The sequence below is a fragment of the Pseudomonadales bacterium genome (genome assembly GCA_041395945.1).
GTDB lineage: Bacteria > Pseudomonadota > Gammaproteobacteria > Pseudomonadales > Azotimanducaceae > SZUA-309.
Genome location: JAWKZN010000001.1, coordinates 807,172 through 922,514, shown reverse-complemented (window position 1 = coordinate 922,514; position 115,343 = coordinate 807,172). Strand labels below are relative to the sequence as shown.

Genomic DNA, 115,343 nt, shown 5'->3' with positions numbered 1-115,343 from the left:
TCTGGATGCCCCGGTCGTCGACCAGGCAGAGATTATCGAAGACGAACATCAGTTCCTGGATCTCCTCACCCAGCGTTTCGTCGGAAGATCGGATTCCCGCCATCACCCGATCGCTCAGTGCATTATCGAGGTTGTTGATGATGTCGGCGGCACTGCGTCGACCGCCTATCTGCGCGAACCGGCTGCTGCCCTGCCGGGCGACCTGCTGTTCCAGAACCACACTGAGTTCCGCGAGAGCGCCCGGTGGTATCGATTCGAGGTTCGCTACCCGGCGCACGACTTCGCTGCGCGCTTCGTCATCCGGATAGAAGCCCAGTACCTCCGCCGCCTGATCCGGTTCCAGACAGGCAAGTACCGTCGCCTGAATCTGCGGATGTTCATGCAGCATGAAATCCGCGATCGCCCGGGTGTCCATCCATTTCAGGCGTTCGAGACCACCCAGTCCACCACCGAGAATGCGCGCCATCAGGGAATCCGCACGCTGCTCGCCAAGTGCCCCCACCAGCATCTTCTTGAGATAGTCGTTTGCACCCATGGCAAGTCCACTCTGCCCACTCACCGTGTCGAGAAAGGTGGTCATCACAGAGTTGATCTTGCGGGTATCGACACTGCCCAGCGCGGACATTGCGGCGCCCACACGCTGCACTTCCCGCGGTTCAAGATGCTTGAGCACCCGGGCCGCTTCATTTTCGCCGATCGCCAGCAGCAGGATGGCCGCGCGATCCAGCGGCGCCAGACCATCCGCTTTACTGTCCAATGCTTCACTCATCGCTGGTCACCCAATGTTTGACAACCTGAGCCACGCGACCGGGATCTTCTTCCACCAGCCCGCGCACGGTATCCATCTTCGAGGCATAACCGCCACCGCCGGAGGTGAGCAGGCCGCCGCCCGCCCCCGGCATGGCCAGCCGGTTCGGATCCTGGGAGCGGGCCATCTCCGCGAGGGCAAGGTTGTTGCGCTCGACAACCGCGGCCCCTGCCTGACTGAGGTTCCGATACAGTGGCCGCAGGATGCCGATCGCCAGGAACAGCAGCAGTGCGCCGACCAGAATCTGTTTCATAAGATCGAGGAACCAGGCTTCCGTCCAGAATGCCGGTGCTTCCGGCACTTCCAGGGCAGGGTTGAAGAAGGTCCGGTTGACCACACTGACACTGTCGCCCCGGCTTTCCGAATAGCCGATCGCCGCTTTCACGGAAGCCGTGAGCTGCGCCAGCTCTTCTTCCGTCCAGGGGGCGGCGGTAACTTCTCCGGTTTCAGCACTCACCTTGGGCATATCGTCGACGATCACAGAAACCGCCAGACGGCGGATGGTGCCCACATGCTGCTGGGTGTAGCTGAGCGTCCGATCCACTTCGTAGTTGCGGGTCACTTCGGAGCGACTGCGCCGCTGCTGCACTGCACCGCCCGCCTCTGCGGTCTCCGCACTGGTCGGAGTGACCGGGGGCTGATTCGAAAGGGTGCCCGGTACACCGCGCGCAGTGTCGGTGCCCACGTTCTCTTCATTGAGACTCTGCTCGCTGCGCACGACCGTCTGGTCGGGGTTGTAGAGTTCCTCAGCCTGTTCGGTACGGGTGAAGTCGAGTTCCGCCGTGACCTGGGCACCGAAACGTTCCGTACCCACGATGGGCGCGATCAGCCGGTTGATCTTGTCCTGGAGCTGGGACTCGACCCGGGCGATGTAGCTGAGCTGCCGCTCGGACTGCTCCATCGAGGCGTCCGGATCCCGCAACGACAACAGGCGGCCGGTCTGGTCGACCACGGCAACGTCTTCGGCCTTGAGCTCCGGCACTGAAGCGGCCACCAGAAAGGCGATACCGCGGATCTGGGGCTCTCCGAGTGCATGTCCGGGCAGCAGGCGCACGGTGACGGACGCTGTCGGCTTGCGCCGGTCCTTGAGAAAGGTGGTGGATTTGGGAACAGCCAGCAGCACCCGGGCGGACTGCACACCGTCTAGACTCATGATGCTCCGGGCCAGCTCGCCTTCCACACTGCGGCGATGCCGGGCAAGCTCCATGAACTGACTGACCCCGAAACCCTGTTCGGCGTCGAGCAGTTCGTAACCGGACTGCTGACCGTCGAGCTGATTGGCGCCGGCCAGGATCATCCGTGCCTCGTGATAACGATCCTGGGGCACCAGTATCACCCCGCTGCGATTGTCGACTTTGTGGGGCAGCCCGTTACTGTCCAGCAGACCGGCAACAGCACCCGCCTGCTGAGCTGTGGAAATACCGGTGATCGGTCGATAGTCCGGGGACTGCATCCACAACACACCGACGATGGCCATCGCCACACTGCCCGCGATAGCGAACAGCAGACCGAGCTGGCGCACCACAGGCATGCCGGCTGCACCCCGGAGAAAATGCGCACCCGGTACGCCCGAATCCCCGCTCTGTGCCGGACTCCTGGCCGGCAGTGCGGCCGTTGACTGCACCGGAAGATCCGCCATCACCAATTCCTCGTCTGTACTGAATTCATTCCGCCATCACCGCCTGCAATCAGATCGGCATATTCATGATGTCCTGGTAGGCGCTGACCACCCGGTTGCGCACCTGGGTCAGTGCCTGGAAGGCGATGTTCGACTTCTGGGAAGCGACCATCACCCGCACCAGATCCGTGTGTTCGCCCCGGGTGAAGGCGGTGGCCTCCGCACTCGAGGCATTCTGCAGTTCGCTTACCGAGTCGATGGACGCTTTCAGCAGTGCACCGAAGTCGGTCCCGGTGCGTCCGGCTGTGAGCCCCGAGGCTTCTTTGACATCCGGCTGCACGGGCACTTCCGCGGCCGTGCGCATGGCACGCATCTGTGCCAGCACACTGGCGATATCCGAACGCATCTGCACGCCTGAATCCGACATGATCAGTTCTCCAGCAGCCCGGCTTCACGCAGCCGTTTCACTTTATATCTCAGGGTCCGTTCACTGATGCCCAGTTCCCGCGCCGTGTTACCTCGATGTCCGTCGTTACCCCGCAGGGCACGCAGGATGATGTCGCTCTCCGCTTCGAAGCGCGCCGCGCGCAGGCCTTCTTCCGCTACCACGCAGGTTGTCGTGGCAGGAGTCTGTGTTTCGAGATTCAGATCGGCCGGGGTGATTTCGCTGCCCGAACACATAACCAGCGCTCGCTGGATGGCGTTTTCCAGTTCCCGGACGTTGCCGGGCCAGCTGTGCTGTTCCAGCACTCTCAGGGATTGTGTGGAAAGCGCGACATCACATCGGCCGATCCTCCTGCCATGTTTCACCAGGAAGTGCCGGGCAAGTTCGACGATGTCTTCGCTCCGCTCACACAGGGGTGGCAGCTGCAGAGGGAACACGCTCAGCCGGTAGTAGAGGTCCTCCCGGAATCGACCCGCCGCGATCGCGGCTCTGATGTCCACGTTCGTGGTAGCAATGACCCGCACGTTCACGGCGATCGGTCCGCGACCGCCGACCCGCTCGACTTCCCGCTCCTGCAGGACTCTCAGCAGCTTGGCCTGCAGTCCGAGCGGCATTTCGGTGATTTCATCCAGCAGCAGGGTGCCGTTGTCGGCAAGTTCGAATTTCCCGGGCTGACTGGACAGTGCACCAGTAAAGGCTCCTTTCACATGCCCGAAAAGAATGGCCTCCAGCATGTTTTCGGGTATCGCCGCGCAGTTGATGGCGATGAACTCACCTGACGCCCGGGGAGAGTGGTTGTGAATGTGACGGGCGATGACTTCTTTGCCGGTACCACTTGCGCCACTGACCAGCACGGCTACATCGGTGGAAGCCACCCGGGTGGCCAGTTCAAAACAGCGTCGCGATCCCGGAGACGCACAGACGATGTCCGTATTCACCGCCGCCGGAACGCCGCCTGCGCCAGGCGTTCGGTCCGGTGCCTGCCGGAAACGCGCGTGCAGTCTCGCACTCAGCTCCTGCACATCCGAGATCGGGATCTGGTCCAGATCGCTGACCCGTATGCCTTCGATTCCTGCTTCGGCGAGCCTGATCACGAGTTCGTCGGCCCCACCGGCATCATCGTTCAACACCAGAACTGCATTGGTCACCAATCAGGCCCTCTCAATACCGTACTTGCGCATTTTTTCCACCAGGGTGGTTCGCCGTATGTGCAGTCGATCCGCTGCGCGTGCCACCACGCTGTTGGTGTCCAGCAGGGCCTGCTCGATCAGGCTGCATTCCAGGCGGGCCAGATAGTCCTTCAGATCGAGGCCGTTTACCGGCAGCCGTGCCAGCGCATCCGCCGACACCACCCCGGCGTCTGCCGGAGCCTCGGCCGCTGTGCGAGCAGCAGCACCCTCCTCTTCCGCACCCTCCAGATAGCGGGAAGGCAGATCCTTGGTGGCAACCAGTTCGTTCGGAGACTGAATGACCAGGCGCTCGAGAAGGTTGGCGAGTTCGCGCACATTGCCCGGCCAGGGATAGCGACTGAGCGCCTGCAGCGCATCTTCGGTGAGTCGCACAGCAAGTCCCTGCTCGCGACGGATCTTTTCATTGATTGCGGCCACCAGGAGCGGAAGATCACCCGGACGGTCCCGCAACGGTGTGAGCTCGATGGGAAAGACATTGAGTCGATAGAAGAGGTCTTCACGGAAGGTCCCGGCGCGGATCATCTCCTCGAGATCCCGATGGGTGGCCGCCACGATACGGACGTCCGCATGACGGGTTTCCACACCACCAACCCGCTCGAATGCCTTGTCCTGCAGCGCACGCAGGACCTTGACCTGCATGGCCAGGGGCATGTCGCCAATTTCATCCAGAAACAGTGTGCCGCCGCTGGCCAGCTCGAATCTGCCTGCCTTGGCGGCGACCGCGCCAGTAAAGGCGCCCTTCTCGTGACCGAACAGTTCGCTCTCCAGGAGTTCCGCCGGAATTGCTCCGCAGTTCACCGGAACAAAGGGACCCTTCGCGCGATCGGAACACTCGTGCAGAGCACGGGCCACCACTTCCTTGCCGGTACCGGATTCTCCCGTGATGAGCACCGTGGCATCGCTGCCGGATACTTTGGCGATCATGCTTCGAGCGTTGACGATGCCTTCGCTCAAGCCAACCAGCTTCTGCAGGGCCGGGCACTGTACGCTCCCGCTGCGCTGAATCTGTTTCAGGAAACTCAGGCCTGCATGAAGAGCGCGCTCGAGTTCAGCGAGCGTTGTCGGCCAGACGATTTCTCCAACCACGTTGGATGCCTTGGGCGTTGCCGCTGAACGCTCTGAATTGTGGACAAGCACCACCGGAGTACGGCGGTCGGCAATACCCTGCAGGGATTCCTCAGCATCATCGGCCAGGAAGACCAGTTCACCGGTTTCAGTCGGGGATTGAATGTTCAGAAATTCAAGCAACCAGCTCAGTCTGGTGCGAAGTTGCTCATCTCGGGTGGCGATGCGCACCTGAAGGTCGTTCATGCCTTGCTTCCGCAGGTTCTGTCCTGAGGAAGTAAAGACCCGGTTGGCGGGTTGTCAAATTCCCGTCGTCCGTGTGTCGATACGGCGACAGAATCGGGAGGGGCTAAGTCGTGATCTGATAGGCGCGGGCGGCATCCCGCCGACGCGCACTGCTGCTGAGTTTCTTCATGAGCTCGGAGCGCAGAGTGGCCGTACGCCCGAGCAGCAGTCGAACCCGGGCATCGGATGTTTCGAGGTCCGCGGGATCCAGAGACTCACCGCAACGGGCGCGCAACTGCGAGTTCAGCATCCGGCTGAGAGAGACCGCATCGGCGAGTTCTCCTTCGCCGATGGCCTGCTCTATGCGACCGAGCAGGTCAGTCAGAGCGGCCGGCCCCGGACCTGATTCAGGCATGCGCGACTTCCGGCAGATCGCTGGCTATCGCCGCCCAGGCATCCTTGAGGGTACGCATCAGATCGATGACCTCGTCCAGACCTGCAGCGTCGTTTTCGAGACTGGCGCGAAACAGTCGTCGCTGCATGTAGTCGTACAGGGCGTCCAGATTGGCCGACAGATCACCACCTCGCTCATGGTCCAGGGAAGCCTGCAGGCCACTGAGGATATCCAGAGTGGCATTGATGGCGCGACTTCGACCTTCGATGTCGCCGTGCTGAATGCAGCCCTTTGCCTGCTTCATGCGTGCACAGGCTCCCTGTATCAGCATTTCGATCAGCTGATGCGGACTCGCTGAGTCCACTACGGTCTGCACGTCGAGTTTGCGGTACTGGGCGATGGCTTTGTTCACATTGTCTCTCAAAGTCTGTACGGGCTCTTACTGAATCGGTCGGGTGGGCGAAAACTTGAGTCGTTGTCAATCTTTTATCGATCTTTTCGCGTGTATCCAGGCAAAGTGCTCAACTGCTGCTCGAGAAAACTCGAGGTGCTGTTGAGTTCTGAAATCAGCGCGTCTGCGGCTGCGAACTGAATCCGCATCCGGTCTTCGAGCAGATTCATGCGCTTGTCGAAATCCTTGGATTCCTTGTCCAGCTCGGCGATCTGGTCATCGAGTGTGGACAGCTTGGCATCGAGGGAACCGCCGAAGTTGAGCACACTGTCGAGATAGCGATCGAACTGATTCATGACACCACGCACCAGGGTCACTGTACCCCGGGAACCGAGCGTGGTGCCCTGCACCTGGATCTGAATGCCCCCCGCCGGATCAGCACTGCGTCCCGCCGGACGGCCGGGCTCTCCCTGACGGACTTCAAGGCCGAGTGCGCTGACAGTCTCCGGGGTCGCACTGAGCAGATTCACAGTCGATGCGTTTCCACGGCTTGCGGAAGCGATGGCGAAGCGTCCGGTTGCACTGTCGAACTGTACCGTCACGGATCGATTGCCGGCAGCCAGTGCCGGATCTTCGTTGATGGCGCTCTGCATCTGGGTCGCCAGTGCCTCGCCACTCGCGTAGTCCCCTTCGGCGAGCACAATGCTTCCGGAACTCACACCATCGACCGCCACGGAGAAAGTGCCGTTGGTGGCATCGATGGTCAGCGGCGGCGTAGCAAAACCCGCGATCGGGGCAGCTACATACCTTCCCGCCGTCGCCGGCGGCGGTCCGGATGGCAGAGACAGAAACTGGCCGGAGCCGATACCCTCGATACCATTGATGCGGCCTGCGGTATCCACGCCGGTGATGCCATCACCGGCAGCAAGACCCAGGGTGGTTGTCACACCGGCTTCAGCACCCAGCAATGCCACCCGGGAGCGACTGCCGTAACTCGTGGAAACCACCTCCAGACGTTGCAGAGTGTCGTTGTAGGTCACCGAGACGGATGCCCGTGCGGTTGTCAGCGCGGGCACATCGTTGATCAGATTGTTGAGTACCTGAGCCACCGCCGCCCCGTCGGCATAGCTGCCCTGGGGAATACTGATGGTACCGGTACTGACACCGTCGATGCGCAGCGTCAGTTCGTCGTTGCTGGCATCGATCACTACCGGCCCGGCCAGAGCCGCGGTGGTGGCGCCATCGAGCCGGCCTCTGGTTGCCAGCCGGGTGACCTCCACATCGTAGGTACCGGCCTGGGTCCTGGGCTGGTAGTTCACAAAACGCACCAGGTCATCCGAAGACTGACGCTGGTCGGCCAGCATCGCGGCAGCATCCCGCGGCATGCTCCTGAGTACCGATTCCAGCTTTGCCGAGTCGAGCTTGAGCTTGAAGTCTGCGTTCTGATCAGTGCTCACGCCGAGATCGACCAGTGCCCGCAGGGTGGTCGACTGCAACCCCGGTACGCTGGCGTTGAGCATGCGGCGCATCTGGGAGCGCACACTGCGCAACAGCGAATCGCCGATGAGCAGTGCGCCGGAGCCGCGCTCCTCATCGAATGCGGTGAGCTCATCGGCCACGGATTTCATGGCATTGAACGCATCGACAAAGGACTGCATCCGCTCTGAGATGCTGGCTGTATCCTGCACAATGGCGATGGTGGCCGGTGCACCGGCATTGAGACCCCGGGCGGTGAAGGTGACACCCGGCACCACATCGGTGAACTCGTTGGTTTTGCGGCGGACGACGATGCCGTCGATGCGCATCCGGGCATCGTCAGCGGCTACTGTCTGGGTCAGATTGGTGCCGGCGGTGCTGGCGCCTGCGTTGAACGCCAGGGCACTGAGTCCGGGTGTTCCGCTTTCAGTTGCCGTGATCTCCATACTGTTGTTTTCGCCGGACTGGCTTGAGGTCAGCACCAGCACGTAACCTTCGCCATCATTGACGATACTTGCCACAACACCGATGCCTGCCTGGTTGATGGCATCCCGCACGCCACTCAGGCTGTTGTTGGAGCTGTCGATCACCACACTGCCACCCAGTCGACTCGGATTGACGGTGAAGCTGTCGTAATCCGTGCCACTGAACGTGGTCGTGCCGAACCGGAAACTCAGGGTGCCTTCGCCGACCGGATCCTGAATGTCATCGAAGCGGCTGCTGGCAAGGGTGTGCGCTCGAGCCAGGGACAGAACTTCGACGGAATGGACACCGGGCGTTGCCTGGGCAGTGGCCGTCGCACCGGCCGCGCCTTCGTTGCTGGAGGTGACCAGATTACTGAGCAGCGTATTCGAATTGCTCAGCGCATCTGCCGTGCTGCGCAGACTGTCGAGCTGACTCTTGATCGCGCCGTAGGAGGAAATACGGGCTTCGTATTCGGCCTTTTTTGCATTGATGCGCAGATCGGTGGATTCCCGCTCCGCGGCGATGATGTCATCCACCAGTTCGGAAGTCAGCAGACCGGATCCGATACCGAGAGATTGAATGGATGCCATGACGTCTCTTGTCTGATATGAGGAAGTCCGGATGGCGGCGATGCCGCCATCCGGATGTTCAGATCCTCGTGTTAATCAACCCGAGGCTCGCATCCTGCACCTGCTTGCCCTGGCCATCGTTGTAGGAGGCTGCAATGCGCTCCTGCTCGATAGCCTTCAAGTTCCGTGCCAGTCGCAGGGTGACATCGTTCGGAATCTGCCGGATCACCTCCTGGGTGTTCCGGTCGACCACATGAACGATGGGTCTGCCGAGATCGCGGTCCAATGTGAACTTCAGATCTCTCTGGTAGGACTGTACGTAGTCATTCAGCTTCGCCACTGCGCGTTCAACCCGCGCATCGGCCGCAACCTGATTGCTTTTCAGAGCTGCCGAAGTTTCGGAAACTTCGGGAGCCGGCACTTTTCTGCCGCCTGCCGGGCTCACAGTTGCCGCCTTGACTACATCGACTGCCGCATCGTTGCGGCCGCGCTCTCGTGCGGCTGCACGCGGACCGTTCGAACCTAGCGTACTCAACTCACTCATGACCGACCTCTCGAGTTCAGGGTCCGGAGGGTGCCGATGTCAGACACCGGCATCCTCCGTCCTTACCTGATTACGCCTGGCCCTTCTTACTGAAGGAGGGACAGGACCAGCTGCGGCTGAGCATTGGCCTGCGCCAGAATCGAGATACCCGCCTGCTGCAGTACCTGGGTACGCGACAGTTCGGCTGTCTCTCTGGCGAAGTCCGCATCCAGAATCCGCGAACGGGCGGAGGACAGGTTTTCGGAGTTGATGGCCAGCGATCCGATCGTGGAATCCAGACGGTTCTGGATGGCACCGAGGTTCGCCCGCTCCGCGTTTACCGTATCCAGCGCGTTGTCGACCGCGGACAGAGCCCGCTCTGCGCCTTCAACCGTGGAGATGTCCACTTCCGTGAGGAACTGTCCATCCACACCACCGCCGAAGGTGCCCTGCTCGAAGCCGGAAAGAGCGACCTGGCTGTCACCGTTGACACCTGCAGAGACAGTCAGCTCTCTGGCAGAAGACAGGGTGATGGTGCCTGAGGTGGTGACTGCGTTCGCAGCGTGTGCACCGATACCGATGTTGGTGGTGCCACCAAGCCCGATCGTAGCCGCGGTACCTGCCGCGCCTTCCACCACCGAGATCGCGATGTTACGACCGTCAGCAGCAGTCAGCGTGATGCTGGTGCCGTTGTCTGCCGCGGTAACCCCGGTCTGTCCGCTGCGGGCATTGATCGCGTCGACCGAAGCCGTGCGCGCCGATTCCACCGCTGCTGAAGTGGTGCCCGATACCGTCACCTGACTGATCGCCACACCATTGATGGTGATGTCAGCGGTACCGGCGACTGCCGTACCCGTGGTACCAACAACCGAGGTTGCGTTTGCAGTGGCTCTGACACCGGTCTGCGCGCTGGCGCGATTGATGGCCGCGGCGACGGCGATAGCCGAGTTGCTGCGGCTGCTGGAGTTCGCCGTGGTATCCGAGGCGGTATCATCGGCTGCCCGACTGGCATCGATGGATACGCCATTGATCACCAGATCGCCTGCTGCCAGTGTCGCCGTGGTCGGGGTAGCAGCTGCAGCGGTAACGACAGCCTGGGTAACCACTGCGGCGGTCGTGCCACCAAAGGTACCGCGACTCAGGCCTGCATTGGCCAGGTTGCCACCGTTGGTGATGGTGCCGTCGCCACCGTCTATGGAGATGTCGCTGCCATCCCGGGAAACCAGGGTGAAGCCACCGGTGAAGGTCTCGGTACCGTCAGCAGTAAAGTTCAGGCCTGTAGAGGCCTCGGTCAGGGTGCTGCCGCCAGCTTCCACTATGGTGATGTTGCGCCCATCTGCTGCTTCCAGCACGACGCCACCGGAGTCGGATTCGGTGTCTACCGCAATCACGCCGGTCTGAGCAGAACGTGCGTTGATGGCATCCACGACCGCCTGCCGGTTCTGGCTGGTGGACGATGCGCCTGTCGTGATGTTGATGGTCACACCATTGAGGGTGATGGCGCCCGTGGTCGCCGTCGGGGTGGCGGTCATGTTGGAACCGCCGACCCGGTTGGTATTGACCTGGGCTTCGACACCGGTCTGGTTGGTGACACGGTTGATGGCCGCGGACTTGGAGATCGCGCTTTGAGCGTTGTTTGCCACCGAGGCCACGTCGTCTGCAGCAGCCGATGCGCCAACGGCCACACCGTTGATGATCAGGTCACCGCTGCTCAGCGCCGTGCTGGTACCGATGGAGCTGATGCCCGCACCGATGCCGCCGCCGAGTTTGTCGGCTGTCACCTGATTGATGGAGATGTCCACCGTCTCGCCGGCGTTGGTGCCGATCTGCACGCTGGATGAGAAGCTGCCGTCGAGCAGGTTGCGGCCGTTGAAGTTGGTCTGCTCACTGACCCTGCTCAGTTCCGCGATCAGCTGGCTTGCTTCCGCGTTCAGTGCCTGACGGTCAGAGTCACTGTTGGTGGCGTTGGATGCCTGCAGAGCCAGTTCCCGCAACCGCTGGAGACTCTCGGTCATGGCACCGAGGGCGCCTTCCGCCGTCTGGGCAAGGGAAATGCCGTCGTTCGCGTTCCGCATGGCGACGGTGAGACCCCGCACCTGCGCGGTGAATCGGGTCGAGATGGCCAGACCGGCCGCATCGTCCCGTGCACTGTTGATGCGCAGACCGGACGACAACCGGGTCAGCGCCTGCAGACTGGCAGCCTGCGTGTTGTTCAGATTTCGCTGTGCCGTCAACGATCCGATGTTGGTATTGATAATCTGGGGCATTTCCTACTCCGTAGTTCAACCAATCCTGGTTCAGGCCGGTATGGCCCATTCGTTCCCGACGCAGTGCAGGGCAATGCAGGGGTACTCAGTGCCTGTAGCGGCGTGGGAGGAGGAATCTTTAGGGGACTGGGTCACATTTCCGGCAGGCGCCAGCGGTGCGGAACTCCGCTGGCATCGTAGGCAGATCCCGCTGAGTCTGTTTTTTGGAGCAGATTACGAGGCTGTGGTGGAGAGAGGGGTGTGGCGGACCTACGCTCGGGCCCTCCGGGCTTCCCTCTCTTGGCAGAGTTGCCCCGAAGCGGGTCAATCTGCCGCGCTCGGCCTCGCTCCACGGTCCGCCACACCCCCCTCTCCACCCCAGCTTCAGGAGGGATCCAAGACGCCTCAGTCGGATCTCCCCGACTTCCAACAGAGCGCACAGACGCGCAGCCAGGAAGCTCGGAAAGAATTATCCAGTGTGGTCGAGGATCGGGTACACCGGGCCGTGTAGCGAAGCCGAGTGCAGTGTTTTGACTCGCGTGTTCCTCACGCGAGGCAAAACGCTACGCGAGGGCACAGCGGAGCTGCTGAGCGAGGCCCGGTGTATCCGATCCTCGACCACGCTCTGATCAACCTCTTTCCAAGCCCCTGGCTGAGCACCTCAGATCGGCGTGGTTGACCCGCCGGCTAGCGCAGCGCATTGAACAGCGACAGACCACTGATGCGGACAAAGCTCTGCTGGGCGGCTTCGAGCAGGAAAGACTGAAAGCTCAGGCGGCTGGCAGCCTCGGCAAAATCGAGGTCCTGGATGTCGGACAACACCCGCTGACCCTCGAGATTGAGGCTCTCATGCAGCGCGCGGGCACTGTCGATGGTGTTCATGCGCGCGCCCAGCTGGGAGCGGACTTCGAGAATACGGTTCATGGCATTGTCGATGCCGGTGAGACCGTCGTCGAGCAGGCGCTGAAACTCTACCGGGTCTGTGGACGGATCCATGCTTTTAAGCCCGTCGGTCAGCTGTTTGACAGTACTCAGCACGTCCCGCTTGCTGGTGGTTTCCACCACGAATCTGTCGCCCACCTGGGGTTGTCCGTTCATGCGGAAACTCATTCCGGCGACGCTGATCTCGGTACCTGGCTGATAGCGGATGTTCTGAAAACCCTCCACCACCCGGTTATCACTCACCCGTCGCACGGTGAAATTCGCCGCACCGGTCGGATCTTCCGACAAAGGCCTGAACTCGATGATGAGATCGTCGGGATAGAAGGCGGCTATCTGCTCCGCATCAGACACCCGACCGGCGCTGATCGAAGCCGCTGCGAGGGCATCGTTGTGCGGATGGGCGCGGGCCACGAACACCGGGCTCGCGGTTTCGATGTCCATGAAAACCTCGCGCCCGGAGTTGTTGACCGTCACGTACTGACCGCTGTCGACCTGCAGCCGGCGCTGTCCTTCGTCGCCACGAAACACCAGATTGCCGGACTCCAGCACAAACGGGCGCACATCCCCTTTGAAGCCGCTGAACAGGTATTCCCCGGTGGGTCCCCGGGTATTCACGAGCGACATCAGCTCTTCGAATCTCGCTTCGATTTCGATGGCGACAAAGCGCCGGTCTTCCGCAGACTGCACGCCGTTACTTGCCACCAGCGCGAGTTCGCGGATCCGCTGCAGTACGTCCGTCGTCTGCTGCAGCACAGTGTCTTCCTGGGCGAGCTGGGCGTCTGCTGCGTCGATATTGCGCTGGTACTGGGCACGGGTCTCGAGTTCCTGCTTGATGCGGATAACGCGAGCAGCCCCCACCGGATCGTCTCCCGGCTTGTTGATGCGTTTGCCGGTGGCCATCTGGGACTGGGTTTTCGCGACTTCCTGGGAGATCTCCAGCATTCTGGCGATACCCTGCTGATTGATCTGCGCGGACGAAATTCTCACGGCTACCTCATGATCGCAAAGAGGGTGTTGAAGATATCCCTGGCCACCGAGATGATCTGGGCGGACGCGTTGTAGGCCTGCTCGTAGCGAATGAGATTGGCGGCCTCCTCATCCAGATTCACTCCGGAAATCGATTCTCTCTGGGCCAGGGACTGTTCCAGCAGCGCCCCGGCGGCTTCCTTGTTGATCCTGCTCTGGCTCGATTTCACCCCGACAAACTGCACGAGTTCGCCATAACTGTCGGAAAAACTGACCGGCGGATCACCGATCAGCCGCATCGAACTCAGGCCGGCCAGTGCCAGGGCATTGCGGTTGTCGCCTGTTCCTTCCCGGTTCCGTCCGATGGCAAAGGTGTCTCCCGCTGCAGGTGTACCGATCATGCTCAGCTCGAAGCCGAAATCCGCCCGGGTATGTACCGGACTGCCGAGCATGAGCGAGCTGGTGTCACTGCTCAATCGGACGCCGGGCGCAGTGACCGCGGTCACCGTACCGCCGATGCTCACACCCCGGAACTGACCCGGTACACCTGCACCGTTGAGCACCAGACTTTCGCCCCGGAGATTGCTGACAGTAAGGTTATCGGTCGGATCACCGGCGACTTGAATGTGCAGATCGTCGCCGAAAGCACTGCGCAAGGTCAGGGCCTGTCCATCGCTGGCCGCTGTGATGCCGAGACCGGCCAGCGCAGGCTCAGCCGCAATGCGATCGGCAAGCTCATTGAGCGAACCGACAGCACCCAGATTGACACCGTTGACACTGACTTCGAGATCGAACGTAACACCGTTGTCTGTCAGATTACTCAGCGTTACCGAGTTCGAAGCGCTGGCGGTGACGCCCGAGAGGTTCGACAGCGCCGCCGCGATCTGCCGCGCACTGGCATTGGCCGGAATACTTGCCGATACACCGGTCGTGGCAGCGCCGGTGGCAGGATCGGTATGCTGCGCGCGAATCGACTGGGCACTGTAGCCATTCGGCGCAGCGCTGCTCAGGGTGCCGACGGTGGCGGTACCCAGTGCGCCGATACCGGCGCCATCGAAGACCACGCGCCGCTGGCCCGCCTGGGCGGGCAGCAGCTGATTGATCTGACGCGGATCGTAGGGCAGATCCGCCAGCGGTGGATTCAGCGGCCGCGGCGACGCGGGGTCGCTGTTGTCGAGGATCTCGTAGGTGGTCGGGCTGGTGAACCGCACCAGCAGGGGTGGGCTCAGACTGCCATCCTGAGCGAAGATCGGATGGCCCGGATCAAAGATCTCCCCGACCGTGACCGCACCGTTGCCCCGGTTTCCGACAGCCGCGCCGACACTCAGAGGTCCAGCGAGCGCCAGCAGCGCCGGATCGGCGAGTGCCAGATCCAGACTGCCCGCTGCGTCAGCCAGTGGTTTGAGAACGAATCGATCTCCCGGGGCAAAGTTGCCCTCGGCCAGTTCCACGGTCATGCCATCGAAAGACATCCGCTGGGGCAGCGCCCCACCCAGGGTACCCTGGTGCACGATGCGGTTGTCGCTCAGGCGCCTGACGAAAAAACCGCCTTCACTGGCATCATCGAAGCTGAGTTCGTAATCGCTCACCGGCATGGAGAAGGGATCGTCGATGCTGATACCGATTCCTGCACCATTGCCCCGGTTGTCTTCGTGGCCGATGACACGCAGATCCCGTACCCTCGCCGCGTTCAGATCGCTGAACAGCAGCCCGCCAGGTTCACCGTGCAGATCTACGCCTTTGGCGTGAGTGTCATTGACACTGCGGGCCACCACATGCGCGATCAGACCGAGCCGGTTGATGGCCGGCTCGAGCACTTCGGAGCGGAACCGCAGCAGCCCGCCCAGTTCTCCACCCTGCAGCGCAGAGGTGATCGTACTCGCCACACCGCGCTCATCCGCCCGCAGGGTGACCTCTCCCTGGCCGGTCACCGCGAGCTGCCCCGCACTGGAGCCGAGAATCAGTGCCTGGCCCTTGCCGATGAACACACTCATGCGTCCATCGAGCTGCTCGTTTGTGCGCACGCTGACATAGGTTGAAAGCTCTTTGAGCATTTCTTCACGCTGATCGAGCAGCGCATTAGCCGCGCCCGATGCTTCCGTGCCCTTGAGGGAGGCAATACGGTCGTTGATCGAGGCGATGCCCTGGGCCAGCTCATTGACCCTGGCAACACCGGAGTCGAGTTCAGCAACCAGGTTGTAGCCCTGGGTTGAAAGCCGTTCGTGCATCGAGCCGAATCGATCGACCAGGCCCTGGGCCTGACTGAGCACCATCTGCCGGAACGGCAGTGACGATGGCGATGAACTTGCGGTCTGGATGGCATTGAAGAAACTGTCCAGTGCCGTGTTCAGCGATGCCGCATCGTCGAGCAGCACGCCTTCAATCTGCCCGATCTGCCGGTTCATCGCATCCAGTTCGGAGAACAGCGCACTGTCCATGCGGATCTGGCCGGTCACGAAACCATCTGCGATCCGGGTAATCCGGTCGACCCGGGCACCCGCGCCTTCAAACTGCCCACCCTGGGTGCCGGCGGTCTGGGGTGACATTTCGACCCGCTGACGGGAATACCCGGGGGTGCTGGCATTGGTGATGTTCTGGCCTGTAACGGCGAGGGCCGTCTGCTGCGCCCGCAGTCCGCTCACACCGATATTGAACAGATCCGCGCCCATGACTCACATCATCCTGGTTTCTATCGACCCGAGGAGGGAGCGAACCCGCTCGGCCACGGCTTCGATCTTGCGCCCGTAGGCAGGATCCGTTGCGTAACCCGCCTTCTGCAGAGCCGAGCCGAAGCTGAACGCGTCTTTGCCCGAACCCATGGCATCCCGGTAGCGACTGCCGAGAAGGCGCAGATAGTCACCGACCGAGCCACTCAGATCCTCATATGACCGGAAACTCGCCTTGCGCGGACTCATGCGGCCGAACTCGTGTTCGAGTGTGGTGACCTCGACCTTGTCACCCGACCAGCCCTCGGCCTTGATACCGAACAGATTGAAACTCGGCTGGCCATGCTGATCATGAATCACCTTCTGGCCCCATCCTGTTTCGAGTGCCGCCTGGGCAACGACGTTGATGGGATTGATCGGCATGTCTTCGAGCAGTTTTTCCACCACGGGCATCAGTTCATCGACGAAGGCCTGGGCGGATTCGAAGAGGGGTCGGGCGCTTCCCTGGGGGTTGAGTCGAGCCGTCGCGGCGGCGCCGTATGTCGGGCCGTTTGCGGAATCGGTGACGTTCGCCTGACTGGCGTCAGTCGCAGCGCTTCCTGTCCTGGCAGACATCGGCGTCCTTGCAGGGACCCGGGTATCCAACACCCCGTCGGGGTCAACATCCCGACCGGACAACTGTTTCACCAGCACATCACCGAGACCGATGCCGCCCGCCTCACTCATATGCACGGCGTACTGGTGATCGAGCATTTCCTGATGCATCTCCACCGCCGAACTGGACAGATAGCTGCCTTCACTGAAAACCGCGTTGGCATCGCGCATGCTTTTCAGCCAGATGTCCAGGAACATGGACTCGAATTCTCCGGCCGCTTTGCGCAGTGCCGCCTGGCTGTCCGTGGGCAGAGACTTGAGTCCCTGCACGTCCGTATAGGCGGCGCCGAGGGAGACCGGTATTTCCGGTGTGCTGATCACGGTCAGATCACCACGATCTCGGCGCGCAGTGCACCAGCTGCCCGCAGTGCCTCCAAGATGGCCATGAGATCTCCCGGTGCGGCACCGACTTCATTCACCGCGGCAACAATGTCCTGCAGGGCCACGCCCGGATTGAAATAGAACATCCGATTGCCGGTCTGCTCCACCGAAACATCGGACTGCGGGACGACCACCGTCCGGCCACCGCCCAGTGCGTTGGGCTGACTGACCATGGCATTCTCTGAAATCGTCACCGACAGCGAACCATGAGTGATGGCCGCTGGCAGTACTTCGACATGCTGACCGATCACGATGGTACCGGTGCGGGAGTTGATGATGACCTTGGCGCTGCTGAGTCCGGGTTCGACATCCAGATTTTCCAGCACCGACAGGAAGGCGATACGCTGACTGGAATCGACCGGGGCCCGCACGGCAATCGAAGTGGCATCCCGGGACTCAGCGACCGCGGGTCCGAACGTCGCGTTGATCTGCTCCGTGACCCGGCGTGCTGTGGTGAAGTCGTTGCGGTGCAGATTGAAGACGATGTATTCAGTTCCGGAGAATCCGTTGGGTGCGGCACGCTCCACCATGGCGCCGTTGGGAATCCGACCGGCACTTTTCACATTGACCGTTATGGAAGATCCGTCGTTGCCTTCGCCGCCGAAGCCACCCACCACCAGATTGCCCTGGGCGACCGCATAGACTTCGTTGTTCAGCCCTTTCAGCGGCGTGATGAGCAGGGTGCCGCCCCGCAGAGATTTGGCGTTCCCGATCGAAGACACGGTGACATCGATCTGCTGACCCGGCTTGGCAAAAGGTGGCAGGTCCGCGTTGATGGTCACTGCGGCCACGTTCTTCAGCTGGGGTTCGAACCCCGCCGGAATCTGTATGCCGAACTGGCGCAGCATGTTACGGAACGTCTGGATGGTGAACGGCGTCTGGGTAGTCTGATCACCGGTGCCATCCAGCCCGACCACCAGTCCATAGCCCACCAGCTGGTTCGACCGCACCCCTTCGACACTCGCGAGATCCTTGAGCCGCTGTGCGTTACCTGCAGGCGCCAGCAGGAGCAGGGCAAGGCTCAGAAGCAGCATCAGCGGATTTCTGAAATCAGTCACTGCCGCACTCCTACAGGGGGTTGAGCGGGTGGAAAAAGAAGCGCGACAGCCAGCCTGCAGCGTTGCTGTTGGCCAGCTCGCCGGTGCCGCTGTAGGAAATGCGCGCGTCTGCGAGACGCAGAGAGGAGACGGCATTGTAGGCGTCCACGTCCTCCGGACGCACCAGGCCACTGACCCGTAGATACTCTTCGCCCCGATTCAGATTCATCCATTTTTCGCCCTGCACCAGCATCAGGCCGTTAGGCAGTACTTCGGCAATGACCGCGGTGAGGGTGCCGGAGAGTCGATTACTCTGATCGCTCTCGGCACTGCCACTGAACCCCTTCTGACTGTCGATCGAGTTGAACAGCAGATCATCGTGTCCCTGGACCAGGTTACCGAACAGGGTGGGATTGGGCAGCTCGATCTGGGAGCCCTTGGCAATCGTCGTCTCCGCAGACTTGCTCGACTGAGTACGCTCTTCGAGACGGATGGTCACCACATCGCCCACCCGTCGGGCGCGACTGTCGTCAAACAGCGACCAGGCAGCCTCTGCACTCACCAGCGAACCCGGCGCAGGTGGAGGCAGCGCCGGGAGACTGGGATAGGCGGGCCGGTATGTGGGTTCCTCCCGCGACGGTGGGAGTGGCGGCCTGATCATGCAGCCGTGCACCAGTGCAAGCACGATGATCAGGGCGGTCAGTTTCACAGCGGATGTTCTGTTCATCATATGTTCTGCGTCATGTACTGGGACATCTGGTCTGCGGTGGAGACGACCCGTGCGTTCATTTCATAGGCGCGCTGGGTGGCAACCATGTTCACCATTTCTTCCACCACGCTGACGTTGGAGTTCTCCAGTGCACCCTGCACGGTGGCACCCAGTCCGTTTTCACCTGGCGTGCCCTGGGTGGCCGCCCCGCTGGAGGCCGTTTCCAGATAGAGATTGTTGCCCCGGGCTTCGAGACCCGCAGGGTTGGCGAAGTTCACCAGCTGGATCGAACCGACCTGGGTGGGTGCCGTATCCCCCTGGCGACTGACACTCACAGTGCCATCCACACCGATGGTCACATTGGTGGCGTCTTCCGGAATGGTGATCGCCGGCTCCAGTGCAAAACCCTGGGGATCGACAATCTGTCCATCCTGATTGAGCTGAAAACTGCCGGTGCGTGAATAGCCGAGCGATCCGTCCGGCAGGGTGATCTGAAAGAAACCTCTGCCTTCAATGGCGAGATCCAGAGGCGCGCCGGTGTTCTGAATCGAGCCTTCGCTGAAATTCTTCTGGGTGCCCATCACCCGTACCCCGACACCGAGCTGGGTGCCCGAGGGCAGCTGGGTGTTCTGGGTGGAGAGACCACCCGGCTGCTGACCAACCTGGTACATGAGATCTGAAAACACAGCTCGGTCGCGTTTGAAACCAACGGTCGTCACGTTCGCGAGATTGTTCGAGATCACCCGAAGTGCCGTATCCTGTGCCTGCAGTCCGGTCTTGCTTACCCACAATGCTGAACTCATCTTCCCTGCCCTCCAGAGGATCCTGATTCTGTTTGTCTATTCATCCGTCCGCCCTCAGCCCAGTCGCAACAGTGAAGAGGCCGCCTCGTCATTTTCCTGCGCGGTGCGCATCATCCGTACTTCCACTTCGAACTGCCGTGCCAGAGACAGAATCTCGGTCAGTTCCGATACGGCACTGACATTGCTCGATTCCAGGAACTCCGCCACTACTTCGACTGCAGCATCCGGCGCTTCGATACCACCGTCGCTGCGGACGATCCGTCCCGCCCCGTCCTTGCTCAGGTCTGCGGTATCCGGGTTGACCAGCTTCAGCCGCCCGACCTGAACCAGCGTTTCAGGGCTCTGTCCTTCAGGCTGCACGCTGATGCCGCCGTCTGAACCTATGTAGACGCGATCAAAGGGCGGCAGCGCTATCGGACCGGTGTCGCCGAGAACCTGCTGCCCTTCCCGGTCGAGGAGTCGACCGAGTTCGTCCACCTGAAGATCACCGGCGCGGGTGTAAGCTTCGCCTCCGCTTTCCGTCTGCACCGCGAGGAAACCCTCGCCTTTCACAGCAACGTCCAGTTCCCGGCCGGTCTGCATCAGGGTGCCCTGACGGAAATCGACACCGGGGATCTGGGTGAGGCCATATGCCCGCACCGGATGGCCATCGCCTTCCGCCCAGAACGCCTGTGCCTGGGCATAGTCGGCGCGGAATCCGGTGGTGGCCACGTTTGCAAGATTGTGAGCCCGCACGGATAGCGCGCGTTCGATGTTCGAAGCACCAAGCGTTGAGTTATAGAGCAGACGGTCCATGGCGAGTCCGGGTCAGCGATTACAGGTTGATAATGGTCTGGGTGATTTCATCGGCGGTGGAAATCGTCCTGGCATTCGCCTGGAAGTTCCTCTGGGCGATGATCAGCTGCACCAGCTGCTCCGAAAGTTCCACGTTCGAATCCTCGAGTGCACCGGATGTGATGGACCCCAGCGAGCCGGAACCGGGTGCCTGAATCACCGGCTCACCGGAATCGTTGGTTTCTATCCAGGCCGAATCACCGACCGCGGCAAGGCCCTGTGGGTTGGTGAAGTCTGCGAGCGCGATCTGGCCGAGAGTCTGGTTCTGACCGTTGGTGAAACGCGCAGAGACCACTCCCCGATCATCGATTCCCAGGCCGGACAGTTCACCGGTGGTGTAGCCATCCTGGTCCAGAGCGCTTACCGCGAAATCACTGCCAAACTGGGTCGAGCCGGTGAGCCGCAGTTCGAAGTTCGCGCTGGTCGGCGGGGAGGCAATCGGCAGCGATCCGCCTGCGAGCACGTTCTGGGGGCCCACCGCGCCGTTCGGATTGCCGTTGGCGTCCAGCGGTACCCAGTTGGAGATCAGGATGGAGTCGGTCCCCGCCGGGTTGAGCGTGCCGTCCGAATTGAACTGGGCGGCAAATCGCGCCCGGGTTGGTACCGTGTTCTGGGGGGGCGGCAGATTCGGGTCCGGGTCGCCGACGTCATGACCGTCAATCTGGGTATAAACCGACCAGCGGTTGGCCTCCTCGCCGATGACACCGGGAGTGAAGCGTTCCTTGACGAAATACAGAGTCATCGCGTGGGGATTACCCAGGCTGTCGAATATCGTCAGAGAAGTCGCCGCGTTGTAGGTTTCCTGATTGGTCGGATCGAAGGTGTTGAGTTCGAATTCGGTGAACGCCGAGGCATCGAGCACCCCGAACAGATTGGTCACGCTGGGTGTTGTATTCGCCAGAGTGTAATCCTCATCCAGTGTGAAGCTGACCGTGCCACCCACCGCGATCACCGAGGAGCCGCTGGTATCCAGGGTTACCGCACCACCCTGGGTACCGATGACGTCCAGCGAATCCGTGACATCGCCGGTGATGCCGAAGACCAGGTCGTTACCCACCGCGTCGTTTACCACAAGATCGCCGGCCGAGTTTATGGCTGCGCTGACCGTACCCAGTCCGGGCAGCCCGCTGTTGATGTTCGCCGCGATGGCCGACAGAGTGCTGCCAACCACGGCAACACCGTTGATCGAGACGCCCATGGAGCCACTGGTGTTGTTGAATCCCGCAGAGGGCACGGTGGCCGTGGTGCGCGCGTTGGCGCTGACCCCGGGCACCTGGGTGCTGCTGAACTGGGCGGCAATGGCGGCAGCCGTTGCGCCAGCTGCCGTCGTCACCGCCTGGACCGTACCGTCTGCAGCCACCACATCCACCGTCTGGGCGGCGTAGCCGTTGCTGGCGGCTGCAATACCCGGCACCGTGACACCCGTCGCAAGATTCAGCACAGCGACCAGGTCGGGCTGAGTGACACCGACGTTGCTGGTATCGAAATTGCCGATGGTGATCTGTGAAGCTTCACCGGCGACGGTGGCAAAGAACTGCAGGCGACCTGGGTTGTTGGGATCGATACGCACATCCACCCCGACTCCGGAAGCCAGCAGATCATCGCGGATATCACTGATCAGACTGTTCACGTCGGTTATGTTGGAGCGCAGGTGCACGGTTGCGGTGCCGTTGTTACCGGAGGAGCCACTGAGTGTCACATCAAAGGCGGCGGCGGTGATCGTGCCTGTATTCCCGGTCGCTGCACCCACCGGCGCGCCGTTGGTGGACCCCATGCCGATGCCGCCCAGCACGGCTTCGATGTTACCGGCAGTGACACCAGCACCCGGCGTGGCATTGGCCACGGTCACCGTGGAGGGTTCACCGGAATTCAGTGCGAAGAACTGCAGCCGACCGGCAGCGTTCGGATTCTCCCGGACATCGAGACCTGCACCCGTGCCAGCCAGATCGTCGCGTATCTCATTGATCAGGTCCTGCAGCGTGGAAATACTGCTGTCCAGATTGATGGTTACCGTCTGGTTCTCACTCGGCACACTGGAGCCCGCGAGGGTCACGTCGAAGGTGGAAGCCGCACCACCGCTGAAGTCAAACGGCGTGATGGCATTACCGGCGCTCACACTCGACTGACTGTTCACGCTGAAATCGAAGGGAGTGGGCGCACCGGAAGTATCCACCACCGAAGGTGTGGAAGTCGGCAGACCAAGCTGAGCTACGCCAATCGCCGAGCCCTGGGTATCGACCCGGCTGCCGATCTGTGACAGTACCGACGAGCGCGCATCCAGGTTCACGGCCGCGTCGACCAGTGAGGTCTGCTGGGGCGCGAGATTATTGGTGTTGATCTGCAGGTCACCGAGAATACCGCTCAGGGTTCCGGCCTGGTTCGCGGTGAAACCCTGGACCCGGGCGCCACTGTTGGCGACCACGAATCCGGAGCTGTCCACACCGAAAGCGCCGGCCCGGGTGTAGGCGCGTGCGCCATTGTCACTGAGTACGAAGAAGCCGTTGCCGTCGATGGCGAGGTCAAGGCTGTTGTTGGTGAAAGAAATCGTGCCCTGGTCGAACTGCTGGGCGATGTTTGCAAGCTTCACACCACTGCCGATCTGATTCGACCCGGAGCCGAGCAGACTCGAAGAATAGACATCTGCAAATTCCGCCCGGGCGGCTTTGAAGCCGATCGTGCTGGCGTTCGCGATATTGTTACCAGTGATGCGCAGATCACTGGAAGCGGCACTGAGTCCGCTGAGTGCGGTATTAAACGTCATAACAGTACTCCCTTACTGAATTTCCTGGATCTGCACGGCGGGAATCGAACTGCCGCCCGCCAGATTGGCCATAACACCCGCCTTATCGATCGACACGCTGACGACCTCGTCGGGCAGATTGATTGTTAACGGGATCGGTGTGGTACCGACCATATTGTGTGCGGTGATGTTGTAGGCCCCCTGGGGCACCTGGGTGCCCTGAGCGTCCCGCCCGTCCCACGCAAAACGCAACCGGCCCTGGGCACGCGGTCCCAGGTCGATGGTGCGGATGTGTTCACCATTGGCGCGGCTGATATCGACCCGCACATTGGCAGAGCTCTCGGGCAGATCAATGCTGCCACTGGTACCGCCGCTGCCGACCCAGGTCTGACTGGTGGGCACCATGACCGAGCGCCCCACCAGACTCGAGGCCTGAATGGTGAGCGATGACTGCATGGCGCTGGCGATTCCCGCCATCGAGCCATTGAGATTCTCAATACCTTCCACCGTGGAAAATTGAGCGAGCTGGGCAATGAAGTCTTCGTTCTTGGCCGGGTCGAGGGGATCCTGATTGTTCATCTGAGCAATCATCAGCTTGAGAAACTCATTTTTGCCGAGTTCCTGGGTTTCGCCCCCAGAGCCTGGTGATCGCAGCTGCTCGACGCTTCTGATTCCCGGTATTTCCACTTTAAACAACGCTCCTTTACTGACCGAGGTTGAGGACCCGTTCGGCGAGGGTTCTGGCGGTGTTCATGACTTCCACATTGAGCTGAAAAGATCGGCTCGCGGAAATCATGTTGGCCATTTCTTCGACCGGACTGACATTCGGGTAGGCCACGAAGCCTTCTTCGTTGGCATAGGGATGATTGGGTTCATAGCGGAAGTCCAGAGGCGCCTGGCTTTCGATGATGTCGAGTACGGCGACACCGCCGGCATCCGGCCCCCTTCCGCCATGGAGAGGGCCATCGAAGGCACCTGCGAGCTGCTCCGCAAACAGCGGATGTCGCGCACGGTAGGTGTCTTCAGGATTCTTCGACACGCTCTGCGCATTGGCCAGATTGCTGGCCGTCGTGTTCAGCCGCACGGACTGCGCCGCCATGGCGCTGCCGGAGACATCGAATACGTTCAACAGTGACATCTACTATTCTCCTTTGATCGCACTCAACATCGACCTGAAACGGCCGTCGAGAAAGCGCAGAGACGCCAGAAACTGCACATTGTTTTCTGCAAAGGCGGCCTGCTCAGTCTGGGCATCGACCGTATTGCCGTCGAAACTGGGAACCAGCGGCACCCGATACAGCCGGTCGATGTCCGGTTTACCGGTGGCCGCAGCCTGGTGTCCTGCGTGGGTCGCCCGGATGGCCACCGATGCGGGCAGTTCGCTGTTGCCCATGGCCTTGTTGAGTTCCGCGGCGAAGTCGATGTCCCGGGCGTGATAGCCGGGCGTGTCGGCATTCGCAATATTGCGGGCCAGCAGATCGGTACGCGCCGAGCGCAGCGACAGCGCCTGCTCATGAATGCCAAGGGCATTGTCGAAACCGATCTTCAAAATCTGCCACTCCTGTGTGGGGTAATCGCTGCCGCGGAACACGGCCCGAAGCAACCCACGGAACAGGAGAGCAAGACCTGTGCCAATTTCGATTAAACCGATGGGGCCGCACCGCCTGCCGGGGAAAACGTCCTGCCGCCCGTACCGGGTCCTGTTTTTCGCGCACAGGTACCGCTCCGAGTGATTCGAAAACCGGCAGACGATCGGCCGCCGCGGCGGCAGACAACTGCCGGTGCAGCGGCAGACCGATGCCGGTGGCGTGCACTACCGCTTCTGCTATTAATGAAGAACACCCGGCCCTCGCCTGACCACAAGGACTCCGAATGCGGGACACACAGCTCAGATTCCTCACAGCCACTTTCCTGAGCGCCACAATGACCCTGGTACTGTGCCCGCAGACCCAGGCTTCGGCCGACCCCACCCGTGCAGTTCACGACCTGCTCTATAAACAGGCCGAAGACGCTTATCCGGATGCGGATATCGAAGTCAGCGTTGCCGCCTTTGATCAGCGACTGCAGCTGGCAGCGTGCGATGAACTGCAGGTCGAAGCGCGTGGATCCCGGGTAGCCGGCCGCATACCGGTGGCTCTGAAGTGTCTGGCGCCGTCGCCCTGGTCAGCGTTTCTCAGCGGCGAAGTGAAAATCCATGCGCCGGTGCTGGTGACCACCCAGCCGCTGCCCCGGGGCACGATGTTGAGCGCTGCAGATCTGGAACTGCAGAATCAGGACATCAGCGCGCTGCGCGCGATGCCATTGCGTGATCCCCAGGCCGCCACTGGGCTGCAGCTCAAGCGGGCGCTCGGCGCCGGCTCCGTCCTGTATCTGTCGCAGATCGAGCAACCCCTGGCGGTGCGCCGGGGCGAGAAGGTCACGGTGCTGGCAGTCAGAGGTGCCGTGCAGATATCGGTGCCGGGCGAAAGTCTCGAAGACGGTCGGCGTGGCGAGCAGATCCGGGTGCGCAATCGCTCGTCGCAGAAGACGATTCAGGTCTGGGTAGTCGGCCGGGGCGTGGTCCAGACGACTGCGCCCGCAGCCGGGGATGAAGAGCTGGTTTCCCAGCGGTAGCGGGGCGACAAATCCTGGATCTGGACTAAAGTTAGCCCCATAGCCGCCGATATCGAGTACAGGTCAATACGTTTTGAGTATGCAGATCAACATGGATATCAACAAAGTCCACCCGGGTCAGGTGTCCGAGCGGCGCCTGGACAAGCCCCAGGAGCGCCAGATTGAAGACCGACAGGTCGACCAGGAAGAGCGGTCATCCCGCGCCGAGGTCAGTCTCAGCGACAGCGCAAAGTCTCTCGCCCGGGCAAATACGGACAGTCCGCACTTCGATGCGGCCCGGGTAGACGCCATCCGCCAGGCCATCGCGCAGGGCCGCTACCATGTGGACCCCGAGCGGCTTGCGGAACGATTTATCAGTCTTGAAAAGCAAATAAATCAATAAGATTCAATAAGATAGAGAAATGTCTGAAAATTCTCTAAAAGAACTGATTCTCGAGCTTACGCACAGCAGCGAGCGACTTGCCGAAGTGCTGGAAGCCGAACGTGCGGCCCTGGTGGCGCGCGACCTCCCTGCACTGACCGAGATGGTCGCCGCGAAACAGGCGCTCTGTCAGCAGATTGAGACCCTCAGCGAGGCCTTCGCAACGACCCCGCTGGTCGAGCAGATCGATCTCGCACCCGAATCCGGTCGTCCGGAACTTGCGCGCCTTCACAAATCCCTGCGAGCCTGCGCATCCCGTGCCCAGGAGTACAACGCAGTTAACGGTAAGATCGTCCAGCGATCCCAACAATCCATTCGTGAATTGATGCACCTGATCAGCGGTACGGACACCGACCTGTTGTACGGGGAACGCGGGCGCACCAGCGCGACGGCTAAAGGATCTGCCATCGCCAGCGCCTGATGCGGAGTATTTCCATGGCGCAAGATGCGGCAGTCGACCGGGCACGGGAACGTGCCGCGACTTTCACTTCCACCTATCTGACCAAAAGCTCGGATGTCGCGCGGGTACTGCGCACACTGCGTGATCAGCGGGCGGCAGTGCAGCTGCGGATCGATGGCAGCAATGAGACTTTCACCGCGAAGGTACTCGATGTCGGCGACAGGGAATTTTTGCTCGAAGACATCCAGCCCAGATCGGGACTGCGTCTTCTGAAAGCGGGTGTGCGGTTTTCCTTTTCCGGTCGGGTCGATGGCCTCTACGCCCAGAGTGCAGAAAACGTCGTGCGCGGAGCAGACGCGGAACGCGGCCTGCCCTTTTTTCATGTTCCCCTGCCGAAATCGCTGCTGTATCAGCAGCGCCGCAAAGCCGCCCGTTTTCGACTGCCGCTGCGTGTGGCAACTGATGGCGCCAGTGTGACTCTGCATCGCAATATGGATCCAGGTCTGACTGCCCAGGGTCGCCTGTTCGGAAGACTCATCGACATATCCGCCGGTGGCTGCCGGGTGGAATTCGACGGGCCCGTGCACCCGCCCATCGATGCGGACGAAGTGCTGGACACCTGCGCGATCACCATCTCCAATCAGCTGGACTTCACATCCAAAGGTTCGATCCGGCACTTCAACTACAACCGCAAGACGCGGGTGGTCACGTGCGGAATCGAGTTGACCGAAATGCATGTCACCGATCGGCGCCGCCTCGAGCAGTTCATCCAGTCGATCAGTCGCTCGAGCGTGCCTGCCTGAGAAATCTCTGCCAGTCGACGGCGGTGTCCACATCCCAGATCATCGGCAGGAGCACGCAGCGCAGGCCGAGTCCGCTGCACCGCTCCCGGGTTTCAGCCAGCACCTGGTCGGTACTCCAGGGCATCGACACAAACAGTCCGGGCAGGTCCCGACAGGTTCCGATCAGGCCATAACCGCCATCCTCGGTCGGTCCCAGCACCACATCCGCATCCAGCAGCGCCTCGAATGCGGCTTCAATGTATGCCGTGTCGATCGCCGGACAGTCCGAACCGATCAGCACACTCCCGCCGCCAGCCGCGTGCGCAGCCAGCGCGTGACGCATCCTGGCACCCAGATCTCCAGCACACTGTTGCTGCAGCGCAAAAGCGAAGCGCTCATTCCAGCGCCGGACCAGGGGGGCGTCGATGTCACCGGCGATCCACAATTCGCGCTGCTCGGAAGCACAGTGCCCGACACCGCCAGTTCCACCAATCTGCTCCAGCGTGTGTTCCACCAGGCGGATATGTGCCTCCAGCGCAGCCTGATCACCGATGGCTGCCGCAAGCCGTGACTTGACCTGCCCGAGCACGGGTGCCCGGGCAAACACACACAAACGTCGCGCCAGCAGAGAATTGTGTAGCGCCGGGTCGGGCGGAGACGGTGGCCTGCGCTCAGAGGTCATCTGTCACCCTGGCGTTCCGATAGTAATCGCGCGCGAGCACATCGGGATCCGCGCCCGACCAGTAGCGCAGGCGGAAAACCCACATGCCCAGGATGGTGCGCAGCATGCCGTCGCGCACCCAGCGCCGGGCTGAAGTAATCAGCACAATGCGGGGGCTGAGCGGACGGCACAGACGCCGCAGTCTGCGACTCAGTTCGACGTCTTCCATCAGCGGCTGTCTCGGTACGCCACCGACACGATCCAGCAGCGATCGGTGCACGAACATGCCCTGATCGCCGGTGCAGATGCCGGTAAGGCGACTGCGAAGGTTCATCGCCGCGGCGATCAGCTTCGCTGCGGCTGTGTCCACATCCAGCCTGACATCGAAACGCCCCCAGCCCGGCGGGAGCTGCGAACACAGAAACTCGAAGGCAGCCACAGGCACCTTTGAATCGACATGCAGAAACCACAGCCAGTCGCCCCGCGCCGCCTGAGCGCCGGCATCCATCTGCCTGCCGCGTCCCCGTGGTGCCAGGAGCCTGGTCAGGGCAAACCCGCCCGGGTCGGTGAGGTCAGGTGTGTGCGTGGGGCCGTTCGCCAGTGGTCGGAAAAGGTCAGACGATGCATCCGCGGTGTCCTCCGTCTGCACCACCACGACCTCGATCTGCTCAGCCAGCAAAGGATGTGGCGCCAGCTGCTGCGCCAGCACCGCCAGCAGTTCCTGCAAAGCGTTGCTGTCCTGCCACACCGGCACGATCACACTCAACCGCATTGAGTCGACTCGATGAAATGTGCAGCGCTAGAGCGGCAGGAGCAAAGGCCGGTAGCTCAGGTGACCAGGTCCCGGCAGCCTTCAGCCCTCCACATCACAGGCTTTGACATCCACATAGCGGCCACGGACCGAGTCCCAGACCTGCACATCGCGGCAATTGGTCGCCCCTTCCGCCGGAGCATCGTAGCGGTTGCTGCCTGCAGCGGCAGAGCTCAATGGACAGCTCGAGGCGGCATACACAGGACACACCGCCGGATTGGCCTGGGCTTCGGCCACTGTGGTGCACATCGTTTTCAGTTCGCCATCTGCGCAAAAGCAGGCGCATTCGGCCGCCGCGAGCGGGCTCAACGAAAGAATCCCTGCGGCCAGAGCGGCCTTAAAGGAGAGCACCTTGAGAAGTGAACGGTGCGTGCCGGTCGATTGCTCTTTCTGATTGGTTTGTTTTTGTTGCTTTTGTTGTTTTTGTTGCTTTTGTTGCTTCCATGCAATACCCATCGTAAATCCCCCGGTTCTGACAAGCCCATCCATCCTGCGCCCCTGCTCCGCCCAAGGCAAGGCGCGGGCAGTAGGACATCGTCCGACAATCCTGCGGGGCATCGCCGCCCCGGTTATGGGGCATTCAACCGGCTCTCAGCCGGCTCCGGGTAGACGGTAAGGGTATTTAGATCGAATCTATTTGTTTAATATCAATATATTGCAATGTCTTTCTAAGATTTCACACTATACCTGCATGGACCCTGCACCTACTGCCAGACAGCGAGAATACCGCCCATGATGACGCTGTAGCTGACCCGATAACCGCTCTGGATCAGAAACAGCCGCATCCCCCAGCCGCAGAAGGCCGTGTCAGATGCCATCGCCGTAGCGATAAATCCGACGCCGGTAATCAGACCCAGCACCACACCGCCACTGAGGCTGTTTATCCCCAGAGCGTTGATGAGACCGGCCAGCACAAGGGCGGTGAGCAGCGCCGTGAAGAAGCTGACGACGAAAGGCGTCGCGGAGGGTGTCAGTTCATCCTCGGTCTTGCCTATGGCTGCCAGCCAGGCAGCTCCGAACAGGGGTCCATACCAGAGTCCGCCCAGGACAAATCCAGCCAGTGTCGAAACCCCGATCGCCCAGACATTGAGATCCATCAGGTCAGGCATAGCAAACCTCCCCCTCTTTGCTCTGGTCATCTTAGTCCACCACTACCCCGCCGGGAACCTGCGAGGCCCCCTGCTGTGCGCTCACATAAAACTGCGAATCCCGTCACAAAACGGAAAATCAGGCGGTTCGAGCCGTCGTAGAGTAAATGTCGACGGCCCGGGGACGAGGCCAGCAGTAACAGGAGAGCCGCTGTGAGAGGCGAAACGATGACCGGCGTTCGGGGGAGGACGGCGCAATCCGACAGACACTGGATCAGAACCCTGGGACCGCTGCTGCTTGCCGCCGCTGCCGCCGTTGCCGGTACGGCGCAGGGCGCCGAGGTGGTGCGCTGGGTCGATAGTAAGGGTGTCACTCATTTCGGTGATCCCCAGCTCGCACCTCTACACGCCGATGCCGTACCGGTCGATATCGCACCCGCCAACGGCATGGTTCCGGCGGTCGCACCCGGTATTTCCAGTAACGGAGAGGGCCTGCGGGTGGTGACGCTGAAGCTGGAAGGCAAACGCAACAAGAAGGGCTGGCGCGATGGCCGCACCTCTCTGTATACCGGCCGACGCCACCGGTCCCACGGATATCGCTGAACCGCGCGTTTCAGCCGCAGTAGAAGCGCTCTGACAGATTCTGCACAGCGCCGACCACAGTATCCTCCACCCGCCGGTTGGCCATAATTACCGGAACGTCACCGAGTTCAAGATGCATGGTGAAGCGCACGTCGGTGCGTGCACCTGAGGAGTGGAGCTGCCAGCTTCCGGACGCCGATTCCATTCGGACAACCCTCGGCACCGCATCGATGTAGTCAGGTATTCCCTCAATGTTTACCCGCATGGATCCATCTTCCGCTGGAGCTTCGAGCAGAAAATGATAGACCATGTCCCGCGGGCGCAGTGGCCAGGGCGCACGATTCTTCAGGTAAACGAAAGCCCCGTTCGGCGCCACGGCGAGCGAACGCGCCTCGATGACGCCCGGGAACCATTCGGGTATCGCTGACACATCCATGAGCAGCGCAACGACGTCCGGCATCCGGGCACAGAGCGTTCCCCGGGCCGAGTACTCATGAAAACGTGATCCTTCGCGGAGGCGCTCACAGAGACTGATCTGCTCAGATGTGCCGAGAATGTGGCACTGGTTATCGGCAGCGCACAGATTCCAGGCAAGCGCCAGCAGCAACACTGCGACCCCTGCTCTCCCCTGCTTCAAGCTGACACCCCCCTTGCCTGAGTACAGCTGAGCAACCGGTACGGCAGATCCAGAAGTTACACGGGCAAAAAAACATCTGCGCAGACTGGCGCCCCGGCCAGGACTCGAACCTGGAACCTACCCCTTAGGAGGGGGTCGCGCTATCCATTGTGCCACCGGGGCGTGCAGGCATTCTGCCGGAACCGGTGGGCGTACTCCACCCGTTGGGATGGATAAGGAGGGGCACGCCGATCCATCTCCTCAATCGCGATGCAGTCGGTGCACCGAGTAGTTTACTGGCGCTTCCTCGACAAGCACAGGCTCATTGCGGGCGGGGTCCGCGGGTGGTGGTACAAAGTTGGGTCTGAGCACCGGTACCGAATCTGAATAATCGACCGTTGCTCCGCTGGAGTAAGCCGAAGTGCTGGAGAAGCTTTCTGCTGCCGAATACTCTTCGGCGCTGACGTTCGAGGTGATCGCCGGTACTTCCTGAGAGAAGATCCAGGCAGTTTCGTAGCCCGCCAGGCGGCTGGTCTCCAGGACCTGGTCCGCTCTCAGGCGATCAAAGTAAGGCCCCGCAACTACGCGCAGGACATATCCTGCCGGGGTAGTGGCCGGTGTGATGCTGAGTCTCTCGGTCAGTTTCCCGCTGGCCTGCTGCTGCGCAGCTTCCGCGTTTTCAAACTCCTGAAAAGACGCGATGGACACCCAGTACTCGCGGGTCGGCGCCAGATCCGCAGCCTGCGCGAGGGTGGCCAGAATCAGCAGTGTGGATGCGGGAATTGCTCTAATGAGGTTTTGCATGCGTGTCGTCCGTTGCTCTATCGGGATATTCATGAAGTGAACATGATCATGATTCCAGCCGCCACCGCCGAACCGATCACACCAGCCACATTCGGGCCCATTGCGTGCATCAGCAGGAAGTTGTGGGGGTTGGCCTCGAGTCCTACCTTGTTTGCCACCCGCGCTGCCATAGGCACAGCGGATACACCTGCCGCACCGATCAGCGGGTTGATCGGGTCACGGGTCAGCAGGTTCATGAGCTTCGCCATCAGCACCCCGCTTGCGGTGCCTATCGCAAATGCCACCATCCCCAGCAGCAGGATACCCAGGGTGCTCGGCGAGAGAAACTGATCTGCGCCGAGTTTCGAGCCAACCGCCAGGCCGAGGAAAATCGTGACGATATTGATAAGCGCGTTCTGCGTTGTGAAACTCAGCCGGTCGACCACCCCGCATTCACGCATGAGGTTGCCGAAACAGAACATCCCCAGCAGCGGTGCCGCGGAAGGCAGCAGAAGGGCGACCAGCAGCAGCAGCAGCAGCAGCGGAAAGATGATGCGCTCCGCTTTCGAGACATCCCGCAACTGCGCCATCTGGATTTTCCGCTCCGCCTCGGTAGTCAGCAGACGCATGATGGGTGGCTGAATGAGAGGCACCAGCGCCATATAGGAGTACGCAGCCACGGCGATTGCCCCGAGCAGATGCGGCGCCAGTTGTCCGGCGACATAGATGGCAGTGGGTCCATCGGCACCACCGATGATGCCGATGGCGGCAGCTTCACGGACCGAGAAGTCCATGATGCCGAGAGAGGTCAGCCCCAGCGCTCCGAGCAGCGTGGCAAAAATACCGAACTGGGCTGCCGCACCCAGCAGCAGTGTCTTCGGGTTGGCGAGCAGCGGCCCGAAATCCGTCATCGCCCCCACTCCCATGAAAATGATCAGGGGGAAGGCGCCGGACTCGATACCCACCACATAGGCCAGATGCAGCAGACCGTTGCCGGTCGCGATTTCAACACCTGGAATATTACTCAGAATACCGCCGAAGCCGATCGTCACCAGCAGCAGCGGCTCGAACTTCTTCACGATGGCGAGATACAGCAGCAGCAGCCCCACCAGAATCATGGAGAACTGCCCCAAGGTCAGTTGGTAGAGGCCCGAGCCTTCCCAGATCTGCGCAATCAGTTCCACAGTCTGTATATCACCCGATGGTAACCAGAGGTTCACCCACCGCTACCGCATCTCCCTCTTCCACATGAATCTCGAGGACGCTGCCACCGTGCGTTGCGCTGACTTCCGTCTCCATCTTCATGGCTTCGACCACAAGGATCGGCTGACCTTCATTCACCACATCCCCTACATCGACCAGGACTTTGAAGACATCGCCTGCAAGGGCGGCACGCACAACCTTTCCAGCACTGCTCTTACCGGCAGGCGTCTGCATGACCGGCGCAGGTGTCAGACTGTCGATGTCGCCGCCATCCGCTACTTCTACGGTGAATGTCTTTCCGTTTACCCGTACCGAATAGACGCTGGGGCCGGACGCGGCGGCGGATGCGTCAGCGGCCGCAGTCCCGGACCCGACTTCAGCCGGCTTCTGCTCACCCGCCGAAGCAGCGTCCGGAGCGGGTTCGAAGGCTGCCGGGTTACCTCGATTCTGCAGAAATTTCAGTGCGGTCTGCGCAAACAGCGCATAGGTCAGCACATCGTCTATCGCGTGCTCGGCAAGCTTGAATCCGTTCTCTGCTGCCAGCTGCTGCAGTTCCGCTTCCAGCGCTTCAAGCTCCGGCGGCAGCAGATCGGCCGGACGAACAGTGATGGCCTGCGCACCATCGAGCACGCGGGCCTGCAGTGTTTGGTTCAGCGGTGCCGGGGTTGCACCATATTCACCTTTGAGCACACCGGCTGTCTCCCTCGTGATGTTCTTGTAGCGTTCACCGGTCAACACGTTGATCACGGACTGAGTGCCGACAATCTGGGAAGTCGGAGTGACCAGCGGGATCATGCCGAGATCTTCACGCACCCTGGGGATCTCTTCGAGCACTGCATCGAGCCTGTCCGTCGCCTGCTGCTCCCGAAGCTGGTTTTCGAGGTTGGTGAGCATGCCGCCGGGGACCTGGGCCACCAGAATGCGCGAGTCGACCCCGCGCAGTGCACCTTCGAAGCGTGCGTACTTCTTTCTGACCTGGCGGAAATAGGCGGCAATCTCTTCGAGAAGGCGGATGTCCAGTCCAGTGGATCGTTCCTCCTCATCCAGAATAGCGACAAGGGATTCAGTCGCCGAATGGCCATAAGTCATGCTCATCGAACTGATCGCCGTATCCACATTGTCGATGCCGGCTTCTATCGCCTTCACGTAAGTGGCAGTCGACATGCCCGTCGTCGCATGGCATTGCATATGAATGGGGATATCGAGCGCGGACTTGAGCCGGGAGACCAGTTCAAACGCGGTATACGGCTTCAGCAGTCCCGCCATGTCCTTGATGCACAGGGAATGGGCGCCCATGTCTTCAACCTGACGCGCCAGATCCACCCACAGATCGATCGTGTGCACGGGGCTGATGGTGTAGGAGATCGTACCCTGGGCATGTTTGCCTGCGGCCAGAGTGGCTTCGATCGCCACCCGCAGATTGCGCATGTCGTTCATCGCATCGAAGATGCGGAATACGTCGACGCCATTGACCGCTGCGCGCTCGACAAACTTGCGCACGACGTCATCCGCGTAGTGCCGATAACCAAGAATGTTCTGGCCACGGAACAGCATCTGTTGAGGTGTTTTCGGCATCGCCGCTTTAAGCAGGCGAATACGCTCCCAGGGATCCTCGCCCAGATAGCGGATACACGCATCAAAAGTGGCACCACCCCAGGATTCGATCGACCAGAAGCCTACCTCGTCGAGCTTACCGGCTATGGGCAGCATGTCTTCGATGCGCATCCGGGTCGCCAGCAGACTCTGGTGTGCGTCGCGCAGGACCAGCTCGGTGATACCCAGGTGTTTACTGACCGGCATGTTTTCTAAGCCCTCACTCCACTGGTTGACGAGCCCGGTGCCGTTTGATCGCCGCAGTAATCACAGCGACCTCCTCCCGGCTGATACTCTCGGATGCTTCGGCGGCTGCCGGCTGCAGCTTCGAAACCAGTCTCGACATGGCAATCGTGGCGAAAACCAGCACAGTGAGAAAGAAGAAGACCGTGCCCATACCCACCATCATGAGGGACAGGCCTTCCTCGAGCAGCGTGAGATCCATGAACTTCCTCTGTCCCCTGAACAGGCAGCAGCGCCGGAGTATACCGAAACGAAGCAGGACAGAGATGGCGCACCCGGTAGGATTCGAACCTACGACCCCCGGCTTCGTAGGCCGGTGCTCTAATCCAGCTGAGCTACGGGTGCGTGGCGGGAAAGGCGCGCTATTATCTGGAAGGGCTCCGGGTGCGTCAAGGAATCACGACCGCCGTACCTGGATTAGTCCTGTGTTTCCGGCTTCCTGGCCGTTTATACTGGCGCCATGGCACCCTCAGAGCATCCTCAGGCAGATTCCGAAACGAAGTTTCACGGCTGGCGCCTGCTCGGCGTGATTGCGATCGTGGTGTTGTTGGTGGCGATGGCCAGCCTGATCGTCGACTGGATGGTGATCGGACCGCTCGAAGGCCGGGTGTTCTGACAGACAGATCGGCACCATCAGCGGCGATCGCCGGCCCTTTCAGTTGCTCCCGCGTACGGCGTCCACACTCCAGATCCCCGCACCTTTCGCAGCGATGAAGAGAAAGACAAAGCAGTACAGTGCGGCCAGTTCCCCGCCATTCATGAGCGGAAACAGCGCCCTGGTGCCATGGGCCATCCAGTATGCGACCGCCATGGTTCCGCTGCACACGAAGGCAGACCATCGAGTGAACAGGCCGATCATGATGAGCACACCCCCGATCAGTTCGATCGAGCCTGCCCCATAGAGTATGAACGCCGGGGCTCCGGCCATGGGTTCGGTCGGGAAAGCCAGCAGCTTCTGACTGCCATGCCACAGGAACAGGAAACCACTGAAGATGCGCAACAGCGCATAGCAATGCTCCGAATAGTCTTTCATGAACTGGGCCACCTGATCTCTCCCCTCGAGTTGGCTGAGCAACACTAGCAGTACTGCCTGAGGGAATCGACCCTGTCGAGCTCATCCGGCCGCCGGCGGCTGAGAAGCCGTTACGCGACTTCGCCGAGCAGGACCTCGAACTGGGTTTCGTTGAGCGGAGCGCCAAGGTAGAAGCCCTGGCCGATGTCACAGCCCGCTTCCGAAAGAAAGGCGAAGGTTTCCACATCGTCCACCCCGTCCGCTACCACCGTACGCGAGAATCGGTGGGCCAGATCAATGATGGTCCGGGTGAGGTGCTGATCGTCCGGGTGATCGGCAATATGACTGATCAGCGCCCGGGCAATCTTGATCTCGTCCGCGGGAAGATTGGGAAAACCCTCAAGGGATACGGATCCGGTTCCGAACTGATCAATTGCTACGCCGACACCGAGGGAGCGCAGTTCATTGAGCTGGGCAATCATCTTCGGATCGTCAAATCTCGGGTGGCTGATTTCCAGCGCAAGTCGCCCCGGCGCGATCCCCCAGATGTTGAGCTCACTCTTCAGGGTGCGCAGAAACGAAGGATTATCCAGCACCACCGGATGCACGTTGATGGCGACCGGCAGTTCTACCGCAGACTCGAGGATCTGCCGCACTGCACGCCTGAGCACATAGAGGTTCAGATCCCACAGGCGGCCGTCTGTCAGCGCGCCCATGAAATCCTGGGGAGGAATGATCACCCCGCCCCGGCGCCAGCGCACCAGGGCTTCAGCTCCTACCAGTGCACCATCGGCGAGGCGATACTTGGGCTGATAGTCCAGTGTCAGCTCGTGCTGAGACAGCGCATCTCCCAGCAGCTTGTCGGTCTCCCAGTCCTGCTGCATGCGCGCGAAGGCTTCTTCCGAGGAGACCTCGAAGACGACTTTTTTCTGAACCGCGCGCTCTCTTGCCGTCTCGGCGAAGCGGTAGAGGTCCTCCGGTCGCAGATCACGCAGGCGCTCCTGTTTGCCGAAGTAGACAAAACCGGCGCGCACAACCAGGGCGGTCGAATTCCCCTGGTATGTGAAGGTCTCTTCGAAAGCCCGCTCGATCTTCAGCCCCGCGAGCAGCACATGATTATCATCGAGCAGTTCATCGAAGACCACACAGACCCGGTCTTCGGACAGAGGCAGCATCTGGTCGCATGGGCGCAACAGGCCGGCTACACGCCGCGAGAATTCCGCCAGTGCCGCGCCGCTGACACCCAGGCCATACTGACTCGACAGGCTTCCGACGTTCTGTAATGTGAGCACACCAAGCGCTGCATTGCCGCGGGTCACTTCGACCAGCGTGCTGAGATCCTGAACTCTTCTTTGGGCAAGGCTCACGGGCTGATCCTTCAGAGAAAATACTTGGCCGGATCGATGCCGTAGGCGTTGCTCGGCAGTTCTTTCGTAATCCACCAGGACAGCGGCGAATTCTCATCCCGCTCCTGCACAGCCAGATCCACGACCACCAGATGGCTGCGCGCCTTTTTGTCGCCGTCGAGTATGAGAATGACTTTCGGCTTGAGACGGCGATTGCTGTCCTGGGCCATCACCACACCCACTTCGCCGGTATTGAGTTCGACAATCGCGCCTACTGGGAATACGCCGATCGCCTGGATAAAGTGTTCGACCAGCTCTTTCTGATATAACACATCCGCCTGCCGCTGCAGCTCCTGCACCGCTGCGTAAGAGGACATGGCCTGGGCGTAGGGGCGTTCGGAAATCATCGCATCGTAGCTGTCCACTACGCCCGCAATCCGGGCGTAGAGGGGAATGGCATTGCCGGTCAGCCCCGCGGGATAGCCGGATCCGTCGAACCGCTCATGATGCGAACGGACGGCCTGCAGGACTTTGACATCGTTGACGCCATTTTCTTCGAGCAGTTTGATCCCTTCGTCCACATGGCTGCGCAGGAGGTGCCACTGTTCTTCTGTCGGCGCTTCCTTCTGCACCAGCAGTTCGGCGGGCAGATTGACCTTGCCGATATCGAGCAGCGAGCAGGCCAGCGCAATTGCATCGATCTCTTTCGGGGGAAAACCCAGTCCCCGGGCAAGCACCGCGCCCCACACCGCATTCGAGATGGAGTGGGAAAACGTGTAATCGTCTACTGCCCGCATGCGCAGAAGCGCCGCCATGGCCGACCGGTTGCGCATGACACTCGCCACCAGCGGGCTGATGGCTCTTTCGATTTCGTCGATATCAAAACCGCCCGTGGACTGCAGCTTGTGCACGCAGCCCTTCATGATTTCCACCGCATCTTCCAGCGAGGTCTTGGCCGGCTCCAGCTCACGGCCAAGTTCGACCGTGTCCTGATATTCCCGGGGCTTGCGGGGCTGCACGCGGCTGCGCGGATCCGCCTTTCGGGTCTGCTGGGCGGGCCCGGAGCGAGGTGTAATCACACTGAGTTTGATTTCGGTGAGACTGGAGTCATAGCGGCGTGGGTCCACGTACACGAATTCGCATTCCTGACGCAGCCGCTCAATCCCCTGGTTAGAACGCAGATAGAAACCCTGCACGGGAAAACGGGTTTCGGACCAGGGTTTGTCGAGCGCAGCCACATACATGCCGACAGTGACGTTCTGAACCGTCACCTTCTTCAAACCGGCGAGTTTAGTTTGCGCTTCCATGCCTGAACGTCGCTTCTCTCAGCAACATCCAGTGTATGCGGCCGCTCAGGTTGCGGATGTTAAACAGATCCCAGCCTGAGGGGCTCCCGCGCAGACAGAAGCCAGCCAGGTGACTTTAATGTCAACTATCTGTTCTTATTGAGCGTCCATGCGCCTCGCCTTCGCGATATGTCATCCCTTCGCGCCAGGTGCTTAAATACCGCCATTCGAGCACTGGAGGGCAACACATTGCACAATTCCGTTCGCGGTGCCACGCGGGTGGCTGTTCTGGCTGGTGTCGCGGTGATCGCCGTCGCCGGGTTCACACTCTGGTCCGCCCTGTGCCCCTGTGAGCGGGCGCCGGGTGGCTACCTTTTCGGCGAAGAAAGCAGCGAGCCGGTTACGGACTGGACCTTTGCGAACGACGTCGACCTCTGCCAGATCGAAGTCCGGTCCTGGGGCTTACCCCACTCGGTCAATCTGAACTGTATGGCAGCCGACGGCGATCTGTATCTCAGTTGTGCGAGCTGTGACGGGAAGTACTGGTCCACGGCCGCGCTGCAGCGGCCCGACGCACGGCTGCGTGTCGGCACCAAGGTCTATCCCGTTACCGTCTCCCGGGTGCAGGACCCGGCCACTCTGGATCTGGCCTGGCGTGCCCGGGCAGACAAAGTGGGCCGGGGCGCCGACCAGCCTCGCCAGGAGGGCTGGTGGTCTTTCCGGGTGGTGTCGAGGGGGGCCTGAGGGGGATCCAGATAACGGCATCCCCTTCCCGGGCGAGGGAGATCAGCAGTAAGGGGACAGATCCGGCCGGGCCTGGGTCAGACGACTGAACCAACCAGGGAGCCGATCACTGCGGTCACTGCCATGGCCATGGCGCCCCAGCTCATCACCCGCAGACTGGCACGCAGTATGCCGGCACCACCGGCACTCGCGGAAACCGCTCCGAGCAGCCCGAGACTGCACACCGACGCAGCCGACACCACGACGATACTCTGACTCACAGTAGAGAGCACCAGCGCGACCAGGGGCAGTGCGGCACCAATCGAGAAGCTGATCGCCGAGGTGAGGGCGGCCTGCACGGGCCGGGTGCCCACGGTCTCGGAAATGCCGAGTTCATCCCGTGCGTGGGTCGCCAGAGCATCATGTGCCATCAGTTGTTCGGCAACCTGCCGGGCCAGGGTGATTTCCACGCCCCGCTGCTGATAGATCTCGGCAAGCTCCTCCAGTTCCGCTTCCGGCTCCTCATCCAGTGCCATCCGCTCCTTTATGAGATCCGCACGCTCGGTATCCGCCTGGGAACTCACCGACACATACTCACCCGCCGCCATGGACATCGCGCCGGCGACCAGGCCGGCGATCCCGGCAACCAGCGTGCTTTCGAGATCCGCAGAAGCCGCCATGACACCGACTATAAGGCTGGCGGTGGAAACGATTCCGTCATTCGCGCCAAGGACCGCGGCACGCAGCCACCCGGTCCTGTGTACATAATGATGCTCAGGCACGACTACTGTTCCTGTGTCTATACGAAGGAAAGAGCAGAGCTGCCACTCACTCGATGAAGAACGCGGCTGAAATGCACCGGATCAACAGGTCAATGGGAACCCGGTCTGCCGATCCGGATGTTTTCTTCGCTCGGCCTCGCAAAATAGGCGTCCACATCGTCGCCCATCTCCTTGAGGAGCAGGTCACGATACTTCTGATAGGCAGGTATCTGAGCTTCCTGCAGAATGCCCGCCATGGATTTATCCATTTTCTTCGCCAGCGAGTTGCGCTTCCGCTCGATGCGTCCGGCCGGATCCGAGACATCGCTTCGATTCAGCACTCTATCCACACTCTGCTGGTAGCTTTCCACGAATCTGCGCAACTGGGCGGCGAACTGCGCCCGCTGGTCGTCTGTCATGTTGATGTCGTAGGCCGCCTGCATGACATTCGTGCGCAGCCAGGCATTGGGATTTTCGTGCGTGGCCGCTTCGTCACCCTGCACGACATTAACAGACAGCAGGCCAGTGAGCAGACCAATCAGCAGAGCGAACATCTTCCCATCCATGAACCCGAGGCCTCCAGAATCCAGCTTCGGGGCAGGATAGAACCTGCGCAGGACAAGGTCTACAGGCGCCCTCCCGGGAAGGGGTGGACGCCTGTGACAGAACTGAGGAACTCAGAGACTATTCACAGAACGCACCATGGAGTTCACAGAGTTCTTCAAGCAGCGCCTCGGGATCCTCGATCCCGCAGCTCTCCTCGCCGAGTACTTCCAGAGAATCACCCACACACACGAGTTCTTCCCGATCACCGGTCAACTCACCGTCTTCGAGTCCCAGCGCCAGCACGAAGCCGACACCCGGGAGATAGTACTTGTATTCGGTGGATTCAGGCTCGAGTGGTGCAAAGTCGAAGGTTTTCAGACAGGCGTCTTCACAGGGAAACGCCTCGTTGTCACCACCTTCCTCCTCGTCAGGAGAAGTAGCAATCGCCAGATACTGCACCACATCTTCCGCCTCACCCAGCGCGTATTCCTGACGGTGCGCCATTCCGGCAGCCGGCATGGCGAGTGTGAGCTTGCCCCCTTTCGCGAAATCCAGGCCGGATTCGAAGGAACCATCGATATCCCGCAACACACCGTCTTCGTAGTTCCGGGCCACCTCGCCGCAGTAGTAGACGTTGGCAGCTGAATCCTGGGCAAACCAGTCATCGGTCACTTCGATCGCTGTGTATTCCCACTCTCCTTCGTCGCTGTCAAATTCCTCTTCGATCACGATGTCCACTACCACGCGGCACAGCGCGTTGCCGATTTCCCGCGAATCGTCGGTTGCATGAACGACCACAATCTCATCCTCAGATTTCAGCACATGGGTATGCCCCGTCTGCAGGATCACATAGGGATTGTTCGGCAGGCCGCCGGGTCCGATATCGTCCGGATCGATGAAATCGATGCTGGTATCCGCCAGTGGATCCGAGTAGTAGTTTTCACTCAGCAGTGCGCAGGTATCCTTGCGGGCAACGTACTGCGCGCCACACAGCGTCAGGTTTTCCCGCCACTCGCCACGCGCTGTGCGGTAGCAGTCATCGCGGTCATCGCGATTTTCAAACTGCCGACAGTTGGCGATGGTGGCGTTGTACTCCTCGCCCAGCTCGTAGTAACAGGACTTGGACATGTCCCGCGCGCTCTGCTGACAGGCAGAGCCATAACCATAACCGGCTTGAACCCCCTGCAGCGGCAGAAATGCCAGGCAGGCGAGCATGGCCGAAACAATGATCGACGTTTTCATCGGATTCTCCTTCATTCAGGTGTTCGTAGGACCGGACCAGTACAGAGAATCAATCGAATCGCAGATCCCGGTGTCTGGCGTATGCCGTTCTCACATACACTTCGCAGCTGCACATTCACTCCGGAACCCCAGTCCATTGACCGCGCCAGAAGATCCTCCCAGCCCCCCGGTGCCCGCCCCGTCTGCACTGTCACCGCTGCAGCAGCCGATATTCCGGGCGGTCTGGAGTGCCAGCACGTTTTCCAACCTCGGTGGCATGATTCAGTCCGTGGGTGCTGCCTGGCTCATGCTCTCCATTGCGCAATCCGCAGACATGGTCGCCCTGGTGCAGGCTTCGGTGACACTGCCGATCATGCTGCTCTCCCTTGTCGCTGGTGCTGTGGCCGACAATCTCGACCGGCGCAAGGTGATGCTGGCTGCTCAGAGCTTCATGCTGGCGGTTTCAGTAGGGCTTGCGCTCTGCGCCTGGTCCGGTCTGATCACCCCCTGGCTGCTGCTCGGATTCACTTTTCTGATCGGCTGTGGCGGCGCTTTTAACGCACCTGCCTGGCAGGCGTCCGTCGGAGACATGGTGCCCAGGGCAGAACTGCCCGGCGCTGTCGCACTCAACAGCATGGGTTTCAATCTCGCACGCAGTGTGGGCCCTGCCATCGGCGGCGCCATTGTTGCTGCAGCGGGTGCGGCGGCCGCCTTCGCTCTGAACGCTGTCAGCTACATCGGTCTTATTGTGGTGCTGGCGCGCTGGCGGCCGAAAGTGAGCCCCCAGATACTGCCTCCGGAAACTCTGGGCATCGCCATGGCCGCCGGCATCCGCTATGTCGCCATGTCACCGACTATCCGCACAGTCATGGCCCGGGGAGCGCTTTTCAGTGTCGGCGCGAGCTCCGTGATGGCGCTGATGCCTGTGATCGCCAAGCATCTGATCGATGGCGGCCCCCTGACCTTCGGGCTCCTGCTGGGCGCTTTTGGTGTGGGCGCGGTCATGGGTGCGATGAGCACCGCCCGTCTGCGTCGTCGATTCTCCACCGAGGCGATCGTAGCCTGGTCGAGCATCGGTTTCGGTTTCTGTGCGGCGGCCACAGCGGTAAGTACCCTGCTGCTGCTGTCCATGTTTGCGCTGCTGATCGGCGGCGCCTGCTGGGTGCTGGCGCTGTCCACCTTTAATGTCACCGTGCAGATGTCCGCACCGCGCTGGGTGGTGGCCCGGGCCCTGTCCATGTATCAGATGGCCATCTTCGGCGGCATGGCGGGCGGCAGCTGGATGTGGGGCGTGATCGCCGAGACCGCCAGCGTCAGTACCGCGCTGCTGCTGGCCTCGGGTGTGATGCTGGTCTGCGCCCTCTCCGGTCGCTGGTTGCGGCTGGCCGAAACCCAGGATCGCAATCTCGACCCGCTGCGCCTCTGGCAGGCCCCAGAGACTGCGGTACCCGTCGAGTCCCAGACCGGACCCGTGGTGATCACGGTCGAGTACGTGATCCGCGAAGAAGACATCCTGGAGTTTCTAAGGGTGATGGCAGACCGACGGCGCATCCGACGGCGCGACGGCGCGCTGGGTTGGCGACTGCTCCGGGATCTGTCCGACCCGGAGATCTGGATCGAGCGCTATGAGACACCCACCTGGCTCGACTACATCAGGCACAACAACCGCCTCACCCACGACGACGCAGCCATTCCCGAACGCCTGCGCGCACTGCATCGCGGCGACGCTCCGCCCAGAGTGCGCCGCATGATTGAACGGCAGACAAGTTCCCCACCGGGCAGTCGTCACGCCACGCCCCTGGAACTGACAGAGCCGCTGTCAGATCCCACCCAGGCTTCCTGAGGCGACCGACCCGGGTGCGTCAACGACCGCGGGTTCAGTCCGCCAGTGTCTGGTTTTCCGAATAGGACAGCAGCGTGACCGACTGACTGTTCTCCAGAACATCCTTGCGGCTGAACCAGGCTGACTTGTATTTCCGGCTGGCGAACAGTTCCGCCTGATCGAAATAGTGTTGCGAAGCCGGGTCGGCGTCGGCCCCGAACACCAGTATCGATTTCGCCCGGGGTTCGCTGCCGAACTCCACAAGGCTGACGTAGGAGTGCCCGGCCACGCCGTACATTTTTTCCCGGCCCTTTTCCGGCCGCGCATAGAAATTGAAAATGGTGCCGAATGGATTGCCAGGTCCACCAGCAACCGGCAGGCTCCGCGCCTCATCGTCGAACCCGGCGGTGCCACCGGTGTGGGCACGCTGCAGTCGATTAATGTCACCCCAGGGCACCTGCCAGGTGCCATAGGTGTCTTTCATCAGTGTCAGAGCAAATTCGAACGCTTCGACCGGATCAGACTTGCCCATCTGTCGCTGCGCCATCCGCCAGTAGAAGTAAAGACTGGTCGCCTCGGAGTCGACGTCCGCCCGGCGATCCCAGCGGTTCAGCAGTTTCAGCGCGCTGTTCACTTCGGCAACACCCGGTTCCGGCAGGTCGCGCGCTGCTATTTCCTGGTTGAGCACCGGCAGAGTGACATCGGCCTCCAGTACCCGGGTGTCCCAGCTCAGTTTCTCCAGATCCCGGAAGGTGAAATTCCGTTCACCTCCCAGCAGAATGCGCGACATCCGTGAACGGTTGTTATCTTCTTCCGGCGCCATGTAGGTCGGGTAAGCGTCGGCGCTGAGATTAGCGGCAGCCGCGGTTGCGAGAAACGGCGTGGCATTGCAGTTCTGCAGGTAGCCCGGGTCCGGGTTGGTCAGTGTCGGCAACTCCTCCAGGCTGTGGTATCCCTGCCACCGGGTATCCTTCAGCGACCCATCCACCGGCTTTGACCAGTCGAATTTCGCGTCCCGGCGCGGTACTGCCCCGTAGTAGGCGTAATAGATGTTGCCATCTGCATCGGCGTACATGGTGTTGAACATTGGCGTCGCCAGTTGCGCGAGCGCCGCCTTGAACTCCACCAGATTGCTCGAGCGGAGCATGTCGTAACGCTGCTGGAGCTGACCGCCCTCTTCGAACATGGCCATGCGCACCGCCAGCCCTTTGCCGTTGCGCCGGGCCACCATCGGACCCTGGTGCGATCGGTAGAACTTGTAGGTGCGCTCCTCCATGCCGGTATCGGTTTTGACCTTGAGCTTCGACTCCCAGGCAGTCAGCGGTCGGGTCGCGCCGTCGTAGACATAGGATTGCGGGCGATCGAGATCGTCGAGGGTGAGTTCGTAGACGTCTACCACATCGGGTTCATTGACCGTGTGGCTCCAGCCGAGACGCTCGTTATGACCGATAGTGGGAAACGGTGAGCCGAAGAAACCCGCACCGGAAAAATGCAGACCTTCGTCGCTGTGCAGATGACCCTCGTACCACTGGCCCGGACCGAAATAGGGCTGGTGGGGATTGATGAACAGCAGCGCGTTGCCGGACTTACTGCGGGATGGCGCAATTGCCCAGGTATTGGATCCCGCATGGGCCTGTGCATCCGCCACCGCGCTTACCGTTGCCAGCGCCAGGCTGCCGCTGTCGAACGCATGCAGCGCAAGGGTCTGACTCGCCTGATCCGCAATCTCCGAATTGCTGATACCGGCACGGTTGAAGATGAACAGCTGATACTGCGAAAAGCGTGACAGCGCCAGGAAATGCCAGGGTTCGAAACGGGTGATCAGCCGCGGCGACTCACCCGAATCCTGCAGATACCGGTTCAATCCCGCGGCCGCCGCTTCGGTCAGCACCCGTGTCGGTGCGGAGAGGGTACGCCATTCGGCCTGGGAGAATTCACTGACCCGCAAGGCCCTGTTCAGATAGTCGGCGCCGACACCCGACTCCCCCATCACCTCGGCATAACGGCCCAGCGCCTGGATCATGGAATCTTCGATCTGCCAGAAGTTGTCCTGTGCCTGGGCATAGACAAAACCGAAAACCACACTGGCATCGGTGGGTCCATAAACGTGCGGCACACCCCACTGATCCCGATGCACGCTGACTTCTGCCGCCTGTACGACGCCGGCATGGGTTCCCCACAACCCGATCAGAATCGTGAATAACGAACACAGGCCTGTGATGATTTTCTGCATCGCACTAACCGCTCTCATGGATTTCCCCTCTGCCATCGGGCCGGATTCTGTTGTCAGCGTAAGGAATCATACGGTACTTCAGCTGAGTTTCAGGTGGAATCCGCACTGCGGATTGAACACCGGTCGATTTGGGAGGAATATTCAGTTCAAAAGGAGGGGAATACCATGAACAACGGTTTCAGACTGCTTTGCGTCGCGACCGCGGCACTCATTCTGTCGATCCCGGCACAGGCGGCAAAGAAAGCGCATCCGGATCTGACAGGCACTTACGATGTTTCCACACTCACACCGCTGGTGCGGCCCAAGGAATTCGGCAACAACCTGGAGCTCACCCGTGAGCAGGCTGAAGCCATCGTCGCGGAAAATGAACGGCGGGTTAAGGAGAGAGATGCCAACAGAGGCCCGGTAACCAGTGCACCGCCTGCCGGAGGTGCACCGCCGATCGGCGCGGATGATGAGTTTCGCGAAAGCAGTGGCGCAGGCAACGTAGGTGGCTACAACAATTTCTGGGTCGACCCCGGCACGGATGTCTTCATGGTCGACGGCAAGTTCCGGACCTCGATCATCATCGACCCACCGGATGGGCAGATCCCGGCAATCACCGAAGCCGCTCTGAAGCGGGTCATGGAACAGCGCAGGCTGCGCCGACCGAATGACGGCACCGCCTGGTGGGTGGAGGTCGACGGACCGGGACCCTACGACGGTCCGGAAATGCTCGGCATCTCCGAACGCTGCATTCTGGGTTTTACCGGTGCCACACCCACCTTCCCCAGTCTGTACAACAACTTCAAGCGCATCGTGCAGACAGACGACCATGTCATGATCCTGCTGGAGATGGTCCACGATGCCCGGATCGTACGCATGAATTCGGAGCATCCCGGACCCGAGGTGAAGAAGTGGCTGGGTGATTCCATCGGCTGGTGGGAGGGAGACACCCTGGTCGTCGACACCACCAATTTCCATCCCCAGACCCGCCCCGCACGGGGGGGCTCCGAAAATGCCCATGTGGTGGAGCGGTTCACCAAGCTGCCCAACGGTGATCTCAACTACAGATTCACCGTGGAAGATCCTTCAGTGTGGACAGCACCCTGGACGGGTGAATACATCTGGCGTGCCAGCGATCAGCAGGTCTACGAATACGCCTGCCACGAAGGCAACTACGCGATGGAGGGCATTCTGCGGGGTGCCCGGCTGCTGGAATCCGAGGCGATGTAACGGCACAACGCCCTCAGTGGAGTCTGCGGGCGCTGCATAGTCTTCGCTCATCGGCGGTAATCGAAGGTGGATGTCAGATCCACTCGATGCGCTCCAGCAGCAGCAGCTCACAGGAACCGGCGCCCGTATCGGTTCGCGAACGCGACGAACGCCACTTCCAGCCGTCCGCCGCACTGACATCGACAAGACTGCCGTGCAGCCGGATACGATCGTGGGTCCGCACTTCGGACAGTTGTGCTGCAGCCTGCGCACTCGCGGGAATCAGATGCATGTTCGCGGCGCTGGCCGCAATTTCCGATCGCGGGATCGGCAAGGTGTCCGCACGCCAGGTAAACCATCGATTGGACTGTCGGATTTTGAAGCTGCGCAGTACCTGCTCATCCGCCATGGGTCCCCAACCCAGCGCCAGATCCGTGGGTGAGAGATCCGCCTCCCGGCCAAAGCGATAGTCCTCCCGCGACAAGACCCGTGCTTCGATACTGAAGGGTTCGATGGCCTCGAAACGGTAGTCCGGATACTGGAACTCTCCGTCAGGCAGCACCACCGCTTCGGTCGAGGAAGAACCCAGATACCACCAGCCGACAGCGACAGCGAGCAGGAAGATGACTAGATTGCGCATGTATGGCCTGGTGTCAGTTGACCACAGAATTGTCCGAAGTCCTGATCCCCACAGCCGTGTTGCAGATCACAAGCGGGGACAGCTGCTCTCCGGTCACCAGAAACCCCAGGTGCGGTTCACCTCAGGGACGTCTTTCAGGAAATCCCTTCAGCACAGCAGCCACAACCCGCTTCACGAGCGCGGAATCCGGTTGCGGCTCAAACGTCGCCGTGCGGCCAATCCAGACTTCCTTGCGGGTCTCAGGATCCAGTGCGCGAATACTCAGCTGATTCAATTGGAGCGTTCCAGGCTTACCACCCACATCGACGGAACTGCCTACGCTGCCACCGACATTGCCCCCATAGGAACCCAGTCCTACGCCAAGTCGAATCGGGCTGCCCTGCTTCGTCACTTCCCGCTCCATGATTTCGTAACTTATGAGCAGGTCCGGTGAAGCAGCGGTTTCCACATAGCCTTTACCGGTGAGACCGGTTCGCAGGGCATCGGTGATCCGGCTTTCGAGAATCGTATTCGGAGATCCGGTGATCCCATCCACCCAGCCGAAGGACACAGAGGCCGGAATATCGACTCCGGCTGCCGTCTCCCAGGTGGGTTTGGACTGGCCGCCGCGGGTACAGCCGAAAAGCAGCGCGATCGAAGTGACGAGCGGGACGATACGCAGATACATGAGGAACTTCACTCGGAGGTGGGGCGAGAGGTAGATTATCAAGTTCTCTGGTTTTTTACAGACACAGGAAGGGACATCCGCCCCAGGTTGTTCTGCACCGGATTCAGATGCCTATGATTCCCGCTCAAGCAACCGGTTTACCTGGGCGATCAGTTCCGCAGGCCGGAATGGTTTAGCCAGGAACCCTGTCGTAGCCGCATCCCATCCCGTCCAGTCATCGATCTCGGTACCCGAATAGCCTGAAACGAACAGAATTGGCAGCTCGGCCCGCTCCGCTCGCAACCGCAAGGCCAGCTCGTTACCACGCAATCCAGGCATCACGATGTCAGTGATCACCAGGTCCGGTGGTCGCATACGGACAAGTGGCAGAGCGGCTTCACCACTTTCTGCGGTCGCAACCTCGAATCCGGCCGAGGTCAGTGCCAGTTTCGCCAGGGTGCGCAGCGCCGCATCGTCCTCGACAACCAGTATCTGAGCCGGTTGGGATGCCACAGCTTCCGTTGTCATCTCAGCTGATGGTTCGACGGTCGTCATCGCTGAATCCGGAGCCGAATCATCAGAAACCTCCGGCAGATAGACCCGAACCGTCGTACCCACGTCGATCACACTTTCTATGTCTATCGCACCGCCAGCCTGGGTGACAATGCCATAGGAGCTCGCAAGTCCCAGACCGGATCCTGCTGCAGGTGCTTTGGTTGAAAAGAACGGATCGAATGCATGCTCAAGCGTGGTATCCGACATACCGGCTCCGGTGTCAGCAAGTGTGATCCGAACGTACTTTCCAGAATCGATTTCGAGCAGCTCGACAAGTTCTGAACCAACCACCGTAGACTCGATGGTCAATCGGAGCTCGCCACCGCTGCTCATCGCCTCCTTTGCGTTGGTCACCAGATTCAACAGTACCTGGTCGAACTGAGCAGATGGTAGCCGCACGCAGAGAGAATCCGCCGGGGCATCAATCTCGAACCTGATCCGGGCACTGAGCAGACTTCGAAACAGAGGCTCCAGTTTTCTGGCTACGGCAACGATATCAATAACCTGTGTGTGTGCAGGAACACTGCGTGCGAATGCCCGCAGCGCAGTCGTCAGCTCGACGGCCCTGTCAGACGCCAGCAATATGTTCCTGCGTCCCTCGCTCTCCGGCATCATGTCCGCGCAACCGATGATCACGGTCAGCAGGTTGTTGAAGTCGTGGGCAATACCCGCTGCGAGCACACCGATGCCCTCCAGTCGCTGGGCCTGTACAAGCCGGTCGCGACCGCGGCGCTCTTCTTCGATGTTCCGGGCGGCAAATATCCAGTGATCGTTGTGCGCGGCCTCTCCCAGCGGCATCCCCCATACCTCGTACCAGACCCACCGGCCATCGCTGTGACGCAATCGCAGCTCTGTGCGAAAACCCCTGGCTGGCGTGGCTGTAACCTTACGCAGGGTCAGCGCGAAGTCTTCCGGGTGGATGTAATTTACCAGCGGTTGACAGGCGAAGATCTCCTGACTGTAACCGAGTATTTCCCTGACTCCATCGCTCACATAGTCGATGCCCCGTTCGCTGGTGACCACGATGCCGGGAAAGGAGTTTTCTGCAAATGTCTGAATGCTGTCCCGCAGTGCCTGAAGCCGCTGCTCATTGGCTGCTGCTTCCTCCACCGCGCGTGCCCTGATCGATTCGATGATCGCCGAACCTATGCCGACCACAATCGTCATAATTGCAGCACTGAGCCCGAGCCCGGGTGGAATATCGTCGGGGCGGAAGACCACAGGACCGAGGTAGGCGGCCCACAGCACTCCGATTCCGGTCCACACCACACCCGCACGGGGACCGATGAGCGCAGCGGCGGCCAGGGGCAGAGCAATGGTGACAAGCACCCCATAACCGTCGTCCGGCCCATAATCGAAAGTGAGTTCAAGGAAAATCAGCCCCATGAAGACATGGGCGGACAGCCTGGTCGATTTTGAAACCTGCAGCAGCAGATAAACTGCTGCATGGGCAAACGGAACCAGCAGCAGCGCGAAGGCGGTCGTACGGTGACCGAGATACAGCATCATCGACGCCGACAGCAGCGCCGCCAGACTCGCAATCAGGAGTGCATAGAGAACCAATCGCGCGCGGCGACGGGTTTCGACGCTACCCTGGCGCAGCTGCTGCGGCAGAAAACGGTCCGCGTTCACTCCTCCTACCCCCCGGAAAGGAACTATCGGTTAGTTTCGACGGTCCGCTCCGCAGCGATTCGAAATACGGCGCGGACAGACGGATGTGAAAACATGCCAGACACTCCGTCCGATAACTGCCCATCCCTGAGGCGTCCCCATAATACGCCACTATTGGACCCGTTCCGCCAGACCGGCATAATCCTCATCGATTTCCCGCCATCACAACCGGACCATCAGGGAGGGGTAACCATGCCCGGCCTGGATCGAGCACTCGTGGAAAACATCCTGCAGCGCATCGGTCTGCCGGCGACTCCTTCAGTCGACCTCACAGGTCTCGGCCAGATCTATACCGCCTGGTGCAACCACGTACCGTTCGACAACTGTCGAAAACTGATCGCCTGCCGAAGCGGCGCACCGGGACCGCTGCCAGGGGATGATCCGCGGGATTTCTTCGAGACCTGGCTCCAGCACGGCGTAGGCGCCACCTGCTGGGCAATTCACGGTGCCTGGTGCGAGTTGTTAAGTGCGGTTGGTTTCAGGGCACATCGCGCTGTAGGCACAATGATGGTCGCGCCCGACCTGCCCCCGAATCATGGCAGCGTGATCGTCGAGATCGACGGCGACCGCTACCTGGTTGATGCCTCAATCATGTTCGTGGAGCCACTGCCGATCAAGCCGGGACAGGACGCCAGCATCGATCATCCGGCCTGGGGGGTGCAGGGCCACTGGCTGGGAGATAAATACGCCGTACGGTGGCGCGGGCTTCATGCTCCTGAACCTTTCGATTGCCGGATCGACGAATGGCCCGTGGATGTGAAAAGGTATGCCGTGCAGCATGAGGCCACACGGACCTGGAGCCCCTTCAACTTCCAGTTGAACTTCAACCTCGTGCGGGATGGCGGTCGCATCGGCGTGGGTATGGGCGAAGGTGTACGCATAGAGGCCGACGGGACTGTAACCCGCACACCTCTCACCGATCGGCTGGCCTACCTGATCGATGTCCTGGGGGTCAGTGAGGAGTTCGCCCGGCAGATCCCGGAGGATATTCCGACCCCGCCGCCGCCAGGCTCACGGACCGCGGCCCGATCACCCGGGATGCACTGATGCTACACTCGCCCGCGGAAGAGCATCGTCCCCGGTGGGGCGCGCGGCCTTCAAAGCCGTTGAGGTGCGAGTACGTGCCTGGTGGGTTCGACTCCTACCTCTTCCGCCAGAATCTCCTGCTGATCGCCTGTGGGGACGTGTCAGTCTGAGGTCTCCGAACCGGGAGCGCCCGATGTGACCAGTGCACCCGAGCGGGCTGCCCACTCGAAGTCCGAGAGCATCTTCTCGTGACGCCGCTCCACCAGACTGCGGAAACGTGGGTCGGTGAAGATGAACTGTCGGTTAGCCTGAATGGCTTCGAGCACCAGCCTGCCGACGATGTCGGGATCAAGACCTTTCTTCAGGTCGTCGACCGCAACATTGTCGGCCACCACCGACTCCTGGGTACCGAATCGATCGGGACGGTTGCGGGGAGCTTCGAAAATACGGGTGTTCACACCTCCCGGGCACAGAACGGATGCGCTGAAGCCGCCTGCCCTGCCCTCCTGCCGCAGCACCTCGGTAAGCCCGACTACCGCATACTTTGTCGAGTTGTAGGGTCCCCAGGCCGGCATTCCCCCGAGCAGACCGGCCATCGACGAGGTGTTGACGATGTGTCCGCCCTCTCCCTGGCGTTTGATATGGGGGAGGAAGGCCTGGCAGCCGTGCAGCACACCCAGGAAGTTCACCCCGATCACCCAGTTCCAGTCACCTTCAGTGCATTCCTCCATCAGGCCGCCGCTGGTCACACCGGCGTTGTTACACACAACGTGCACCCGATCGAAGGCTTTGATGGTCGCAGCGGCCGCTGCGAAAACCGACGAACGCTCCGAGACGTCACAGACAACCGTCTCCACCTGGGCACCCTGCCTGCGAAGACTCTCCGCCGCCGTGGTCAGCGCCTGCTGCTCTATGTCGGCCATCATCACGCGCATACCGGCGCTGGTGAATGCGCGGGTCATACCCAAACCGATTCCACTCGCAGCACCTGTGACAAAGGCGACTTTTCCATCCGGTTCGAACATGTGGTGCTCCTGTGGGCGCCGCTGGTGGGGCTGGTCGGTTTCCCCTACTCGATGCAGCGTCGATAGTGCATGAGCCCGGAAGACAACGCCAGAATCGAGCCGATGCCGGCGAATGCGGAGAGCAGGGTCAGCGACATCCCGACCGACTGGGCATCCCGAAATCCGTAGTCAGTGATCAGCGCCACCACCGTAGGGCCGAGACCCAGTCCAACCAGATTGGCGATAAAGAAATAGACGGCTGTCATCTGCCCGCGCAACTCGTTGGGCGTAATCAGCTGCAGTGCCGCACCCGCCACACCACCGTGCAGGCTGGACGTGAAGGTCGCCGCCGCGAGCAGCACGATGGCGATATCCGCGCTGGAAACCCAGGGCATCAGCGCGAAACAGGGTGTCATGGTGACCACAGACAGCAGCACGACACGCAGGTGCGCATCCTTTCGACCGGCCCGCCACCAGCGGTCGGCGAGCTGGCCTCCCGCGAGAAGTCCTCCAGAGCCGCAGATCATGAATATCACACCGTAGGCAGTACCGATCTCGGCCGCCGTCCAGCCATGAACACGAATGAAAAAGGTAGGGATCCAGGCGGTGCAGCCGTAGACGATGATCACGAGCAGAGCGAGACCGCCGAACTGATGCGCAAGTACCCGCCGGCGCAGCCGAAGAAACTGGATCAGCCCGACACCGGAAACTGCCTGTGCCTGCGGCAGCGCCGGACTGCCTGCTTCCCCGGCGCGGCCCCGCCGAGCCGGCTCGTGCAGTGTCATGACCAGCAGCGCCACGAAAATTCCGGGCAAGCCGACCACCAGAAAGGTGAGTTGCCAGGGACGCAGAATTCCGATGAACGGCACATCCACTGGCGGCAGCCCCGCCAGCGTCTCAATCACGAACCCACCGATCAGAAGCGCCAGCCCGGAGCCGATCGGAAGCCCCACCGAGTACAGGGCAATCGCCCGCCCCAGCTGCTCCCTTGGAAACAGGTCACTGATGAGTGAGTAGGCGGCCGGAGAAAGCGCCGCTTCGCCCACACCGACCCCGATGCGGGCGACAAACAGCTGCCAGTAGTTTCTCGCCAGTCCGCATGCGGCGGTCATCAGACACCACACCGCGATCCCGACGGCGATCAGATTACGCCGGTTGTGCCGGTCTGCGATCCGTCCCAGTGGAATGCCCATAAACGTGTAAAAAACAGCGAACGCCATCCCCACCAGCAGGCTGATCTGCGTATCCGAAATACCCAGATCCTGCTGAATCGGAGGGATCAGCAGGCTCAGGATCGTGCGATCTATAAAGGAAATCGTGTATGCCGCCATCAGCACACCGAGAGTGCCCCAGGCGCGGACTGAAGCGGGCATCACTCCACCTGATACACGCGATACTGGACTCCATTCGCGGTACGTCGGCCGACGCCAAGCGCGACGATTTCATTCAACCAGCCATAACGCTCTGCAGCACACTCGAACATCGGTGCTATTCGGAAGTAGTAGGCGGAGGTCGAAAGGGTCGCCACACCCAGAGGATCTCTGAATGCCTCAACCGAGGCGGCGGGCACCACCAGTCGCCCTGTGTAGGTCACGTAAATGAGCGCACCATCGTCCGTCTGCCACAGAGAGCGGACGTCCAGCGCCGTGGCAATGCCGCCATCCGCTGACCGCCCCCCCTCGGACCAGTCAGCACCACTGCGTCGTACCACACCGGCCAGACGCGGGCCTTCAAAGCGCCCCCCCGCGATGTCGCTGACCCGCCTGTTGCGCCAGGGGGACACACCAATGGCAAGAGGCGCGCTCGAATCCAGTTCGATCGACACCTCACACAGAAACCGTGTACCGGGTCCGTTGTTCATGCTCTGTGTCCCCTGCCCCGGATGTTCGCGCTACATGCGGAAGCGTACTGTTGCGCCATAGGTTCTCGGTGGCTGATACACATTGAGCTGCTGCTGGAACGGCGCGAAGGCTACGATGTGTGTCTTGATGAGTTCGTCATCGAGGTTTTTGCCCCAGAAGGCCAGTTCCCAGTTGTCGTCATGCGCGCGCAGTGCGAGACGTGCATCAATGACGTCATAGGCTTTCTGCACTTCAAGCGGTGTGTTCGATGCTTCGAAAAAGATTTCGCTCTGGTGCGCCCAGTCCACCCTGGCCACGACTGTACCCAGGTCTCCGATCGACCATTCATACTGCGCACCGAGGTTATATTTATTCTCTGGAGCCCGCGGCAGTGTGTTCCCGGAGTTGTCGGCGGTGGCACCGCTGGCAAACGAATCAAACTCGGCGTCGAGCCAGCTGTAACTCGCGTTGATGTCGAGTCCCGGTATGGGCCGATAGACAACTTCGATTTCAACACCTTTGATTTCTGCAGTCGCGGCATTGCCGATCACCACACAGCACAGCGGTACCAGCTGAGATACCTGAAGGTCTTCATAGTCGATGTAAAAGGCGGCGACATTTACCCGCAGGCTGTCTTCGAGCCACTGGGTCTTGGTGCCGATCTCGTAACTCCAGGCGAATTCGGGATCGTAGGGTGTTGCAGCACTGGCGGCGGTGCCCGCCGTACCCTGATAGCCACCACTTTTGAATCCTCTGGAGGCACTGGCATAGGCCATCACATCGTCGGTAAACCGATAGCTCGCCGCGAATCTGGGGGTAAAGGCGTCCCAGCTCTTGTCGTCGCTGACGGAATATTCCTCTGCCAGCGGCGGCGGCAATCCCGGGCCGCTGATCAGTACACCGGCCAGATCAGCATCCTTCTTCTCCCAGGTCATCCGGGCACCGGCGCTGAGGGTCAGCTTCTCAGTAAGGTCGTAGTTGAGCTGCCCGAAGATCGCATAGCTCGAGGCATCCACATCCTGGGGAAACGATCCGGTACCGCTGACTACGGATACCGGAAAGGTCTGCACAAGGATTTCATCGCGCCTGTTGTGCTCAGACAGATAGTAGAGTCCGGCCACACCACGCAGTCGTTCGTCCATGGCATCGAAACTCAAACGGAATTCCTGGCTGAACTGATCGATGTCTTCCTTGTTTTCATTGTACGACTCGATCTGGGCTGGCGGATTGATGGGATTACTGAAGAACGGATCGGCGTGGGAATAATCTGCCGTTCGATAGGCGGTGACGGAGGTGAAAGTGCCCCATCGGGTCTCGTAGTCGATATTGGCGCTGATTCCCGTCACATCCCGATCGAGGTAACCATCATCAAACGCATTGACCCGCCGGGTCTTCGGATTGACTCCGACACAATGCACACCACCCTGGAAGCTTGAATCGCAGACATTATCGCGGGGCTGACCGCGCTGATCCTGATTGAGATGGTCCAGGGTAACCACAATGTCGAGTTCGTCGCTGGGCATGTAGCGGAACGAGAGCCGTCCAGCCGCCAGTTTTTCGTCGTCGACGTGATTGCCGGTTGTCTCGTTGTAGGTATATCCGTCCCGCTGCCGGGAACTCACTGCACCTGAAACGGAAAAACTGCTGTTGAACTGTCGATTGAAGCGGCCGAGCAGTTCAATTCGATCGTAGTTACCGAAAGAACCGGCCATTTCGACAAAATCGTCGTCGAACGCGGGCTTGCGGGTTGTCAGGTTGACTGCACCACCGACCACGTTCTTGCCGAAGAGTGTGCCCTGGGGGCCGCGCAGCACCTCCACCCTCTGCAGATCATAGAGATCGAGCGGCGCGGCACCACCACGACCGATGTACACGCCGTCCACGAACAGGGCGACCGACGCATCTCCCCCTGCGTTGGAGTTGATGCCTTCGGTTCCAATGCCCCGGATGCTCAGGTTGGGCTCTCCCGGATTCACCTCGGTGGCGGTGAAGCTCGGCGTGCGCTGAGCGATATCCACCATCGAATTCATGCGGTTCACCCAGAGCTCCTCTTCGCTGTAGGCGCTGACGGCGATGGGCACATCCTGCAGATTTTCTTCCACCCGCTGGGCCGTGACGACGATATCTTCGATGGTCGTGTTTGTCGCCCGCTGTGCGGCCATCTCTGCGGCATTCGCGGTAACTGCGGCGAAGGGACCACCCAACAGCAACGCAGCGGTAATGGTAAACAGGTCGGATCGACCTGACATGAGGTATTCAGGCATGGCTCTCTCCCCGGAAAGACAAGGCTGTTTTCAGACGCGCATCGCTGTACCAGAAGACCTGTACTTGGTTCGCGATCTGCGCAGCGTTCACAAAACTACCTAGTATGCTAAGGATTAGCAACCGGTTGAATAAATCGCACAATGAGTATTTCCGATCCGAATATGCGCGGGCTCTTTACACAATCTGCAGGGTCGGTCTGAGACTCATTGCAGCCGCGGGGAACAGGATCAACCGGCCACGGGCCATGGGAGGAGCCGCTTGCAACTGCCGGAATGCGGGTTCGACGATCTCCAGCGCCCTGGGGCCCACGGCGCAGATTCAGCGTATGCTGGTACCCTTTATTGCCATCAGCACAAATTATTGATCCGCATCGATCTGCAGATATCCCTGCAATACCGGATTTCCGACCCGGGAGCCGATTTTCTGTTCAATGTGCATGCCGCACACACCCGGCGTCAGGTTGTGTCCACAGAGCACCTGAATCTGAACCCCGCGATTCAGCCACAGTTCTACACGGATCCGATCACCAGCAATCGCTGCATGCGTCTCCATGCACCGCCGGGTGACCTCAGACTCGACTATTCCGCGATCGTGGAACTCGACCATCGCCGGGTCGATCCGGGCACGCTGACCGAAATCTCTATCAGCAATCTCCCGACTGGCGTGATCGAGTACCTCTACCCGAGCCGCTACTGCCAGTCTGACCGGCTGTTTAAGTTCGCCAGCAATGAATTCGGCAGGCTCAATCAGGGCTACGATCGCATTCAGGCCATCCGTGACTGGGTGAACCGGCACGTCGCCTTCACTCCAAATACGACAAACTCGAATACTTCCGCCATTGATACCCTGGTAGAGCGCGTGGGTGTCTGTCGAGATTTCGCTCATCTGATGATCGCGTTGTGCCGGGCAGTCAATGTGCCCGCGCGATTCGTAACGGGTACCGATTTCGGCGCGGATCCCAGTCTGGGTCCACCGGATTTCCACGCCTATGTCGAAGTCTTTCTGGGCGATGGCTGGTATATCTTCGACCCATCGGGCCTTGCCATTCCCATGGGGCTGGTGCGCATCGGCACCGGCCGGGACGCTGCGGACGTCGCCTTCGCAACCATTTTCGGTGACATCCAGCCCTTCGCTCCGATGATCGGATGTTCCGCGGTTCTGGATCAGTCGCAGGGCTGGCTGGCTCCGGAGCATTGCAGGGAAGCACTGTCGACGGACAGTGACCCGCCTCCGGTGTCGTTGCCGGGCGGCTGATACCGGTGACGGTGAGCGTTGCGTCAAAAAAACGCGGTGCAATCCGATCCCAGTAGCACATGCGCTGGTGCTGGCAGGTTCGAAAAGCATCGCCGCGAACTCTGACGGGCCTGGGCAGGATAGATGCCGACACGATCTGTTGGACCGAGGGAGCTGCTATGCTCGGCTGACAAGGCGCACCCTGGAGGAGACCATGATCAGACTTTACGGCGTTCCCCTTTCTCCCTTCGCCCGCAAAGCGATGCTGGCACTGGAATTCTTCGAACTCGAGTATGAGAACGTTCCGACCTTTCCGGGTGATCAGTCACCGGAATTCCGTGCGATCAGTCCACTCGGCAAGATCCCGGTGCTGGACCACGACGGCTTCACCATCCCGGACACCAGCGTAATCTGCCGCTATCTCGACCGGATCGTACCCGGCAGGAGTCTGTATCCCGAGGACCCCAGGGAGGAAGCCCGGGCCTGCTGGATAGAAGAATATGCGGACAGCCGCCTGATCGAGAACTGCGCGGGCATCTTTCAGGAGCGCCTGCTGAAACCGAAGATGATGAAGCAGCCAGCCGACGAAGCCCGCCTGGCGAACATTCTCGACAACGCACTGCCTCAATGTCTGGCATACGTGGAGTCTCTGGTGCCGGAGTCCGGGTATCTGGTGGGTTCGAGCCTGAGCATCGCCGATCTGTCCCTTGTGACCTGTTTCGTTCAGGCCCAGTACGGCGATTTCGATGTGGACGGTGGTCAGTATCCGCGCTTGCGCCGGTATCTGGACCAGGCCTACGCGGCACCGCTGCTGGTGAATCGCCTGAAATCGGAAAAAAACAACCTCCCGCCCGGGCTGTAGCCGCAACTGCGCGGGTCCTGAGGACGGGATGGCGGACGCGAACTGTGACCACCGTCGAAGCGCTCAGTGGATAGGACACCCAGCAGTGTGCGCCAGCGCCTCATGACGTTTGCGATCAAGTCCCGCGGCGTCGCCCTGGCCAACCGCGACAGCCGGATTCAGTCCGTATATCTGATCGCATCGAAATAGAGCCGCACCTTCTCACCTTTGTTGGTTGTCGTTGCCGGAGCGCCAAGGATTAACGGAGCTTCGAATTTCATGCGGTCTGCAATGGTCACAATGAGTGCATCCGCACCAATTTCCTGAGCCTGCTCCCTGTAACGCTCTTCAAAGCGCTGCTCTATAAAGCGAATTGAGAGAGGGCGGAAGCCATATTCCGGAGACGAGAGTTGCTTCTGAAACAGCGGGCCGATATCAGAATCCAATACCACACCTGTTCCGGTGTTTTCATTCCAGGCGTCATACACCGTGCCAATGGTGACATAGGGCCGCTGAACGGCGCTCCTGTCCAGAATCAGTGTGACTGTCTCAGCTGGCGGGAAGGTTCCGTTGGTGCCTTTCTCACCCATGACCTGTCCAAGGCAGAGGGGTTCTGATCTGATCAGCCGCTGGTAACAGCACTGATTCAGACTGAGTCCTCTGCGATCGATCTCACTGTTGAACACCGGATATTTCTCTGCGCTGTTCCACGAAATGCGATCGCATATCTGCTTGTCACTCATCTCAGCGGCTTCGTCGGGAGTCAGTTTTGCGAGCTTACTGATCGGGCTTACGCAGGCACTGAGGAAACAGAGCAGGAGCAGCAAGGATAATGGCCGTCTGGCTGTCATAGGGGGTTCCTCTGCTGGAGCAGTCTCTTCGAATTATTGCCGGTACCACTGACCCTGGCAATCTTACAGACAATCAGGGCGTTGCTGCTGTTCAGCTATAAGAATCCGCCGCCATATCGCCTCCAGTTCGGACTGCTTCGGTCAGGGGGCAACTGATCCGGTGAGTGACATCCTTATATAAACAGAATGAATTCTTCAGACGAAACAGAGCCCGGGTAAAGGACCGCGATAACCGGAGCGATCTATATTCATCCTCCACTCATCGAGGGAGGACAGTGATGCAACGAATTTCCGCATACTGCACATTGCTTGCGCTGCCACTGCTGGTCGCCAGTCCCGGCTGCACAATCCGCGATGCTTCCGCGCCACCGCTGCTCGTCGCTTCCCATCAGGCGGTCGGCATCTCGAAAAGAGAACGCGGCTATTTCGCCTGTGTTACCGCACTGCATCAGGCCCATGCCCCGCGTGACGATTTCCGCCTGAAAGGCAGCTACCAGTCGAAGGTGGATGAGGACAACGGGGAGCGGTTTTACCGAATTGGTGCGTTCCGGATGGAGAACGGAGTACGAAAGCAGGTTGACTTTGAGTGTACAACAAGCCCTTCATTCAGCCCCAGAATCCTTTCGCTCTATCGTGTGTCCAGTCTGGACACCTAGAACAGAAACAGGCGGATTCCACATCGGGTAAGCCATGATGCGGCCGGTCTGCGGCTGTTTTAGCTGCCCGTGGGTCAATCTTCAGGCAAACCGCAGGCAATCTTCAGACGGACCAAAAGTCCTTCCTGACTGACGGTATCTACGCTCACTCCCACCGCCGCCGGGGCCCAGAGCCCGTTGCCGGCCCACAAGGGGAGGAGAGAACCCATGTTTCGTTGCGATGCAGGATTCCGTTCGTCCGCAGCTTTGTGGCTGCTCATTCTCGGTGTCTGCCACGCTCTCAATGGTCAGGCGGAGGAGCGCCTGATAGAAGAAGTCATCGTCACCGCACAGCGATCTGCCGAAAGTATTCAGGACGTGCCTATCGCCGTTACGGCACTGTCGGGCCAGATGCTCGAAGAAAAGCAGGTCATCAACCCCTCCGATCTTCAGCTCAATGCGCCCAACGTAAGCTTTACGGCGACCAATTTCGGTAACTCCAGTTTCAGCATCAGGGGAATCGGCCGACTGGTGATCGCAGCCTCGGGAGAAGCCGGCGTTTCGACCCACATCAACGAGATACCTATCTCCAGCAACCTGAACGCCATAGAGTTTTTCGACATGGAGCGGGTTGAGGTTCTGCGCGGCCCCCAGGGCACGCTTTTCGGTCGTAACGCGACGGGCGGTGCCATCAACTTCATCACCAGACGCCCCGACATGGATAGCGTGAACGGATTCATCGATGGGGAGTTCGGCGACTATTCCCACAGGCGACTCAAGGGAGCCATCAATCTGCCGGTAAACGATTCACTCGCTTTTCGGCTCGCCGGTATGACTCTGCAGCGGGATGGCTATGTCGACAACCTGGCCAACAAACAGCGCGACAGCAGTGGTGCCCGGCTGCCCGGAATCGATGGCGATGTCGACGGACGGGACCTCTGGTCGATTCGCCTCACCGGTGAGTGGGCGATGACCGAGCAGGCCAATCTCTGGGCCCTTTACACGCACTTCGACGAGGATGACGACCGGGCGCGCATCACCAACCAGGTCTGCGTGACCAACCCGCTGCCAACGACAGGCTGTCAACCCAATGCATTCGGCTTCGAGCAGCCGCACCTGGGCTCCACTACTGGCGGTATCTTCGGTGGCACGGCCGGTGCGCTGCCTCTGGGTGTGCGCGGCGACGAAAGCAGTCTGCCCGGACTCAACTACGACTATCCGAGACCGGCCGGTATGGGCTTTCGCGACATGCACACAGACCTCGAGCCGGTTTTCGAACAGGAAGAAGACATATTCGCCGCGGGATTCGACTATGAGTTCGAGCATTTCGATCTCGGCATTCTGGGTGCTTATCAGGAAACCGAGTACCTTTCCCGTCAGGACTACCAGATGAACGTGGGACCGACCTTAAATCCCACGGCTCAGAATCCGACGGGTCTATGGCCTACTTCGGAGCCCGCCGGGCGGGCGGGCGATGACTGGCGTGCGGGTCCCTGCAATCTCAATGATGGTACCGCCGGTGTAGAAGGCGGCTGCGTGCTGCCGGTCGATCAGTCGCGTATTTTTGCCTACGACCAGGCCGATGCCAGGTCCGAATACTGGACGCTGGAGGTGAAAGCCGCATCCCGCCTTGATGGACCATTTAACTTCATCTTCGGTGCAAACGCTTACGATGCCGAGTCCTATGGCGACTACTATGTTCTCGCCAACACTCTGGATCTGGTTACCGACTACGGTTCGGCGGCACTGGCTGCGCCCCCTCTCTATCCCGGTTTTTTCAACAACACCACTGACCCGGGTGGCGGCACCCTGCAGGATGGCTGGGCGGTTTTCGGTGAGACTTACTTCGACTTCACCGACACGGTAAAACTCACGGTTGGACTGCGTTACAACGAGGACAACAAGGAGACCAGGGATTCCAGCGTGCTCTACAACGCCGTGGACATCGCCGGGCTGGTCGGTGGCGCGCTCGGGCCGGGGCCTTTCTGGACACGAACAACGGGTTTTCTGTTCGGTAACGATGCGGATGTTGCGCTGGGTAACCTGTACGCCCCGGATCTGGTGTCTGCCGCAACCGGTACCGCACCCTTGAGTCCGCAACGCCTGGCTGTTTCCGCCGCTGTGCCGCTGGTCCCCCAGTTCGGAGAAACGCGGACCCTGACAGGCAGTCCCAGCAAGGCGAGCTGGACAGAGGTCAGTGGCCGGATCGGCATCGACTGGCAGGTGACCGATGATTCCATGGTGTACGCTTTTTTCAGTCGCGGTTACAAGCCAGGTGGATTCAATCCCGCGATTCCGCCCGCCTTCCAGGGAACTTCCGCCTTCACATTCGATTCCGAGGAGGTGGACGCCTTCGAGATCGGCACCAAGAACACCTTTCTCGATGGCGGACTGGTGTTGAACGGCTCTCTGTTCTACTACGACTACGGCGGGCTCCAGGTGACCCGTATCGCCAACAACTCCTCGATCAACGACAACATCGATTCGAAGATCATGGGTCTCGAGCTGGAAACGGTTTGGCGCCCCGAAGCGCTGCCTGGACTCGCGATCGATGCCGCCTATTCCTGGCTGGATACCGAGGTCGATGGCTCGGCATCGGTGGACCCGGTAAACCGCACCGCCGGTAATCCGGAATGGATTCTGCTGGAGAACATCGACCCGGGATCGCTTACAGCGGTGAACTACATCGCCCGGGAGGGTCAGATCACCCAGGCTCTGGTCAATGGGGCGCTGTTTCCCGCTGCGGGTCCACCCGCAGCTTTGAGCGATGCGAATGGCACGACAGCGCCTGGAGTGACTTACCCGGTGAATTCCGGAGGGGTCGCCATACCCGCCTACTTCTCGCGCGCCTACCTGCAAGGCAACGGCGTAGCGACCTCCGATGGACTGACAACGGATCTGGACGGCAACCAGTTACCGAACTCTCCCGAACACACCATCCATCTGGGGATTGCCTACACCTGGGCACTGGACGCGCTGCTCGGTTCACTCACCGCAAGGTGGGACTATTACTGGCAGGATGATTCCTACGCAAGGGAATTCAATACGGTGGGCGACGAAATTGATTCCTGGGATCAGCACAATGCTTCGCTGATCTATGAAAGCAACAACGGTCAGTGGATGGTGAGAGCCTGGGTCCGCAACATCGAAGACGAAGACAACATCACAGGCAAGTACCTGACTTCCGACACCTCAGGCTTCTTCCGCAACTACTTCCTGACCGAACCCAGGATCTATGGCGCGTCGGTACGGTACAGTTTTGAGCGCCAGTGAGCGCGCTGTGGAGTGGCTGGCACACCCCGGGGAGCTGTGGAGTATAGTAAACCCACGGCAGCCCGGGAGAGCTGTGTTGCGGGAAGATGCAGAGACCATTCGGTTCGGTGACTGGGAGATCGACCCGGAACTGAATCTGATCACGCGCCCGGGGGAGGAACACAAACTCGAGCGCAAGGCCATCGACGTGCTCATGTATCTGCTGGAGAAGAAGGGCCACGTCGTTTCCACCAGTGAAATCCTCGATTATGTGTGGGCAAAACAGGTGGTGGAAGAAGGAGCCGTCCACCAGCGCATCTCCCAGCTCCGCAAGGCGATGGGCGACGACTCCCGCCATCCGAAGTACATCGAAAGCATCCCCAGGCGCGGGTATCGGGCGATGGCCGAGGTCATCACCGCAAACGGTGAAGGACTGAACTCACCCCGACAGCAACGGGTGCGGCCCTGGATGCTGTGGAGCGCGATCGGTGTCACAGGGGCTGGTATCGGTCTGTCCCTGCTGCTGAGTGGTGCCACCGACGCACCATCTGCCTTACCCGCTGAATCAACCCAATCCAGTGCCGTAACCATCGCTCGATTCGCCGTGCGGCCACTCGTCGATGTCAGCGGTGACCAGCAGCTGGGTGCGATGGCCAGCGCGATGACCCAGGAACTGAGGCATCAGCTTTCCCGCTACGAGCTTGGAATCTGGCCCGACTGGACTGTAAAGGTCGCCCCTCCTCTGGCCACTGTGGGTGATTTCGCGGAGAGTGCTGCGGACTCCATCGACTACCTGATCGAAGGGACTCTGAATCGCGGCGTTGATGGACCGCTGCTCAAAGTCGAGTTCACAGATGTCAAAGCCGGTGATCTGCTCTGGGCAACAACGTTCCGAAGCAGTGAGTCCGTTTTCGCCTCCCCGGACCGGCTTGCCAGTCAGGCAGCTCGCCTTGCCGTCTGGTTCACCTATGCGATCGGACCCTCAGGCTGGGCGCCGAAAAACCGCTTGGCTCATGCAGCGTTCGTCGAATTTCTGAAACTGGATGGTGGAGATCAGCTCGACGACGTAAACTTCTGGTGGCAGCGCACCCTGGAACTCGATCCTGATTGGCGCCAGGGCTGGGATGGGATGGCCTGGGGGTGGCTCGGGATCGCTAAACTCCGTCGCGACCCCACCTACTTCCAGCGTGCCAGGGATGCCTACGAGCGCAGCGGACTCTCCACCTTTCTGCCGATCGAGATGAAAGCCTACGTGGACGGGGAACTGTCGGAAGCTGAAATCGAGGCCCGCGAATTTACGATTCGTGACGACATGGCCTACGGCTACGCCTGGCTGATGCTGCATTCCGGCCTGTACCCTGAGGGAGAACGCTTTTTTCGCTGGTTCAACGAGCAGATGCCTCATCATTCCGGCGGTCTGCGGGTGATGGAAATGACGAGTGTGCTGCGCGATGACGCCCTCGGTGCCATAGAAGCCAGCCGGGCTCTGGCCGGCGCCACCGCAGATCCTGTGCACGTGCTGTGGGGCGCGGCCTGGGGACTGCCCCGCCTTGGGCGGCTGGCAGAAGCCCAGGCACTTTACGACGACGTCTACCAGCTGACTGAGCGGCAGCCACGGGATTCGCTTACCGCAATCAGAAACCACCAGTTTCTGGCCACCCTCGCTTTCGAAATCGCGATCGCGCAAGGGGATATCCCCGGGGCGCGCGAAGCAGCGGAGCGATTCGCTGAAATGGGCAGCTATACACAGGCCGGAATTAAATTCCTGCGCCTCGGCGATCCGCGTGCCGAAAGGTTTCTGCAACTGGCGGCGGCGGAGCATGCGCCATACATTCGTGGAGACTGGCTCTGGTACGCAGCCTTCACGCCCCCGGAGCTGCGCTCGCACCCCTGGTTCGTGGCACTGCAGGACGCGCTCGGCTACACACAGGAGTGGAAAGAAGAGCTGTGCAGGCGCGCTGCGACCATGCCTGCGGAGGTGCACGTTACCTGTGACCCGCGGCAGTTCACAACTTCAGACAACCCGCAGCCCTCCACCTCTCCTCTGCAAGCCGGACTCTGATCTGTTTGAACGTCTGGTCAGTCAACAACCCGCCCACCGCCCAATCACCAGAGCAATATCAGGCTTCTGTCAGCTCCACAGCAGGTCGCCGTCGCGCGCTCACCAGACCACTCGCCCTGTCCGATTGCGCCGGTCCAGCATGCGGGCTGGCCCGGTGGCGAGCATCATGCTCACAGCAATCGCGGCGATTGCAAACATCAGTACCCGCTCGAATTGATTCTCGCCAACCAGAAAACCCGCAATCGTCGGTCCTGCCGCCAAACCCAGATTTCCTGCGAATCCGGCGGCGGTCCCCATCCTCCCTGAGTTGTCCATCTCAGAGGCGATGCCCATGAGATACGGGAAGGAGATGCTGAAGAAGATCCCGAAGCCGATGTTGGCGAGCAGGTACGACAGGGGTATGGGCAGCAACAGCAGCGCGATCGAGCACACCATCAGCGCTCCGCTGATGAGGAAAGGCACAAGGCGGCCGCTGCGCGTCGACCACCAGGTAACGAACAGGGCTGCGGGTCCGCCGATCCACAGCGAAGCCGCCACCGCTGTGCCCGTAAAGCCCGCATTGAACTCATAGTGGAATCCCAGTTCGATAACGTAAGCAAAGGCGGCCATTTCGCCGCACTGGTAGATGAACAAGGCGATCATGGCGAAGAGGATGCAGGCGAACGGCGCCGTATGCTCCGTCGCCACGCTTCCGTCCTGTCTAGTTTCCACCGGATAGGGGCCGAGCAGCGGCAGGAGCAGCAGGCTCAGCAGGGAGAACGCCGCCAGGGACAACCACACGATGTACGTGCCAGGGCTCGCCAGCAACGGAGCCAGAAGCAGCGTGAAGGCGCCGCCGGTGATGAGTTGCAGCATGATGAAAAGAGCGACCGTGCGCTCAGGATTGACCATCCGCGCAATCACTGACATGGCCACCCCGATGAGAATGCCGCCGGCGAGTCCATGGGCGAATCGCAGCACATAGAGCTGCATTGGCGCACTCACAGTGGCGGAGATCAGGTCGAGCACTATCAGCACGACGAGCAGCCCTGCTGACGCGCGGCGCCAGTTCAGCCGGTGCACGAAAAAAATGATGCACAGACCACCAAGCGCTGTACCGAGCATGTTGCAGGAGAATACATAGCCCGCCTGCGCACGATCCAACGCGCCACTCTGTGCGAGTCCGGTGACGATCACGGGGCTCAATGACGCGTACAGGATCCCGGCACTCTCCAGGATCGATAGCACCAGTCGCGCGGGGATTCCAAAAGGAGCGAGGTGGCCAGACGGTTGCGTGGGGTGCAATGCGTATTCGTCGCGTGCAGTCATCTGCGCGCCTGGTTGCCCGGGTTTCGAAGGCTAGCATGACAACCGAGTCCTGTATCGAGGCATCGATATGAAAGCTGACTGTCGTTTTGCCTGATCACCAGAGAAACATCAGGGTTTCGTCAGTTCCACAGAAGAACGCAGGCGCCCGTTCCCCCCGAACAATCTCCCATTCCAAGTTATGCGTCCGAGTAATGCGCCACCATTCGCGACGCTATAGATCTTGAGTTGCGCATAGCGGAGTTCCTTAAGGGCAATTAGTGGGAGCAGCGGGATGCGAAAGATTCAACTGTGGATATCTCCGGGTTTCTTGGTCGTCGGAGCAGGGTTTGGGATGACCGCCCGGGCGGACGACCCCGGATCCCTGGAAGTGCGAGCAAGCCGGTCCGGCGATAGCAGAACGGTGATCTGCTGTACGTACGTATGGCCAGTTCACCGCCCGGCACGCTGCGCTTCAGCTTTCTGGACAACTCTTTCACCATCGAAATCCATTTTGATGTACACGCCGGTACGGGCCGGTTCGAAGGCGCCACCGGACAGATCGAGACGAAAGGCGGCGGGTTGGACTTCGGTACCGGTTCCAGCAGCCAGTACGGGACCAACAGAGGCGTCATCTACGGTGAAAACATCCGCCGTCGGGATAACTCGGAAAAGGACGATCGAGAACCGATCACCTGCTGCAGGTCCACCGGCTCATTCGTAGTCCGCGGGATTGCAGCTGATGTGACTGTCCGCAGGAAAGGTGGCGCCCCGCTCGATCAGCACCTCAGCCTCCTCGATCCGACCCGTTCTCGGCAGGACCCAGGTGAAGGGCCACATCACATTGAATGAATCCGGCGGAGTCAGCCGCATTCCGGCCCGCACCGCGGCGATGGTGCCTTCGATGTTACGCTGACTGCCACGCCCACCGGCGAGATCGATCCAGCCAGGGATGTCGTGAGGCTCCGGGCCTTCGAGGTAGAAGCGGAAATAGTGCTCCACCTCCCTGTGCAATCCCGCATCACCCATCAGACGCGCGTATAACCAGTCGAGCCGGTTGCTGCGGAAAATCTCTTCGGTGACGGGAAGATCCCCTTCCCAGTAACACTGCAGGTATCCCTCGGCTGCCATGCCCGATATCTCACACCGGGCCGTTTTCAGGGAATTTTCTGCTGTGATCCGGGCTGCAGAACCATGAGAGTTTTGAGCGACAGGCTTCCGCCTCCCATTCCCGAACCCGCTGCCTAATGCTGCGCCCGCCCGAGCGCCTCTGAATTCACCTTCCCTCAATTCGTTCCAACATCCGGCGCACCGGCAGCTGACTCCGAACTCCGAAAATGCCGATTCCAGCCTCTGGACGTTTACTAATGACGAATCTGGTGTGCCTGACGCCTGATACCGCGCAGTGCGGATTTGCGGGTCATTCCACTGATCACACTGATAAACCGCGCATAGCGAAGCAGCTTTTCCCGCCCTTCCGCCCCAGGGCAGAATGCCCTGGTTTTAGTGGTCAGGCGCGTGCGTCCGCCCGGCAGTGATTCCAGTGAGAAACTTACGACGACCTTGGCCACATCAGGGTTGGAATAGTTTCGAAAGTCTGCTGAGCTCACCTTCAGCAGACCGCCACCGGGCGTCCAGATTTTGCCCACAAGTCCAAGCAGCAGTTCGTGCGGCGGAGCTTCTTCGACCAATGTGAGACCGGCCAGTTCCAGGTCAGCCAGCGTCGGACCCAGAGGATTCCGTCCCGTCAGCCTGCCAGGAAGGCTTCGCAGCCAGAAGAGTACTCGGAGAAGATAGGCATTTCTCAGGTCAAGTTTTCTAACGACCTGGTATACAGGTTCGATCGGCGCATCGATCTCAATCGTATAGGCCTTCAGTGAAACCTGAGAATCCGGCAGGTACTCATCAATCAGCATCAGATCTCCGGGATAGAGGTAAGATAACTCCCGACATCCTGAACTCACTGATGTCCTCTTTGGAATAGCCAATACTTTCGAGAACTTCCTCAGTATGGGCGCCGACACCGGGTGCGGCGCTGCGAATCCTCGTCGGAGTGCTTGAAAACTTGACCGCCGGCCCTACCAGATCACCGAATACTCCAGGTTTGATTTCCACTCTTTGCAGCATGTCCCTAGCCTCTACCTGGGGGTCTTGTGCGACTTCACGAAAAGTAGCCACTTGAGCTGCTGGAATACCGACACTGTGACAGAGGGCAAGTACGTCCGCGCGTGTCTGCAAAGTACACCAGTCGTTGACACGTTGATCAATTTCTTCCCGATACTTCACTCTGAGTGCTGCGGAAGAGAATCTGGAATCCGCCGCCAGCTGTCTGTCTATCAGATTCGCAAGATTGGTCCATTGCTTTTCAAGCAGCACTGCGATGTAGATCTGTCCATCTCTGCAGTCGTAAACACTTGCAGGAACCGTGGGATAACGATTTTCCTGCTTTTCCTGTTCGATTCCGAGAGCACCAATTGTGAGGTTTGTGTTTGACTGAAACAGCATCGCATCCATCATACTGATATCAACATACTGCCCGCGCCCGGTAACATCTCTGTGTCGTAATGCCGCAAGTACACCGAGCGCCGCATGCACACCCCCAAGATCATCGGCGAGCGCTGTAGGTGCTCTGAGTGCACCACTGGATCTCGTGCCATTTCTAGATGCCCAGCCACTCATGAACTGAATGACCGGGTCATAAGCCGCCTGTTCCGAATATGGACCGTTCTGACCGAATCCTGTTATCGAGGCATAGACAAGTCGCGGGTTCAGCTCCGCACACCTGTCGTAGCCAAGGCCCCAGCGTTCGAGTGCACCCTTGCGGAAGTTTTCGATAAGAACGTCGGCTGTTGCGACGAGCTTTCTGGCTATTTCCTGTGCCTGAGCATCGTGCAGGTCCAGTGCGATGGATTTCTTGTTGCGATTGACGGTATGGTAATTCACGGATTCATCTGTTCCGGGGAATCGATAACCGATTCGGCGAGTGACGTCGCCGTCGGGATGTTCTACCCGTATCACTTCCGCACCAAAATCCGCAAGAATGCATCCTGCCATCGGACCGGCCCAGGTAGTCGTGATCTCAATCACCTTTACCTTTTCCAGGGGGCCGGTGCTCGAACTATTCTCTTCTGTCATTACTGCTGTCCCAATACCTTAAGCGATGAGTTTTTCGCTCGAATGTGACCTCATCCGGTCAGTTTCTTTGTCTCCCATTGAAGAACTACCGAGTTGTCAGTATCGAAACTTTTCGCAGTCACGGCATCCCGGCCTATCCTTGGCCCAGCGAAGAACAGCACAACCCCGCCCGCAATGAAGAGAGCAGAGATACAACTCAGTGAGTAGCGCAACGACAGGAAGGGTTGCGAAGGCGTGTTGTGGCCTGCAAACAGATCGCTTACGAGTCCGGACAGCGCCGGTCCAACACCCTGGCCGAAAAACATGAGTGCAACCAGCACGATAGCGGTCGCGGTCCCGCGAATCCGCGCACCCGCCGTCAGATGAATAGCTGCGATCAAGGGAGGTGCGTAGATTCCCATGGTCAATGCAGGAATCAGGCCCATCAGGATAGTGAGCGTCATACTCGGTGCATAGACCTGCAGAATCATCGCCGGACACGATGCTATCAGCGCAATCGCCGGTAGGAATGCGATCCAGCTGATATGCGTCTTTAGCAGTTTGTCGGATAGAACCCCTCCGATCGCCATTCCGACCAGTGTAGGGACGACGACTGTCAGGCTTATCAGGAAACCCGCGTCTCCCGTTTCAAGATCGAATCTGCGCATGTAGAACGCAGGTAACCAGGAAATCATTGAGAAAAGCGCCATGCCGGCAAGTGCATACCCCACCACCAGCAACATATAGCCACGCCTTTGCACAAGTCTGGAGAGAGCAAGACGGGTAGGTGGTGCAGGAAGGACTTCCTGGCCTTCCTTTTTCTCTGCGGCACCCCGTTTCGGTTCCCTCAGGGTGAGCATGAGCAGCGGTCCCAGAAAAAGCCCCATCAAACCGACGACGACAAACGTCATCCGCCATCCAATGAGTTCACCGAGATATCCTGCCCCCGAGAAGGCGGCAAATTTACCGATGTGCGCCGTCGAGAAATAGACACTGAAAGCTCTGCCGCGCGTCTCTGGAGGATAATAATCGGCAATCAGTGCCTGCCCGGGTATGGAACCGCCTGCCTCTCCCGCCGCAACTCCCGCCCTCAGAAAAATCAGTTCCGCATAGCTGCGTGCCAGACCACAAAGCGCAGTGAAACCACACCAGATCGTTACGAAGACCGCCAGAAATCGGACCCGGTTCACCCGATCCGTCATTACACCGACCGGCAACACCAGCAACGTGTAAGTGATCGCGAAGGCAATGCCGGTAATCACGCCCATCTGACCATCAGTCAGATTAAGGTCTGTTCGAATCGGCTCTATGAGGATGTAGATAACGTATCTGTCAACGTAATAAAAGAAGCTGACCAGACTTAAAACCATGAGCGGATAGTGACGCATCAGCAGTCCCGAAAAGATTCCTGAGTTCACTCAATGCTCCACAATCAATTGGAAAAGGAATCTGGATCCGGCCAAGCCGGATCCAGATTCCACCTGTACCCCCAGCTGCAGGGCTGGCAGCCTGTTGATCAGAAGTTCGCCCGCAGCTCGATACCCCAGGTTCGACCAGCACCTACGTAACCGGAGTATGCCCCGGTCATGATTGTCATATCCTCAATCAGCAGGGCGTAGAACTCATCTGTAGCATTCTCGAGAAAGCCAATCACTTCAAAATTGTCATTCAGTTGAATGCCTGCCCGGACATTGAGCAGTCCGTAGGCGTCCTGCGTGGTGTTAGGATCGAGGTCAAGTCCGTAGGTGATGTCATCGCGCCACGAGTACTCACCCCGCAGATGCCAGCTCATGCCATTGGACAGCGGGAAAAGCTTTTCGACCGACAGGTTGTAGGCATACTTCGGCACGCCAGCAAGCTTTTCACCACTGAAGTCGCGGAAGCAGTTCCCGCCCTCTACCGCAATCTGCTGGATTGTGCAGGGGCCACCTTTCAGGTCAGTGAACTCTGCATCGATGTAGGTAAAGCTTGCTGCAATATCCAGTGTATCGATGGGTCGTGCACGGAACTCGATTTCGATTCCCTTTGTTTCAAGTTCCCCTTCACTGTGGAGTGTTCTGACCAGTCGCTGAGCATCCACTGATTCGGCCTGATAGCCATCATAGCGCTGGAAAAACAGGTTCGCGTTCAGCAGGGCGCTTTTATCGAAAAGGCTTGTTTTGACACCGAACTCCCCACTGACCACCGTTTCCGGATCTACCCAGGTTTCGTCAGGGTCCCCTGTGTAAAGGGTTCCATTACTACCGAAGTCCACGGCCTTCCCTTTGTAACCTCGTGCAAAGGTTGCGTACAACATCGTATCTTCGGAGGTGTGATATTCGAGTCCAAGTCTTGCAGACCAGTCTCGATCAGAAGTACTGCCTGATGTCGGAGAGAAGACACCCGGGAAGATAAACATGTTTCCATAGCGTATCCCTTCAACCTCATGTTTCTCCCGGATAAGTCGAGCACCGGCGAAAACCGCCAGTGCATCAGACACTTCGTATCTCGCATTTCCGAACAGCGCATAATTGTAGACGGTGTGCACAGCATCGAGCACGGATGTACCGGAAGTACCTGCGCCTGGGACCGGATAATCTGATCCCCCGGTGTAGACCACATCCCGGGTAAACTCGGTGCGGTTCAGATAGGCTCCCAGCAGATAGGACCAGCCATCCTCTTCCGGCGAAAGAAGGTGGAACTCCTGGGATCTCACGTTGGTCTTCCGGTCGACCTCGGTATTCGCGATATCAAATGGTGTCATGTCGCTGTCATTGAAAGAGTAACTCTCCCAGTTCCGGAATCCTGTGATCGATCTGAGCGTGAAACCCGAAGCAAAGTCGTAGGACATGTCATGGACGATGTGAATCGTCTCCATCTCTTCCACAGACCCAATACCATTCATCGAGATTCGACTTTCCCCCGAAGGCAATACGCCATACTCAGCCATAGCCGGGAGCATGAAGGTTCTGAGGAAGTAGCCGTAAAGCGCCGGATTCGGATCCAGCCCTACCATCATGCGAGAGCAGCACTTGTCATCCTGATCGATATAGGTAATTGAAGATCTCGCACTGAATGCATCCCAGCCCCAATCGGCGGTGAAGCGCAATCCGTACCTGTCGAGCTCGCCTTCCCGAACACCGCTGGCCAGTGCTTCGGTTTCACCCTTGTTTCGGGATCGCGTGAAACCGGCCAGGCGAAGATTCACCGAATCGGAAACTGGTCCACTGACAGCAAAGTCAAGCCGGGTGTCCTCGAACTCGTCCAGATACTTGATTCGACCCGAAGCTTCGAATTCATCAGTCGGGCCACTCGTCGTTACCGAGATCAGACCAGCCGTTGTATTCTTACCAAACAACGTGCCCTGTGGTCCGCGCAGGACTTCTACACGATCTGTGTCGAACAGCATACTCAGGGCAGAGCCACTGGGCCCGGTCGATATACCATCGATCACAACGCCGACCGAGGGTTCAATACCCTCCCCGTATCCTGGATTACCAATACCCCTGATCCTCAGACCGGATGAAGCTGAAGTCGAACCGCCGATGGTTACAATCGACGGAGACAACTTGAACAGATCCTTAACTTCCGCAACACCGGTTTTTTCCAGTTCCTCTCCGGAGAGAACCTGTACCGACATAGGCACTGTTGAGAGTCCCGCATCTCTTCGTTCCGCGGAAACGACAATTTCCTCGATCTCAGCAGATGCGACTGACGCCATGGTGATAGTCACCGAAATGGCGCATATCAAAAAATTTCGCTTTCTTCGCCCCATTTACCCACCCCTCGCTATTGAGCATGTTGATTTGCCTTATACATAATACATAATACATAATATGTATAATCTAAGATTCCATGAAACTTGAACAAGAGTCAACAAAAGAAAGTCGGAGTAAAAAGCGGGGTAACAGAAAGCGGGAATACTGAATTTCATGCGGAAATTGATGCTGAGCCAATTTGTGGCCATAATTTTACTGCCACGGATTCTTCGAGTTCTGCGGGTTCCGCGAAGTAAGCCATCAATCGAACTAAGATCAATTTGGGGAATTTGGAACAGCAGGATGAACATGGGAACTCAACGCACCCGGCGAAGCCAGGCGGAGCGACGCGAAGAAACACGGCTTAAACTCCTTCAGGCAACCGTGTCCTGTCTCGACGAATTCGGCATCGCCGGCATCAGGATTGCCGATGTGGTCGCCCGCGCAGAATGCACAACAGGTGCCATTCAATATCTGTTTGGCAGCCGCGAGGAGCTTATCGTAGCCACCATCGAGTACCTGTTTGACAAGAATCGAAGAAACTACGATGTCCTGAAGCGAACCGGCACACTTGATGAACGCCTGTTCAAACTCACAGATCTACGAATCCGGCGTATGCAAACCGGCTACAGGGCGTACGTGGAACTGATGTCTTACAGCAGAACAAAAACACCGCTCGGAGAAAAGCTGAGAGTCACCCTGCGGGCAACTTCCCAACGTCATGAGGAATGGTTCCTGTGGTACCTCGAGGATCTGAACCTTGACAGGGAGCGTGTGATTGCTGCCAAGGATCTCCTGGCCTCCTCATACTATGGCCAGGTTCTGTTCGACATGTACAAAAACGACCGCAAGCACTTCCGAAAAATGCAGCGTCTCATGATTGAACTTGTATCGGCTTATCTCACGAAAGAGTGACCAGTTACTTTTCGCCGTCTACAAGTACGAATGCCATTCGTGCTATCCGGTCTGATCGGTTAGCCCACGCGTGATTTGTCCCTCTCTGTATGAGAATGTCACCCGCACGCATGGTTGTCTCTCCCGATTCCATGATCGCTACAATCTCCCCTTCAAGCAGAATCGCGTAGTCAACCGTGTCCGTAACATGCATCCCCGGGTGACGCTCACCACCCTTGTGCTGTGCATCGGGAAACAACTGCTTGATGGACTCCTCCATCTGGCGACGCCGCACCTCGGGGTTCGGATCTTCCGGAGGTAAATCAATCACCCGCAGGACCGTTCCGCCCGGAGGAGGCGAGACACCGAAGTGCTCTGTAATCGTGTCAGCCTCCGTAACCGAATGATCTGCTCCCATGGTCCTCCAGATGTTTGCATTTCTGAATCCTGTTCGATTCTCCATTGTTACGGTTGCTGGTGACTCACCGTCTTCGACGATGCAGGACCGCCCCTGGGGATCCAGTCCCGTCACTATTCGCCTTACTGGCCTGAGCCACTCGCTGTTGTCCGGATTGGTCATTTTTAATAAATATTATATTTTATCTAACCATGCAGCCTATTCGGGCACACTGGTGTTGTAAAGAGCGACGGCATTTCATCTGTCAGCATTCCCGTATCAGGCGGGCAACAAGAGGTTACGCGCGCTTTTCAAGGCACCTCGCGTAGTCCGCGTGTCGGTGTCGTCAGTCCCGCAATCCGGCACCTGGTTCAACAAACGCTTTCCGGTCCTTCATAAGGTCCGCGGCGCAGTCGAATACCGTCTGAGCCATCTCTTCCCCACCCGGCTCCGGTTCCAAACCGCTCGAGTGTGAACGCAGGAGGCGGAGCTGTCAGGCCCTCGCTCAGCTCGACCGGGATGTAGCAACAGTCCACCACGGGTGAGTTACTGATTCAGCGTTTCTGAACCGAGACATCGAAGCCACGGTCAACCCCACTTGTGACGATCCGCAGCGCTCGCGCGTAAAGGACGATACTTTCAGCAGGTTCACTGGTGTTGAACCGGTTCGCGGAGCGTCGTCATTCCCCCCTGCAGCCTGAGAACTTCGCAAAGATCATCCGCGCAGCGGCGTGATCCGTTGGCCATGATCACGATTCCTCCGCAAGCAACCAGTGCACGAGAACAATGTAGATTAATAAATAATTATATGTATTATTGTTTCCGGACAGCAGGGGACAGGTATGACGCTGGTTCAACCCAGAGCACGCGAAGAACTCACAGAACTGGAGCCCGTACTCCAGATGGTGGAATCAACGATGGGTTTCGTGCCCGAAAGCATGCTGACAATGGCCCATTGGCCTGAACTGCTGCAAGCAGTAAGCAACGTAGGTGCCGTCATTCGCAGCGGCGAACTGCCGGCTGGATTGAAGCAGTTGATTGCCTTTGTAGTCAGCAATGCTGCGAGTTGCAGTTACTGCCAGGCCCATACCTCTCATGGTGCCCGGGTTATGGGTGTCAGCCTTGAAAAAATCCAGGCCGCCTTCGAGTTTGAATCGAGCCCGATTTTTTCAGAATCAGAAAGATCTGCGCTTCGCGTTGCCCTGCATGCGGGCATGGTGCCAAACGCCGTCGAACCGGCACACATTCAGGCACTTAAACAACACTACTCAGACAGACAATGCGTAGAAATTGTCGCGGTTATTTCGTTCTTCGGGTTCCTGAACCGTTGGAACGACACGCTGGCTACCACGCTCGAAGACAAGCCAAGGGAATTTGCATCTTCAAACCTGACAGCAGGTGGCTGGAATGCCGGCAAACATGCGTGACGTCAGAGGCTGGGACAACGAGAAAACCATGAACTCAACCCGGAGATTGCCGTGATAGGAAAACTGTACCATCTTGCCCACATGGTCGAGGATCTGGCCGCCACCGACCGTCTTTTTTTTGAGGTCTTTTCCTGTCTGCGTCCCTACCACGACTACGAGGACGGGGGAAAAAGGTACGCGTCACTGGCGATCATCGCTGATCAGTGCTTCGAACCAATCCATCCCTCAGACGATCCCGCCGATGCAGACACGCCACTGGCTCGCTACCGCGCCCGCTTCGGTGATCGGATGCATTCAATTGCGTGGTATGCGGATGACGTCCAATCATTCGCGCGCCGGCTGCTTGACTACAAAATCCGCCTGATTGGTTTAAATGGTCGTCCTGTGACGGACCCCGAACCAGGAATGGCAGTCTGGACTCATCCCAGGGATACAGGTGTGCTGATTGAATTTGCCGAACCAGGATTTGCAGCTGATCCCCGACTTGGACGAAGTTTCAAGCTTGATCTCTGGCGAAATCATCCCCTGGCGCTCCTTCGCACTTCACACGTGACAGTGTTGACGCACAACCTTGATCATGCGGACTGGCTGTACGGTGAGGTACTGGGCGGTTCGCTGCTGCACAGGGATACCACCAATCCAGCTACCCCGCGGGCATACTATGCAATCGGTGAAGACACCGTCATCGATGCAGTTGCACCAGCTACGCAGGATACACCAGAGGGAGCCGATTACGCTGCTGCGGGCAAAGCTGTCCACGCGATCACGTTCGCGACTGCAGACCTTGCGGGTGCCTGCAGGTTCCTTGCTTCTCACAACATCAGCGTTACCGAGGCGGGTCCAAACCTTGTCTGGCTGAACCTCGACCCTGGGCATGGTCTGCGTATGGGTCTGACTGACATACCTATCCCCGGCGATCTCAGGTCCTGATTCTCAAGGAGCTGGTTAAATGAGCTACGCCTGGAACTATGCAGAAATCCTTGCCGAGGTTGAAAAAGTTACACCCGCCAACCAGCCCGCCCTGATCCATGGCGACCGGGTCATCTACTGGCAGGACTTTATACGACGCACCAACAATCTCGCCCGCAACCTGCTGGAAGCAGGTGTACAACCGGGTGACAAGATCGCGTTTTACCTCCGCAACTGTCCCGAGTACCCCGAAGGGGTCGCCGCTGCATTCAAAGCAAATCTGGTGCATGTCAACGTCAACTATCGTTACATCGATCATGAGTTGATCTACCTGCTCGACAACTCTGATGCAGCAGTTGTTGTCTACCAGGCGGAATTCCAGCCGCTGGTAGACAAGATTCGCGGGGAACTGCCGAAGGTGAAGCTCTGGGTCTCTGCCGACAATGGCGAACCTTCCGTCTATGAGGAGCTTGCCGAGAAGGGCGACGGCACCCCCCCTGATGCAAGGCATAGTCCCGATGATCTTATATTCGTGTACACGGGGGGCACGACGGGTCTGCCAAAAGGCGTAATGTGGCGTCACGATGATCTTTTCAGGCTTCAGAACACCGCGGTAGAAAATACAGGCCTCAGCGACCTGCCCTTCCCGGATATGGAAGCCTTCATCAGAATGATTGTCAGTAATCCTCGCCCAGTCAGCATGCCGTTGCCGCCAATCATGCATGGGACAGGGCTGACGGTTGCAATCTCCACCATGATGCACGGCGGTACGTGTATCACGCTGCCTTCGCGAAGATTTGATCCCGAGATGGCGCTGGACTACATCGACCGGTACCACGTCAAAAAGATCACGATTGTGGGCGATGCCTTTGCCAGACCATTACTGGAAGCACTCGATGCCAACCCGGGCCGGTGGGACTTTTCATCCCTTGCGGTTATCACTTCTTCGGGTGTCATGTGGACAAAGGAGGTCAAGGCCGGATTGCTCCGCCACAACGAGAATCTGAGACTGCTGGACATATTCGGCTCATCAGAAGCAGCCGGAATGGGCGCCTCCGAGATGACCAGGGACAGGGAAGTCGATGTTGCAAAGTTCACAATCGGGCCCAATTGCAAGGTTTTCACCGAAGCGCACCACGAAGTGGCGCCGGGCTCTGGTGAAGCAGGTATGGTCGCCGTGACAGGACACCTGCCCTTGGGCTACTACAAGGACAAGGAGAAGACGGAAAAGACTTTCAAAGTCATCAACGGCGTACGGTATGCCATTCCCGGGGATTGGGTGCGTGTGGAAACGGACGGAACACTGACTCTCCTGGGTCGAGGCAGCAACTGCATCAATACCGCTGGCGAAAAAGTCTACCCGGAGGAAGTGGAAGAGGCATTGAAACTGCACGAGGGCGTTGAAGATGCTCTGGTGTTTGGTGTTAAGGACGCAAAATGGGGCCAGTCCATCACCGCGGTCGTACAGTTCGCCAGGGGCCACCAGATCAATGAACAGGAACTGAGGGAATTTGCCAGGCAGCACCTGGCCGCGTACAAGATCCCCAAGCGCATTCTCAGCAAGGACAACCTCGAGCGTGCCCCTAACGGCAAGGCAGACTATGGGGCGATAATGGCTTTCGCTGAGAAAACAGTTTCGGCGCCGAGTGAGTCATGAGCCTCGCCGCCAACAGCGCAATAGATGCGTTCATCCAGCGTGAAACTCCCGAGGACATTCTCGAACCTGAGCTGCCCATCATCGATGCCCACCATCACCTGTGGGACATTCGCAACTCCAGAACGGAACCCTTCGCAAGCGCCGAGCAGAAGGTTTATCTCTGCGAAGAAATATCGAATGACATCAGGAGTTGCGGTCATAACATCACCCAAACAGTTTTCGCCCAGTGCGGTTCCTTCTACCGGGCTGACGGACCGGAACTGTTCCGGTGCGTTGGAGAAACGGAGTTTGCTCACGGTATCGCTGCCATGAGCCGCTCCGGCGTCTACGGCAATGCGCGCCTGTGCTCGGGAATTTTCAGCACAGCCGACCTGCGCATCGGAGCAGCCGTGGAGCCTGTACTTAAAGCACACATGAATGCTTCTGCGAATTTCCGAGGTATCCGTAGCGCCTTTCCTTCCGACCTGAATGACACATTCCTGGAAGGATTCACGATACTCGCGAAACACGGCCTTTCCTTCGACAACTGGTCGCCCAACTACGAACGCTTGCCTGCGCTGGGGAGGCTGGCAGAGGCCTGTCCGGATGTGACGGTAATCGTCAATCATCTCGGCGGTCGAACAGATACAGCGGCGGACGAGACAACATTCAACAACTGGCGGGAATGTATTGAGTCAGTAGCCCGCTGTTCCAACACCGTGATCAAGCTCGGTGGTACACAGATGCGGATTGATGACTGGAAACCGGCATTCCACATGCATAAACGCAGTACACCAATATCCTCCGAAGAATGCTGCGATCTTCTGTTTCCCTGGTACCTCGCGGCCATCGAGGCATTCGGTGCGGAACGCTGCATGTTCGAAAGCAACTTCCCGGTCGACCGGGAGTGCATATCCTTCCGAACACTCTGGAATACCTTCAAGCGTATCGCCGGGCGGGCCGGAGCAAGCGAGCAGGAAAAGGCGGATCTGTTTAGTGGGACCGCTGCCAGGGTCTATAGACTCACAAATTAGACCTGGCTGTTGGGTGCGTACCTTATGGTTCGCAGAACGACACAGGCGCCCGTCTCCCCGAACAGTCTCCCATTCCAAACAATGCACAACCTTCCGTGACAGATCAGATCCAGAACTGTGCTTCACGAAAGATTCAAAAATGCAAGTGGAAAAAACGGGATGGGAACCATTCAACGATGGATGTCTCTGGTGGCGCTGACTACAGGTGCAGGGCCCGCTGCGACCGTGGCCGGACTCTCCATATCTTGTGAGAACACACAGCTTCTTCCAGACTCTGCACTAATCGAGCAGATAGTAGCCTCACCGCATGAGCACTTCTTTTAGCGATGTTGACGCCTGTGCCGCGAGATTGGTTGAGTACCTCTCCGGCAGGATTCGGATCGCCCTTCCACTGGGTCTGGGCAAACCGGTACAGCTGATCAACGCGCTGTACCGACGGGCCTGTGCAGACCCGGGTGTTGAATTAAGCATCTTCACCGCTTTAACACTCGAACGGCCAGCCGCGAGATCGGAGCTGGAACGCCGACTGCTTGGTCCCATTTTTGAACGGCTGTATCAGTCGGTTCCCGATTTAGAATATGTCCGGGACCTGCGTAAAAGCGCGTTGCCCGCCAACGTGACCGTCGAGGAGTTTTATGTAAGACCCGGAGCGTGGCTTACAGTACCCGTCGTGCAGCAGAACTACGTCAGCACCAACTATACCCATGCTGCACGCGATCTTCATAGCAAAGGCATAAATGTCATTGCCCAGCTGGTCGCACCGGACGATGGCCAGGGTGAATCGTACAGCCTGGGGTGCAATCCTGATGTCACACTCGACCTGCTGGATCTGGCCCGGAATGGCGGTGGCAGCGCTCCCCTGCTGGTCGGTGAGATAAATCCGGCACTGCCATTCATGTATGGGGATGCGGTACTGGCAGCCGGTGAATTCGACATGCTGGTTGAGAGTGACAGCACCCACTACCCGCTCTTCCCCGTGCCTAACCGGTTCGTTCCGCTGGCGGAACAGATTATCGCAATCCGGGTGGCGGCGCTGATCGTGGACGGCGGAACACTGCAGATCGGCATCGGCAGTATCGGCGACGCGGTTGCCTGGGCGATCGGTATGCGGCACCAGCAGAACGCAACCTTTCGTGCGCATGCACAAGCACTGGAAGCTGACGGGGCCACAGACGATCTGCCCACCGGCCTTTACGGCATGAGTGAGATGTTCGTGGAAGGATTTCTCCATTTACACACCCTTGGCGTGCTGCGGAGAACTGTGGACACGGACATATTCCTGCATGCGGGGTTTTTTCTCGGGTCTGCCGGCTTCTACGAAAAACTGAGACAGCTTCCGGTGGAGGTTCGACGCGGTATCAACATGACCAGGATCAGCTATACCAACAGCTTGCTCGGTGACGTTGATACCAAGTTCGCACAGCGAACCAATGCACGCTTTGTCAATACAGCGATGATGGTGACCCTGCTGGGTGCCGTGGTCTCCGATGGTCTTGCCGATGGTCGGGTTGTAAGCGGTGTTGGCGGTCAGTACAACTTTGTTGCCATGGCACATGAACTCCCTGGTGGGCGCTCAGTCATCGTCCTACCGTCAACTCGTACCAGAAAAGGTAAAGTTACGTCGAACATTGTCTGGAATTACGCACACACCACGATTCCCCGACATCTTCGAGATATTGTCGTTACCGAATACGGTACTGCGGATCTTCGCGGCGCGTCTGACAGCGAAGTCATCATTCGCCTGCTTGGGATAGCGGACTCCAGATTCCAGGAAGATCTCCGCCTGCAGGCGGTCGCGAGTGGTAAACTGGCTCCCGACTACCGGTTGCCTGACACAGCAACCCGTAACACCCCGGAAGTACTCTCAGCGGCAATCAGCCGTGCAGATCTTCTCCAGGCGCTTCCCTTCTATCCCATCGGCAGTGACTATACCGACACGGAGGCACAGCTTGCCGTAGCCCTTTCAAGTCTCGCAGAACATATCGGCAACAAGCGCGCCCTGCTGAAGGATCTTGCCAACGGCTGGCGCTGTCGAAACGACACAAGGCTGAAACCCGCCCTGACGCGAATCGGCCTTGAGGCACCACGGTCTTTGCAAGACCGCTTCTATCGCCTCCTGGTGGCAGCAGCGCTGGATCGGGAAGTGTTCAGATCCGGTCGACCGCTGAACTCGGCGGCTTCATCCATCAGCCGCACATGAAGTCGGCTTAAAGGTCTAAGCGATTGCCTCATGTTGAGGCTTCACACTGCTGTGGGCACAGCCACGGCGATCGCGCAGATCATGCTTGCGGGTCTGCCGGCTGCCGGCCGACGATAAAGCGTCGCCACAGCGCGACAACCCATGCCGACACGGAAATCGTGATGGTGGTCAGAAACAGGCATGCACCGAGAAAAGTCAGCCACACCTGATCATCTTCATAGCTGGCCTTGGTTACCCAGTACGCTACTATGGAAACCACGGCAAAAACTACCGCGAGAGTCAGCGGTTTCCGGGCAGTACGCGTGCGGAATTGGTCTTTTATCATGTCATGCCCATACAATGGCCAACCGGTGAGTTTCACGCATGAACGGGTGTCCGTGTATCAGTAGTTACCGCAGGTCAGGCCCGGAACCGGCCGCCATTCGACGCGAATGAACACAACTGATAACGTCCTCACCTGCATCAGAGCGAGGATGTGACCCTATGGCTGTGCTTGGCGGTGACAAACGAATCGCAGATGCTCCGGATGCCCAGCGGCTGCTCGAGGAGCAGGAGAAACTCAACGCCCTGCTTGCGGCGGCAGCACAGCCGGATATCAACCGACTGAGCGCATTGCTCGATGATGGACTGGCGGTTGATCATCGCCGAGCAGGAGGCCCAACTGCGTTGATGGCCGCCGCCGAAGCGGGTCATGCCGAGGTAATTCAGTACCTGCTGGATCGGGGCGCCGCAGTCGATCTTGCCACGACCCGGGGTACGACAGCACTGATGTATGCAGCGCATAGAAAGCAGCTCGATGCTCTGAAGTGCCTGCTGGCCGCCGGCGCGTCAGTCGATGCACGCGACAACGACGGCGCAACAGCCCTGACACATGCCGCGGCTCATGATCTGTCTGCCGGCGGAACGGCCGTTGCCTTCCTCATCGATGCACTGGTCGACGCCGGCGCTGATATCAACGGTTTAAGCAATGACGGTAGCTCCGCCCTCTCGCTGGCCGTGTACCTTCAGCGGCCTGATGCTGCCCGAAGACTGCTGTCGCACGGCACCGATCCGAACCAGACGTATCATAATGGTACCTCTCCTCTGATGATCGCGTCGGAACGGGGTTACCTGGAGATCGTAGAAGACCTGATTGCAGGCGGCGCGACGATCGACGCAGTTGATACTAATGGCTTTACCGCCTTGATGTTCGCATCCTCCGAAGGCCATCAGGAAGTGGTCATCGCCCTGCTGACGGCAGGTGCAGCAGTTGATGCTCAGTGTCCGTCGGGGAACACGTCGCTGTGGTATGCGTGTCTGAAGAATCGCGCATCGGTGGTCAGGACCCTTCTGCAGCACGGGGCGTCGGTGGATAACCTGGGACCGGATACAGGGTCCGTGTTGCTTACCGCTTTGACCCAGGGCCATGAAGAAGTGGCGGGATTCCTGGTGCGGAAAGGTGCGGCTGCGGATTCTCTCGGGGAAGATGGCAGGAGCGCATTGCTTGTTGCGGTGCAAAAAGGGTTTCGAACGCTCATCCCGATGTTGCTCGAAGCAGGCGCGAATCCAAACCAGGCTTCCGCCGACGGGACAACACCACTACTGCAGGCTGCACTGGCGGGGGACGAAGACACCGTCAGGCTGCTGCTCGAGGCGGGGGCGGAGGTCGAAGCGCGGAACGAGAAGGGTATGACGGCGCTGCTCACTTCAGCCGAGACCGGGAACAGCACTATGGTTCAGGCGCTGGTCAAAAGTGGTGCCGATGTGGGTGCTGCCCTGCCCGATGGCAATACCGCATTGCATCTGGCCGTAAGCAGCCAAAGAGCCTCTCTGTGTAGAGACCTGCTCGATCTCGATGCGCCGCTGAATGCCAGAAACGACCGGGGCGAAACGCCTTTGCTGCTTGCGGTGCAGCTGAAACTGAAGGATATCGCACTGGCACTCCTTGCGAAGGGGCCGACCCGGATGCCGGCTCACATGATGGACTGAATTGTCTGTGGTGGGCGGCGATTCGTGGGCCGGAAGAACTCCTCGACGCATTGCTCGACCACGGAGCGCGTTCCGACTGTCGATTGGCGGTTGAACTACCGGCTGATCCGGCGCCGCCGATAAACGTTGAACGCGACGCTGCCTTAAAACTGACTGGTGATATCCGCAAAACCCTGATTACCGCGTTGCCGGATCTGCAGTCCTCCCAGGTCACGATAACGCCGCTCTGCCTGGCTCTGGCCATGCGCCGGCCGGACACCGCTGCCAGATTGATCGAGCGGGATACGACAGTTGATGACGAAATTTCGGAGGGAGTCAGACCACTGCACATCGCCTGCGGTGCCGGTCACGAAGGTTTGGCCGCGCGTCTGTTGTTCAAAGGTGCAAGCGCAACCATACCGGACATCCGGGGCAACAGCCCGCTGCATTGGGCAGTGCGGGAAGGGCGCGAGAAGTGTCTCGAACCCCTGCTGAATCATGGTGCAGATATCAATGCGCGGAATTCTGGCGGGCAAACGGCACTCATGATTGCCGCACAGCACGGCAACGCTGATCTTGTGGGTGAACTGCTCGATCTTGGAGCAGATAAGGCGGTCACCGCGACCGATGGTCGAACCGCGTTCGTACTGGCCGCGGATGCGTCCACGCGTCGTCTGCTCAACGTCGATCCGAAATGGCCGGCAGGCCTCGAAGACTGGTCCGAAGAAACACCACTGCAGACCGAATCGAACCAGTGGATTCGATATCAGTGCCGACTGCTGGGCGATGAGGATGATCGGGAGAACTGGAGGGAAGTGGATATCCGGATACTGCCGCAGCATCACCGGATATGGCGCTTCACCTTTCTGGAAAGAGTGGGTGAAAAGGACCTGTCCTGGCGCATTGCCCTGGCAGTGCATGATTGGTTCGGGAGTGAGACGGAAACTGAACGTCACCTGACGCTTTCCGCTTCCAATCAGCCGGTCGTTTTGAGAGTCGGTCATCGACGGTGGAGGTTCACCGACGCGGTCAGGATCATGATCGAAACTCCCGGACACAAGAAAAAGCGGATTCTCCATACGATCGGAGATATGGACGTAGATGAGCATCGTCACGACGTCGAATGGTTGGCGAGGAACAAGCCAGGTGCACTGATGGCAATATGGCGTCGTGCCGACAGGCGGATGCGTGGTGCGGAGGCACACTCGAGGTCACGACATATCGTTGATCGGGCGCAGGTCACCCGCATTCTGAAACGCTATGTCGATGGGACCCGTGCGCTCCGACGCTTCGAGACAGAATCATTGTCTTACGCTAAGCAGCTGCTCGAAGAGCCGGTGTATGGATATGGACGAATCGGACTGGATCGGCCGGAATTCCGTCTCCAGGCTCTGATTCTCGGCTGCGAAATCGAGAAGTGGCAATTGGATGCGCAGGCAGTGAGCATCATTGAGAAGATTCTGTCGTTTCCTGAGGAGATCATGATCACAGACAGCATGCTTTTCTCAGAGGAGCGCGATAGCGGTCAGCTGATCGTCGGCAAGACCTGGAAAAAGACAGAATGCCTGGAACGCTGGAGTCGAAGAGAGGGCGCAGGTCGAACAGGCAGTCTCTGAGCGGTGCGCTCCAGGGGGACCTGATCATTAATGTGCGGTGCCGCTCATCGTTCTAACCGACGACACCAGCGACTGGAGGAGCGCAAAGACGAGGATACCGAAACACGACGATACACAGAAAGTGTTCTGGCAGTTCAGCGTGGTTTCCCGGTAACTCCGCGCGGTGATAACCGGATCTCTGATGACACAGGTCACAGAGCGTTCGGCTGCCTGCGGATGGAGTGTATTCGTTCCTTCCCTCTCAGGAACATCATGAGTCGCGGGATCTATCTGTCAGTTCCGGATCATCGCCCCGGTTTTCTATCGACAGCCGAACTTCCTGCCGGTGTTGTAATATCTGCCACATGATGAGATCACGCCTCCTCAGCATCCGTTCCGGCGCTGCCGGTTTCACCCTTCTTCTACTGGGAAGCTGCGGCCATCCTGCAGGAACTCCCTGCGAAATTCAGGGGAGTGGTTTCACGTCCTCGCACGATTGTGCCCACCAGTGCCTGTCCCGCTGGCAGATCGCCTGCCCGGACGGTTCTCGGGTAACCCCCAATACCTGCTCCGGCGCCTTCGATTGCTCTCCCGGCAGCTGCCCCGACGGCCAGGTCTGCTACGCCGACGACGACCCTTTCGAAGCGCGCACCTACTGCGTGATGGCCGACACCTGCGGCAACCTGAACGATGAAACACGCGGCACCTGGGAGCGAGAAAGCCTCGAGCACCAGCGGACGCTGGTCAACGAGTACAACGCGAAACGCAAGCGCCGGCTGGAAGCGAAAAAAGGAGGCGAGCCCTGGATCACGAGCGATGCCGAACCTCTCCAGACCGATCCCTGAGGCCATCGAGCACAAAGGAGATCGGGAAGAGCATTTGCGACATCTGTGGCGACAGCAAGTATTCCGATGAAACAAATGTGGTTACTCCTGCCCAGGTAAAAGAGTTGATTCGGTCGGGTCGCGCGAGGTCAGACACCACCGCGGCCAGTCCAGCGCACCTCTGCCGCTCTCCACCGTCTGGCTCAACGCTCCACGGGATCAACTGCCAAACGCCATTGTTCGTTCTCGAGCAGCTGCACCGCGATCTTACCGACTGGCGGGCATTCGGCAGTCTCCTTCAGGAAGACTGGAATCCAAGCGCTTGCGCTTTGTCCAGATAGGCCTGCGCCTCCTCGGCTCGGCCGGATGAGTTCAGCGCCAGTCCCTTCATATAGTAAGCCTTACCACTGTTCGGATCGTTCTGCAGTGCCCGATCGAGCCAGGTGTGCGCTTCATCCGGATGACCGATCGTGATGCAGTAGACTCCCAGACCGATTGCCGCCTCGACATGGCCCGGGTCCTTCGATAGCGCAGTTGTGAATGCGCCTCGCGCGATGTCAAGCAATCCCGAGCGATCATCATCTGTCCTGGCGTTGGCTGAAGACGACAAAACGATCTGGCCGGAATAGACGAAGGCATCGGCATCGTCCTCGTTGAGCTCCACGACCTTGTTGAAGCAAGCCAAAGCTTTGTCGGAGAGACCAATCTGCTGAAGCAGAATGCCGCGAAGTTTCCAGGACGCCACATCCTCTGGATTTTCGGTCAGCTTCTGCTCGAGATCGTCGAGTGCTTTCGCGATGTTCGGCGCCTGCTCACGTAGCAGCGCCATGCGTTCCACGACGAAAGGATCCTCTGCTTCCGGTTCTGTCTGCGGCCTGGGTACAGCGGCTGGCTCGGCTGGTGCGTCGAAGCCTGTGGATCCCATCACAAAGGGTGCCCGTTCCGGCGGCACAGATACGTCATCACCATGGTGGTCTTCAAACAGACGGGCAATTTCGAAATGACCATTGCCATCCGCGATCTCTATGGCCGTATGGCCATTCACATCGAGCAGCGCTGTGTCGGCACCGTGCTCGAGCAGCATCCTGACCATTTCGGCATCACCACAGGCGGCTGCCTGGTGTAGAGGCGGTGCGCCGGGAGCGCCGCCTTTCTGGTTGACGGGCGCACCTGCCTCGAGGAGCAGGCGGACGATCTCGGCATTCTGCTTTACTGCCACCATATGCAGAGCGGTAAGCCCATCGTGGCGGGCGATGCCGGGATTGGCCCCGTTAGCGAGGAGTATCTGCACCCGCCGGGTGTCGGACCGATCGACCGCGAGCATCAGCGCCGTGTTGCCTTCTGCGGTGCTCTGGATGTCTGGATCAGCACCAGCACTTCGGATCACTTGGAACAACTCCGGCTCAGCCTGTTCGAAGGTGAGATAGTGGTATGCCGACCAGCCTTTGTTGTCCGTGGCGTTAGCATTCGCACCGCGATCCAGAAGCAGTCGGATCATGGGCAATTCACCGGCGTGGCACGCTGCGTGCAGCGCGGTCCAACCGTTTTTGTCGCGCTGTTCGATGTCCGCTCCATGGTCGAGAATCACACTGATCGCTTCCATGCGCGCCTCGACAGATCCCTCCGCTGTGACCGTTATTGGATAGTGGAGAAAAGGTCCCGCTGCTCCTGAGCGGCCGGGATTCAGGCCCTTTTTCAAAGCGACTACGACACCGGCAATGTTACCTTTACAGGCATCGGTGATGGCTACATCAAACAGCGCGTGCTGTGCAATCCCATCCTCTCGATCGATCCTGATGAAGTCATCCGACTCCGAAGTGGCCAGGGCTTCGATGACTCGACAGGAGCCTGCAGCTGCCAATCGATCGAGGGTATCGAATAGCGTGGAACACACTTCGGCCAGGGAGCAGCCGGAAAACTGCCACTCCTGAGAAGCATCCCGCAAGGCGTCGAGGAGATCGTCTTCCGATACCTCCAGGTCGTCCAGAATGATCTGAATTTCGCGCGCTTTAACGTCGGCCGAAAGAGGCACCTGCAGGAAACTTCGCGGTTGAAGCGTTTCACCAGCGAGTGTTCGGAGTTCGGGTAGCGGCCCGGATCGCTGAAGCATGAGCGGAGTCATCGGCACGTAGCGGACGAATAGAGGGCCCTCCAGTGCAGGAACCGAATCCGCTGGCCGATTTGCCTGGACCTGCTCCGGTCGATGATCGGGTGATGGCGATTCTTGCCCGCTGTTTAAGCCCAGGAGCTTCTTCAGTCGAAAACCTATGCGACGCTCGGTCATATGTGCTCTCCCTTTGTGATGAGATAACGAGTGCGTTCATGAGGTCTATACACGAACTGATGACTGATTCTGCGCAGCCACCCCATAATTTTCAGCATACGCCTTTTCCCGTTGATATCATCGCGATGGTGGGAGATACAGCGCGGATGGCGACGGGATCGATGTTTGTTTTCACGGAGAGTGCCAGCGTGCCGGCAGAAGTAGGTGGACTGTATCTCCAATATGTGGAGGTGCGCGACGAGCACGATCCGGTGACGATCTGCCGATACGAAGCTGACACTCGGGATGGCCAAATGCTCGGCGCGAACACTTTTCTTTATGATCGCCAGCTCTCTCTTCAGGAAGGTGCTTCGAGTCACGAGGTGATCGAAGAGCGCGATCAGTCCCTGCGCATGCTTAGAGGTGGGGCAATAGAGCCACGGACCCTGGGGAAGCGGTGTCTGAGCCTCCCGTTCGCCGCAGGGCACCGCCTGGACTGGCAGTGGGCGTCCGTGCGCGAAGGCGATGCACTGACTACGCACGTCGCAATCCGTGTGGACCGCGGCTACTTCAATAAAGTTTTGTTCTCCTATCCATTGGCAGCAGATGAGATTGGGCGTAAAGCGTTCACCGTGTTCCTCCTTGAATGGCATCACTGCGTCACAGCAGCGTGATCCGGCGTCAGCATACGACGAACAGGCTCTCGGGTTTACCATCGATAAAGAGGTTCAGCTCCCGCAAAGTGCGGCCTTCCAGCGTGGCGAGTGAAGCTGGCGGAATCCACAGCCGGCCGGACCACGTATCGATCAGACATAGCCTGTCTTGAGTATCACCGGGTGCGTCTGACCAGGAAAAAAATTCAGGAGCGTGTAGGCCTTGCGCCTGGAGTACGGGATTGGGAGGTGAAAGACAACGATCCTGCTTCATCCGGCCATCTGCGGACGCGCTGACCTGAAAAGAGACAGTACCGTGAACAATCTGGATCAGAGGCTGTTCGGTGACATCGGTGGCTCCGAATCCCGGATGAGTCTGGTAGAAGTTGTCGCAGAGTTCCCTGGCATCGACCGAGGACCTGGCATCCGGGCCGAGGAGTTGCCAGGCAAAGTCGACCAGGCCCAGCAGCGTTGCGCAGTTCCCGGCGTCGAGTGCGATCGGTCCCGAGAAACGGCGTGCAGTCAGTTCCGCTCGCCCGAATGTGGCTGCGAGTGAACATCCCTGACGCAGATCGATTCGGGTGCCGGCAAACTCCAGAGGGTGTCTCCGTTCCGCCCAGCTTACAGCCAGTCGCAAGTGATCCAGCAGCAACAGGCTCCGTGTGTCATCCGTATCGGCTTCAAGGGTGTCAAGCTTCGTGCTGCAGTCCAGCCAGCCTCGTCGCCATGTTCGAATGTCCGGGAAACGATGTGCCATCGCCGCCCGCCGTCCGTTGGGATCATCCCAGGCGAGTGTTCCCAAGCTACCGATGCGCGTCACCAGTGCTTCACGCATCACCTGCAGTTCTTCCTGCAATTCCACATCGCCGCCTGCCAGAGAAAAGGCCTGCCAGAGCCATGCCATGGCTGCGTGGTCAGCCTGCTCGCTACAGGCGTCGATCACCCGGTTTGCCAGTATGATAGCTAACTGCCGTTGCGCCCACTCGCGAGTTTCTTCCGACAGGCTGTGATGCACGGTTGCCCACAGAGCCCATTCAGCCTCGTCGGGATCATCTCGCTCGACCAGAGACGGGTAGTTGCGATCGAGGAAATCAGTGAGTACGGTGGTGATGAGTTTCCGGGTATCCCTAGCTTCATTCGGATCGGTCAGTTCAATCGATGCCCGTTCGAGCAGGTTGATAGCATGTCTGGTCTGAGCTGCAGTGGCCTCACGGGCCGACAGCATTCGAGTAGCGTGACCAAGGGCTGCACGGGCACCCAACTGTAGCGCATCGGCACTGAACAGGGTCCCGCCAGGGATCGTTCGGGCCTGCCTGTCGGCCTCCAGGAACTGTCCTGAGCCCAGAAGAGATCGCGCCTTGAGCATGGCATAGCTGTTGGGTGCGAATCCGATACAGGCCTCGAGCATTCCGTCGCGCTGGGCGAGATCATGGGCCTGTCGGAAGCTTTCCAGGGCCTGCTCACCCAACTGCAGATCTTCCTGACAGGCGGCCTTGTTGATCCACAGCAGCCACTCATTCGGTGCGATCGCAAGGGCCCGATTGTGCAATGGTATCGCTTCCTGTGGTTTGCCCATGTGACGAAGCACCCGCGCTTTGTTCGTCAGCGCCTCGAAACGGTCCGGCTGGTTACGCAGCACCCGGTCGAACATGCGCAGTGCGTTGTCATGGTCACCCAAATCAGTAAGGAAAGCTCCCTCGTCGATCCAGAGATCGCTGTTTTCACCGAACCGGAAGCGGGCTTCGCGGACGATTTTCAGCCCCTCCTGATATGCGCCCTGGTCGTAGCATGTTTGTGCGTAGTCCAGCGTTTCGCTCAGCGACCGTTCCGGAGGATGAGAAGTGAGCGCTGCCAGACACATCGATCGGAGTTGCGCCGCCTGTGGATTGTCAGGCTCCACGTCCACGGCCCGTTCCAGGATTGCAAGTGCATCGGCTTCCAGACCCTGTCCATGCAGAGCGTTGGCTAACCCAAGCAATGCCGAGACGTTATATGGATCGCCTATCAGCGCCAGCTGAAAACTCTCCACGGCTTCCTGGTGGCGCGAGAGGTTCAGCAGACACAACCCATGATTCGTCCAGGCACTGACCGCGTTAGGGTCGAGGTGTGTGGAGTGCTCGAAGGCTTCGAGCGCTGCGTCGAAGTTACCCTGTGCCAGCAGAGCGCGGCCTAGATTGTTCCAGTGCGCCATGCCATCAGGATCGAGTTCGCAGGCGAGCTCGAGGAGCTCAACCGCCCGACTCAGATCCCCGCTATCCGTGAGCAACGTGCCCTCGATGTCGAGCAGCGCGGTGTCCATCGGCATCTCACGACGGAGATGCCGAACCTCCACCAGTGCTTCCTTGTGGCGGCCGAGTTTGTAGAGCGCGTTGATCCGGCCCAATGCATCGCGGTCCAGGACCTGCTTGGGATGTTCTGTGTAGTTCAAGCCATGCTCATTAAAGGAGATACCCGCCCGGGTGCAGGCTACGCGCAGGGCGTGCGCAAGGGCCGCAAAGTGCTCGAACCGCTCGATCGGATCAATCCGCAGACATCTCGCTACGATTCCGTGCCATGGTGAGCGTTCGGTTGCGGGTGCCTGCCGCCGCCTGATCTCGAGATTTGCCTCCTCGTAGCTCCACACATCCCCTCGCCAATCGCCCGTCAGGGGCGCCCAGGCCTGGCCGGTAATCATCTGGGCGAGAATGAGTCCAAAACCGAAAATGTCACTGCGCACATCCGGATCGCCGCCCAGCACTATCTCGGGTGCAATGTATCCGGGGGTGCCGACCAATGTACCCGCCACGGTGAGGCCGGGCATGCTGCCACCTGATGGTGCGGTGCTGGTCTGCAGACCGCGGTACGCACGCGCCAGGCCAAAGTCCGTGACTTTCGCCACACCCTGCGGGTCGATCATGACGTTGTCAGGTTTCAGGTCGCGGTGGGCTTCAATGCCGCAGGCGCGCATATGGGACAGCGCCTCACAGACCCCTAACGCCCAGCGCGCCACGGCCTCACGCGGCAGAGGGTCGCCGTTGAGATAGTGCGCCAGCGTGTTGCGACCCTTGGCGTCGGGCTGCACGTACTCCATGAAGATGAAAGGCTGAGTGCCGAAAACTTCAACATTTTCCACATGTACGATATTGGGATGGCGGCCCATGCTCAGCCAGACGTTTGCTTCACGCAGAAGCAGCTGACGGATCTGCCCGTTCGCTACGAGTTCCGGTTGAAAGGTCTTGATCGCCACATCGCGCTGCTCGAGCGTGTCGTCCGCGATGTAGACGATACCCATACCCGAGTTACCGTGACCTCCGACAACCGAGCGGATACGCCAACGCCCCTGGATGGTCTGGCCGGGGCGGTAGGCGGCACCGTGCACGCTGGGGATGGTCACAATTCCTTGTCCGGTTTGAACAGAATCCTTTTCTCGCTGAGGACTGCCTTGACGGGACCCTTCGCCCCAGCCGCAGACAGCAGCAACTCGCCGAGCGGCGCATCGAACTGGCGTTCGATTGTCCGCTCCAGCTCTCGCACACCATACTCCGGGCTGTAGCCAGCTTCGGCCAGGTGCTCGACTACCTGTGCCTCGATCTCGAGCTTGACCCCGTATCGATCAGCGACACGTTTCCTGATTCGATCCAGATGGCGCCTGGTCAGCGTCCGCGTGTGGTCCATGGTCAACGGACGGAACACGGCAGTAGCGTTGATCCGGTTCAGGAATTCTGGACGGAAATGGTCCTTCAACGCGGCGAGAACGTTTTCTCGATCATCGCTGCGTTGGGACGATGCGGCAAAGCCCACCCGCTGCGGAAGTTGACCCGTGGGCACGTTTGCCGTGAGCACGAACACGGCATGACGGGCATCGATCGTTCGTCCTTTGGCGTCGGTGATACGCCCGGCATCAAACACCTGGAGAAGCAGATCGAGAACACGCGGATGGGCTTTGTCCGCCTCATCCAGAAGCACGACGGAATAAGGCGAGGCTCTCAGCGCGCCGGTGAGCTGGCCAGGCTCGTCATGGCCGATGTAGCCGGGCGGAGCGCCGATGAGCTTGGCGGCATCGTAATGTTCCATGTATTCCGATAGATCCAGACGAATCAGGCTACCCGGCGTCTCGAACAGGCAATCGGCGAGCGCACGAGCCATCTCGGTTTTTCCGGTGCCTGTTGAGCCAACGAACAGGAAAACGCCCCGTGGACGATCAGGACTGTGGAGCCCCGCGTCGGCCACTCGCAATCGTTCGGCCACCAGCCGGGTCGCTTCAGTCTGGCCGAGAATGCGCTCATTGAGCGCTGACTCGAGATCCTGCGGCGGCTCGGAGTCAAGGCGCTGTCCCAGCGCTTCGGGCGGCAGGCCAAGCTTGTCGGCGAGGGCTCGGATGACGCTGTCGCGTGAAAGCTGAGGCGTTGCAATCGCATCGGAATTCCGGCCCGGCTCCAAGACGCTCAGCGCGGGTATGCGTTCCAGGGCTGCTGCCTTGTCAATCAGATCGATCGCCTTGTCCGGCAAATGGTGCTCGCTATCGTAAGTACATGACAGGCCCACTGCGGCTTCCAGAGTATCGTCGGGAATCCCCATTCGGTGATGTGCCGACAGCGTGGGAACAAGGCCGCGCAATATCTCCAACGCTTCAGTGGACGTAGGCTCCACTACCATGATCGGATCGAAACGCCGCTCGAGGGCTGGATCCGGCGCGATGTGTGCCTCGTACTCAGCAATCGTGGTCGCACCGATGCAGCGAATCTCGCCGCGTGCCAGCGCGGGTTTGAAAATGTCCTTCGGATCGATGGAACCGGCCTGGCCGCCTGCCTGTACGAGTGTGTGCAATTCGTCGATGAATAACAGCACCTCAGGATTTGAGCGACACTCCTTGATGATGGCATCCAATCGCGCTTCGCGCTCACCGAGGTGCTTGGCCCCGGCGAACAGCGTCGCCAGGCTTAACTCTACAACCCGGCGCGGGCCGAGCACGTCCTGGTGCTTGCCGCTGGCAAGACGGATAGCGAGCAGCTCCACCACCGCAGTCTTGCCAACTCCCGGCTCACCGATGAGCACGGGGCTGTTTTTCGAACGCCGGGCAAGCGTTCGGATCACGCTGAGCACTTCCTTTCTTCGGCCGATGACCGGACCGAGCCGACCTGATCTGGCCAGCTCAGTCAGATCGCGGCCGAATTGGTCGAGATTGGGTGTTTTGCCAGTGGGGTCGGGATACACCGAGCCCTCGCCCTTCTCCTGGTTTGCAATCTCCTGCAGGAGAATCGCCGAATCAACTCCGAGCTCAGTCAACGTCCGGCTTACCACCAGCTGAGGATCGGCAAGCATCGCGTGTACCATGTCGCGAAGCGATACGGCCACACGCCGATGGGTATCTGCCTGCCGCTGCGCGTGCTGAAACACCGCTCGCAGTGCCTCCGAGCGGTGAATCGTATCCCCCGCAGTGTGCAGGTGCTTGCCGATGCCGGCTCGAGCGCGCAGCGTTCGCCTCAGTTGTGTGAGGTCTACACCTGCCCGGGCGATGGGTTCGAGTGCTAGCGTAACTTCTGCGGTGAGATCAGCCAGCTTCAGACCCGGAAAAGCATCGGCGAGTGCCTTCGGATCCGAAAGCAGATCTCGAACCTTGGTGGCAGCACAGAAAAACTGGATCGGACCAATGTCCGACTTGCGCGTGGCAACTGCTTCACTGGCGCCCAACTGCCAGACCAGGCGTACGCCATCCGTCAATTCCATCAGAATATCAGCCTCATGAGTAGATCAACTCCATGCGATGCAGGTTCTCTGGATGCTATACACCAAACAGGGCTTGATTCTGCGCTCGCGGCTTCGAAGGTCACGCCAGTCTCAGGTACCCGAGAAGATCTGCGAGTTCGAGCTTCAGATCCTCGGGTGATGCGGCATATTCAGCAACGTGCGACTCCAGCAGGCGCCTGTATGCCCGGCGTGCAGTGAGTACCTGATTGGCGACCTGTTTTTCGGACAGCTCCTCGCCGTCGGCCAGATCGCGATAGGAAGGTGCTTCCACGCCATCCAGGACAGGCTCGACAATTCGTCGCCGGAACATGAGAAAGTGTTGCGCCTTCCCTGATTTCTTGAACTCCAGCTCGAGCGCGTCGAGCACCTGCCGTGTCATATCACTCTGGAAAGCACGGACAAATTCGATTTCCGGGTCGTCCTGACCTGGCAGTTCGTCCTCCTGATATGAGCCGAAGCCTCCCTCGGGCTGTCGCTTCTTTGCATTGCGGTCCCGGAACCAGTTCTTCGCGAAGTTATTCAGGGAGGTGAGGAAGAAGTCACGGAATCGGCCTCGAACCTGAGTGGCCTTGCCAAAAAGATTGCGCTGCAACCAGTTCTCGAAGAAATCCTGTACCAGATCCTCAGCGTCGTCTGCGTCGATGCCACGTGCACGAAGATGCACATAAGCCGGACGCCAGTAGCGTACTGCAAGACGCTCGAGCGCCATTCTCTGTGCCGGTGACGGCTCGTCGTCGGCGCGCGCTATCAGGCTCCAGTGTGTGGAGGGAAATGCCATATCGTTTCTCTCGCCCAGGGAACGGCTGTTGAGAAGCTCAGCCCTATTGTGAAGCCTGCTCGCGAACGTCGCCAGCTGCACCAATATCGAAGTGCTTGATGGCGAGGTTCCGAATCCTGCATGCTTGGATCGAAAGGGTTCATCGCGACTGGAGGGAAACATGCAGAATCGCCGTATGGACATCAGGCAGCGCATCGACTCCCAGCTTTCCGAGATCCGGGTTGCTGGTGTTGCCTGGAGCGAGATCGACATCATCGGCTGGGAGTACAATGCGGGCGTGCAGGATCGTACCCTGATCCTGGACTCCAACGACAAATCACCTGCTTCCAACGATTCCCCTAAGGATCCAGAACGGAAGCAGGCGATCGCGTTCATCTACATCGCTGGCAGTTTTGCCGGGGCGCGGATCCAGAACACCATGGATGCCGAAACCGTCACCGTTCGCGTGCATGAGCCAGTGCATTTAGCCTGCGAAGACGACCTGCTGATCATCGCCTCGCAGTCGGTCGGACTACAGCGGCACATTTCCATCAAGCGAGCCGACGGGGAATCGCAGAGCCTGACCTCTGCCTATCAGGCCACGGATCCGGAAGCGGAAGCACTCGGCGGCGGGCCGATGTTTACCCGTTACGTCCCTGGCGCACCAGAAGGTGCCTCGCTGCAGATAGGTGGCGACTGGCCGGAGATCCAGACCCTGGATGGTGAGCGTTTGCAGGCGCACAGCTATCTGCAGATCCCGGTTGATGACCGTGTACCTGTGCTTGAGGTACAGGTGCTTGTCGACGAGGTCAACGCGTCGAAAGATGTGTTTGCGACAGCGCTGATCGGATTGAGTGGATGTTCTGAATGGCAGGACAAGAGCGTTGAAGAAATCGAGCAGCGAATGCGCGATGCCTTGGCTTACCTGAAAAACCAATCCTGTTGCCGAATCGTCGAAGCGGTGATCACCAGCAAGGATAATCAACTCATTCGCATCGACTAACCTGCCGATCTGGTATGCCAGTGGGTTTACGCGCAGGCTTCAGCTTTCTTTCGGCACATAATCAATCGAGCGTCGGACCCCATTCGACTAGATTCTGCATTCATGGAGTGTTCGTCCCGAGCTGCAAGCATCAGGATTTCGTTGTGTTCTAAGGTAAACACAGCGAGGAGAGACCAGATAAACCTCTCGCTGGATTGCTTCGTCAGACGCCTCGAAATTCGAGCCCCTCGAACGCACCCGAGTTGCGCCACTTGTCGATGTACTCGAAATAGGCGACGGGTCCGGCCGGGTAGCCGCCGGCATTACGGCGATCGGCCGGTGTGGGAGGCTGGCCTTCGTTGTTGTAATAGCCCGGGGTGCAGTCGGGGCTGCTGAGCAGCATCTCCGGCCCGCTGTCGATCAGCTTCATCCACGCCTCCTCCGCCTGCCCGGTCACTTCCACCGCGGCTGCATCGTCTGCGAGCGCCCTGGCAACCACCGCGGCAATACTCTTACCGGCGTCGTTGAGGTTGTGGGTGATGTTGGAGACGAGTCTGGCGCCCTGGCTCAGTCCTTCGATGAACAGCGACGGGAAGCCGTGGACGTGTACCCCGTGCATGCTGCGCATGCCCTCGGCCCAGTGCTCGGACAGGGTCAGGCCGTTGCGCCCGATGGTCTCGTAGTCGGCAGTATGCGACAGGTGCACTTCGAAGCCCGAGGCGAAGATGATGCAGTCCAGTTCGTAGTGGGTCCCGTTGGCCCAGACACCGGTCTCGTCGATGCGCTCAACACCTTTACCATCGGTATCGATAAGGTGGTTGGTTGCCACGTTGTAGGACTGCAGGTATTCATCGTGGAAGCACGGTCGTTTGCACAGTTGCCGGTACCAGGGCTTGAGTGCCTCAGCGGTCGCCGGATCCTTGACGATCTCGTCGACCCGGGCTCGAATCTCGTTCATCTTCTCGTCGTCGCTGTCGCCGTAAGCCTCGGCCATCATCTTGTGATCAAAGGTACCTCCGGACTTGCTGATCTCGGCCATGGCTCGATCGCGGATGCGCTGGGCGATGTCGGTCCAGCCGTCCTTGACGAGATCCTCATCAGCGAACCCACCCATCTGCAGGGTGGCGAAGTTCATCAGCCACTTCTGCTGCCAGTTCGGCCCGAGGCGAGCGAATTCGTCGGGATCGATCGGATGGTTATTGCGCACGTCTATCGATGAGGGCGTGCGCTGAAACACGAAGAGTTCGCCAGCGTCACGAGCCAGCGCCGGGATGCACTGCACCGCAGTAGCGCCGGTCCCGATGATGCCGACCCGTTTGTCTGCAAGTTTCTCCATCGGTGCACCACCCCAGTCGCCGCCGGTGTAGTCGTAGTCCCAGCGGGCGGTGTGGAACGTGTGGCCCTGGAAGCTTTCGATCCCCGGGATACCCGGCAGCTTCAGGCGGGTCATCGGCCCGGTACCCATGGCAACGAATCGGGCCCGGAAGCAGTCGCCGCGGTTGGTCTCGATGACCCAGCGTGAAGACGCCTCGTCCCATTCGAGCCGGGTGACCTGGGTCGAGAACAGCGCGTTATCTGTCAGGTTGAATTTCCTGGCGATACGTTGTGCGTGTTCGAAGATCTCCTTGCCGTACACATATTTCATGCTGGGCATGTAGCCGGTTTCCTCGAGCAGCGGCAGGTAGACCATCGCTGCTGTATCGCACATCGCTCCCGGGTAGCGGTTCCAGTACCAGACGCCGCCGACGTCGCCGGCACTGTCGATAATGCGGACGTCGGTGATACCGGCCATGTGCAGCTGGGCACCCGTGCACAGACCTGAGAATCCGCCCCCGATCAGGGCCACTGTAACCTCATCGGTTACGGGTTTGCGGTCGACGTTTCCGACCCAGGGGTCATCGGCCAGACCGGCGTAGCGACCGCTCGGTTCGAGATACTGCTGCGCGCCGTCGACACGGAACCGCTTGTCCCGTTCGATCTGGTACTTCCGGCGGAGGGCATCGCGATCAATGGGCTTGGCTGTCTCGGTCGGACTCATGGCTGTCTCCGGAAAAATGTTAGTCACTAATATATCAGTGGTGATTCACAAATCACAGTCGTGTACAGTCCAATAGTGAATCTGACTGAAGCACAGGCGGGCCTCTCATTAAGAGAGCGAAAAAAGCTGAAGACCCGGGCCGCTCTGATCGAAGTGTCACAGCGACTCTTCGCAGAACGCGGCTACACCGGGACCACCCTGGATGACATTTCCGCAGAAGTGGACATCACCACCCAGACACTGCTGCGCTACTTCGACTCCAAGGCTCAGCTGGCCCTGGCCCCCCTGGCCGAACCCCTCGAAGAGATGGAGCGCTTCCTTCTTGCCGAGGACCGCTCGGTAGACACCCTTTCGGCGTGGCGTTTCTACCTGCAGCTGGAAGCCGGAGAAGTCACCAATCCGTCCCAGGCGACGACGGCCGCGTACGTGGCAAACCTCCGCGCCTACGACCAGTGGGTCGACAAGGACCCCATACTCGTCGCCAGCCTGACTGGCATCGAACGACGCCTCCAGGAAGTGCTGGCGATATCCCTTGCTCGGGATGCTGGCGTCGAGCCGGACGATCTCCATTCGACCCTGGTCGCGGCGCTGCTGGTCGCCGGCCGCCGTGCCGTCTGGGACCGCTGGCTGGCACGCAAGCGTGACTCCGATTCCCTTGCCGACGATCAGCTGGCCGTGGTGGATTTCGCGGTCGGGGTCAGGCCGCTCCGCACTCGGTGACTGCGCCCCGGCAGAATCCGGGAACCTCCGAGGCATATGAGCCTCTCAGCGCGGCACTACGCTACCTTTTGAAGTGGGTCTTGAGTCAGGATTAGTCAACGACCAGGAGCATGCCATCCGCCGCAATCGCCAGAGAAGGCAACTGCGTCCGTTCGAGCGTTTCTACACCAAGGCGGCTTCAAACCATCCTCTTCTCTGGAAAGAGCACGAACAAACCCGCCCTCGTTTTGATTTCGATCAACAATCCGTAAGTGGATTTAGTCACATTCCCTGAGGCGCCGCAGATGCTGTCGGGGAAGCGTTTCGGGCTTGCAGGATTTTTCTTCGGAGAACTGCAAAAAAAAACAATGAGGAACTCAACTTATTGTCAACAGTTGATTCACTCGTAGGGGAATTCCATATCGGAACAAGGGGATAGTCATGATCGTGAACACCACAAGCTCGGCTGGTGCCGGGCTCGTCTGTCTGCTCGGTATCGCATACCTCCTGGTCGCTCCTTCCTCCATACAGGCTGCCGAGAGCAGCGCCGGCATAGAGGAAATCGTTGTCACTGCGGAGCGTCGGAGTTCGACCCTGCAGGACACGGCCATCGCTATCAGCGCCTTTGGAGGTGAAGATCTCGAAATGCGACAGATTGATACCACCTCGGACCTTCAGTTCAGCGTGCCGAACATGCTGTTCACCAAGACGAATTTCAGCAGCAGTAATATCGCGATTCGCGCTGTCGACGACGGCACAGGTGTCAATGTCAACGGCCATTACCTCGTCGCCACGGCCATCTTCGAAGCTGAGTTCTTCGATGTCGAGCGGATCGAAGTGATGAGGGGACCACAAGGCACACTCTATGGCCGGAATACGACGGGCGGCATCTTCAATCTGATCACGAACAAACCGGACAGCGAATTCGGCGGCGATTTCTCAGTGGAACTTGGAAATTACGACTCCCTGAAATTCACCGGAGCGATTAATGTGCCGCTGGGTGACAAGGTCGCGACACGACTGGCATTTTACAGTCTCAACAGAGATGGATATACCGACAATCTCTACACGGGCAACGACATCGACGACCGCGATCTTTACCAGCTGCGCTTGACCACGGATTTTCAATTCACCGACAACACCAATGCATCTCTGATGGTCTCCTATTTCAAGGAGGATGATCGGAGAGCCCGGGTCTCCAAGCAACTCTGCAGCAAAGACACGCGAGGGGCTTACGGGCTGGGCTGCCTTGCGGACTCCAAAGGCTACGAAACCGCCAACGATCAGGCAACAATCCAGACAGCATTGATCGACATAGTCAATGCAAACGCAGCCTATGCCGCCGTGGCCGGCGGCCCCGCGCTACCTTCTTATGGTCCTGCACCGGGTTCCATGCCGGGTAACGAATCAGCCGGGCGGCTTTCCTATGTGTATGGCGGCCTGCGATCCAGCTATCGAAACGCTGTCACCGGAATCCTGACCCAGGCACTGGGAGACCCCGTGGCTGCCGCCGCCGCAAGCCAGGCAGCTTTCAATGCTTACGATGCGCTCGGGTTCAATGCGGGTATTCCCGCACTCGACAGGTTCGAGAATTCCGTTAATCCCCCGGATATGCGTAAAGTCATGGCGGACTTTGATCCCGAATTCAATATCGAAGAGACCGTGGTCTCACTGGACATCAGTCATCAGTTCTCGAACTACACGCTGAATTCACTTACAGGCTATGCCGACTACGAGTACTGGGGTCTGACCGATTATGACTGGTCAGTTCCTTCTGTAAATTACACCAATCCGATCACCTATATGGTCGATGGTAAAAGCAGAGTTGCCACCTTCTCCGAAGGAGTAGACCGCTCCGGAGGGAAGCGCGATCAATGGAGTCAGCAGTTCACCCTGGTATCGGAGCTGGATGGAAGATTCAACTTCACCGCTGGAGTCTACTATCTCGACTACGATTCCGATGGACACTACAACGTCTATGCATCGGATCTGACAGCCTACGCGCTGCAGGGCGGGCACCAGTCCATTCTGCACGCAATCCTGAACAGCATCACCGGCGGAAGCAGTGCCGCAGCGCCCCTGCCGCCGGAGCGTTCAATGTATGACAGCCATACCAAGTTTTCTCTCGAGACCTGGGCTGCCTTCTCCGAGTTCTATTACGACATTAACGACAGGACAAAAGTGACTTTAGGTCTGCGCTACACCGACGAAGATCAGCACAACGTATCCCAACTCTACTATGTGGATCTGTCCTCGGGCGCGATCCGGGATCAGCGTAAGGACTGGCAGGAAGTAACGGGAAAGATCGGCATCGACTATGAAGCCGATCTCAGTTTCACCGATCGTACTCTTCTCTATGCCACTTTCGCTCGTGGATTTAAAAGCGGCGGATTCAATTCACCTTCGACCGTACCCGGGCTCTACTCTGAATATTTTGAGCCGGAGAATGTGGATACTTTCGAAATAGGCATGAAGAATCGCCTTATGGATAACCGTCTACAGGCCAATATCACGGCTTTTTACAATTCCTACAACGACATGCAGGTAACGCAGATTGTGAATCAGTCCGCGATTCAGGTGAACACGGATTCCAAGATGATGGGGCTGGAAGCCGAACTGATGTTCGCACCAACTGCGAACTGGCTATTCAGTTTGAACATCGCACTGCTGGACACCAAGATCGAGGATTTTACGACGGTCGACCCGGCAAATCCGACTCAGGGTGCTCCCGTGTTGAACATCTTCGGCAATATCTACGATCAGTCGACATTCAGTCGCGGCGACACCACCGTGTCTCTGGATGGGAACGATCTGGCCAATGCGCCCAGCTACAGCGTGAACTTCTTCGTAGATTACACACAACCACTAAGCAATGGCATGAATCTGGTCCTGCATGCAGACTACTATTATCAGGACAAGTACTATGCCCGAGACTTTAACACCAAGGCTGACACGGTCCCATCCTGGGATGTGTCGAATGCATCCGTTACCCTGAACAGCGCATCAGACAGATGGTCAGCACGGATGTGGGTCAAGAATATCCAGAACGATGACAACATCACCGGACACTACATAACGGATGGCGTGAGTGGCTTCTTTACCAATGAATTCGTGATGGAGCCGAGGACCTATGGCCTGACGCTGAACACGAGGTTCTAGTCCGGACAGCTCATCCAATAAATAGGAGACACTTAGCACGTGCGGGAATTCTGACCTATGCCTACGGGGGGTTGTGTGTGGAGTCCGTAGACTGAAATCCACATGGACCTGTGAGCTGCTCTGTTGCCGCGAAGGGGGCCTCCTAGATACCGAATGGGATTGAACAAACTCCTTGGCAGTGCGGGCAGCATCTCAAGTAGACACTTGCTGGCACCCTCCCCCAGGCGCCATCATGTTGCCTGACTCAGGTGGTCACCCATCCCGGGCCAAAGCAGATATCGCGCGGAGGTGCTCGGGTTTGGTAAACCTGAAGGTCCGGCCCATGACACGTTAGTGCGTTACATTGATGCGCCTCGTGAGACTGAACCAGTCGGGAGAGATTCAACATGGCCAGATTAACCGATGACCCGCCACTGCAGATGCCTCGCCCGACCTTGCGTTCTCCGGTGCCGCGGTCGAGTCAGCCGCTCCTGGAGGGCGTCCTGCTGGAACACTTTACCTGGCTCCTGGAGGGTGTTCTCGATGTGCAGGCACACTCCCCGGCGTCTTCAGAACACGCCAGCGTGCTGGACTCGGCGCTAACCAGCCTCCGCGCCTGGATGGCGAGGGAAGGCATCAAACAACCTTCCAGAGAATATCAGGCACTTCGTGCCTGGCTCGATACCTACGGAGATCGCCTGGTAGTGCTTGTGCTGACGCCCACCGGGGTCGAATTGTGTCAGCGACTACTCTATCTGGTATACGTCCCGGCACCCGATATTAGTGGTGATATGTGGGCATTCGAGGAAAGCCCGGCCTCGCGCGGAGTGAAGGACCCACACTATCTCACTACGCCGGGAATGACGCTGGGTGAGTCACTGGCGGAACGCGAGCGAGAAAAGGCTGCGGCCCGGCTTCGGGCAATGCGTGACTATGAGGCACTTTCTCGCGACCTTCTGATCGCACTGCTTGTCGCATTGCTTTGTGCGCGACATCCCAGTGTGAAGACGGTCGTTACACCTGGCGCGGCAGTGATCAGCCGTGTGGCCAGATTCACAGGAATCTAGGGTTGAATCAAAGGGACGGATTCGTCCGGGTCAGTTGTCGGATGATCAACACCACAATGCCACTTTGCATAGCGGTCCTGATCTGCTCAGCTTCTACCCGCAGAGCGCTTTCGCAGGATCTCACACCATCAGCTTGTTATGACCATCCGCTTTGACGCCTCAAATCAGCGCTAGCCACGTGGTCATACTGCTGGTGTCGCAGGCATGATCAGCTCTGTTCAAGCCCTTGTAGATCACCTTGCTCACCCTATTGGGTGAGAAGCTCATTAGGCGCATTTACACCCGGTTCCCAGCGATCAACTGAATTCCGCCTCCAGCCTTTCGATTAGTGTTGCGCACCCGTTCCGCTACCGGCTTCGAAAGAGTCCTCGCCAATTTAACGGATAAACCGAACTCTTTTTCCCACGCTGCACGCGCATCGGAGTCACCGCTGCAGTTCCAGTTCCTGCGCGAACCTACCCGTATCAGTGAAAGTAACAAAGCTACTCTGAAATGGAGGCAATCCAATTCATGACAAAATTCCGCCTATCTCGAACGACGTCAAAGAAGCGCATGTGCGCGTGATGAAGATCAACTTATCGAGTTCTATGAAAGCAGCTCGAGTGGGTCTCTACCTAATCGAGGGTTCAACTGGCAATTAACCCATTGTTTCTATCGCTGGGCCGTAACCAGCACCCTGGCGATTTGATCAAATACCGGTCCCGTGGACGTTCCACGATGCCACCTTGCGAACGTCGCCGGTTGCTTGCAGAACGTTGAGAGCACACGTGTGCCTAAACACATGTGGTGACACACGTTTACCGCGTACTGTCGGACAGCGTTCGCGGTACGTTGCCGCGCTCACGCTGCAGGTCTGCGAGGTACCATGGGTGCATCAAAGTGCCCGATCTGTAGTGCCGATGAGGTGACGCCATCTGGGCGACTGGCAAAATCGAGCAGAAACTGGAAAGCACAGGTGTCACAGCTATGCGGACTTGCGGCTCGTTCTGATGCCAGCGAGACAATGGCTCTGGGCGATATCGGTATGTATGGTAAAGAGGAGCGTCTACGTCTTCTATCCTCATATACTCCTGTCAATATTTCTGCGTCGAAGGGGTTAAGGGTGATAATCGGTGCCGAATTCCGGCACCGGTAAAAGATTCAACGATGCCAGTACCCAAGCGCCTGCGCCAGAATCTGGCCCTGATCCTCGGTGTCTGCATCGGCAGTGCGACTCTGGCCGTGCTCTTGCTGCCAGACCGAGAGATGCTGCATGCTCGGGGTCCGATGAATACAGGTCACAAGGATCTGCGCTGCGAGCACTGCCACCAGCCCGCACGCGGCAGCCTGCGCCAGCAGATACAAGCCAATGCGCGCCATCTGCTCGGCCTGCGCGCCAGCCAGGCCGATTTCGGGCTGCAACCGGCAGGTAACCCCCAGTGCCTGGCCTGTCATGATCGTCCAACGGATCGACACCCGGTGTTTCGCTTTTACGAGCCCCGTTTCCAGGACGCCCGCAGCGCCATACACCCCGAGTCCTGCATCTCGTGCCACCTCGAGCATCGGGGTGTACGCGCCACAGTTCCGGGCCTCGACTATTGCCGGCACTGTCACGAAGACACCCGGCTGAAGCAGGATCCCGTCGATATTCCGCACGAGACTTTGATCGCAGATGAACAATGGACCAGCTGCCTGGGCTGCCACGATTTCCACGGCAACCATTTGATGGAGACTGCGCGAAGGCTCAATGACGCGATCGCTCCAGAACGCATCCAGGCCTACCTCGACGGCGGTACATCACCCTACGGAACGGACAAGCGCCACGAACCGCGCAAGGAACCGCGACCGTGAACAGTCGGTTGTTCCTGCTCACATCCCTGGTGCTGACCGCGCTGATCGTATTTCTGTTTGTCAGCGCGCCACCACCACTTTCGGAGCAGCCCACACCCGATGCAACCATTGCCGTCGAGTCCGTCCTCGCACTGGCGGAGTCGGAAAACGATGCCGTACGCGCGTTGTGGACCGCGGAGATCGTCGGCGCGGGCCAGCGGACCGGACTCCGGTTCAGTGAGGACTGGCGCGAACCGGACGAAGACGCTGGTCCGCTCCCAGCGCTGTTTCTGCGCGAAACCGCACGGAACCTGGAACGAGACCCGGTGCGGCTCAGCCTGTTTCTCGGCTCAGATGCGCCGATAAATCCGGAAAACGGCTTCAAGGGACTCCAGCAAGAGGCCTTTCTGCGGATGCGTGCGACCGGCACACCGCAATTTTTCCAAATGCCGGATACCGGTCTGCACACAGCCATGTTTCCGGATGAAGCCGTTACGGAGGCCTGTGTGGATTGCCACAACGATCATGAGGACAGCCCCCGGAAAGACTGGCAACTACACGATGTCATGGGCGCAACGACCTGGGCCTATCCGGATGCCCTGCTGACTGGCAATGAAATGATCACGCTGCTGGTGGCGCTGCGGTCGGCGTTTCGCCGCACGTACCAGGCATACATCGACAAGGCAGCAACATTTCCAGACCCGCCGGAGATCGGCCCGGTCTGGCCGCGGGACGGCAACTACCTGCCAACAGCCGACGTCTTCATGGAAGAACTGTATCAACGAACGGCACGGACCAGCCTCGATGCATTGCTCGAGGCAGGCACACAACCCACGACGGTCGATGACACTGACGGATAGGCCATGCAAAAATCTGCAGTCCTGTTTCCTCTATTACGCCGCGCCGGGCAGGCGGGCGGCACCGCGCCCCGGCCGGCCACCCGCTGGTCGATCATCGGCATCGCACTGGTCATAGGCTATGCTGCACAGGCCTTCGGAGAGTGGCACTGGCACTGGCTCGCTGGCCTGCAGGATATCGAGTTATACAAGCAGGTGACGGGGGCCGGGCTGGTGCTGTTGTTCGCAGTGCAGTGGCGCCTGACAGCAGCTCGCACCCGCGGCGCGACGCGACGCGCCAACCAGCTGCTGGTGCCGCATCGATACTGGGGAGCGGTCGTTCCGCTGTGCCTCTACCTGCACGCGGATAATTTCGGGTACGCCTACATCCGGGTCATGAGCCTTGGCGTTCTCGGCCTCGTGCTGGTCGGCTGCCTGCACCCGTCCGTTATTCGATTCAACCGCAACTGGCTGACGACCGCCTGGCTGGTCACGCACGTTGCGCTTGCCGCCACCCTGATGGTCGTGATCGGCTATCACGCCTTCAATGCGTTCTTTTACGAATGACCATGCTCTTGCACGACCGAATCGAACCGGAGACTATCTGATGAACATGTGCCTGATAGAGATTACGCGGGGCCATGAGAGAGCGCCTTCGACGAACGGCACCATGGGTCTGCGGTATTTCTCGGCAACGCCGACCATTCGATCGGACATGCGTGGTTGTGCCTTTCGCCTGCGATGACCTGGGTTTCCATCACGTAGACATGGCGGCGATGGCCATTGCCTTCATGCCGGACCGCAATGCCGGTGCATCAGCGGTGTTGTTGCACAACACGACTCCGCGGGTAAGCTCACGAGGCTTTGCCAGGTGAGACCCCGGGTTCGTCCAGTCAGAGGAGACCACACGGCTCCCTTGAGCGATTATCAGCATCGCCCCACTGCCAGATCGCCAGGTTTCAGGCGGACATTCTTCCTGTGCCCGAGTGTTGTCGATAAAGTTGAAACCTGAAGTGCTCAGTGGGAAGCTTGATATCTGTTCGTAAAGCAGATCACCGTGGCATACCTGCTCACGCTAAAGAGCGAGGCGTAGAAAAGCTCTATTGCGACGGACATCCATCAGCGTCAAAGTAATGAAACGTCTGGTTGTTCCATGGTGCAGAAACGCTGTGGCGCGGCCGGGAACGGATTAACCCTAATACGGATTCGATCAGGCGATCGGGGTCCACTTACATTGACACCTCAGGCAAACTGGCGCTAACTGCTCAAGGCCACCAGTCATATCTTCATGGGAGGAAGTTATGAACCATCAGGGTCGCCTCTTCAAAAACGAACGCGTCGAACTCACGGGCACACATTTTCATGGCTGTCGATTCGAAAACTGTGAGCTTGTCTATCGCGGCGATCGTCCACCGACGTTTGAAGACAACGAGTTCTACGACTCGGTGTTTCTGTTTACCGATGCCGCCGTGCGCACCATGTATTTTCTGTCTAACATGTACCACGCGGGCAAAGGCGGTGAAGAAGTTGTCGAGCAGACGTTCGATGACATTCGCCAGGGCAGAATTCATGGACACGAAGTCGCAACCGAGCGTCCGCATACAGCAGATCTCAGCCTGCGATGACCGATTACGCGTCAGCGTTGATTTGAGATCAGCAGCGTTTTTTTTGGCCCCGGCTTACTGAACAGTTCCGTTTGGAGTCTGGATTTCCCCCGTCCAGTAGACACCTCCCGGCTGAGATTGGACTTTCAGTGCCTGCGCGCACGTACCGGTATCAGTATAAGCAATCCGGCCGGAAGAGACCCTGCTCTACGGCATAGTCGAGACTTACTACCCGCAATTTCTCGTCCGTGTGTGTGGCGAATTAGTAGTCACCGCAAAATAGCAGACGAAATTGCAGTCTTGTAGCACCCGCATTCCTATCTACGATAGGTGTCTATGAAGTCCACACTTTTGCTCCTGGTTCACTGCTTGGTTCTTATCGCCAAGATTCTCCGGCCCGGCGGAATCAAAGCTCTAATCGCGGAAAATCTGATACTCAAACACCAGCTCACCGTGCTGAGCCGAGCCCGACAGAAAGCACCAAATCTCAAGGCAACCGATCGGCTCTTGTTTGGACTGTTGTCCTTGGTTGTTACACCAAGACGGCTGCGCTCGGTGGCAGTCGTCATCAAACCTGCCACTCTCCTGAAATTTCACCGTGCGCTAGTCAATCGGAAATATCGCCGCTTGTTCGGCAACAAAGATCATCGACGGCCCGGGCCTAAAGGTCCATCTCGGGAACTCATCGCTGCCATCGTCGAATTAAAACAACGTAATCCCCGCTATAGTTGCCCACGTATCGCATACATCATCAGCCACACCTTCGGTATCGAGATCAACAAAGACATCGTGCGACGCGTTCTTGCAAACCACTACAAGCCCAGGCCAGAAAACACCCAAGGTCCCTCATGGCTATCGTTTCTTGGTCACAGCAAAGACAGCCTGTGGAGTATCGATCTTTTTCGTTGCGAATCCGTCTTGCTCAAATCGCATTGGGTTCTCATTGTCATGGATCAATATAGCCGACGCATAATTGGTTTCGGCATTCACCCTGGCGATGTAGATGGCATTGCCGTCTGCAGGATGTTCAACCACGCTATTTCGGGGTCCGATGCAGCCCGCTACCTTAGCAGCGACAACGATCCACTTTTCCGATTTCATCGGTGGCGCGCAAATCTGAGAATTCTCGACATAACGGAAATCAAAAGTGTTCCGTATGCGCCTATGTCTCATCCGTATATTGAGCGAGTAATCGGCACAATTCGGCGCGAATTTCTTGATCACGTACCGTTCTGGAATTCACTGGATCTCGAAAGAAAACTGGGTGAATTCAAGGACTACTACAATAACTACCGAACACATGCCGCACTTGCAGGACAACCACCAACCAAGTACTGCCAACAAGCAAGCGAGGTGTGCGTCAACATCAACAACTATGATTGGCAGGAACACTGCCGCGGACTCTTCTACACACCAGTTGCAGCTTGACTACCAATTCGCCATGCACAGGTTGAGCCGAGATGATCCGTCAACAGATAGTGGGTCTCATAGCTCACCGTGCCACTTTGGTCGGTGCGAGTGACGATGGCTTCCCCATCGAGATAGCGCTTGATGACCTCCACCCCACCGGGCTTGAACGTCCGCTCTACGGAGCCGATGTAGTGTGTTTCGGACTCTGACGACTGACCGACATTGTCAATGCGCTTATAGCGATTGCGATTCGGGCCGTAGTAGACGGACACCGTATCACTGCCACGCACGATGGAAGTGGGTTTACCCATGACCGCGTGGAGGACGGATCGACCGTCCCCGGAGAGCATCGAGCCATTGGCATCGTAGGTGTAGGTGGCGCTTCCGGCAGCAGTGACCGCATGCGGGCGACTGCCATAACTGTAGCTGCCGACATTGGCATTGGTGTCCGTGCCACCCGCAGTCGTATACGCCAACTTACTTGTGATGTTGCCGAGGGCATCGTAAGCAAGTGCTAAGGTCGTGTTACCACCCTGTTGAACTTGCGTCAGCCGGTTCAGGCCATCATAGGTATAGGACTCCGTGATGTCCTTGAATCCGCCTCCTTCCAGCCCACTCTGATCGCGCTTCTGAGTGAGGTTACCCAGGACATCAAACTCAAGAGACAGCGACTGCAATGTCTGGAAACCAACATTTTCGGCATCAATATCGGTAGTTCGGCCCGTTGCCGGATCGTAGGTGCAGCCGCTGATCTTCGAGTGCCCGATCGGAGTGTGGCCGGAAGAGCCACTCGTAATAGCCACTTCTGGACGCCGCTAACAGTTGGCACATGGTGCGCACTGGATAGCGATCACTATGATCGGCGATAAAGCGGTACTTCACTCGGGCTGGCTTGCGAAGTACCGCGCGGCCTTTTTTAGTATGTCTCGCTCCTCCTCTGCACGGCGTAACTGCGCGCGCAGCTTGAGGATTTCCTTCTTCGCGTCGTTCAGCTCTGCCATCTGGGCATCGGCTTTACTGGGTTTGATCGCTTTGACCCATTTATGCAGGCTGTGAGCGGACACGCCAAGTCGTTCGGCGACCTCGGCTACTGGATAGCCTCGTTCGACGATTTGCCGAACCGCCTCGTCCTTGAATTCCGGGGTGTATCGCTGATTACTCATTCACTTCCTCCTATGCAAATAGAATAGGCTGAAAGTGTCCGCGGAACCCGGGGCATTCCAATGCGCTTAACTTGGTGTCCGGGAAACCTGGGGCAGGTCAGAATATCGTTCTCTTTCACAAGTCAGCACGGGGGGAGGAGCTGCCAATTCCAAAGGGTACTGTGCTTCGTGCCCACACACATGGCGTAGATGAAGATGGTCCCTATCCCGACTACATGGTTTGGGAAGAGGTCCCCCCGCCACGGGAGGAGGAGCCGGACGACGCTAGAGATCATTTTCGGGGTTTTGCAGGGCTTTTCGACATCCCTCAGTATCCATCTGATGATTTTGATGATCGCGAGCCTGCGGTTTGCGTCGATACCGAGACGATTGACGTCTATGTGATCAAGGCGGCAAAGTTTTCAACCTCTGACCATCGCGTGTCGCGCCGCCGCATAGAGATGGTCGACCCCAAGGGACCAGAGCCGGACTTCTGAACTAGCCGCGCCCGGGTCAGTGCCGCACTCTGGTTCCGCTTCGCTCTATCTGACGATCCGTTGCGATGAACAAACGGGACGCGATCCGCGGAGCGAGGTTTTCATTGCGGTGCGACCAACTCGCGAAAGACTGCGATTTGGCAGGGACGGCCGTTCGAAATCGAAACGTATCGCCGAAACGGAAGGTAGAGAAAATCGGCGGAGAGTCAGAGAGTCCGAGGCCACGAGCGGCTCTTCATCGTTAATGGGGGACACCGGTGTTCATTAAACTGATTTTGCGAAGATCGTTTAATGGAGATACCACCGATGTCCCACGCAGGAGTCATATTAGGCATATCTGACCTTGAGATCGAGAAGGTTGATCGGGACCAGGGCATCAAGGTCTATGCCCGGCCTACCAGACGCCCCTCGTGCATTCATTGCGAGCACGAGGGGGTGAGGATCAAGGCGACCCGTCAACGAACCCTCAAGCACACGCGTCAGGGTAACCAGGTGATGACCTTGCACCTGAAGTCGCCCAAGTACCACTGCCCACAGTGCGGGCGCTATTTCTGCCACCGGTTCAAGGGCGTTCGGCCGCGCTTCAGAGCGTCGGAAGCGTTTCGGCTCGAGGTGTTCGAAGCGCATGATGGCGGCGTCACTCAGCGCAAGATCACGCGCACCCACGGCATCAGTGCGGCAACCGTCGAGCGCTGGTATCAGAGCCATTGTCGGCAACGGTGCTCTGAGATGTCGAACCGCCCCTGTCCACGGGTATTGGGTATCGATGAACACTTCTTCACCCGCCGACGAGGGTATGCAACAAGCTTTGTGGATCTGAAGAACCACAAAGTCTTCGACGTGGCACTCGGACGCTCTGAACCGAGCTTAAGACGCTATCTGAGGCGTTTACCGGGCCGGGATCAGGTAAAGGTCATCGTCATGGATCTGTCCGAGACCTACCGCAGCATTGCCCGCCGGTACTTCCCCCAGGCCACGATCGTCGCCGATCGCTTCCATGTAATCCGGCTGGTAAACCAGCACTTTCTCAAGGTCTGGCAACAACAGGATCCCGAGGGTCGAAGCAACCGCGGATTACTGAGTCTGATGCGTCGGCACGAGTGGTATCTGTCCGATGAGCAGCGCGACAACCTCAGAAGCTATCTCGGAGAATGGCCCGTGCTCAAGGCGCTGTACGATGCCAAGCAGCGGCTGAACCGCCTCCTGCTGCTGAAAGCACTGAACGCCAGGAAAGCCAGAAGCACGTTGCCCGAGTTCCTTACGCTGATTGAGCAGCTCCACGTCAGTCCGCTCCACCGGCTCGCAAAAACACTCACCTCATGGCTTGCACCCATCGTCGCCATGTGGCGATTCACGCGCAGCAACGGCATCACCGAGGGCTTCCACACCAAGATGGAAATGATGTCGAGAAGAGCCTACGGGTTCAGAAACTTTGAGAACTACCGGCTGCGGGTCTTAACCCACTGCGGCTGGGATGGCATCATCAACCGGGTTTAGTGAACAACGGCCCATCCCCCATTAATCGGGTAGAGCCTGCGGCTGGGATGGCATCATCAACAGGGTTTAGTGAACAACGGCCCATCCCCCATTAATCGGGTAGAGCCAGACTCTATAGTGGCGGAGAGGGAGGGATTCGAACCTTCGATGTTTTCTTATTTTTCAGAAGCTTACAAAGCCACCGTGCCCAGATCGTGTCTATTGCCAGTCAGATTCGTTCGTCGATTTGTGGTCATCGGAATAAAGTTAACTGTAAGACAGTGGACGGACTCGAACTCGACGTCCTGGCCATGCCAGGCCACCCCTGATCGCATTGTCACAACCGGTATCAACTACCGGCTACCGCTCGAACAGGAATCGGCCACAGGCAGGTCAAACTACCTCCCGCTGCCCATAGACAGGTACCTCTACACGCCACTCCAGTCGATTTTCGATTGCCTGCGCGACAGACAGGGCGGCGTCTTCTTCGCCATGAACGACATAGGTAACGGTGGGTGGCGTTACAAAATTACCCAGCCACTGCATCAATGCCGCTTCATCGGCATGCGCGGAAAATCCACCCATAGTAACGATCTTCGCTCGCACCTGTATCTCGCTGCCGAATAACCGTACCCGCTCCGCCCCATCCACCAAGCGGCGTCCCAGGCTTCCCTGTGCCTGATAGCCGGTGATGATTATTGTGCATTCGCTGCGATGAAGATTCTGTCGAAGGTGATGCCTGATCCGTCCTGCGTCGCACATACCGCTAGCCGAAATCACGATGGCACCAGATCGAATCTGATTGAGTGCCTTCGATTCGGCGACACTGCCAACAAAGTGGAGCGCCGGAAGATTATGTCCCTCGGTGCGCCAACTGGCGAGCTTTGCCGCTTCCTCATCGAACAGCGCCAGATGATCGCGGGTAATCTCTGTGGCCGCGGTCGCCATTGGCGAGTCTACGAAAATATTCAGATTGTGCAGCCGCCCCTGGCGAGTCAGATGATGTAAATAGTAGAGAACCTCCTGAGTACGGCCTACAGCAAATGCCGGGATGATCACATTACCTCTGTCTGTCGCATTGATCGCTGCAACAAACTCATCAAGCGTCGGACTCAACTGCTTGTGGTTGCGGCCCCCGTAAGTCGATTCCACCACCAGCACGTCAGCATGCTCTATCAGCGTCGGGTCCCGCAATATGGGACGTCCCGGTTGACCCAGGTCACCTGAAAAGACAAAGCTGACTTTCCGCTCTCCCTCACTTACCCACACCTCGATGATGGCCGACCCGAGAATATGACCGGCATCGCGAAACCTGCAGTCAACGGCACTATGAGGAGATATTTTCACGTCATAGGAAACCGCCACCAGCTGCTTCAGACAGTCCTGTGCGTCAATGGCGTCATATATCGGTGGTTGCGCATTCTTACGACCGTGGCGTTCCGCCCGCTTGGCATCTTCTTCCTGGATGTGGGCACTGTCCGGCAGCATGACATTCAATAGATCAGCGGTTGCTCGGGTTGTGTAGATGGGCCCCGTGAATCCGGACCGGGTCAACTTAGGTAACAGACCACTGTGATCAATATGCGCATGGGTCAACAATACAAAATCGATCGATCTTGGATCGAAACCGAAAGGCTCCAAATTTCGTGCTGCGACCTCACGGCCACCCTGAAACATCCCGCAATCCACCAGGAAGCGAACTTCGTCGGAATCGATCAGATAGCATGAACCCGTGACTTCACGAGCGGCACCGAAAAACTGTAGTTCCACAGTTACTCCCTATAGTAGCGATTAGTAGCGGTCGAAAAGCGAGCCACGAGGCGGCGGACACGCATCTCTCTATTGCTGTAAATAGTCGTTTAGTGCAATGCCTATGCCGAAGCGATCGACGTGATGGTCGTAATCGAGCAAACTCTCGCCATAACCATTGAAATAGATAGCGTACACTCGAAGAAAGTTGCTCAGGGGATAGCTCCAAGTGAATTCCAGCGCGCTCTTTTTGGTACCTGGTCGCAACATCAGGCCAAAGGTGTTTCGATTCGGTGTGTAAAGCGCACGTACTTCGCCGTAACCGAGATAGCGATAGAGGTCCGGGTTGTCATCGCCCTCGGCATCTTCCGGCAGCCGATACCAGGCCTTTATGGATAGCGCGAGATCACCGCCATCGATGGCGACGTTGGCAAACACACGATTCCAGCTGCGGGATAAGCGCGTCGGACGACCGTTGGACTGATGCACGAAACCGAGGTCCCAGCCAGCGATGCTGTAAGGTCCAAAATCTGGGCCGCCATAGTGACGCACAAACAGTTCCGGCTCGTGATCGCTTTCGCGAAATGCCGAAGAGAAGTCGGTGTTGTAGATCTGCCACCAGGATTGATTGGTGTAGGCAAAAAAGAGCGTGCTGTCAGGTACTATCAGGTTGTGTGCAAGCGGCAGTTTGAAGCTCACCTGAAACTTCGCCTCCTCGTGCTTCACCTCCTCGCCGAAATCCAGAAAATCGAACGGCGCATTGTTTGGGTGCGCATTGTAGGTGTACGGCAACACATAGTTCGACCGATGCGCGGTGAGCGTGTACGGCCGATCCATGGTGTCGATCTCGGAGACGAAACGGCGCCGGATCGCACTCGTCTCGACATCG

General features: G+C 59.0%; 98 protein-coding genes, 3 tRNA genes and 1 pseudogene (2 of these 102 only partly in view). 36 read left to right on the top strand and 66 right to left on the bottom strand.

Going from position 1 to position 115,343, the window contains the following annotated elements; all coding sequences use genetic code 11:
- From fliG to flgB, 21 genes are all read right to left on the bottom strand, one after another.
- Positions 1-769, bottom strand: partial view of a flagellar motor switch protein FliG gene (gene fliG, locus R3E82_04330; protein ID MEZ5550093.1) — the 5' portion only. 254 nt of this gene lie to the left of the window's left edge; 769 of the gene's 1,023 nt are visible here — the first part of the coding sequence; the start codon lies at positions 767-769; the stop codon falls past the left edge of the window.
- A complete protein-coding gene (gene fliF / locus R3E82_04325) occupies positions 762-2,447 on the bottom strand; it encodes a flagellar basal-body MS-ring/collar protein FliF (GenBank protein ID MEZ5550092.1) in 1,686 nt (561 codons plus the stop codon). Before fliF ends, fliG begins: the two co-directional genes overlap by 8 nt.
- A gap of 49 nt (positions 2,448-2,496) precedes the next feature.
- A complete protein-coding gene (fliE, locus tag R3E82_04320; GenBank protein MEZ5550091.1) occupies positions 2,497-2,853 on the bottom strand; it encodes a flagellar hook-basal body complex protein FliE in 357 nt (118 codons plus the stop codon).
- Positions 2,854-2,855: 2 nt separating this feature from the next.
- Complete coding sequence (locus tag R3E82_04315) at positions 2,856-4,019, bottom strand: sigma 54-interacting transcriptional regulator (protein ID MEZ5550090.1); 1,164 nt, start codon at positions 4,017-4,019, stop codon at positions 2,856-2,858.
- A 3-nt stretch (positions 4,020-4,022) separates the two neighbouring features.
- A complete protein-coding gene (locus R3E82_04310; protein MEZ5550089.1) occupies positions 4,023-5,372 on the bottom strand; it encodes a sigma 54-interacting transcriptional regulator in 1,350 nt (449 codons plus the stop codon).
- A 103-nt stretch (positions 5,373-5,475) separates the two neighbouring features.
- Complete coding sequence (locus tag R3E82_04305; GenBank protein MEZ5550088.1) at positions 5,476-5,766, bottom strand: hypothetical protein; 291 nt, start codon at positions 5,764-5,766, stop codon at positions 5,476-5,478.
- Entirely contained in the window at positions 5,759-6,157 is a 399-nt protein-coding gene (fliS, locus tag R3E82_04300) for a flagellar export chaperone FliS (GenBank protein MEZ5550087.1), read from the bottom strand. The genes R3E82_04305 and fliS overlap by 8 nt, the downstream gene beginning before the upstream one ends.
- A 74-nt stretch (positions 6,158-6,231) precedes the next feature.
- Positions 6,232-8,667: a flagellar filament capping protein FliD gene (gene fliD, locus R3E82_04295; protein ID MEZ5550086.1), complete on the bottom strand. Its 2,436-nt coding sequence runs from the start codon at positions 8,665-8,667 to the stop codon at positions 6,232-6,234.
- Between the two features lie 58 nt (positions 8,668-8,725).
- Positions 8,726-9,190, bottom strand: a complete 465-nt coding sequence (locus R3E82_04290) for a flagellar protein FlaG (protein ID MEZ5550085.1) — start codon at positions 9,188-9,190, stop codon at positions 8,726-8,728.
- 86 nt (positions 9,191-9,276) lie between these two features.
- On the bottom strand, positions 9,277-11,436 hold the full coding sequence (locus tag R3E82_04285; GenBank protein ID MEZ5550084.1) for a flagellin: 2,160 nt from the start codon (positions 11,434-11,436) through the stop codon (positions 9,277-9,279).
- A 666-nt stretch (positions 11,437-12,102) separates the two neighbouring features.
- Positions 12,103-13,344, bottom strand: coding sequence for a flagellar hook-associated protein FlgL (gene flgL / locus R3E82_04280; protein MEZ5550083.1), 1,242 nt, complete (start codon positions 13,342-13,344; stop codon positions 12,103-12,105).
- Between the two features lie 2 nt (positions 13,345-13,346).
- Entirely contained in the window at positions 13,347-15,992 is a 2,646-nt protein-coding gene (gene flgK / locus R3E82_04275) for a flagellar hook-associated protein FlgK (GenBank protein ID MEZ5550082.1), read from the bottom strand.
- A gap of 3 nt (positions 15,993-15,995) precedes the next feature.
- Complete coding sequence (gene flgJ / locus R3E82_04270) at positions 15,996-16,964, bottom strand: flagellar assembly peptidoglycan hydrolase FlgJ (GenBank protein ID MEZ5550081.1); 969 nt, start codon at positions 16,962-16,964, stop codon at positions 15,996-15,998.
- Between the two features lie 2 nt (positions 16,965-16,966).
- Positions 16,967-18,058: a flagellar basal body P-ring protein FlgI gene (locus R3E82_04265; protein ID MEZ5550080.1), complete on the bottom strand. Its 1,092-nt coding sequence runs from the start codon at positions 18,056-18,058 to the stop codon at positions 16,967-16,969.
- A 34-nt stretch (positions 18,059-18,092) separates the two neighbouring features.
- Complete coding sequence (flgH, locus tag R3E82_04260) at positions 18,093-18,791, bottom strand: flagellar basal body L-ring protein FlgH (GenBank protein MEZ5550079.1); 699 nt, start codon at positions 18,789-18,791, stop codon at positions 18,093-18,095.
- A complete protein-coding gene (gene flgG, locus R3E82_04255) occupies positions 18,788-19,573 on the bottom strand; it encodes a flagellar basal-body rod protein FlgG (GenBank protein ID MEZ5550078.1) in 786 nt (261 codons plus the stop codon). Before flgG ends, flgH begins: the two co-directional genes overlap by 4 nt.
- A gap of 54 nt (positions 19,574-19,627) precedes the next feature.
- On the bottom strand, positions 19,628-20,368 hold the full coding sequence (flgF, locus tag R3E82_04250) for a flagellar basal-body rod protein FlgF (GenBank protein MEZ5550077.1): 741 nt from the start codon (positions 20,366-20,368) through the stop codon (positions 19,628-19,630).
- A gap of 19 nt (positions 20,369-20,387) precedes the next feature.
- Positions 20,388-23,168: a flagellar hook-basal body complex protein gene (locus tag R3E82_04245; GenBank protein ID MEZ5550076.1), complete on the bottom strand. Its 2,781-nt coding sequence runs from the start codon at positions 23,166-23,168 to the stop codon at positions 20,388-20,390.
- Positions 23,169-23,180: 12 nt separating this feature from the next.
- On the bottom strand, positions 23,181-23,834 hold the full coding sequence (locus R3E82_04240; GenBank protein ID MEZ5550075.1) for a flagellar hook assembly protein FlgD: 654 nt from the start codon (positions 23,832-23,834) through the stop codon (positions 23,181-23,183).
- 16 nt (positions 23,835-23,850) lie between these two features.
- Entirely contained in the window at positions 23,851-24,285 is a 435-nt protein-coding gene (gene flgC / locus R3E82_04235; GenBank protein MEZ5550074.1) for a flagellar basal body rod protein FlgC, read from the bottom strand.
- A 3-nt stretch (positions 24,286-24,288) separates the two neighbouring features.
- Positions 24,289-24,696 carry a flagellar basal body rod protein FlgB gene (flgB, locus tag R3E82_04230; protein ID MEZ5550073.1) on the bottom strand — a complete coding sequence of 136 codons (408 nt, stop codon included), beginning with the start codon at positions 24,694-24,696 and terminating at the stop codon, positions 24,289-24,291.
- Positions 24,697-25,019: 323 nt separating this feature from the next.
- On the opposite strand from flgB, the gene flgA reads away from it, so the two are divergent.
- The 4 genes from flgA to R3E82_04210 all read left to right on the top strand — a co-directional run bounded on the left by flgA (position 25,020) and on the right by R3E82_04210 (position 27,384).
- A complete protein-coding gene (flgA, locus tag R3E82_04225; GenBank protein MEZ5550072.1) occupies positions 25,020-25,760 on the top strand; it encodes a flagellar basal body P-ring formation chaperone FlgA in 741 nt (246 codons plus the stop codon).
- Positions 25,761-25,851: 91 nt separating this feature from the next.
- Positions 25,852-26,142, top strand: a complete 291-nt coding sequence (gene flgM / locus R3E82_04220) for a flagellar biosynthesis anti-sigma factor FlgM (protein ID MEZ5550071.1) — start codon at positions 25,852-25,854, stop codon at positions 26,140-26,142.
- A gap of 19 nt (positions 26,143-26,161) precedes the next feature.
- A complete protein-coding gene (locus R3E82_04215; GenBank protein ID MEZ5550070.1) occupies positions 26,162-26,602 on the top strand; it encodes a flagellar protein FlgN in 441 nt (146 codons plus the stop codon).
- A gap of 14 nt (positions 26,603-26,616) precedes the next feature.
- The gene (locus R3E82_04210; protein ID MEZ5550069.1) at positions 26,617-27,384 is read left to right on the top strand and encodes a PilZ domain-containing protein; all 768 of its coding nucleotides are present in this window, start codon (positions 26,617-26,619) and stop codon (positions 27,382-27,384) included.
- Here the strand turns inward: R3E82_04210 and R3E82_04205 are convergent.
- The 4 genes from R3E82_04205 to R3E82_04190 all read right to left on the bottom strand — a co-directional run bounded on the left by R3E82_04205 (position 27,359) and on the right by R3E82_04190 (position 29,944).
- Positions 27,359-28,045: a TIGR04282 family arsenosugar biosynthesis glycosyltransferase gene (locus R3E82_04205; GenBank protein ID MEZ5550068.1), complete on the bottom strand. Its 687-nt coding sequence runs from the start codon at positions 28,043-28,045 to the stop codon at positions 27,359-27,361. The two genes, R3E82_04210 and R3E82_04205, sit on opposite strands and share 26 nt — an antisense overlap.
- Positions 28,035-28,796, bottom strand: a complete 762-nt coding sequence (locus R3E82_04200) for a TIGR04283 family arsenosugar biosynthesis glycosyltransferase (GenBank protein ID MEZ5550067.1) — start codon at positions 28,794-28,796, stop codon at positions 28,035-28,037. The genes R3E82_04205 and R3E82_04200 overlap by 11 nt, the downstream gene beginning before the upstream one ends.
- Before the next feature lie 81 nt (positions 28,797-28,877).
- Complete coding sequence (locus R3E82_04195) at positions 28,878-29,291, bottom strand: hypothetical protein (protein ID MEZ5550066.1); 414 nt, start codon at positions 29,289-29,291, stop codon at positions 28,878-28,880.
- A 248-nt stretch (positions 29,292-29,539) separates the two neighbouring features.
- The gene (locus R3E82_04190; GenBank protein MEZ5550065.1) at positions 29,540-29,944 is read right to left on the bottom strand and encodes a DUF1761 domain-containing protein; all 405 of its coding nucleotides are present in this window, start codon (positions 29,942-29,944) and stop codon (positions 29,540-29,542) included.
- A 192-nt stretch (positions 29,945-30,136) separates the two neighbouring features.
- Between R3E82_04190 and R3E82_04185 the strand changes: the two genes are divergently transcribed.
- Positions 30,137-30,526: a DUF4124 domain-containing protein gene (locus R3E82_04185; GenBank protein ID MEZ5550064.1), complete on the top strand. Its 390-nt coding sequence runs from the start codon at positions 30,137-30,139 to the stop codon at positions 30,524-30,526.
- A 10-nt stretch (positions 30,527-30,536) separates the two neighbouring features.
- Here R3E82_04185 and R3E82_04180 read toward each other — a convergent pair whose 3' ends face one another.
- The 7 genes from R3E82_04180 to R3E82_04150 form a co-directional block, all read right to left on the bottom strand.
- Positions 30,537-31,115, bottom strand: a complete 579-nt coding sequence (locus tag R3E82_04180) for a hypothetical protein (protein MEZ5550063.1) — start codon at positions 31,113-31,115, stop codon at positions 30,537-30,539.
- 113 nt (positions 31,116-31,228) lie between these two features.
- Positions 31,229-31,304, bottom strand: a tRNA-Arg gene (locus tag R3E82_04175).
- Positions 31,305-31,382: 78 nt separating this feature from the next.
- Positions 31,383-31,925 (bottom strand): SPOR domain-containing protein, encoded by a 543-nt coding sequence (locus R3E82_04170; protein MEZ5550062.1) that lies wholly within the window; start codon positions 31,923-31,925, stop codon positions 31,383-31,385.
- 29 nt (positions 31,926-31,954) lie between these two features.
- The gene (locus R3E82_04165) at positions 31,955-33,088 is read right to left on the bottom strand and encodes a sodium ion-translocating decarboxylase subunit beta (GenBank protein MEZ5550061.1); all 1,134 of its coding nucleotides are present in this window, start codon (positions 33,086-33,088) and stop codon (positions 31,955-31,957) included.
- 10 nt (positions 33,089-33,098) lie between these two features.
- On the bottom strand, positions 33,099-34,907 hold the full coding sequence (gene oadA, locus R3E82_04160) for a sodium-extruding oxaloacetate decarboxylase subunit alpha (protein ID MEZ5550060.1): 1,809 nt from the start codon (positions 34,905-34,907) through the stop codon (positions 33,099-33,101).
- Between the two features lie 13 nt (positions 34,908-34,920).
- The gene (locus R3E82_04155) at positions 34,921-35,145 is read right to left on the bottom strand and encodes an OadG family protein (protein ID MEZ5550059.1); all 225 of its coding nucleotides are present in this window, start codon (positions 35,143-35,145) and stop codon (positions 34,921-34,923) included.
- Between the two features lie 65 nt (positions 35,146-35,210).
- Positions 35,211-35,288 (bottom strand) — tRNA-Arg (locus R3E82_04150).
- Between the two features lie 115 nt (positions 35,289-35,403).
- Here R3E82_04150 and R3E82_04145 point away from each other — a divergent pair.
- On the top strand, positions 35,404-35,559 hold the full coding sequence (locus R3E82_04145) for a hypothetical protein (GenBank protein MEZ5550058.1): 156 nt from the start codon (positions 35,404-35,406) through the stop codon (positions 35,557-35,559).
- A gap of 39 nt (positions 35,560-35,598) precedes the next feature.
- Here the strand turns inward: R3E82_04145 and R3E82_04140 are convergent, their stop codons facing one another.
- The 3 genes from R3E82_04140 to R3E82_04130 form a co-directional block, all read right to left on the bottom strand.
- Entirely contained in the window at positions 35,599-35,988 is a 390-nt protein-coding gene (locus R3E82_04140; protein MEZ5550057.1) for a DoxX family protein, read from the bottom strand.
- 98 nt (positions 35,989-36,086) lie between these two features.
- Positions 36,087-37,322: an EAL domain-containing protein gene (locus tag R3E82_04135; protein MEZ5550056.1), complete on the bottom strand. Its 1,236-nt coding sequence runs from the start codon at positions 37,320-37,322 to the stop codon at positions 36,087-36,089.
- A gap of 11 nt (positions 37,323-37,333) precedes the next feature.
- On the bottom strand, positions 37,334-38,608 hold the full coding sequence (locus R3E82_04130) for an HD-GYP domain-containing protein (GenBank protein MEZ5550055.1): 1,275 nt from the start codon (positions 38,606-38,608) through the stop codon (positions 37,334-37,336).
- A gap of 228 nt (positions 38,609-38,836) precedes the next feature.
- Here R3E82_04130 and R3E82_04125 point away from each other — a divergent pair, with 228 nt between their 5' ends.
- Positions 38,837-39,331 carry a hypothetical protein gene (locus R3E82_04125; GenBank protein MEZ5550054.1) on the top strand — a complete coding sequence of 165 codons (495 nt, stop codon included), beginning with the start codon at positions 38,837-38,839 and terminating at the stop codon, positions 39,329-39,331.
- A 77-nt stretch (positions 39,332-39,408) separates the two neighbouring features.
- Here the strand turns inward: R3E82_04125 and R3E82_04120 are convergent, their stop codons facing one another.
- The 3 genes from R3E82_04120 to R3E82_04110 form a co-directional block, all read right to left on the bottom strand.
- Positions 39,409-40,092 carry a VIT family protein gene (locus R3E82_04120; protein MEZ5550053.1) on the bottom strand — a complete coding sequence of 228 codons (684 nt, stop codon included), beginning with the start codon at positions 40,090-40,092 and terminating at the stop codon, positions 39,409-39,411.
- A gap of 89 nt (positions 40,093-40,181) precedes the next feature.
- On the bottom strand, positions 40,182-40,625 hold the full coding sequence (locus tag R3E82_04115) for a hypothetical protein (protein MEZ5550052.1): 444 nt from the start codon (positions 40,623-40,625) through the stop codon (positions 40,182-40,184).
- A 130-nt stretch (positions 40,626-40,755) separates the two neighbouring features.
- Complete coding sequence (locus tag R3E82_04110; protein ID MEZ5550051.1) at positions 40,756-41,859, bottom strand: hypothetical protein; 1,104 nt, start codon at positions 41,857-41,859, stop codon at positions 40,756-40,758.
- Positions 41,860-41,995: 136 nt separating this feature from the next.
- Between R3E82_04110 and R3E82_04105 the strand changes: the two genes are divergently transcribed.
- Positions 41,996-43,681 carry an MFS transporter gene (locus R3E82_04105; GenBank protein MEZ5550050.1) on the top strand — a complete coding sequence of 562 codons (1,686 nt, stop codon included), beginning with the start codon at positions 41,996-41,998 and terminating at the stop codon, positions 43,679-43,681.
- A 34-nt stretch (positions 43,682-43,715) separates the two neighbouring features.
- On the opposite strand, the gene R3E82_04100 is transcribed toward R3E82_04105, so the two are convergent.
- Positions 43,716-45,911, bottom strand: coding sequence for a penicillin acylase family protein (locus R3E82_04100; protein MEZ5550049.1), 2,196 nt, complete (start codon positions 45,909-45,911; stop codon positions 43,716-43,718).
- A 147-nt stretch (positions 45,912-46,058) separates the two neighbouring features.
- Here R3E82_04100 and R3E82_04095 point away from each other — a divergent pair, with 147 nt between their 5' ends.
- Complete coding sequence (locus R3E82_04095; protein ID MEZ5550048.1) at positions 46,059-47,108, top strand: hypothetical protein; 1,050 nt, start codon at positions 46,059-46,061, stop codon at positions 47,106-47,108.
- Positions 47,109-47,181: 73 nt separating this feature from the next.
- Here the strand turns inward: R3E82_04095 and R3E82_04090 are convergent, their stop codons facing one another.
- The 3 genes from R3E82_04090 to R3E82_04080 all read right to left on the bottom strand — a co-directional run bounded on the left by R3E82_04090 (position 47,182) and on the right by R3E82_04080 (position 50,560).
- The gene (locus R3E82_04090) at positions 47,182-47,727 is read right to left on the bottom strand and encodes a hypothetical protein (protein MEZ5550047.1); all 546 of its coding nucleotides are present in this window, start codon (positions 47,725-47,727) and stop codon (positions 47,182-47,184) included.
- Between the two features lie 121 nt (positions 47,728-47,848).
- Complete coding sequence (locus tag R3E82_04085; GenBank protein ID MEZ5550046.1) at positions 47,849-48,394, bottom strand: DUF4136 domain-containing protein; 546 nt, start codon at positions 48,392-48,394, stop codon at positions 47,849-47,851.
- A gap of 111 nt (positions 48,395-48,505) precedes the next feature.
- On the bottom strand, positions 48,506-50,560 hold the full coding sequence (locus tag R3E82_04080; GenBank protein MEZ5550045.1) for a response regulator: 2,055 nt from the start codon (positions 50,558-50,560) through the stop codon (positions 48,506-48,508).
- Positions 50,561-50,791: 231 nt separating this feature from the next.
- On the opposite strand from R3E82_04080, the gene R3E82_04075 reads away from it, so the two are divergent.
- Both R3E82_04075 and R3E82_04070 read left to right on the top strand, forming a co-directional pair.
- Positions 50,792-51,646 carry an arylamine N-acetyltransferase gene (locus R3E82_04075; protein MEZ5550044.1) on the top strand — a complete coding sequence of 285 codons (855 nt, stop codon included), beginning with the start codon at positions 50,792-50,794 and terminating at the stop codon, positions 51,644-51,646.
- A 16-nt stretch (positions 51,647-51,662) separates the two neighbouring features.
- A tRNA-Sec gene (locus tag R3E82_04070) sits at positions 51,663-51,755 on the top strand.
- A gap of 31 nt (positions 51,756-51,786) precedes the next feature.
- On the opposite strand, the gene R3E82_04065 is transcribed toward R3E82_04070, so the two are convergent.
- Genes R3E82_04065 through R3E82_04050 form a run of 4 tightly spaced genes read right to left on the bottom strand, consistent with a single transcriptional unit; the run spans position 51,787 to position 56,734 of the window.
- A complete protein-coding gene (locus R3E82_04065) occupies positions 51,787-52,650 on the bottom strand; it encodes an SDR family NAD(P)-dependent oxidoreductase (protein MEZ5550043.1) in 864 nt (287 codons plus the stop codon).
- 44 nt (positions 52,651-52,694) lie between these two features.
- A complete protein-coding gene (locus tag R3E82_04060) occupies positions 52,695-54,002 on the bottom strand; it encodes an MFS transporter (protein ID MEZ5550042.1) in 1,308 nt (435 codons plus the stop codon).
- Positions 54,002-54,490 (bottom strand): DUF3237 domain-containing protein, encoded by a 489-nt coding sequence (locus tag R3E82_04055; GenBank protein MEZ5550041.1) that lies wholly within the window; start codon positions 54,488-54,490, stop codon positions 54,002-54,004. Before R3E82_04055 ends, R3E82_04060 begins: the two co-directional genes overlap by 1 nt.
- A 30-nt stretch (positions 54,491-54,520) precedes the next feature.
- Entirely contained in the window at positions 54,521-56,734 is a 2,214-nt protein-coding gene (locus R3E82_04050; protein ID MEZ5550040.1) for a TonB-dependent receptor, read from the bottom strand.
- Between the two features lie 361 nt (positions 56,735-57,095).
- Here R3E82_04050 and R3E82_04045 point away from each other — a divergent pair, with 361 nt between their 5' ends.
- Positions 57,096-57,989 carry a transglutaminase family protein gene (locus R3E82_04045; GenBank protein ID MEZ5550039.1) on the top strand — a complete coding sequence of 298 codons (894 nt, stop codon included), beginning with the start codon at positions 57,096-57,098 and terminating at the stop codon, positions 57,987-57,989.
- Between the two features lie 193 nt (positions 57,990-58,182).
- Positions 58,183-58,830, top strand: a complete 648-nt coding sequence (locus R3E82_04040; GenBank protein MEZ5550038.1) for a glutathione S-transferase family protein — start codon at positions 58,183-58,185, stop codon at positions 58,828-58,830.
- 158 nt (positions 58,831-58,988) lie between these two features.
- Here the strand turns inward: R3E82_04040 and R3E82_04035 are convergent, their stop codons facing one another.
- On the bottom strand, positions 58,989-59,552 hold the full coding sequence (locus R3E82_04035) for a hypothetical protein (protein MEZ5550037.1): 564 nt from the start codon (positions 59,550-59,552) through the stop codon (positions 58,989-58,991).
- A gap of 386 nt (positions 59,553-59,938) precedes the next feature.
- Between R3E82_04035 and R3E82_04030 the strand changes: the two genes are divergently transcribed.
- The 3 genes from R3E82_04030 (at position 59,939) to R3E82_04020 (ending at position 65,609) form a co-directional block, all read left to right on the top strand.
- Complete coding sequence (locus R3E82_04030; GenBank protein ID MEZ5550036.1) at positions 59,939-60,316, top strand: hypothetical protein; 378 nt, start codon at positions 59,939-59,941, stop codon at positions 60,314-60,316.
- A gap of 207 nt (positions 60,317-60,523) precedes the next feature.
- Positions 60,524-63,568: a TonB-dependent receptor gene (locus R3E82_04025; protein MEZ5550035.1), complete on the top strand. Its 3,045-nt coding sequence runs from the start codon at positions 60,524-60,526 to the stop codon at positions 63,566-63,568.
- Positions 63,569-63,644: 76 nt separating this feature from the next.
- Entirely contained in the window at positions 63,645-65,609 is a 1,965-nt protein-coding gene (locus R3E82_04020) for a winged helix-turn-helix domain-containing protein (GenBank protein ID MEZ5550034.1), read from the top strand.
- Positions 65,610-65,708: 99 nt separating this feature from the next.
- On the opposite strand, the gene R3E82_04015 is transcribed toward R3E82_04020, so the two are convergent.
- The 6 genes from R3E82_04015 to R3E82_03990 form a co-directional block, all read right to left on the bottom strand.
- Positions 65,709-66,917, bottom strand: coding sequence for an MFS transporter (locus R3E82_04015; GenBank protein MEZ5550033.1), 1,209 nt, complete (start codon positions 66,915-66,917; stop codon positions 65,709-65,711).
- Positions 66,918-67,607: 690 nt separating this feature from the next.
- The gene (locus tag R3E82_04010) at positions 67,608-68,024 is read right to left on the bottom strand and encodes a hypothetical protein (GenBank protein MEZ5550032.1); all 417 of its coding nucleotides are present in this window, start codon (positions 68,022-68,024) and stop codon (positions 67,608-67,610) included.
- A gap of 233 nt (positions 68,025-68,257) precedes the next feature.
- Positions 68,258-68,809 (bottom strand): hypothetical protein, encoded by a 552-nt coding sequence (locus tag R3E82_04005; GenBank protein MEZ5550031.1) that lies wholly within the window; start codon positions 68,807-68,809, stop codon positions 68,258-68,260.
- Entirely contained in the window at positions 68,799-70,028 is a 1,230-nt protein-coding gene (locus tag R3E82_04000) for a CaiB/BaiF CoA-transferase family protein (protein ID MEZ5550030.1), read from the bottom strand. The genes R3E82_04005 and R3E82_04000 overlap by 11 nt, the downstream gene beginning before the upstream one ends.
- A gap of 50 nt (positions 70,029-70,078) precedes the next feature.
- Positions 70,079-71,425 carry an MFS transporter gene (locus R3E82_03995; GenBank protein MEZ5550029.1) on the bottom strand — a complete coding sequence of 449 codons (1,347 nt, stop codon included), beginning with the start codon at positions 71,423-71,425 and terminating at the stop codon, positions 70,079-70,081.
- Between the two features lie 98 nt (positions 71,426-71,523).
- Positions 71,524-73,761: a TonB-dependent receptor gene (locus R3E82_03990; protein ID MEZ5550028.1), complete on the bottom strand. Its 2,238-nt coding sequence runs from the start codon at positions 73,759-73,761 to the stop codon at positions 71,524-71,526.
- 286 nt (positions 73,762-74,047) lie between these two features.
- Between R3E82_03990 and R3E82_03985 the strand changes: the two genes are divergently transcribed.
- Positions 74,048-74,659, top strand: coding sequence for a TetR/AcrR family transcriptional regulator (locus R3E82_03985; GenBank protein ID MEZ5550027.1), 612 nt, complete (start codon positions 74,048-74,050; stop codon positions 74,657-74,659).
- Positions 74,660-74,663: 4 nt separating this feature from the next.
- Here the strand turns inward: R3E82_03985 and R3E82_03980 are convergent, their stop codons facing one another.
- On the bottom strand, positions 74,664-75,056 hold the full coding sequence (locus R3E82_03980) for a cupin domain-containing protein (protein ID MEZ5550026.1): 393 nt from the start codon (positions 75,054-75,056) through the stop codon (positions 74,664-74,666).
- Positions 75,057-75,877: 821 nt separating this feature from the next.
- On the opposite strand from R3E82_03980, the gene R3E82_03975 reads away from it, so the two are divergent.
- From R3E82_03975 to R3E82_03955, 5 genes are all read left to right on the top strand, one after another.
- A complete protein-coding gene (locus R3E82_03975; GenBank protein ID MEZ5550025.1) occupies positions 75,878-76,462 on the top strand; it encodes a carboxymuconolactone decarboxylase family protein in 585 nt (194 codons plus the stop codon).
- Between the two features lie 51 nt (positions 76,463-76,513).
- Complete coding sequence (locus R3E82_03970; GenBank protein ID MEZ5550024.1) at positions 76,514-77,392, top strand: VOC family protein; 879 nt, start codon at positions 76,514-76,516, stop codon at positions 77,390-77,392.
- Between the two features lie 19 nt (positions 77,393-77,411).
- A complete protein-coding gene (locus R3E82_03965) occupies positions 77,412-79,028 on the top strand; it encodes an acyl-CoA synthetase (protein MEZ5550023.1) in 1,617 nt (538 codons plus the stop codon).
- On the top strand, positions 79,025-80,041 hold the full coding sequence (locus R3E82_03960) for an amidohydrolase family protein (GenBank protein MEZ5550022.1): 1,017 nt from the start codon (positions 79,025-79,027) through the stop codon (positions 80,039-80,041). Before R3E82_03965 ends, R3E82_03960 begins: the two co-directional genes overlap by 4 nt.
- 307 nt (positions 80,042-80,348) lie before the next feature.
- On the top strand, positions 80,349-82,241 hold the full coding sequence (locus R3E82_03955) for an acetyl-CoA hydrolase/transferase C-terminal domain-containing protein (protein MEZ5550021.1): 1,893 nt from the start codon (positions 80,349-80,351) through the stop codon (positions 82,239-82,241).
- A gap of 79 nt (positions 82,242-82,320) precedes the next feature.
- On the opposite strand, the gene R3E82_03950 is transcribed toward R3E82_03955, so the two are convergent.
- On the bottom strand, positions 82,321-82,566 hold the full coding sequence (locus tag R3E82_03950) for a hypothetical protein (protein ID MEZ5550020.1): 246 nt from the start codon (positions 82,564-82,566) through the stop codon (positions 82,321-82,323).
- 158 nt (positions 82,567-82,724) lie between these two features.
- Between R3E82_03950 and R3E82_03945 the strand changes: the two genes are divergently transcribed.
- Positions 82,725-84,209: an ankyrin repeat domain-containing protein gene (locus tag R3E82_03945; GenBank protein MEZ5550019.1), complete on the top strand. Its 1,485-nt coding sequence runs from the start codon at positions 82,725-82,727 to the stop codon at positions 84,207-84,209.
- A 143-nt stretch (positions 84,210-84,352) separates the two neighbouring features.
- On the opposite strand, the gene R3E82_03940 is transcribed toward R3E82_03945, so the two are convergent.
- Complete coding sequence (locus R3E82_03940; protein MEZ5550018.1) at positions 84,353-85,303, bottom strand: hypothetical protein; 951 nt, start codon at positions 85,301-85,303, stop codon at positions 84,353-84,355.
- Positions 85,304-85,342: 39 nt separating this feature from the next.
- Here R3E82_03940 and R3E82_03935 point away from each other — a divergent pair, with 39 nt between their 5' ends.
- Together R3E82_03935 and R3E82_03930 are read left to right on the top strand one after the other, a co-directional pair.
- Positions 85,343-85,804 (top strand): hypothetical protein, encoded by a 462-nt coding sequence (locus tag R3E82_03935; GenBank protein ID MEZ5550017.1) that lies wholly within the window; start codon positions 85,343-85,345, stop codon positions 85,802-85,804.
- Between the two features lie 344 nt (positions 85,805-86,148).
- On the top strand, positions 86,149-86,628 hold the full coding sequence (locus tag R3E82_03930; protein MEZ5550016.1) for a hypothetical protein: 480 nt from the start codon (positions 86,149-86,151) through the stop codon (positions 86,626-86,628).
- A gap of 277 nt (positions 86,629-86,905) precedes the next feature.
- Here R3E82_03930 and R3E82_03925 read toward each other — a convergent pair whose 3' ends face one another.
- A complete protein-coding gene (locus tag R3E82_03925) occupies positions 86,906-88,639 on the bottom strand; it encodes an ankyrin repeat domain-containing protein (protein ID MEZ5550015.1) in 1,734 nt (577 codons plus the stop codon).
- A 122-nt stretch (positions 88,640-88,761) separates the two neighbouring features.
- Here R3E82_03925 and R3E82_03920 point away from each other — a divergent pair, with 122 nt between their 5' ends.
- On the top strand, positions 88,762-89,544 hold the full coding sequence (locus R3E82_03920; GenBank protein ID MEZ5550014.1) for a hypothetical protein: 783 nt from the start codon (positions 88,762-88,764) through the stop codon (positions 89,542-89,544).
- Between the two features lie 7 nt (positions 89,545-89,551).
- On the opposite strand, the gene R3E82_03915 is transcribed toward R3E82_03920, so the two are convergent.
- The 3 genes from R3E82_03915 to R3E82_03905 all read right to left on the bottom strand — a co-directional run bounded on the left by R3E82_03915 (position 89,552) and on the right by R3E82_03905 (position 96,028).
- On the bottom strand, positions 89,552-92,896 hold the full coding sequence (locus R3E82_03915) for a tetratricopeptide repeat protein (protein ID MEZ5550013.1): 3,345 nt from the start codon (positions 92,894-92,896) through the stop codon (positions 89,552-89,554).
- A complete protein-coding gene (locus R3E82_03910; GenBank protein MEZ5550012.1) occupies positions 92,893-95,229 on the bottom strand; it encodes an ATP-dependent Clp protease ATP-binding subunit in 2,337 nt (778 codons plus the stop codon). Before R3E82_03910 ends, R3E82_03915 begins: the two co-directional genes overlap by 4 nt.
- A 100-nt stretch (positions 95,230-95,329) precedes the next feature.
- Positions 95,330-96,028, bottom strand: a complete 699-nt coding sequence (locus R3E82_03905) for a hypothetical protein (protein ID MEZ5550011.1) — start codon at positions 96,026-96,028, stop codon at positions 95,330-95,332.
- A gap of 160 nt (positions 96,029-96,188) precedes the next feature.
- Here R3E82_03905 and R3E82_03900 point away from each other — a divergent pair, with 160 nt between their 5' ends.
- Entirely contained in the window at positions 96,189-97,010 is an 822-nt protein-coding gene (locus R3E82_03900; protein MEZ5550010.1) for a hypothetical protein, read from the top strand.
- 202 nt (positions 97,011-97,212) lie between these two features.
- Here the strand turns inward: R3E82_03900 and R3E82_03895 are convergent, their stop codons facing one another.
- Positions 97,213-99,027, bottom strand: coding sequence for an NAD(P)/FAD-dependent oxidoreductase (locus R3E82_03895; protein ID MEZ5550009.1), 1,815 nt, complete (start codon positions 99,025-99,027; stop codon positions 97,213-97,215).
- 75 nt (positions 99,028-99,102) lie between these two features.
- Between R3E82_03895 and R3E82_03890 the strand changes: the two genes are divergently transcribed.
- The 3 genes from R3E82_03890 (at position 99,103) to R3E82_03880 (ending at position 103,931) form a co-directional block, all read left to right on the top strand.
- Positions 99,103-99,747: a helix-turn-helix domain-containing protein gene (locus R3E82_03890; GenBank protein MEZ5550008.1), complete on the top strand. Its 645-nt coding sequence runs from the start codon at positions 99,103-99,105 to the stop codon at positions 99,745-99,747.
- 420 nt (positions 99,748-100,167) lie between these two features.
- The gene (locus R3E82_03885; GenBank protein MEZ5550007.1) at positions 100,168-102,885 is read left to right on the top strand and encodes a TonB-dependent receptor; all 2,718 of its coding nucleotides are present in this window, start codon (positions 100,168-100,170) and stop codon (positions 102,883-102,885) included.
- Positions 102,886-103,271: 386 nt separating this feature from the next.
- On the top strand, positions 103,272-103,931 hold the full coding sequence (locus tag R3E82_03880; protein MEZ5550006.1) for a hypothetical protein: 660 nt from the start codon (positions 103,272-103,274) through the stop codon (positions 103,929-103,931).
- 1,140 nt (positions 103,932-105,071) lie between these two features.
- Here R3E82_03880 and R3E82_03875 read toward each other — a convergent pair.
- The gene (locus R3E82_03875) at positions 105,072-105,632 is read right to left on the bottom strand and encodes a hypothetical protein (protein ID MEZ5550005.1); all 561 of its coding nucleotides are present in this window, start codon (positions 105,630-105,632) and stop codon (positions 105,072-105,074) included.
- Positions 105,633-105,757: 125 nt separating this feature from the next.
- On the opposite strand from R3E82_03875, the gene R3E82_03870 reads away from it, so the two are divergent.
- The 4 genes from R3E82_03870 to R3E82_03855 all read left to right on the top strand — a co-directional run bounded on the left by R3E82_03870 (position 105,758) and on the right by R3E82_03855 (position 109,608).
- On the top strand, positions 105,758-106,600 hold the full coding sequence (locus tag R3E82_03870; protein ID MEZ5550004.1) for a DUF3365 domain-containing protein: 843 nt from the start codon (positions 105,758-105,760) through the stop codon (positions 106,598-106,600).
- 3 nt (positions 106,601-106,603) lie between these two features.
- A complete protein-coding gene (locus R3E82_03865) occupies positions 106,604-107,143 on the top strand; it encodes a hypothetical protein (protein MEZ5550003.1) in 540 nt (179 codons plus the stop codon).
- Positions 107,144-107,877: 734 nt separating this feature from the next.
- Complete coding sequence (locus R3E82_03860) at positions 107,878-108,201, top strand: hypothetical protein (protein ID MEZ5550002.1); 324 nt, start codon at positions 107,878-107,880, stop codon at positions 108,199-108,201.
- Between the two features lie 315 nt (positions 108,202-108,516).
- Positions 108,517-109,608: an integrase core domain-containing protein gene (locus R3E82_03855; protein ID MEZ5550001.1), complete on the top strand. Its 1,092-nt coding sequence runs from the start codon at positions 108,517-108,519 to the stop codon at positions 109,606-109,608.
- Here the strand turns inward: R3E82_03855 and R3E82_03850 are convergent.
- Both R3E82_03850 and R3E82_03845 read right to left on the bottom strand, forming a co-directional pair.
- The gene (locus tag R3E82_03850; protein ID MEZ5550000.1) at positions 109,587-110,393 is read right to left on the bottom strand and encodes a hypothetical protein; all 807 of its coding nucleotides are present in this window, start codon (positions 110,391-110,393) and stop codon (positions 109,587-109,589) included. The two genes, R3E82_03855 and R3E82_03850, sit on opposite strands and share 22 nt — an antisense overlap.
- Positions 110,332-110,753 (bottom strand): annotated as a pseudogene (locus R3E82_03845) (transposase). Before R3E82_03845 ends, R3E82_03850 begins: the two are co-directional and overlap by 62 nt.
- Positions 110,754-110,914: 161 nt before the next feature.
- Here R3E82_03845 and R3E82_03840 point away from each other — a divergent pair.
- Positions 110,915-111,229 (top strand): hypothetical protein, encoded by a 315-nt coding sequence (locus R3E82_03840; protein ID MEZ5549999.1) that lies wholly within the window; start codon positions 110,915-110,917, stop codon positions 111,227-111,229.
- Positions 111,230-111,535: 306 nt separating this feature from the next.
- Entirely contained in the window at positions 111,536-112,726 is a 1,191-nt protein-coding gene (locus R3E82_03835; GenBank protein MEZ5549998.1) for an ISL3 family transposase, read from the top strand.
- A gap of 372 nt (positions 112,727-113,098) precedes the next feature.
- Here R3E82_03835 and R3E82_03830 read toward each other — a convergent pair whose 3' ends face one another.
- Positions 113,099-114,475 carry an MBL fold metallo-hydrolase gene (locus R3E82_03830; GenBank protein MEZ5549997.1) on the bottom strand — a complete coding sequence of 459 codons (1,377 nt, stop codon included), beginning with the start codon at positions 114,473-114,475 and terminating at the stop codon, positions 113,099-113,101.
- Between the two features lie 69 nt (positions 114,476-114,544).
- Positions 114,545-115,343, bottom strand: partial view of a phospholipase A gene (locus R3E82_03825; protein ID MEZ5549996.1) — the 3' portion only. It continues 110 nt past the right edge of the window; the window shows 799 of its 909 coding nt (coding positions 111-909); its start codon lies off the right edge, out of view; it ends in the stop codon at positions 114,545-114,547.

Excerpts from the sequence above, each read along its gene's own strand:
- fliF (MEZ5550092.1), bottom strand. The coding sequence starts at position 2,447 with ATGGCGGATCTTCCGGTGCAGTCAACGGCCGCACTGCCGGCCAGGAGT.
- fliE (MEZ5550091.1), bottom strand. The coding sequence starts at position 2,853 with ATGTCGGATTCAGGCGTGCAGATGCGTTCGGATATCGCCAGTGTGCTG.
- R3E82_04310 (MEZ5550089.1), bottom strand. The coding sequence starts at position 5,372 with ATGAACGACCTTCAGGTGCGCATCGCCACCCGAGATGAGCAACTTCGC.
- R3E82_04305 (MEZ5550088.1), bottom strand. The coding sequence starts at position 5,766 with ATGCCTGAATCAGGTCCGGGGCCGGCCGCTCTGACTGACCTGCTCGGT.
- fliD (MEZ5550086.1), bottom strand. The coding sequence starts at position 8,667 with ATGGCATCCATTCAATCTCTCGGTATCGGATCCGGTCTGCTGACTTCC.
- R3E82_04290 (MEZ5550085.1), bottom strand. The coding sequence starts at position 9,190 with ATGAGTGAGTTGAGTACGCTAGGTTCGAACGGTCCGCGTGCAGCCGCA.
- R3E82_04285 (MEZ5550084.1), bottom strand. The coding sequence starts at position 11,436 with ATGCCCCAGATTATCAATACCAACATCGGATCGTTGACGGCACAGCGA.
- flgK (MEZ5550082.1), bottom strand. The coding sequence starts at position 15,992 with ATGGGCGCGGATCTGTTCAATATCGGTGTGAGCGGACTGCGGGCGCAG.
- R3E82_04265 (MEZ5550080.1), bottom strand. The coding sequence starts at position 18,058 with ATGCTGCTTCTGAGCCTTGCCCTGCTCCTGCTGGCGCCTGCAGGTAAC.
- flgH (MEZ5550079.1), bottom strand. The coding sequence starts at position 18,791 with ATGATGAACAGAACATCCGCTGTGAAACTGACCGCCCTGATCATCGTG.
- flgG (MEZ5550078.1), bottom strand. The coding sequence starts at position 19,573 with ATGAGTTCAGCATTGTGGGTAAGCAAGACCGGACTGCAGGCACAGGAT.
- flgF (MEZ5550077.1), bottom strand. The coding sequence starts at position 20,368 with ATGGACCGTCTGCTCTATAACTCAACGCTTGGTGCTTCGAACATCGAA.
- R3E82_04245 (MEZ5550076.1), bottom strand. The coding sequence starts at position 23,168 with ATGACGTTTAATACCGCACTCAGCGGACTCAGTGCCGCTTCCAGTGAT.
- flgC (MEZ5550074.1), bottom strand. The coding sequence starts at position 24,285 with ATGTCACTGTTGAACGTATTCGATGTCTCCGGCAGCGCCATGGCGGCG.
- flgA (MEZ5550072.1), top strand. The coding sequence starts at position 25,020 with ATGCGGGACACACAGCTCAGATTCCTCACAGCCACTTTCCTGAGCGCC.
- flgM (MEZ5550071.1), top strand. The coding sequence starts at position 25,852 with ATGGATATCAACAAAGTCCACCCGGGTCAGGTGTCCGAGCGGCGCCTG.
- R3E82_04215 (MEZ5550070.1), top strand. The coding sequence starts at position 26,162 with ATGTCTGAAAATTCTCTAAAAGAACTGATTCTCGAGCTTACGCACAGC.
- R3E82_04210 (MEZ5550069.1), top strand. The coding sequence starts at position 26,617 with ATGGCGCAAGATGCGGCAGTCGACCGGGCACGGGAACGTGCCGCGACT.
- R3E82_04205 (MEZ5550068.1), bottom strand. The coding sequence starts at position 28,045 with ATGACCTCTGAGCGCAGGCCACCGTCTCCGCCCGACCCGGCGCTACAC.
- R3E82_04200 (MEZ5550067.1), bottom strand. The coding sequence starts at position 28,796 with ATGCGGTTGAGTGTGATCGTGCCGGTGTGGCAGGACAGCAACGCTTTG.
- R3E82_04195 (MEZ5550066.1), bottom strand. The coding sequence starts at position 29,291 with ATGGGTATTGCATGGAAGCAACAAAAGCAACAAAAACAACAAAAGCAA.
- R3E82_04190 (MEZ5550065.1), bottom strand. The coding sequence starts at position 29,944 with ATGCCTGACCTGATGGATCTCAATGTCTGGGCGATCGGGGTTTCGACA.
- R3E82_04170 (MEZ5550062.1), bottom strand. The coding sequence starts at position 31,925 with ATGCAAAACCTCATTAGAGCAATTCCCGCATCCACACTGCTGATTCTG.
- oadA (MEZ5550060.1), bottom strand. The coding sequence starts at position 34,907 with ATGCCGGTCAGTAAACACCTGGGTATCACCGAGCTGGTCCTGCGCGAC.
- R3E82_04155 (MEZ5550059.1), bottom strand. The coding sequence starts at position 35,145 with ATGGATCTCACGCTGCTCGAGGAAGGCCTGTCCCTCATGATGGTGGGT.
- R3E82_04145 (MEZ5550058.1), top strand. The coding sequence starts at position 35,404 with ATGGCACCCTCAGAGCATCCTCAGGCAGATTCCGAAACGAAGTTTCAC.
- R3E82_04130 (MEZ5550055.1), bottom strand. The coding sequence starts at position 38,608 with ATGGAAGCGCAAACTAAACTCGCCGGTTTGAAGAAGGTGACGGTTCAG.
- R3E82_04115 (MEZ5550052.1), bottom strand. The coding sequence starts at position 40,625 with ATGTTCGCTCTGCTGATTGGTCTGCTCACTGGCCTGCTGTCTGTTAAT.
- R3E82_04110 (MEZ5550051.1), bottom strand. The coding sequence starts at position 41,859 with ATGAAAACGTCGATCATTGTTTCGGCCATGCTCGCCTGCCTGGCATTT.
- R3E82_04100 (MEZ5550049.1), bottom strand. The coding sequence starts at position 45,911 with ATGAGAGCGGTTAGTGCGATGCAGAAAATCATCACAGGCCTGTGTTCG.
- R3E82_04095 (MEZ5550048.1), top strand. The coding sequence starts at position 46,059 with ATGAACAACGGTTTCAGACTGCTTTGCGTCGCGACCGCGGCACTCATT.
- R3E82_04090 (MEZ5550047.1), bottom strand. The coding sequence starts at position 47,727 with ATGCGCAATCTAGTCATCTTCCTGCTCGCTGTCGCTGTCGGCTGGTGG.
- R3E82_04085 (MEZ5550046.1), bottom strand. The coding sequence starts at position 48,394 with ATGTATCTGCGTATCGTCCCGCTCGTCACTTCGATCGCGCTGCTTTTC.
- R3E82_04075 (MEZ5550044.1), top strand. The coding sequence starts at position 50,792 with ATGCCCGGCCTGGATCGAGCACTCGTGGAAAACATCCTGCAGCGCATC.
- R3E82_04065 (MEZ5550043.1), bottom strand. The coding sequence starts at position 52,650 with ATGTTCGAACCGGATGGAAAAGTCGCCTTTGTCACAGGTGCTGCGAGT.
- R3E82_04060 (MEZ5550042.1), bottom strand. The coding sequence starts at position 54,002 with ATGCCCGCTTCAGTCCGCGCCTGGGGCACTCTCGGTGTGCTGATGGCG.
- R3E82_04055 (MEZ5550041.1), bottom strand. The coding sequence starts at position 54,490 with ATGAACAACGGACCCGGTACACGGTTTCTGTGTGAGGTGTCGATCGAA.
- R3E82_04050 (MEZ5550040.1), bottom strand. The coding sequence starts at position 56,734 with ATGCCTGAATACCTCATGTCAGGTCGATCCGACCTGTTTACCATTACC.
- R3E82_04040 (MEZ5550038.1), top strand. The coding sequence starts at position 58,183 with ATGATCAGACTTTACGGCGTTCCCCTTTCTCCCTTCGCCCGCAAAGCG.
- R3E82_04035 (MEZ5550037.1), bottom strand. The coding sequence starts at position 59,552 with ATGAGTGACAAGCAGATATGCGATCGCATTTCGTGGAACAGCGCAGAG.
- R3E82_04030 (MEZ5550036.1), top strand. The coding sequence starts at position 59,939 with ATGCAACGAATTTCCGCATACTGCACATTGCTTGCGCTGCCACTGCTG.
- R3E82_04025 (MEZ5550035.1), top strand. The coding sequence starts at position 60,524 with ATGTTTCGTTGCGATGCAGGATTCCGTTCGTCCGCAGCTTTGTGGCTG.
- R3E82_04015 (MEZ5550033.1), bottom strand. The coding sequence starts at position 66,917 with ATGACTGCACGCGACGAATACGCATTGCACCCCACGCAACCGTCTGGC.
- R3E82_04010 (MEZ5550032.1), bottom strand. The coding sequence starts at position 68,024 with ATGGCAGCCGAGGGATACCTGCAGTGTTACTGGGAAGGGGATCTTCCC.
- R3E82_04005 (MEZ5550031.1), bottom strand. The coding sequence starts at position 68,809 with ATGCTGATTGATGAGTACCTGCCGGATTCTCAGGTTTCACTGAAGGCC.
- R3E82_04000 (MEZ5550030.1), bottom strand. The coding sequence starts at position 70,028 with ATGACAGAAGAGAATAGTTCGAGCACCGGCCCCCTGGAAAAGGTAAAG.
- R3E82_03990 (MEZ5550028.1), bottom strand. The coding sequence starts at position 73,761 with ATGGGGCGAAGAAAGCGAAATTTTTTGATATGCGCCATTTCGGTGACT.
- R3E82_03985 (MEZ5550027.1), top strand. The coding sequence starts at position 74,048 with ATGAACATGGGAACTCAACGCACCCGGCGAAGCCAGGCGGAGCGACGC.
- R3E82_03980 (MEZ5550026.1), bottom strand. The coding sequence starts at position 75,056 with ATGGGAGCAGATCATTCGGTTACGGAGGCTGACACGATTACAGAGCAC.
- R3E82_03975 (MEZ5550025.1), top strand. The coding sequence starts at position 75,878 with ATGACGCTGGTTCAACCCAGAGCACGCGAAGAACTCACAGAACTGGAG.
- R3E82_03965 (MEZ5550023.1), top strand. The coding sequence starts at position 77,412 with ATGAGCTACGCCTGGAACTATGCAGAAATCCTTGCCGAGGTTGAAAAA.
- R3E82_03960 (MEZ5550022.1), top strand. The coding sequence starts at position 79,025 with ATGAGCCTCGCCGCCAACAGCGCAATAGATGCGTTCATCCAGCGTGAA.
- R3E82_03955 (MEZ5550021.1), top strand. The coding sequence starts at position 80,349 with ATGAGCACTTCTTTTAGCGATGTTGACGCCTGTGCCGCGAGATTGGTT.
- R3E82_03950 (MEZ5550020.1), bottom strand. The coding sequence starts at position 82,566 with ATGATAAAAGACCAATTCCGCACGCGTACTGCCCGGAAACCGCTGACT.
- R3E82_03945 (MEZ5550019.1), top strand. The coding sequence starts at position 82,725 with ATGGCTGTGCTTGGCGGTGACAAACGAATCGCAGATGCTCCGGATGCC.
- R3E82_03935 (MEZ5550017.1), top strand. The coding sequence starts at position 85,343 with ATGGCAATATGGCGTCGTGCCGACAGGCGGATGCGTGGTGCGGAGGCA.
- R3E82_03930 (MEZ5550016.1), top strand. The coding sequence starts at position 86,149 with ATGATGAGATCACGCCTCCTCAGCATCCGTTCCGGCGCTGCCGGTTTC.
- R3E82_03910 (MEZ5550012.1), bottom strand. The coding sequence starts at position 95,229 with ATGGAATTGACGGATGGCGTACGCCTGGTCTGGCAGTTGGGCGCCAGT.
- R3E82_03905 (MEZ5550011.1), bottom strand. The coding sequence starts at position 96,028 with ATGGCATTTCCCTCCACACACTGGAGCCTGATAGCGCGCGCCGACGAC.
- R3E82_03900 (MEZ5550010.1), top strand. The coding sequence starts at position 96,189 with ATGCAGAATCGCCGTATGGACATCAGGCAGCGCATCGACTCCCAGCTT.
- R3E82_03895 (MEZ5550009.1), bottom strand. The coding sequence starts at position 99,027 with ATGAGTCCGACCGAGACAGCCAAGCCCATTGATCGCGATGCCCTCCGC.
- R3E82_03885 (MEZ5550007.1), top strand. The coding sequence starts at position 100,168 with ATGATCGTGAACACCACAAGCTCGGCTGGTGCCGGGCTCGTCTGTCTG.
- R3E82_03880 (MEZ5550006.1), top strand. The coding sequence starts at position 103,272 with ATGGCCAGATTAACCGATGACCCGCCACTGCAGATGCCTCGCCCGACC.
- R3E82_03875 (MEZ5550005.1), bottom strand. The coding sequence starts at position 105,632 with ATGGTTGCCGTGGAAATCGTGGCAGCCCAGGCAGCTGGTCCATTGTTC.
- R3E82_03865 (MEZ5550003.1), top strand. The coding sequence starts at position 106,604 with ATGCAAAAATCTGCAGTCCTGTTTCCTCTATTACGCCGCGCCGGGCAG.
- R3E82_03860 (MEZ5550002.1), top strand. The coding sequence starts at position 107,878 with ATGAACCATCAGGGTCGCCTCTTCAAAAACGAACGCGTCGAACTCACG.
- R3E82_03855 (MEZ5550001.1), top strand. The coding sequence starts at position 108,517 with ATGAAGTCCACACTTTTGCTCCTGGTTCACTGCTTGGTTCTTATCGCC.
- R3E82_03835 (MEZ5549998.1), top strand. The coding sequence starts at position 111,536 with ATGTCCCACGCAGGAGTCATATTAGGCATATCTGACCTTGAGATCGAG.